General features: G+C 52.3%; 114 protein-coding genes (1 of these 114 only partly in view). 79 read left to right on the top strand and 35 right to left on the bottom strand.

Features of this window, described 5'->3' with window-relative positions; all coding sequences use genetic code 11:
• A protein-coding gene (locus tag Q8W32_RS14160) for an alpha-2-macroglobulin (protein WP_305415436.1) crosses the window boundary here: on the bottom strand, window positions 1-313 show its 5' end (the start). It extends 4,796 nt beyond the left edge of the window; the window shows 313 of its 5,109 coding nt (coding positions 1-313); the start codon lies at window positions 311-313; its stop codon lies off the left edge, out of view.
• A gap of 194 nt (window positions 314-507) precedes the next feature.
• On the opposite strand from Q8W32_RS14160, the gene Q8W32_RS14155 reads away from it, so the two are divergent.
• From Q8W32_RS14155 to Q8W32_RS14110, 10 genes are all read left to right on the top strand, one after another.
• Window positions 508-1,725 (top strand): argininosuccinate synthase, encoded by a 1,218-nt coding sequence (locus Q8W32_RS14155; RefSeq protein WP_303433492.1) that lies wholly within the window; start codon window positions 508-510, stop codon window positions 1,723-1,725.
• A gap of 232 nt (window positions 1,726-1,957) precedes the next feature.
• Window positions 1,958-2,389: a hypothetical protein gene (locus Q8W32_RS14150; protein WP_305415435.1), complete on the top strand. Its 432-nt coding sequence runs from the start codon at window positions 1,958-1,960 to the stop codon at window positions 2,387-2,389.
• A 160-nt stretch (window positions 2,390-2,549) separates the two neighbouring features.
• Complete coding sequence (locus Q8W32_RS14145; RefSeq protein ID WP_305415434.1) at window positions 2,550-3,206, top strand: peroxiredoxin-like family protein; 657 nt, start codon at window positions 2,550-2,552, stop codon at window positions 3,204-3,206.
• 41 nt (window positions 3,207-3,247) lie between these two features.
• Window positions 3,248-3,718 (top strand): DUF302 domain-containing protein, encoded by a 471-nt coding sequence (locus Q8W32_RS14140; RefSeq protein ID WP_305415432.1) that lies wholly within the window; start codon window positions 3,248-3,250, stop codon window positions 3,716-3,718.
• 160 nt (window positions 3,719-3,878) lie between these two features.
• Window positions 3,879-4,346, top strand: coding sequence for a hypothetical protein (locus Q8W32_RS14135; protein ID WP_305415431.1), 468 nt, complete (start codon window positions 3,879-3,881; stop codon window positions 4,344-4,346).
• Window positions 4,347-4,368: 22 nt separating this feature from the next.
• Window positions 4,369-4,791: a hypothetical protein gene (locus tag Q8W32_RS14130; protein WP_305415430.1), complete on the top strand. Its 423-nt coding sequence runs from the start codon at window positions 4,369-4,371 to the stop codon at window positions 4,789-4,791.
• Between the two features lie 113 nt (window positions 4,792-4,904).
• Complete coding sequence (locus Q8W32_RS14125) at window positions 4,905-5,246, top strand: type II toxin-antitoxin system RelE/ParE family toxin (RefSeq protein ID WP_305415429.1); 342 nt, start codon at window positions 4,905-4,907, stop codon at window positions 5,244-5,246.
• Complete coding sequence (nadS, locus tag Q8W32_RS14120) at window positions 5,239-5,526, top strand: NadS family protein (RefSeq protein ID WP_303433482.1); 288 nt, start codon at window positions 5,239-5,241, stop codon at window positions 5,524-5,526. Before Q8W32_RS14125 ends, nadS begins: the two co-directional genes overlap by 8 nt.
• Window positions 5,527-6,027: 501 nt before the next feature.
• Complete coding sequence (locus Q8W32_RS14115) at window positions 6,028-7,071, top strand: YHYH protein (protein ID WP_305415428.1); 1,044 nt, start codon at window positions 6,028-6,030, stop codon at window positions 7,069-7,071.
• A gap of 17 nt (window positions 7,072-7,088) precedes the next feature.
• Complete coding sequence (locus Q8W32_RS14110; RefSeq protein ID WP_305415427.1) at window positions 7,089-7,406, top strand: hypothetical protein; 318 nt, start codon at window positions 7,089-7,091, stop codon at window positions 7,404-7,406.
• 191 nt (window positions 7,407-7,597) lie between these two features.
• Here the strand turns inward: Q8W32_RS14110 and Q8W32_RS14105 are convergent, their stop codons facing one another.
• The gene (locus tag Q8W32_RS14105) at window positions 7,598-8,482 is read right to left on the bottom strand and encodes a LysR family transcriptional regulator (RefSeq protein ID WP_305415426.1); all 885 of its coding nucleotides are present in this window, start codon (window positions 8,480-8,482) and stop codon (window positions 7,598-7,600) included.
• 140 nt (window positions 8,483-8,622) lie between these two features.
• Here Q8W32_RS14105 and Q8W32_RS14100 point away from each other — a divergent pair, with 140 nt between their 5' ends.
• Complete coding sequence (locus Q8W32_RS14100; RefSeq protein ID WP_303433476.1) at window positions 8,623-9,396, top strand: ferredoxin--NADP reductase; 774 nt, start codon at window positions 8,623-8,625, stop codon at window positions 9,394-9,396.
• A 9-nt stretch (window positions 9,397-9,405) separates the two neighbouring features.
• Here the strand turns inward: Q8W32_RS14100 and Q8W32_RS14095 are convergent, their stop codons facing one another.
• The gene (locus Q8W32_RS14095) at window positions 9,406-9,981 is read right to left on the bottom strand and encodes a MarR family winged helix-turn-helix transcriptional regulator (RefSeq protein ID WP_305415425.1); all 576 of its coding nucleotides are present in this window, start codon (window positions 9,979-9,981) and stop codon (window positions 9,406-9,408) included.
• A 169-nt stretch (window positions 9,982-10,150) separates the two neighbouring features.
• Between Q8W32_RS14095 and Q8W32_RS14090 the strand changes: the two genes are divergently transcribed.
• The 8 genes from Q8W32_RS14090 to Q8W32_RS14055 all read left to right on the top strand — a co-directional run bounded on the left by Q8W32_RS14090 (window position 10,151) and on the right by Q8W32_RS14055 (window position 20,363).
• Window positions 10,151-11,008 carry a DMT family transporter gene (locus tag Q8W32_RS14090; RefSeq protein ID WP_305415424.1) on the top strand — a complete coding sequence of 286 codons (858 nt, stop codon included), beginning with the start codon at window positions 10,151-10,153 and terminating at the stop codon, window positions 11,006-11,008.
• A gap of 160 nt (window positions 11,009-11,168) precedes the next feature.
• Complete coding sequence (locus tag Q8W32_RS14085; RefSeq protein ID WP_305415423.1) at window positions 11,169-12,260, top strand: phospholipase A; 1,092 nt, start codon at window positions 11,169-11,171, stop codon at window positions 12,258-12,260.
• A 28-nt stretch (window positions 12,261-12,288) separates the two neighbouring features.
• A complete protein-coding gene (locus Q8W32_RS14080) occupies window positions 12,289-13,410 on the top strand; it encodes an ATP-NAD kinase family protein (protein ID WP_305415422.1) in 1,122 nt (373 codons plus the stop codon).
• A gap of 97 nt (window positions 13,411-13,507) precedes the next feature.
• Window positions 13,508-15,394, top strand: a complete 1,887-nt coding sequence (locus Q8W32_RS14075) for a DUF1800 family protein (protein ID WP_305415421.1) — start codon at window positions 13,508-13,510, stop codon at window positions 15,392-15,394.
• An 18-nt stretch (window positions 15,395-15,412) separates the two neighbouring features.
• Window positions 15,413-16,996: a DUF1501 domain-containing protein gene (locus tag Q8W32_RS14070; RefSeq protein ID WP_305415420.1), complete on the top strand. Its 1,584-nt coding sequence runs from the start codon at window positions 15,413-15,415 to the stop codon at window positions 16,994-16,996.
• Between the two features lie 188 nt (window positions 16,997-17,184).
• Complete coding sequence (locus Q8W32_RS14065) at window positions 17,185-17,850, top strand: DsbA family oxidoreductase (protein ID WP_305415419.1); 666 nt, start codon at window positions 17,185-17,187, stop codon at window positions 17,848-17,850.
• A 254-nt stretch (window positions 17,851-18,104) separates the two neighbouring features.
• Window positions 18,105-19,439 carry a ferric reductase-like transmembrane domain-containing protein gene (locus Q8W32_RS14060; RefSeq protein WP_305415418.1) on the top strand — a complete coding sequence of 445 codons (1,335 nt, stop codon included), beginning with the start codon at window positions 18,105-18,107 and terminating at the stop codon, window positions 19,437-19,439.
• Window positions 19,440-19,493: 54 nt separating this feature from the next.
• Window positions 19,494-20,363: a CPBP family intramembrane glutamic endopeptidase gene (locus tag Q8W32_RS14055; protein WP_305415417.1), complete on the top strand. Its 870-nt coding sequence runs from the start codon at window positions 19,494-19,496 to the stop codon at window positions 20,361-20,363.
• A gap of 48 nt (window positions 20,364-20,411) precedes the next feature.
• On the opposite strand, the gene Q8W32_RS14050 is transcribed toward Q8W32_RS14055, so the two are convergent.
• The 3 genes from Q8W32_RS14050 to Q8W32_RS14040 all read right to left on the bottom strand — a co-directional run bounded on the left by Q8W32_RS14050 (window position 20,412) and on the right by Q8W32_RS14040 (window position 23,743).
• Window positions 20,412-21,185: a type IV pili methyl-accepting chemotaxis transducer N-terminal domain-containing protein gene (locus Q8W32_RS14050; RefSeq protein WP_303433460.1), complete on the bottom strand. Its 774-nt coding sequence runs from the start codon at window positions 21,183-21,185 to the stop codon at window positions 20,412-20,414.
• A gap of 383 nt (window positions 21,186-21,568) precedes the next feature.
• Entirely contained in the window at window positions 21,569-21,994 is a 426-nt protein-coding gene (locus tag Q8W32_RS14045; RefSeq protein WP_303433458.1) for a hypothetical protein, read from the bottom strand.
• A 123-nt stretch (window positions 21,995-22,117) separates the two neighbouring features.
• Entirely contained in the window at window positions 22,118-23,743 is a 1,626-nt protein-coding gene (locus Q8W32_RS14040; protein ID WP_305415415.1) for an NAD(P)/FAD-dependent oxidoreductase, read from the bottom strand.
• A gap of 238 nt (window positions 23,744-23,981) precedes the next feature.
• Here Q8W32_RS14040 and Q8W32_RS14035 point away from each other — a divergent pair, with 238 nt between their 5' ends.
• Entirely contained in the window at window positions 23,982-24,269 is a 288-nt protein-coding gene (locus Q8W32_RS14035; RefSeq protein ID WP_303433455.1) for a DUF3817 domain-containing protein, read from the top strand.
• 101 nt (window positions 24,270-24,370) lie between these two features.
• Here Q8W32_RS14035 and Q8W32_RS14030 read toward each other — a convergent pair whose 3' ends face one another.
• The 4 genes from Q8W32_RS14030 to Q8W32_RS14015 all read right to left on the bottom strand — a co-directional run bounded on the left by Q8W32_RS14030 (window position 24,371) and on the right by Q8W32_RS14015 (window position 26,573).
• On the bottom strand, window positions 24,371-24,733 hold the full coding sequence (locus tag Q8W32_RS14030) for a hypothetical protein (RefSeq protein WP_303433453.1): 363 nt from the start codon (window positions 24,731-24,733) through the stop codon (window positions 24,371-24,373).
• A gap of 61 nt (window positions 24,734-24,794) precedes the next feature.
• Entirely contained in the window at window positions 24,795-25,175 is a 381-nt protein-coding gene (locus tag Q8W32_RS14025; protein WP_303433452.1) for a roadblock/LC7 domain-containing protein, read from the bottom strand.
• Entirely contained in the window at window positions 25,162-25,740 is a 579-nt protein-coding gene (locus Q8W32_RS14020; protein WP_305415414.1) for an ATP/GTP-binding protein, read from the bottom strand. Before Q8W32_RS14020 ends, Q8W32_RS14025 begins: the two co-directional genes overlap by 14 nt.
• A gap of 2 nt (window positions 25,741-25,742) precedes the next feature.
• The gene (locus Q8W32_RS14015; RefSeq protein ID WP_305415413.1) at window positions 25,743-26,573 is read right to left on the bottom strand and encodes a BLUF domain-containing protein; all 831 of its coding nucleotides are present in this window, start codon (window positions 26,571-26,573) and stop codon (window positions 25,743-25,745) included.
• 605 nt (window positions 26,574-27,178) lie between these two features.
• Here Q8W32_RS14015 and Q8W32_RS14010 point away from each other — a divergent pair.
• From Q8W32_RS14010 to Q8W32_RS14000, 3 genes are all read left to right on the top strand, one after another.
• Complete coding sequence (locus tag Q8W32_RS14010) at window positions 27,179-27,730, top strand: Spy/CpxP family protein refolding chaperone (RefSeq protein ID WP_305415412.1); 552 nt, start codon at window positions 27,179-27,181, stop codon at window positions 27,728-27,730.
• Window positions 27,731-27,961: 231 nt separating this feature from the next.
• Window positions 27,962-28,153, top strand: coding sequence for a hypothetical protein (locus Q8W32_RS14005; protein ID WP_303433445.1), 192 nt, complete (start codon window positions 27,962-27,964; stop codon window positions 28,151-28,153).
• Between the two features lie 53 nt (window positions 28,154-28,206).
• Window positions 28,207-28,338 (top strand): hypothetical protein, encoded by a 132-nt coding sequence (locus tag Q8W32_RS14000; protein WP_303433444.1) that lies wholly within the window; start codon window positions 28,207-28,209, stop codon window positions 28,336-28,338.
• A 129-nt stretch (window positions 28,339-28,467) separates the two neighbouring features.
• On the opposite strand, the gene Q8W32_RS13995 is transcribed toward Q8W32_RS14000, so the two are convergent.
• Together Q8W32_RS13995 and Q8W32_RS13990 are read right to left on the bottom strand one after the other, a co-directional pair.
• Window positions 28,468-29,034, bottom strand: a complete 567-nt coding sequence (locus Q8W32_RS13995; protein ID WP_305415411.1) for a hypothetical protein — start codon at window positions 29,032-29,034, stop codon at window positions 28,468-28,470.
• A 275-nt stretch (window positions 29,035-29,309) separates the two neighbouring features.
• Window positions 29,310-30,650: an RsmB/NOP family class I SAM-dependent RNA methyltransferase gene (locus Q8W32_RS13990; RefSeq protein WP_303433441.1), complete on the bottom strand. Its 1,341-nt coding sequence runs from the start codon at window positions 30,648-30,650 to the stop codon at window positions 29,310-29,312.
• Between the two features lie 134 nt (window positions 30,651-30,784).
• On the opposite strand from Q8W32_RS13990, the gene Q8W32_RS13985 reads away from it, so the two are divergent.
• The gene (locus tag Q8W32_RS13985) at window positions 30,785-31,348 is read left to right on the top strand and encodes an alkylphosphonate utilization protein (protein ID WP_303433439.1); all 564 of its coding nucleotides are present in this window, start codon (window positions 30,785-30,787) and stop codon (window positions 31,346-31,348) included.
• Window positions 31,349-31,511: 163 nt separating this feature from the next.
• Here the strand turns inward: Q8W32_RS13985 and tsaA are convergent, their stop codons facing one another.
• Window positions 31,512-32,324 carry a tRNA (N6-threonylcarbamoyladenosine(37)-N6)-methyltransferase TrmO gene (gene tsaA / locus Q8W32_RS13980; RefSeq protein WP_305415410.1) on the bottom strand — a complete coding sequence of 271 codons (813 nt, stop codon included), beginning with the start codon at window positions 32,322-32,324 and terminating at the stop codon, window positions 31,512-31,514.
• Between the two features lie 124 nt (window positions 32,325-32,448).
• On the opposite strand from tsaA, the gene Q8W32_RS13975 reads away from it, so the two are divergent.
• The 9 genes from Q8W32_RS13975 to Q8W32_RS13935 all read left to right on the top strand — a co-directional run bounded on the left by Q8W32_RS13975 (window position 32,449) and on the right by Q8W32_RS13935 (window position 43,793).
• Window positions 32,449-33,501 (top strand): DUF2333 family protein, encoded by a 1,053-nt coding sequence (locus tag Q8W32_RS13975; protein WP_368501383.1) that lies wholly within the window; start codon window positions 32,449-32,451, stop codon window positions 33,499-33,501.
• Between the two features lie 315 nt (window positions 33,502-33,816).
• Entirely contained in the window at window positions 33,817-36,864 is a 3,048-nt protein-coding gene (locus Q8W32_RS13970) for a TonB-dependent receptor (protein WP_303433435.1), read from the top strand.
• Window positions 36,865-36,962: 98 nt separating this feature from the next.
• On the top strand, window positions 36,963-38,540 hold the full coding sequence (locus Q8W32_RS13965; protein WP_303433434.1) for a hypothetical protein: 1,578 nt from the start codon (window positions 36,963-36,965) through the stop codon (window positions 38,538-38,540).
• A 228-nt stretch (window positions 38,541-38,768) separates the two neighbouring features.
• The gene (locus Q8W32_RS13960; RefSeq protein ID WP_303433432.1) at window positions 38,769-39,533 is read left to right on the top strand and encodes a DUF3450 domain-containing protein; all 765 of its coding nucleotides are present in this window, start codon (window positions 38,769-38,771) and stop codon (window positions 39,531-39,533) included.
• Entirely contained in the window at window positions 39,533-40,903 is a 1,371-nt protein-coding gene (locus Q8W32_RS13955; RefSeq protein ID WP_303433430.1) for a MotA/TolQ/ExbB proton channel family protein, read from the top strand. The genes Q8W32_RS13960 and Q8W32_RS13955 overlap by 1 nt, the downstream gene beginning before the upstream one ends.
• A 4-nt stretch (window positions 40,904-40,907) precedes the next feature.
• Window positions 40,908-41,429 (top strand): MotA/TolQ/ExbB proton channel family protein, encoded by a 522-nt coding sequence (locus Q8W32_RS13950; protein WP_303433428.1) that lies wholly within the window; start codon window positions 40,908-40,910, stop codon window positions 41,427-41,429.
• Window positions 41,430-41,446: 17 nt separating this feature from the next.
• Window positions 41,447-41,857 (top strand): biopolymer transporter ExbD, encoded by a 411-nt coding sequence (locus Q8W32_RS13945; protein ID WP_303433427.1) that lies wholly within the window; start codon window positions 41,447-41,449, stop codon window positions 41,855-41,857.
• A gap of 2 nt (window positions 41,858-41,859) precedes the next feature.
• Window positions 41,860-42,486: an energy transducer TonB gene (locus Q8W32_RS13940; RefSeq protein ID WP_303433425.1), complete on the top strand. Its 627-nt coding sequence runs from the start codon at window positions 41,860-41,862 to the stop codon at window positions 42,484-42,486.
• Window positions 42,487-42,497: 11 nt separating this feature from the next.
• Window positions 42,498-43,793 (top strand): tetratricopeptide repeat protein, encoded by a 1,296-nt coding sequence (locus Q8W32_RS13935; protein ID WP_303433424.1) that lies wholly within the window; start codon window positions 42,498-42,500, stop codon window positions 43,791-43,793.
• A 149-nt stretch (window positions 43,794-43,942) separates the two neighbouring features.
• On the opposite strand, the gene Q8W32_RS13930 is transcribed toward Q8W32_RS13935, so the two are convergent.
• Entirely contained in the window at window positions 43,943-44,599 is a 657-nt protein-coding gene (locus tag Q8W32_RS13930; protein ID WP_303433422.1) for a hypothetical protein, read from the bottom strand.
• Window positions 44,600-44,699: 100 nt separating this feature from the next.
• Between Q8W32_RS13930 and Q8W32_RS13925 the strand changes: the two genes are divergently transcribed.
• Window positions 44,700-45,821: an enoyl-CoA hydratase/isomerase family protein gene (locus Q8W32_RS13925; protein WP_305415409.1), complete on the top strand. Its 1,122-nt coding sequence runs from the start codon at window positions 44,700-44,702 to the stop codon at window positions 45,819-45,821.
• A gap of 35 nt (window positions 45,822-45,856) precedes the next feature.
• Here the strand turns inward: Q8W32_RS13925 and Q8W32_RS13920 are convergent, their stop codons facing one another.
• Window positions 45,857-46,726 carry a folate-binding protein YgfZ gene (locus Q8W32_RS13920; protein ID WP_305415408.1) on the bottom strand — a complete coding sequence of 290 codons (870 nt, stop codon included), beginning with the start codon at window positions 46,724-46,726 and terminating at the stop codon, window positions 45,857-45,859.
• A gap of 177 nt (window positions 46,727-46,903) precedes the next feature.
• Between Q8W32_RS13920 and Q8W32_RS13915 the strand changes: the two genes are divergently transcribed.
• On the top strand, window positions 46,904-47,158 hold the full coding sequence (locus tag Q8W32_RS13915; RefSeq protein WP_303433417.1) for a succinate dehydrogenase assembly factor 2: 255 nt from the start codon (window positions 46,904-46,906) through the stop codon (window positions 47,156-47,158).
• Window positions 47,142-47,570: a hypothetical protein gene (locus Q8W32_RS13910; protein WP_305415406.1), complete on the top strand. Its 429-nt coding sequence runs from the start codon at window positions 47,142-47,144 to the stop codon at window positions 47,568-47,570. Before Q8W32_RS13915 ends, Q8W32_RS13910 begins: the two co-directional genes overlap by 17 nt.
• Before the next feature lie 27 nt (window positions 47,571-47,597).
• Here the strand turns inward: Q8W32_RS13910 and nadB are convergent, their stop codons facing one another.
• A complete protein-coding gene (nadB, locus tag Q8W32_RS13905; protein ID WP_303433413.1) occupies window positions 47,598-49,223 on the bottom strand; it encodes an L-aspartate oxidase in 1,626 nt (541 codons plus the stop codon).
• Window positions 49,224-49,414: 191 nt separating this feature from the next.
• Between nadB and rpoE the strand changes: the two genes are divergently transcribed.
• The 12 genes from rpoE to acpS all read left to right on the top strand — a co-directional run bounded on the left by rpoE (window position 49,415) and on the right by acpS (window position 59,517).
• Window positions 49,415-50,002 carry an RNA polymerase sigma factor RpoE gene (gene rpoE, locus Q8W32_RS13900; RefSeq protein ID WP_303433412.1) on the top strand — a complete coding sequence of 196 codons (588 nt, stop codon included), beginning with the start codon at window positions 49,415-49,417 and terminating at the stop codon, window positions 50,000-50,002.
• A gap of 20 nt (window positions 50,003-50,022) precedes the next feature.
• A complete protein-coding gene (locus Q8W32_RS13895; RefSeq protein ID WP_305415405.1) occupies window positions 50,023-50,751 on the top strand; it encodes a sigma-E factor negative regulatory protein in 729 nt (242 codons plus the stop codon).
• Window positions 50,748-51,767, top strand: a complete 1,020-nt coding sequence (locus tag Q8W32_RS13890) for a MucB/RseB C-terminal domain-containing protein (RefSeq protein ID WP_305415404.1) — start codon at window positions 50,748-50,750, stop codon at window positions 51,765-51,767. Before Q8W32_RS13895 ends, Q8W32_RS13890 begins: the two co-directional genes overlap by 4 nt.
• 6 nt (window positions 51,768-51,773) lie before the next feature.
• Window positions 51,774-52,196 (top strand): SoxR reducing system RseC family protein, encoded by a 423-nt coding sequence (locus Q8W32_RS13885; RefSeq protein WP_303433408.1) that lies wholly within the window; start codon window positions 51,774-51,776, stop codon window positions 52,194-52,196.
• A gap of 96 nt (window positions 52,197-52,292) precedes the next feature.
• On the top strand, window positions 52,293-53,687 hold the full coding sequence (locus tag Q8W32_RS13880; protein ID WP_305415403.1) for a DegQ family serine endoprotease: 1,395 nt from the start codon (window positions 52,293-52,295) through the stop codon (window positions 53,685-53,687).
• 162 nt (window positions 53,688-53,849) lie between these two features.
• Window positions 53,850-55,649, top strand: a complete 1,800-nt coding sequence (gene lepA, locus Q8W32_RS13875) for a translation elongation factor 4 (protein WP_303433405.1) — start codon at window positions 53,850-53,852, stop codon at window positions 55,647-55,649.
• The gene (locus tag Q8W32_RS13870) at window positions 55,649-56,008 is read left to right on the top strand and encodes a DUF4845 domain-containing protein (RefSeq protein ID WP_303433404.1); all 360 of its coding nucleotides are present in this window, start codon (window positions 55,649-55,651) and stop codon (window positions 56,006-56,008) included. The genes lepA and Q8W32_RS13870 overlap by 1 nt, the downstream gene beginning before the upstream one ends.
• Window positions 56,009-56,695: a ribonuclease III gene (gene rnc, locus Q8W32_RS13865; protein WP_303433403.1), complete on the top strand. Its 687-nt coding sequence runs from the start codon at window positions 56,009-56,011 to the stop codon at window positions 56,693-56,695.
• On the top strand, window positions 56,692-57,588 hold the full coding sequence (gene era / locus Q8W32_RS13860; protein ID WP_303433400.1) for a GTPase Era: 897 nt from the start codon (window positions 56,692-56,694) through the stop codon (window positions 57,586-57,588). The genes rnc and era overlap by 4 nt, the downstream gene beginning before the upstream one ends.
• On the top strand, window positions 57,588-58,316 hold the full coding sequence (locus tag Q8W32_RS13855) for a DNA repair protein RecO (protein WP_305415402.1): 729 nt from the start codon (window positions 57,588-57,590) through the stop codon (window positions 58,314-58,316). Before era ends, Q8W32_RS13855 begins: the two co-directional genes overlap by 1 nt.
• A 56-nt stretch (window positions 58,317-58,372) precedes the next feature.
• Window positions 58,373-59,110 carry a pyridoxine 5'-phosphate synthase gene (pdxJ, locus tag Q8W32_RS13850; protein WP_305415401.1) on the top strand — a complete coding sequence of 246 codons (738 nt, stop codon included), beginning with the start codon at window positions 58,373-58,375 and terminating at the stop codon, window positions 59,108-59,110.
• Window positions 59,110-59,517 carry a holo-ACP synthase gene (acpS, locus tag Q8W32_RS13845; RefSeq protein ID WP_305415400.1) on the top strand — a complete coding sequence of 136 codons (408 nt, stop codon included), beginning with the start codon at window positions 59,110-59,112 and terminating at the stop codon, window positions 59,515-59,517. Before pdxJ ends, acpS begins: the two co-directional genes overlap by 1 nt.
• Before the next feature lie 29 nt (window positions 59,518-59,546).
• Here acpS and Q8W32_RS13840 read toward each other — a convergent pair whose 3' ends face one another.
• Window positions 59,547-62,375, bottom strand: a complete 2,829-nt coding sequence (locus Q8W32_RS13840) for a response regulator (RefSeq protein ID WP_303433393.1) — start codon at window positions 62,373-62,375, stop codon at window positions 59,547-59,549.
• 250 nt (window positions 62,376-62,625) lie between these two features.
• Between Q8W32_RS13840 and cysM the strand changes: the two genes are divergently transcribed.
• The 4 genes from cysM (at window position 62,626) to mazG (ending at window position 68,042) form a co-directional block, all read left to right on the top strand.
• On the top strand, window positions 62,626-63,537 hold the full coding sequence (gene cysM, locus Q8W32_RS13835; protein WP_305415442.1) for a cysteine synthase CysM: 912 nt from the start codon (window positions 62,626-62,628) through the stop codon (window positions 63,535-63,537).
• A gap of 128 nt (window positions 63,538-63,665) precedes the next feature.
• A complete protein-coding gene (rlmD, locus tag Q8W32_RS13830; RefSeq protein WP_303433392.1) occupies window positions 63,666-64,982 on the top strand; it encodes a 23S rRNA (uracil(1939)-C(5))-methyltransferase RlmD in 1,317 nt (438 codons plus the stop codon).
• Window positions 64,975-67,221, top strand: a complete 2,247-nt coding sequence (gene relA, locus Q8W32_RS13825; protein ID WP_303433390.1) for a GTP diphosphokinase — start codon at window positions 64,975-64,977, stop codon at window positions 67,219-67,221. The genes rlmD and relA overlap by 8 nt, the downstream gene beginning before the upstream one ends.
• A complete protein-coding gene (gene mazG / locus Q8W32_RS13820; RefSeq protein ID WP_303433389.1) occupies window positions 67,221-68,042 on the top strand; it encodes a nucleoside triphosphate pyrophosphohydrolase in 822 nt (273 codons plus the stop codon). Before relA ends, mazG begins: the two co-directional genes overlap by 1 nt.
• A gap of 53 nt (window positions 68,043-68,095) precedes the next feature.
• On the opposite strand, the gene Q8W32_RS13815 is transcribed toward mazG, so the two are convergent.
• Complete coding sequence (locus Q8W32_RS13815) at window positions 68,096-68,428, bottom strand: hypothetical protein (protein ID WP_305415399.1); 333 nt, start codon at window positions 68,426-68,428, stop codon at window positions 68,096-68,098.
• A 159-nt stretch (window positions 68,429-68,587) separates the two neighbouring features.
• Between Q8W32_RS13815 and ppc the strand changes: the two genes are divergently transcribed.
• The 5 genes from ppc (at window position 68,588) to Q8W32_RS13790 (ending at window position 74,688) form a co-directional block, all read left to right on the top strand.
• The gene (gene ppc, locus Q8W32_RS13810; protein WP_305415398.1) at window positions 68,588-71,227 is read left to right on the top strand and encodes a phosphoenolpyruvate carboxylase; all 2,640 of its coding nucleotides are present in this window, start codon (window positions 68,588-68,590) and stop codon (window positions 71,225-71,227) included.
• Between the two features lie 330 nt (window positions 71,228-71,557).
• Entirely contained in the window at window positions 71,558-72,211 is a 654-nt protein-coding gene (gene adk, locus Q8W32_RS13805; protein ID WP_303433384.1) for an adenylate kinase, read from the top strand.
• A gap of 143 nt (window positions 72,212-72,354) precedes the next feature.
• Window positions 72,355-73,083, top strand: a complete 729-nt coding sequence (gene tsaB, locus Q8W32_RS13800) for a tRNA (adenosine(37)-N6)-threonylcarbamoyltransferase complex dimerization subunit type 1 TsaB (protein ID WP_305415397.1) — start codon at window positions 72,355-72,357, stop codon at window positions 73,081-73,083.
• 10 nt (window positions 73,084-73,093) lie between these two features.
• Window positions 73,094-73,891, top strand: coding sequence for an undecaprenyl-diphosphate phosphatase (locus Q8W32_RS13795; protein ID WP_303433380.1), 798 nt, complete (start codon window positions 73,094-73,096; stop codon window positions 73,889-73,891).
• Window positions 73,892-73,902: 11 nt separating this feature from the next.
• Window positions 73,903-74,688 carry a class I SAM-dependent methyltransferase gene (locus tag Q8W32_RS13790; RefSeq protein ID WP_305415396.1) on the top strand — a complete coding sequence of 262 codons (786 nt, stop codon included), beginning with the start codon at window positions 73,903-73,905 and terminating at the stop codon, window positions 74,686-74,688.
• 32 nt (window positions 74,689-74,720) lie between these two features.
• Here the strand turns inward: Q8W32_RS13790 and plsB are convergent, their stop codons facing one another.
• Together plsB and Q8W32_RS13780 are read right to left on the bottom strand one after the other, a co-directional pair.
• Window positions 74,721-77,174 (bottom strand): glycerol-3-phosphate 1-O-acyltransferase PlsB, encoded by a 2,454-nt coding sequence (gene plsB, locus Q8W32_RS13785; protein WP_305415395.1) that lies wholly within the window; start codon window positions 77,172-77,174, stop codon window positions 74,721-74,723.
• A 50-nt stretch (window positions 77,175-77,224) separates the two neighbouring features.
• On the bottom strand, window positions 77,225-77,485 hold the full coding sequence (locus tag Q8W32_RS13780; protein ID WP_303433376.1) for a SlyX family protein: 261 nt from the start codon (window positions 77,483-77,485) through the stop codon (window positions 77,225-77,227).
• 138 nt (window positions 77,486-77,623) lie between these two features.
• On the opposite strand from Q8W32_RS13780, the gene Q8W32_RS13775 reads away from it, so the two are divergent.
• Window positions 77,624-78,067: a cold-shock protein gene (locus Q8W32_RS13775; RefSeq protein WP_303433375.1), complete on the top strand. Its 444-nt coding sequence runs from the start codon at window positions 77,624-77,626 to the stop codon at window positions 78,065-78,067.
• Window positions 78,068-78,169: 102 nt separating this feature from the next.
• Here Q8W32_RS13775 and Q8W32_RS13770 read toward each other — a convergent pair whose 3' ends face one another.
• Complete coding sequence (locus Q8W32_RS13770; protein ID WP_303433374.1) at window positions 78,170-78,934, bottom strand: inositol monophosphatase family protein; 765 nt, start codon at window positions 78,932-78,934, stop codon at window positions 78,170-78,172.
• 191 nt (window positions 78,935-79,125) lie between these two features.
• Here Q8W32_RS13770 and Q8W32_RS13765 point away from each other — a divergent pair, with 191 nt between their 5' ends.
• From Q8W32_RS13765 to Q8W32_RS13705, 13 genes are all read left to right on the top strand, one after another.
• Window positions 79,126-80,037: an RNA methyltransferase gene (locus tag Q8W32_RS13765; protein ID WP_368501382.1), complete on the top strand. Its 912-nt coding sequence runs from the start codon at window positions 79,126-79,128 to the stop codon at window positions 80,035-80,037.
• Entirely contained in the window at window positions 80,030-80,932 is a 903-nt protein-coding gene (gene cysE, locus Q8W32_RS13760) for a serine O-acetyltransferase (protein WP_305415394.1), read from the top strand. The genes Q8W32_RS13765 and cysE overlap by 8 nt, the downstream gene beginning before the upstream one ends.
• A 163-nt stretch (window positions 80,933-81,095) precedes the next feature.
• Entirely contained in the window at window positions 81,096-81,578 is a 483-nt protein-coding gene (gene iscR, locus Q8W32_RS13755) for a Fe-S cluster assembly transcriptional regulator IscR (protein ID WP_303433372.1), read from the top strand.
• 426 nt (window positions 81,579-82,004) lie between these two features.
• Window positions 82,005-83,177: an aminotransferase class V-fold PLP-dependent enzyme gene (locus tag Q8W32_RS13750; RefSeq protein WP_303433371.1), complete on the top strand. Its 1,173-nt coding sequence runs from the start codon at window positions 82,005-82,007 to the stop codon at window positions 83,175-83,177.
• Window positions 83,178-83,285: 108 nt separating this feature from the next.
• The gene (gene ndk, locus Q8W32_RS13745; protein ID WP_305415393.1) at window positions 83,286-83,711 is read left to right on the top strand and encodes a nucleoside-diphosphate kinase; all 426 of its coding nucleotides are present in this window, start codon (window positions 83,286-83,288) and stop codon (window positions 83,709-83,711) included.
• Window positions 83,712-83,790: 79 nt separating this feature from the next.
• Window positions 83,791-84,909, top strand: a complete 1,119-nt coding sequence (gene rlmN, locus Q8W32_RS13740; RefSeq protein ID WP_303433369.1) for a 23S rRNA (adenine(2503)-C(2))-methyltransferase RlmN — start codon at window positions 83,791-83,793, stop codon at window positions 84,907-84,909.
• Window positions 84,910-84,920: 11 nt separating this feature from the next.
• Entirely contained in the window at window positions 84,921-85,721 is an 801-nt protein-coding gene (locus Q8W32_RS13735; RefSeq protein WP_303433368.1) for a tetratricopeptide repeat protein, read from the top strand.
• Window positions 85,722-85,746: 25 nt separating this feature from the next.
• A complete protein-coding gene (ispG, locus tag Q8W32_RS13730; protein ID WP_303433367.1) occupies window positions 85,747-86,856 on the top strand; it encodes a flavodoxin-dependent (E)-4-hydroxy-3-methylbut-2-enyl-diphosphate synthase in 1,110 nt (369 codons plus the stop codon).
• 54 nt (window positions 86,857-86,910) lie between these two features.
• Window positions 86,911-88,191 carry a histidine--tRNA ligase gene (gene hisS, locus Q8W32_RS13725; RefSeq protein WP_303433366.1) on the top strand — a complete coding sequence of 427 codons (1,281 nt, stop codon included), beginning with the start codon at window positions 86,911-86,913 and terminating at the stop codon, window positions 88,189-88,191.
• An 82-nt stretch (window positions 88,192-88,273) separates the two neighbouring features.
• Complete coding sequence (locus tag Q8W32_RS13720) at window positions 88,274-88,933, top strand: tetratricopeptide repeat protein (protein ID WP_305415392.1); 660 nt, start codon at window positions 88,274-88,276, stop codon at window positions 88,931-88,933.
• On the top strand, window positions 88,933-90,174 hold the full coding sequence (gene bamB / locus Q8W32_RS13715; RefSeq protein ID WP_305415391.1) for an outer membrane protein assembly factor BamB: 1,242 nt from the start codon (window positions 88,933-88,935) through the stop codon (window positions 90,172-90,174). Before Q8W32_RS13720 ends, bamB begins: the two co-directional genes overlap by 1 nt.
• Window positions 90,175-90,249: 75 nt before the next feature.
• The gene (gene der, locus Q8W32_RS13710) at window positions 90,250-91,758 is read left to right on the top strand and encodes a ribosome biogenesis GTPase Der (RefSeq protein ID WP_305415390.1); all 1,509 of its coding nucleotides are present in this window, start codon (window positions 90,250-90,252) and stop codon (window positions 91,756-91,758) included.
• Window positions 91,759-91,812: 54 nt separating this feature from the next.
• Window positions 91,813-92,505: a bifunctional 2-polyprenyl-6-hydroxyphenol methylase/3-demethylubiquinol 3-O-methyltransferase UbiG gene (locus Q8W32_RS13705; RefSeq protein WP_305415389.1), complete on the top strand. Its 693-nt coding sequence runs from the start codon at window positions 91,813-91,815 to the stop codon at window positions 92,503-92,505.
• Between the two features lie 22 nt (window positions 92,506-92,527).
• Here the strand turns inward: Q8W32_RS13705 and Q8W32_RS13700 are convergent, their stop codons facing one another.
• On the bottom strand, window positions 92,528-93,040 hold the full coding sequence (locus Q8W32_RS13700; RefSeq protein WP_303433361.1) for a glycine cleavage system protein R: 513 nt from the start codon (window positions 93,038-93,040) through the stop codon (window positions 92,528-92,530).
• A 309-nt stretch (window positions 93,041-93,349) separates the two neighbouring features.
• Between Q8W32_RS13700 and Q8W32_RS13695 the strand changes: the two genes are divergently transcribed.
• From Q8W32_RS13695 to Q8W32_RS13680, 4 genes are all read left to right on the top strand, one after another.
• Window positions 93,350-94,009, top strand: a complete 660-nt coding sequence (locus Q8W32_RS13695; RefSeq protein WP_305415388.1) for a YbhB/YbcL family Raf kinase inhibitor-like protein — start codon at window positions 93,350-93,352, stop codon at window positions 94,007-94,009.
• A 62-nt stretch (window positions 94,010-94,071) separates the two neighbouring features.
• A complete protein-coding gene (locus tag Q8W32_RS13690) occupies window positions 94,072-94,311 on the top strand; it encodes a hypothetical protein (protein ID WP_303433359.1) in 240 nt (79 codons plus the stop codon).
• Window positions 94,312-94,477: 166 nt separating this feature from the next.
• Window positions 94,478-95,689: an alanine transaminase gene (alaC, locus tag Q8W32_RS13685; protein WP_303433358.1), complete on the top strand. Its 1,212-nt coding sequence runs from the start codon at window positions 94,478-94,480 to the stop codon at window positions 95,687-95,689.
• 146 nt (window positions 95,690-95,835) lie between these two features.
• The gene (locus Q8W32_RS13680) at window positions 95,836-97,134 is read left to right on the top strand and encodes a homoserine dehydrogenase (RefSeq protein ID WP_305415387.1); all 1,299 of its coding nucleotides are present in this window, start codon (window positions 95,836-95,838) and stop codon (window positions 97,132-97,134) included.
• A 108-nt stretch (window positions 97,135-97,242) separates the two neighbouring features.
• Here Q8W32_RS13680 and bcp read toward each other — a convergent pair whose 3' ends face one another.
• From bcp to Q8W32_RS13655, 5 genes are all read right to left on the bottom strand, one after another.
• Complete coding sequence (gene bcp / locus Q8W32_RS13675; RefSeq protein WP_303433356.1) at window positions 97,243-97,722, bottom strand: thioredoxin-dependent thiol peroxidase; 480 nt, start codon at window positions 97,720-97,722, stop codon at window positions 97,243-97,245.
• 46 nt (window positions 97,723-97,768) lie between these two features.
• Window positions 97,769-98,254, bottom strand: coding sequence for a class I ribonucleotide reductase maintenance protein YfaE (yfaE, locus tag Q8W32_RS13670; protein ID WP_305415386.1), 486 nt, complete (start codon window positions 98,252-98,254; stop codon window positions 97,769-97,771).
• A 17-nt stretch (window positions 98,255-98,271) separates the two neighbouring features.
• Window positions 98,272-99,402: a class Ia ribonucleoside-diphosphate reductase subunit beta gene (nrdB, locus tag Q8W32_RS13665; protein ID WP_303433354.1), complete on the bottom strand. Its 1,131-nt coding sequence runs from the start codon at window positions 99,400-99,402 to the stop codon at window positions 98,272-98,274.
• A gap of 176 nt (window positions 99,403-99,578) precedes the next feature.
• A complete protein-coding gene (gene nrdA, locus Q8W32_RS13660; protein ID WP_305415385.1) occupies window positions 99,579-101,858 on the bottom strand; it encodes a class 1a ribonucleoside-diphosphate reductase subunit alpha in 2,280 nt (759 codons plus the stop codon).
• 164 nt (window positions 101,859-102,022) lie between these two features.
• Window positions 102,023-102,199 carry a hypothetical protein gene (locus Q8W32_RS13655; protein WP_305415384.1) on the bottom strand — a complete coding sequence of 59 codons (177 nt, stop codon included), beginning with the start codon at window positions 102,197-102,199 and terminating at the stop codon, window positions 102,023-102,025.
• 361 nt (window positions 102,200-102,560) lie between these two features.
• On the opposite strand from Q8W32_RS13655, the gene Q8W32_RS13650 reads away from it, so the two are divergent.
• Window positions 102,561-103,301, top strand: coding sequence for a response regulator (locus tag Q8W32_RS13650; protein WP_303433352.1), 741 nt, complete (start codon window positions 102,561-102,563; stop codon window positions 103,299-103,301).
• A gap of 91 nt (window positions 103,302-103,392) precedes the next feature.
• Complete coding sequence (locus Q8W32_RS13645; RefSeq protein ID WP_305415383.1) at window positions 103,393-104,961, top strand: ATP-binding protein; 1,569 nt, start codon at window positions 103,393-103,395, stop codon at window positions 104,959-104,961.
• A 21-nt stretch (window positions 104,962-104,982) separates the two neighbouring features.
• Here the strand turns inward: Q8W32_RS13645 and Q8W32_RS13640 are convergent, their stop codons facing one another.
• From Q8W32_RS13640 to maoP, 6 genes are all read right to left on the bottom strand, one after another.
• Window positions 104,983-105,906 carry a LysR family transcriptional regulator gene (locus Q8W32_RS13640; RefSeq protein WP_303433350.1) on the bottom strand — a complete coding sequence of 308 codons (924 nt, stop codon included), beginning with the start codon at window positions 105,904-105,906 and terminating at the stop codon, window positions 104,983-104,985.
• A gap of 193 nt (window positions 105,907-106,099) precedes the next feature.
• The gene (argF, locus tag Q8W32_RS13635) at window positions 106,100-107,017 is read right to left on the bottom strand and encodes an ornithine carbamoyltransferase (protein WP_305415441.1); all 918 of its coding nucleotides are present in this window, start codon (window positions 107,015-107,017) and stop codon (window positions 106,100-106,102) included.
• Window positions 107,018-107,033: 16 nt separating this feature from the next.
• Window positions 107,034-108,200 carry an aspartate aminotransferase family protein gene (locus Q8W32_RS13630; protein ID WP_303433349.1) on the bottom strand — a complete coding sequence of 389 codons (1,167 nt, stop codon included), beginning with the start codon at window positions 108,198-108,200 and terminating at the stop codon, window positions 107,034-107,036.
• A 323-nt stretch (window positions 108,201-108,523) separates the two neighbouring features.
• Window positions 108,524-109,429 (bottom strand): 30S ribosomal protein S6--L-glutamate ligase, encoded by a 906-nt coding sequence (gene rimK / locus Q8W32_RS13625; RefSeq protein WP_305415382.1) that lies wholly within the window; start codon window positions 109,427-109,429, stop codon window positions 108,524-108,526.
• 5 nt (window positions 109,430-109,434) lie between these two features.
• Window positions 109,435-109,854 carry a RimK/LysX family protein gene (locus Q8W32_RS13620; RefSeq protein WP_303433347.1) on the bottom strand — a complete coding sequence of 140 codons (420 nt, stop codon included), beginning with the start codon at window positions 109,852-109,854 and terminating at the stop codon, window positions 109,435-109,437.
• A complete protein-coding gene (gene maoP / locus Q8W32_RS13615; protein WP_305415381.1) occupies window positions 109,847-110,176 on the bottom strand; it encodes a DUF413 domain-containing protein in 330 nt (109 codons plus the stop codon). The genes Q8W32_RS13620 and maoP overlap by 8 nt, the downstream gene beginning before the upstream one ends.
• A gap of 131 nt (window positions 110,177-110,307) precedes the next feature.
• Here maoP and hdfR point away from each other — a divergent pair, with 131 nt between their 5' ends.
• A complete protein-coding gene (gene hdfR, locus Q8W32_RS13610; RefSeq protein WP_305415380.1) occupies window positions 110,308-111,207 on the top strand; it encodes an HTH-type transcriptional regulator HdfR in 900 nt (299 codons plus the stop codon).
• Window positions 111,207-112,196 (top strand): zinc-binding dehydrogenase, encoded by a 990-nt coding sequence (locus Q8W32_RS13605; protein WP_305415379.1) that lies wholly within the window; start codon window positions 111,207-111,209, stop codon window positions 112,194-112,196. Before hdfR ends, Q8W32_RS13605 begins: the two co-directional genes overlap by 1 nt.
• 97 nt (window positions 112,197-112,293) lie before the next feature.
• Here Q8W32_RS13605 and queE read toward each other — a convergent pair whose 3' ends face one another.
• On the bottom strand, window positions 112,294-112,995 hold the full coding sequence (gene queE, locus Q8W32_RS13600) for a 7-carboxy-7-deazaguanine synthase (RefSeq protein ID WP_305415378.1): 702 nt from the start codon (window positions 112,993-112,995) through the stop codon (window positions 112,294-112,296).
• Complete coding sequence (gene queC / locus Q8W32_RS13595) at window positions 112,992-113,663, bottom strand: 7-cyano-7-deazaguanine synthase QueC (protein WP_303433342.1); 672 nt, start codon at window positions 113,661-113,663, stop codon at window positions 112,992-112,994. The genes queE and queC overlap by 4 nt, the downstream gene beginning before the upstream one ends.
• Between the last annotated feature and the right edge of the window lie 322 nt (window positions 113,664-113,985).

The raw sequence follows: 113,985 nt of genomic DNA, 5'->3' as shown, positions 1-113,985 counted from the left end.
TATCATCGGTTGGTATGGCGTTGGCGGACTCAACGCCAGAAGTCGAGTCAGAAGTCGAGTCAGAAGTCGAGTCAGAAGTCGAGTCAGAAGTCGAGTCAGAAGTCGAGTCAGAAGTCGAGTCAGCGGTTGCCGTTGGGGCTGCCGGGAGCGTCTCTGCAGCGGCGGCTGCTTGTGCCGGCGCAGAGGTTTCACGCACAGCAGCATTATCTGTTTCTGGTTCCGATTGAGTACAACCGCCGGTGACTGTGATGACAGCCAATAGGCCAGTCAGCGCGAGATGAGCGCAAGCCTTGCGCAGTAACCTGTTGGACATTTCCCTTCCCCCAAAAATAATGGGGCGGAATTAAGCCATATTTGCATGTGGGTAGCCAGTGACACCATCACACCAGCTGGCTAAAAGGGCGCAGGGCCGATAGAATGTCGCCCTTTTCTTTTCCCGGTCGTTTCATCCTCATTCTGATTGAAATGCCGGAGCCTTCCCAAGGCTGAATTCATCTGGAGAATTTCATGTCAGACATCAAAAAAGTGGTGCTGGCCTATTCTGGTGGTCTGGATACATCCGTGATCGCCAAATGGCTGCAAACTGAATACAACTGCGAAGTCGTCACCTTTACCGCTGACCTGGGTCAGGGCGAAGAAGTAGAGCCTGCGCGCGCCAAAGCAGAAGCGCTTGGTATTAAAGAAATCTTTATCGATGATCTGCGTGAAGAGTTTGCCCGTGACTTCGTTTTCCCGATGTTCCGCGCCAACACCATCTACGAAGGTGAATACCTGCTGGGCACTTCGATTGCACGGCCATTAATCGCCAAACGTTTGATCGAAATCGCCAACGCAACCGGTGCCGATGCCATTGCCCACGGCGCAACCGGTAAAGGTAACGACCAGGTGCGTTTTGAGCTGGGAGCCTACGCTCTCAAGCCCGGCGTTAAAGTAATTGCGCCATGGCGCGAATGGGAACTGACTTCCCGCGAAACCCTGATGGCTTACTGTGATGAGCATGACATCAAGGTCGAGAACAAAGCCGGTAAAAAATCCCCATACTCCATGGATGCCAACCTGCTGCACATCTCCTACGAAGGAGATCTGCTGGAAAACCCGTGGAACGAGCCGGAAGAAGACATGTGGCTGTGGTCTGTTTCACCGGAAAACGCCCCGGACGAAGCAACTTACCTGACACTGACCTTCAAGAACGGTGACCCGGTTGCCATCGATGGCGTGGAGAAATCCCCGGCCACCATTATGGAAGAACTGAACAAACTGGGTGGCGATAACGGCATTGGTCGTGTCGACATCGTTGAAAACCGCTACGTCGGCATGAAAGCCCGTGGCTGTTACGAAACCCCGGCCGGTACCATCATGCTGAAAGCACACCGGGCGATCGAATCCATCACCCTGGATCGTGAAGCGGCGCACCTGAAAGACGAGTTGATGCCGAAATACGCCAACCTGATCTACAACGGTTACTGGTGGTCGCCAGAACGCAAAATGCTGCAAGCCGCCATCGACGACACTCAAGCCGTCGTTAACGGCGACGTACGGGTGAAACTGTACAAAGGCAACGTTATTGTGGTTGGCCGTCAATCAGAAGGCTCGTTGTTCGATGAAGCCATCGCTACCTTCGAAGACGATGCCGGTGCCTACGACCAGAAAGACGCCGCAGGCTTTATCAAGCTCAACGCCTTGCGTCTGCGCACGGCTGCCAAAAAAGGCCGTGGCATGCTGTAATAGAGTCTGTAGTGGATGACCGCAAGACCAGAAACGGGAGCCTCGGCTCCCGTTTTTTATTACCTTATGCCAGGCTCGCTCCAGATCAAACGGTGGGTGATGTAGCAAGCAATAAGCAGTAGCAACGGAAACAAGCCCTAAAGCCCGCTTGTGACTGAGAGAATGGGGTTGGGTATTTATAGAACAGCGGATAGAACGGCTAATAAAAGGGTAAAGGTGAAAGGTGAGTCAGATGAATAGATTGATTGGGTTATTGTTGGTTGTTTTATCATCGGTTTCTTACGCTAAAGACATCGATTCTGCCGCTGGTTTTCTGGCCGATTTTTTATCTGGTGATTACACCCTGGTCGGCAAGGCGGTTAATTCCGATGCCACTTACACCGGAAAAGTCACCCTCTATCAAGAACATGGTGCTCTGAAGGTGAAACGAGCGATCAATAACCGGGTTGTTCTGGCAGATGCAACGCTTGAAAAGTCATCCAACGGCGATGCCGATGTGCTGAAGATCCAGTTTACGGATAACGGCGTGAACTATAAGGAAAGCTGTTTGTTCAGTGGCGACCTGGATAATTATGCTCGCATCAGCTGTTATCTGTATATGGCGGATGGCGAGACCAATAGCCGTGGACTGGAAACATTTTTTATCGACCCTGTGCCGCGCTAAGCAGTGAACACCCGGCGGATTAACACACCTGCGGATACGGACAGCATTGGATTTACAGCGCCATGGCCCGTTGATATGGTCCGTTGGAATAATTGTTCAACTTTACTGACGCATTGTGGTCTGTACTCTGGCCCAATCCCTTTAGCTTGAAAGGAAAACCATGACCAGTCTCAGACAGCAAACCGACGCCCAGATCGAGAAAACCCGCCAGGCAAATCCTGTGTTTATGCAAGCCATCGAAGACGTGCTGGAATCCGCCCGGCGTTTTGAAGCTGGCAGTGAAGCCATTGCCGTCGGTCAGACAGCTCCCGATTTCAGCCTGCCCAATGCCAGTGGTGAACCTGTTTCACTGGCTGCCTTGTTGGCCAACGGGCCGGTGGTGATCGCCTTTTACCGGGGCAGCTGGTGCCCTTACTGCAACCTGGAATTACGGGCATTGCAGGCTCGGCTGGCAGACATTCATGGATTGGGTGCTGAGTTGATCGCAATCAGCCCACAAATGCCGGATGAGTCGTTAACACAGCCTGAACGAGGTGCCCTGGCCTTTCCGGTATTGTCGGATCAGGATGCCCTGGTGGCTGCTCAGTTTGGTGTGGCCTGGCAAGTACCGGATATCATTCTGGAGCATATGCGGGTCGATCGAAAACTGGATCTGGCCGATCTTAACAAGGGTAATGGCAGCATCTTGCCGATTCCGGCGACATTTGTACTGGATCGCCATGGGGTGGTGGCCTGGCAGTTTGTTGATGTCGACTACCGCAAACGTGCCGAGCCAGAGGATGTGGTTGTCGTACTGCAACAGCTGGCCGGTGAATAATCCCATGGCATGTTATCGATGGCTTAACAGGACCTATCAACATGATTAAATCAGTTTCAATCAGCCTGCTACTGATGGCTGCGACATTTTCGACGACCACACAGGCTGCCGACGCAGCAGCGACTGACAGCCTGGTTCGCTATGAAAGCCGTTATTCGGTCGCTGAAACCGCCGACCGGTTTGAGCATATCGTCAAACAAAAAGGCCTGACGTTATTTACCCGGATAGATCATCAGAAAAATGCCCGTGGCGTTGACCTGGAGCTGAGGCCTACCGAAGTGATTATTTTTGGTAATCCAAAAGTCGGGACCCTGCTGATGCAATGTGCCCAGGACATGGCGATTGATTTACCGCAGAAAGTGTTAATCACAGAGGATGCCGATAATAAGGTCTGGCTGTCTTATAACAACCCGGAATATTTGAAGAAACGTCATCATATAACGGGCTGTGATGCGGTCATCGGTAAAATATCCGGTGTACTGGGCGCACTGTCACAAGCGGCGGTTCAGTAAGTATCAGCGATATAAAAACATGCATGCGCGTTTAGTCAGGCAGGAACGGTTAGGAAGATAATAAAATCAAAGGCTTAATAAATATTTGCAACAAGATGAGCCACCGATAAAATGCGCATGCCCAGAAATAAAACTATTAAGCCTCAACGAGGGTACGTAAGTGTGGCAATGCTTTATAGATATAGTTGATTTGTTTTTGAAGGTTGCGCAAACAGGTATTGCCGGTTTTGGTGCTTGGTTGGCTTGGCGGGCGTTCCTAAAGGAAGATGCACAGGAATCCGACGATATTGATCTTAGTCAGCCTGCCATAGGTAATATTTCTTATCTTAAGATATTTGAAACTTCAAATCAGACTACTATCCTCAAAAATACAGCCAGTGGACTTGAGTGTCATTTAAATGACCGTCGTCCCGGAAAAAGGCAGGGTAACAGATGGACGCTTTCACCTGCGACGGTTGATGAAATATTAAAAAGTGGTGATATTTACGTAAACTCTGGAATGAATTTTCGTTCTGGTTTGTTATCTATCGGCTCGCATACGAATTGGCTTTATTTTAAAAATTTATTTCCAGAACCTTCTTTATTGCATCATAGGATTGTAGAGCTGTTGAGGTCAGTAAATGCTTAATAATACGTGTCAGTCGGACAAAATGGATTCTGATTATATGCTTCAAGTTGGGGAAGAGATCGGTATGGTAAAAGATAACCCACGTTTGCTTATTATTGTATCTCATTCTTTTGTTGAAATGATGGTGAAAACCTTATCTGATCACTATATGCCAAATGTGGTTTTAAGAAATCATCATCAAAGGTTACAAAAGTTAAAAAAAGAAGGGATAATTGATGAATTCCAATTCCTTATTTATGACTGGTTTCGCGTTTTAAGAAATGACGCCGTTCACGTTCCAATATTCAGGTTGTCAGACGAGGATTTTGTGCCACTTAATGGCGTAGTTAAAAGTAGAGATCTTAAAGCCGAACACTTTCATCGGTTTTTGCTCTCATTGATATCAGATTTATGGAACAAAAATTTAGAAATACTTGGCTCTATATTCTTGAGAAAATATTGCTAAAAAGTCGTTAAGGCAGGACAAAAACACTCCGGCTTTGGCGCAGCTGAAGCGGGTGTTAGCACTACAACCCCATTTATTGATGATCTATAATCCAATGGATTACAATAAAGTCTATGCAGACAATTGTAGAGCTCCATGAATTCCAGAAACGCGCTGAAGGCTTACTCAAGCCTGATGAAAAGTCGAGCATTATTAATTACTTAGCATCTCATCCTCAGTCCGGTGATCTTATGCAGGGTACTGGAGATATCAGGAAGCTTCGATTGTCTGCTCAAGGAAAGGGGAAAAGTGGTGGAGTCAGAGTGATTTACTACTATCTCAATGGCGAGATTCCACTCTTTCTTTTAACGTTTTTTGGCAAGGGCGAAAAAGCTAATATCAACAAAGCCGAACGCAATGAACTTGCTAAGTTAACTCAACTTTTACTCAAGCACTATGGTGGTTCAAATGGCTAGCGCTTTCTCAAGTATCAAACAGGGCTTATCCGAGGCAATTGAGTTTTCTGAGGGTAAAGTTAAAAAAGCCATCGTTCACGAGTTTGGCCCGGTGGATGTAAAAAATATTCGGGCAAAGGTTGGCATGTCTCAAAATGAATTCGCATCTGCCTTTGGTATTAGTGTAAGTACGCTTCGCCATTGGGAGCGTGGTGACCGCACTCCACAAGGCCCGGCATTGGTTTTGCTTAATGTAGTCGCCAAAGAGCCTGGTGCTGTTCTTCGAGCTTTGGCCTCTTAAAAAGTGCTAACAAGCATATCAAATTCGCGGATCTTCCCCGTTTTAACAGACGCTAGCGGGGAAACTGGAAATGCAGCCAGATTTCTAAACTGGATCGAAGATATATTGAAACAATAATTCGTGCGGACACTTCTTGCCAACTGAGCATTCTCAAGGGAAATTACTCGCTATGCTCCCGATTTTTCGGTGAGCAAGGCGTTATGTGAATCAGTATTCTTAGTGGTGTCAGCCGGGGCCGTTGTGACCAAGCCAGCCCAGAAAACAGATTGGGGTGGAGTAGGTACTTTGCTTATCCTGACAGTTATCTCTGGGAAGTAGCGTATAATCTGCTGTTTTGGGTCGGGCCATCAGATGAACAGCCTGTATAACAAACCGCAGAAATACGCGGGAAAGTCAGGCCTTCGGACGCCCTTGTCAGGGTGTCGCTGTGCTCTGCGTTATGCCGCCAACAGCGTTGCATATGCTAGCCTCAAACGGTAAAGAAATACCAGGAGTAACGGAATGAAATTTATAAACACCTCAAGGCTTAGCCAATATATAGCCTTGCCTTTTGCTTGTACTTTCTTATTGGTTGCATGTGACCGTTCCTCTATAGAGACTGAGAATTCAGATTTAAATAATGAAAAGACCATAATGACGCAAGGTCTGGATATTTCTTTATTTAAAGATGAAGCATTTATTAAAGATCCTGAAATAGTCGATTGCGAAACAAACGCTGGCACCAAAACCACTTGTTACAAGTTAGTCTCATCAGGTGGCCCCGCAGGGCGTGAGCCTGGTGATTTTTGCCCAAGAAATATCACTGATGGGGCTGATGTATCAGGTGGCTGGTTTAGTAAAGATGGAGCCGGGGATCTGGTTGATTTAAGCGGGGAATTTATTGCCAATCTGGCAAGCTATTATGATGACCCTAATTGGAAACTCTATGATCCAGAGACAGGTAAAGTACGTTATACCGCGACAAAAGAGGCGTGTTTTGGGGCTGCAAAGCCCGATGTAGAGGAACAATACAAACAAAACTGTATCGAGTGTGAATTGGCTTACCTTGATGATGATTTTTCACGCACATATCTGATTCCTACCCAGCCTATCCAGGCTGCCAAGCCTGAACGTGTTCGAACCGTAGGTATTGCACTTGATGGAGCTGAGCTTGCAGGGCCTGCTCCGGTTGATGCTATTTTAGGAAGCTACACTATTGCTGCCTTTGATGATTGCGGTGGCCACATCAATGCACATCAAGGGTATCATTATCATTCAACAACAGGTTGTACCGATACGCCGGTTAGTGATGACGGGTATGCGCCACTGATAGGTTATGCGCCTGATGGCTATGCTATTTACGCTATGCTTGATGCCCTGGGTAATGAGGCTGAATCGCTCGATGAATGTCGCGGCACGAGCGACTCTGTCCGTGGATACCACTATCGTGCCGCCAGCCCTAGTGAAAATATGATTATTGGTTGTATACGAGGTGAGTTTGTCCTGCCTGAAGGCGGCCCTCGCGATGGTCAACGTCCACCACCTCCACATGAAAAACAACACTAATAAACGAGGTTGATTTGATGAAAAACAATTTATTCGGCATCTCTATTTTGTTGTTATCCAATGCGATGTGTTCCTGGGCTTATGCACACTCACTTCCACTCAACAGTATGGCGATAGAAGCTTGCCAAGCGAAAGAAAAATCTCAAGACTGCCAATACTCAGGTCATCATAATGATTTGTATATTGGCACCTGCCAATTAGCAACGGAAACAAAGCTTATTTGCGTAAGAAATAAACCAATTCAAAAAATTGAAGATGATATGGTGAAGCTCGAAGTAAATAAGAAAATCGAAAATTCCAATGAGCATAACCAGCAAATGCAAACGACACAGTAAACTGTGCGGCTGATTTGGGCGTTATATCCCATGCCGGGAGCTATGGAAACCATAGCGATCATTCTCCTTCTATCGTTTATCGGATTGGCAGCACTGTATCTGTGTGTCGCACGTCAGAAAGTGCTCCCCCGCCGGATGCAGGTGGTTATTAACGAAGCCAGCCAATGGCTTGACTGAATAGGGCTTGAAGGTCAGTCAAGGGCTGCATCACACAGTGTCAGCCAGGCAGTCAGTCCGGCGGTTCTGAATTTCTTTTTGTGCAATACGATGTACAGGTTGCGGCCAAAGTCCCGTTGGGGAGTACTGACTTCGCAAAGGTCGCCACGGCGAAAATTATCTTGCAGTGCAATACGCGATAAACAACTGATGCCCAAGCCAGCCTGAACCGCCCGTTTAATGGCTTCAGTGTGTTCCAGCTCCATGGCAATGTTCAGATGGGGCAGCAAGCCGTACATTCCGCGGTCAAATGCTTGCCGGGTGCCAGAGCCTTCTTCTCGCAGAATCCAGCGTGCTTGTTGCAGCTGGTTATCTTCGGCCTGTTCTCCCTGGGCGAGAGGGTGGGATGGGTGGCAAAACACGACCAGTTCATCGGTTTGCCAGCGGCGGATATCCAGTTCGGGCTGGTTGATTTCCCCTTCGATCAGGCCGATATCCAGTTCAAAATTCAGTACCTTGTTGACGATATGTTCGGTGTTGTCGACGGTGAGGGTGACTTCGGCTTCCGGGTGTTGCTGCATGTAATCGGCGACCATGCGGACCGCGAGGTAGTTGCCGATGGTCAGGGTGGCGCCGACCCGTAATTTGCCGGTGCCCTGGTGTTGCAGCAATTTGTTTTGCAGCGCCATGGCCTGCTCTGCGAGTGCCATGGCTTCGGGCAGCAGCAACCGCCCTTGTTCATTCAGTTGCAAGCGTTTGCCAACCCGGTCGAACAGTTTGAGATCAAACTGGGACTCTAGGTCTTTCAGGGCACTGGATGCGGCGCTTTGGGACATCGCCAGGTGATCGGCAGCGCGGGTGAGATTACCGCTCTGGGCAATGGCTATAAATACTTCCAGCTGGCGCAGGGTGTATCTCATCTTCGGTATTTCCGATTATAGATATTTGAACTCCTTGTTTTACCGAAAAGTGGGCTGGCAGTACAGTGTGATCATCAATTAATGCACAACGGGTGGTTTGTACCCGTGCAGCCAACGCCATTTATCGCGAGAGAGTCATCATGAGTAAACTGATCAAGGAAACCGTCACCAGCGTGCACCACTGGAATGAAACATTGTTCAGTTTTACCACCACGCGTCATCAAGGGCTACGTTTCAAGAATGGTCACTTCACCATGATCGGTCTGGAAATTGAAGATAAGCCGCTCTTGCGGGCGTACAGTATTGCCAGTGCCAACTATGAAGATGAGATGGAATTTTTCTCCATCAAGGTGCAAGACGGCCCGCTGACTCAACACCTGCAAAAGCTGGCGGTGGGGGATGAGCTGCTGGTGGGGACCAAGCCGGTCGGCACTCTGATTGCGGATAACCTCTTGCCGGGCAAGAACCTGTATTTGCTGAGCACTGGCACCGGGTTGGCGCCGTTTATGAGTATTATCAAGGATTACGAGGTTTATCAGCAGTTCGATAAGGTGATTTTGACACATGGGGTGCGGCAGGTAAGTGAGCTGGCGTACAAAGACCGGATTGAAAACGAGTTGCCCCAAAATGAATATTTTGGTGAAGAAATTCGTAATCAGCTGATTTATTACCCCACGGTGACCCGTGAGGCTTTCCGCAACCAGGGGCGGCTGACGGATCTGATTACATCCGGGAAGTTATTTGAGGATATTGGTCTGCCAGCTCCTGACCCGGAAACCGACCGTTTTATGCTGTGTGGCAGTCCGGCAATGCTGAATGATTTGACCAGCATTCTGGAAGGATTGGGATTTGAAGAAGCCCGTGCTGGTAAAGCAGGGCACTTTGTTATCGAACGGGCATTTGTGGAAAAATAGCGAATTTTCTCAAGGCTCGACGACGTTTTCAGACTGCTCCCCCGCTTCTGGCAGTTGGCCCGGTTCGGCTTGTCGATCCGGGCTTTTTTGCGTCTGTTGATAACAGGCCAGCCATTGACGCAGTAATGCGTTGAGCTGTTGTTGTTCGTCTTCCTGCAGCAGGCCGGTCAGTCGCTTCATTGTGGCATCGTGACCCTTGAGTGCCTTTTCTGTGACTATCTTGCCTTGTTCGGTCAGCTGTACCAGCAGTGAGCGGCGGTCCTGCTCACTGGGCAGGCGCTGGATCAGTTTGGCTTTTTCCAGTCGATTCAGGCGATTGGTCATGGCACCAGAAGTCAGCATGGCACTCTGGAACAGCTTGGTGGGGGTTAGTGTCCAGGGTTCACCACTGCGCAGCAGGGTCGCCAATACATCAAATTCTCCCGCGTTTAAGCCGGATTGTTTATGGCTGTCATTGATTTCCTGACGAAGTAAATGACTGAGCCGGTAAAAGCGTCCCATCAGCTGCATCGGGCCGGTATCGAGGTCGGGCTTTTCTGTGGCCCATTGGCTGGCAATAAAATCGACGTGATCGGGGTGGCTCATGGTGATTCCTCGGCGTGCAGCCGGACAGTCGGTAAAGAAGGTAACAGACGGCTTATTTTGCTGCCTGTGGTGAAGATAGTCGACAGCGAGGGGTGGGTAAAGTATCTTTACCTGAAATATCTTTGTTTGAATATAAATTCAAAGCTGATTCATTCGGGAACCTGTGTTTATGTTGAAGTACGGCCTTATTGCCTTGATTGCTCCACTGCTGTGGGGCACGACGTACTCCGTTACACAACACTGGCTAAGCGAGGTGGACCCGATCTGGTTGTCGGCTTTGCGTACGTTATTACCCGGCGTGATGTTATTGCCATTTATTCGTATTGCCCCTTTGTTGCTGCGCTGGCGTCAGGTGGTGGTCTTGGGCACGTTTAATATCGCCCTGTTTACCGTCTTGCTGTTTAAAGCGATCCAGATGTTACCCGGTGGCGTGGCGGCGACATTGGTGTCGACGGTACCGCTACAAATATTGCTGATTCGTTGGCTGCAAGGGCGAGCACCGGCACTGAGGCAGTTGCTGGCGGCGGTCGGTGGTGTTGCGGGTGTGGCGCTGCTGGTGTGGCAGGCTCCGGAACCGCTGAACTGGCTAGGGGTGATGTATGCGTTGCTGGCGGGGTTGTCGATGTCGATTGGTATTTTGCTGATTCCCGTGCTGGGAGCTGGTATTGCGCCCTTGGCAATGGCGACTGGCCAATTCCTGTTTTCTGGCGTGAGTTTGACCGTGTTGGCGTTCATGACTGCTGCACCGTTGCCAGAGATCACCTTACCGGCGGTGTTGGCGATGGGCTGGATCGGGCCGCTTGGGATGGGCGTCGGTTATTTCTGCTGGTTTCGGGCCATGGGGCATATTCCGGTGGAGCGTTTGAGTTTTCTTGGTTTATTGAATCCACTGGTCGCCGTGCTGTGTGGTCTGATGTTGATGGGGGAAACGATGACTCCGACCCAGTTGCTGGGCATGGTGGTGGTGCTGGCGTGTGTTGTGGCGGCCCAATGGCCAGTGAAAAAAGCGGTAATGGCACCGGTGTGAGCGAATTGTGGCAGGTGCAGATGGCAGGTGGTGTCCGTCCGTCATGAAGAATCATGGAGAAGGGAGAGTGACTGAACTATCCTGTAGCAGTCTCTACTTTCTCGTGGTCGTGCCTGTGATAACAATCCTCCCTGTTGGTATATTTTGCTGTTGGCGAACGTTGGCCCGTGGGCTGTTGCTGGTGATGTTGCTGGGCAGTGCCCGTCTGGCTGCTGAAACCGTGGTGGGTCCATCGGCTGAGGTTGCCGGCACGGAGCTGGCAGACAAGCCTGAGGAGTCCATCAGCGCGTCCCGGTTATGGCGGGATGAGTTAAATGACCAGCAGGAGACTCCGTGGCTGGAAGATGAACCCCTGAAAACAGAAACCGTAGACGTCGAGATGATCTCGCCGGATGAATTCAAGCCAGCGATCCAGAAATATTATCCGCAGATGATACGTAAACGTCAGGTCGAAGCCTTGGCAGCGAACAGTCCTCATGTGTTGTTACCTCATCGGCCTAATTATGTGATGCCATTCACCTATCAGAGCAGCCCGAACAATCAGGAAGTCGAACGCCTGTTCGAGCATTATTCTGCCGATGATACATCGTATGACGGGGGCTTTGATCATGTGGAAGTGGTGATGCAGTTCAGCATCAAGTACGAATTGCTGGAAGGGATTCTGACCAAGCTTGATCGACTTGAAGTCGCCTATACCAACCGCTCTTACTGGCAGGCCTATAACTCCGATATTTCCAGACCCTTTCGGGAAACCAACCACGAACCAGAGATTATCTACTCCTGGCAGCCGGGTATTGACTGGCTGGATCGTGTGGGTATTGGTTTGAATCACCAGTCCAACGGTCAGACCAGTTCGTTATCCCGTAGCTGGAACCGGGTTATTCTTGAAGGGGCATCCGCTTTTTCGCATGGAATTTGGATGGGCAAGGTTTGGTGGCGTATCCCTGAAGGCAAGCAAGCCGATCCGTATGATCCATCCGATAACGATAATCCGGATATTGAAGATTATCTGGGATATGGCGAGCTGCGTTATATGCGGGTTTATGGTCAGCGCTCCGTGGGCATTATGTTGCGTAACAATCTGGATACCACAAACAATCGTGGCGCCGTCGAAATGGATTTTACGTTTCCTCTGACGCGCAAGCTCAAGGGTTTTGTGCAGTATTTTAATGGTTATGGCGACAGCCTGATTGACTACAACCATTGGCAGGAGCGGCTGGGAGTCGGTATCAAACTGACGGACTGGTTATAATCATGACTTTTACCGCAACGGGAACGATATGATTCGACTGGGCTTGATTGTCAATCCATTGGCTGGAATCGGTGGGTCGGTGGGTCTGAAAGGCAGTGATGGTGCGGAGACTATTGCCCAGGCGCTGGCGCTGGGAGCTGAAAAAAAGGCCGGATTACGGACGTTGCAGACTCTGCAGCGACTGGCTCCGCTGAAGGATCAGTGCCAGTTTGTCAGCTGCCCTGGGGATATGGGAGCGACCTGGCTGGCACAAGCCGGGCTGACTTGTTCGCTGCTGGATCTGCCGTCAACTGACGGCCGTCAGAGCACTCGTGACGATACTCTGAGCGCAGCGCGACTAATGCTGGATGAAGCTCTCGATGTCCTGTTGTTTGCTGGCGGAGATGGTACCGCCAGAGATATTTGTAGCGTGGTGGCTGATCAGTTGCCAGTGCTGGGTATTCCCGCCGGGGTCAAGATCCACTCCGGGGTATACGGCATTACACCGGTGGCCAGTGCAGAGGTGATTTGCCAGCTGGTGAACGGCGGGCTGGTGGATATCCGTGAAGCAGAAGTACGGGACCTGGATGAAGACGCCTTTCGACAGGGTGAGGTACGGGCACGACATTATGGTGATATGCGAGTGCCAATGGCCGGACATTTTATCCAGGCGGTCAAACAGGGAGGCGTGGAGCAGGAAACACTGGTTCTGGCGGATATCGCAGCCACGGTACAGCAGGAAATGGACGATGGCTGTTTGTATCTGATCGGCTCAGGCAAAACCACCCAGGGGATTCTGGCAGAGATGGGGCTGGACGGTACATTGCTGGGCGTAGATGCCGTGCTTGATGGTCAGCTGATCGGTCGTGACCTGAATGAGCAGGGTATTCTGGCACTGCTGGATGTTTACCCGCAACGTCAGGCAGTGTTGAGTGTGATGGGAGGACAGGGGCATATTATTGGCCGTGGCAATCAGCAGTTCAGCCGCACGGTGCTGACGCGTATCGGTCGTGACAATATCCTGCTGGTATCGACCAAAACCAAAATCACCGCGTTGTCAGGCCGACCGCTGGTGATCGACAGCGGAGACAGTCTGTTTGATGCACATTGGGCCGGTACCATGGAAATCCTGACCGGTTATCAGGACCGTATCTTGTATCCTGTGGGCTAGTAGGCAGTTATAGGTAAGAAACTGCTTGGCTGGAGGGAACCTATGGATTTTGTGGTCGTCTCTGTAATTCAACCGCTCAACATGAAGGAGCCGAAGGATGCCTGTGCCAATTCAGCTATATTGCTGCGCGGTTTTGAGTGTGTTTCAAGCCCAAGTAACTTATGTTGTTCAAAGCAGGCCGAGCAGACCGTCAGTATGGCTGTTGGCTACCATTTTGTCAGTGTTGGGTTCATGGGTACAGGCAGGCGAAGAAAGCGTTGATCGGTCTGCAGCGATTAAGCTATTACAGCAGGCCAGCTTTGGCCCTAGTCCTGATAGTATTGCTGCAGTGATGTCGAAGGGCATTGAAGACTGGGTTGATGAGCAGCTGGTACTGCCACAAAAATACAGTCAACTGCAGCGTACGATTCAACTGGCGTTAATGGAGGATCCTTCCCGGAATTGGTTTGAAACATCCAGTTTTAATTCTCAAGCAATACCTCGTGTACGAGACTTTCAGCAATCAGCTTGGTGGGAGCAAGCACTGACAGCTAAGGATCAACTACGCCAGCGAGTGGCTTTTGCATTAAGCCAATTGGTTGTAGTTTCTATTAATGAGCCGCCATTACAGGTGCGAGCAGAAGCCTTGGCGGCATATAACGATTTATTGCTTAAATATGCCTTTGGCAATTATCGGGATCTGCTGTCAGCGGTCACTTATTCTCCGGCAATGGGTATTTATTTGTCTTATCAGGGAAATCGTAAATCAAACCCAAAAACCGAGACATCTCCAGATGAAAACTATGCCCGCGAGCTGATGCAATTATTTACTATCGGGCTGTATAACCTGAATCTGGATGGTTCCATTAAGACAGATAAACAGGGTAATCCGATACCAGTTTATACACAGACAGATGTTATGGAATTGGCCAGAGTATTGACTGGCTGGGACCTACGAGGGAACAAGCACTATGGTGGCAGAAACCAGCGTCAGATTTTGGTTGTTGAGCCACTGGAATTCACCAAAAAGTTCCATGATTTTGGTAGCAAGATACTGTTGGGTGAGCCAATCGAGGCGAACCTGACAGGTAAGGCGGATATTGAAAGAGCCTTGGATATTTTATTTGCCCATCCGAATGTGGGTCCTTTTGTCAGTAAACATCTGATTCAGAGGCTAGTGTCATCGAACCCATCACCAGAGTATATCGGCAGAGTCAGTACTGTGTTTAATGATAATGGCAAAGGAATACGAGGTGATATGGCAGCAATGGTTCGGGCTATTTTACTTGACTCTGAAGCTAGAGACCAAACCTCTGAGGCGATGAAACTGAAAGAGCCAGTGCTGGCATTGTCGGCAGTGTTGAGAATGCTTGATGTTCAGCCTGCAGAGCCTTGGGAATCGATTCATGGTGGGCAGATGCATGATGTGATTTGGTTTCGTGATCTGGGCATTGGCCAAAATGCTTATCGCTCTCCTTCGGTATTCAATTTTTATTCTGCCGATTATCAGCCCTCTGAAGCAGGCTTTGTCGAACGGCAGTGGGTTGCTCCAGAAGCTGAAATTCTGGATGTTGAGGCCTTGGTTGCATTCAGTAATATCCTGCGGCACATATTATTGAGGAATGACAAGCAATCGCTGGCTATTCGAGGTGAAAAATATGCACGTAATATTAATAAACAACGCCGAAGACACCACGTCAATTTATTGGTAGATACTGGACCATGGTTGAAACGACTGGAATTGGCATTGGAAAATGACAGTAATGGAGACTTTTTACGGTTGAATAGCGATAACGTGGCACGCCGTCGAGCACTGGATGCGGTATTGGATCAACTGGAGTTGCCTATGTTAGGGAAAACGATGCCAGAGCCAGCCAGAACACGTCTGATTGAGTATCTTATGGTGCCTCAGCAACCTAAGAATCCTCGTTTGGAAGCACTCCAAATTATAGAAGATAGTATCCGGTTATTGGCTGCCATGCCGGAATATTGGACTCAGAACTAATTTCGAGGAGTATCTACTATGTCAGACCAACGTCCTTTCTGCGGGTCTCGTCGTCACTTTCTGAAACAATTAGCAGCAAGCGGATTATTATCAGCGACGGGAACTGGCATAACACATCGGGCTTGGGGAAATGACTCCGGTTCTTTGTTGTTACCTACAGATACAGGCTATAAGGCTTTGGTTTGTCTGTTTTTATCTGGTGGCAATGATTCCTGGAATTTGTTGATTCCATCCGCAAATGAAAGTAGTGAGGTGGATGTCGGTTATGGTTATCAAACATATGCTTCCCGCCGTGCTGGTATGGCTGTCAAGCAGCAGCAGCTGGATCTCCCTCCTGAGCAGGTTGGTAGTGCAGCAGCGAATCCGTATTATGATCAAAACAATGTCGTTGGTAGCTATTTCAAGGGGGTGTATCGGGTAGGTAAGCAATGGTCGGTTAACGGATGCGCACCAGAATTGGCTCGTTTGCAGCAGCAAAATCAGTTGGCTTGGATTGTTAATTCGGGGGTGTTGGTAAAGCCGATCAATCGTCAACAGTATGGATTGGGAGGCTTACCATCCTTTTTGTTTGCTCATAACCATCAGCAGCGCTATCTAGCGACAGCAGATGGCACAGCTACTGAATCGCTGGGCTGGGCTGGGCGTTTGGCAGACATGTGGCTATCGGGGGCTGCCAAGGGGATTAATAGTGGGCATCTGCTGGGTATGAATATGGCGATAGGGAGGAGAAAGCCGATGTTTGCATCAGCACTGGCTCCAGAGAGAGTTATCCCGATTGGTAAGCCTTTAAAAATGGATAGAATCAGCAAGGTTGGTTCGGAGAATGAACAACACCGAGCTGATGTGCTGAATGCTTTGAATGCTTTTCCTCGTCGAGGTTTATATGAACAACTGTTTGCTAACCGCCAGCAAACGATCATTGAGATGCAGACGTTGCTGGATGTGGAGTGGGGCAATACACAGGACTATTCGTTATTACAATTGGGCAGTTATGGTGAGTCATTGTTCAGCATACCAGACGCCGGTTTGATTGGTCTCAGTAGTGAAGTGCATGCTGGATTGATGCGGCAGCTTGAGACTGTTGCTCGTATGATAGAAATTGGCAAACGGCAAGGTTTACGGCGTCAGGTATTTGCAGTCTCGCTGGGGGGGTTTGATACTCATGCCCAGCAAGCCAATAAACATCCATTGTTATTGCGTAATCTGAGCTTGTCTATCTGGCACTTTCAGCAAGCAATGAAAGAATTAGGCATGGAAAATAATGTTACTCTCTATAGTCAGTCAGATTTTGCCAGAACTCTGCAAAACAATGGTGATGGTACGGACCATGCTTGGGGAGGGCAGCAATTTGTTGTTGGCGGAGCTGTTAACGCTGGTATTTATGGGCAGGTACCGGATTTACGTACAGAAAGTCTGCAGTCTGTGCCAGATAAGCGAGGTCGAATGATCCCGAGTTTGGCCAATGAACAAACGTTGGCTTCTTTGGCAAGCTGGTTCGGTGTTAGTGATTCTGATATGCCGTATTTGTTTCCACATCTGGCTAATTTCCAGAGTTCAGAATCAATATCTTCAGCTTGGCTGGATTTGATGAAGAATGGATAATCTGGATGTTGGACTACATGTATTACAAAAAATAGGGACTGGCTTACTATATAACAAGCCTTCTTGATATTCTGGATATCATTTTTTAGTAATGCCGGCAAGTAACTGCTTTAAATATTGGGCAGATGTATTATTTTATACGTACTATTATTGGGTGGCCTAACCACCATTCCAATAAAGGAGTTGTTATGTCTCAGTCTTTAGTGATCGATTTTGTGTCCGATGTGGTATGTCCCTGGTGTGCCATTGGTCTTGCCAGTCTGGAGCGGGCATTGGAAGCATTGGGTGATGACGTGGATGTTTCGATTCGTTTTCATCCTTTCGAATTGACGCCGGGCATGGGCAGTGAAGGTGAGTATGTCGGGCCATATTTATCAAAAAAATATGGTCTTTCTGCCGCACAGGTAGCCGACAATCAGGCGCAGATTACTGCTCGTGGGGCGGAGGTTGGTTTTGTATTTGATTTTCGGGACGACAGTAAAAAATACAATACTTTCAAGGCGCATCGGTTATTACACTGGGCTGGGTTGCAAGCTGGTGATGCTCAGCTGGCGCTAAAAAAAGCCTTGCTGCTGGCGTATTTCAGCCATAACCAGAATCCGGACGATATTGAATTGTTGTGTGATCTGGCCCAACAGGTGGGGTTGGATGCTGAAGCTGCGCGTAGCGTGCTGGAAAGTAATCAGTATGCTGAAGACGTGCTGGATGCGGAGCAATATTGGCAGCAACAGGGCATCAGTTCGGTGCCAGCGATGATTTTTAATAGTAGCTATCTGGTGTCTGGCGGTCAGCCAGAGGCCGCATTGACTCGGGTGATACAGGAAGTTTTACGACGCTCCGAGGCGGTTGACTAGCCTTTTTAGGCTGGTGGCTGGTGGCTGGTGGCTGGTGGCTGGTCAGGTTGATTGAGTCACCAGTGGTATGTTTTTAGTCAAAGTGGTTTCCAGTTGTACTCAAGAGGTTTAAGTTTGGGCCGTTAATTTCTGACTTTCAGAGTTTTGTTAACGCTTTATTAACCTTTGTTCGTACAGAATTCACCGATAGACATACGGCTGGTTATCAACCCGCTGTACATGTTGATCTGAATTGACTGAGTATGGAAACCTCTATGAAATCCGCTACACGCCTGTATATCGGCTTGCTATTGACCACGACCCTGTTGTGGTTGTTAGCCGATACTCTGCTGCCTGATCCTTTTACCTATTTTTCCTTTCGCCATGTATTTAACCAGTACAGCGGTGTTATCGCGATTACCGTTATGAGCCTGGCCATGATACTGGCCGCCCGTTCTGCCTGGCTGGAAGTCCACCTGAATGGCCTGGACAAGATGTATCGGCTACACAAGTGGCTGGGTATCACGGCATTGGTCGCCTCAGTCTTGCATTGGTGGTTTGCCAAGGGAACCAAATGGATGGTGGGCTGGGGCTGGCTGGAACGACCGGAGCGCGGGCCAAAACCGGAACAGGTGTACGGGCTGATTGAAGGAATATTCCGTAGTGTGCGCAGTCTGGCCAAGGATGTTGGCGAATGGGCGTTTTATGGTGCGGCGTTGTTGATGGTGCTGGCGTTGATCAAGCGCTTTCCCTATCACTGGTTCAAAAAAACGCACACCCTGATTGCGGTAGCGTATCTGGCTCTGGTTTTTCATGCGGTGGTATTGGTGGAGTTCGATTACTGGTCACAACCGATTGGCTGGTTACTGGCTGTGTTGATGTTGGCAGGAACAGCTGCTGCCTTGTGGATTCTGGCAGGCCGAGTCGGCAAAAGCCGCACGGTGGCTGGCCAGGTGGAGGAAGTGACTCGTTATCCGGAGATGCAGTCGATAGCTACCCGTATTCGTCCTGAGCGTGGCTGGCCGGGTCATCAAGCGGGGCAGTTTGCCTTTTTGAAAACCTGCGCTGATGAAGAACCTCATCCTTTTACCATTGCATCGGCCTGGAATCCGGCGGCTCCGGTGTTGGTGTTTATCAGTAAAGCGTTGGGAGATTACACGGCCCGTATGCTGGATGAGCTTGCTCCCGGTACGGCGGTCTCGGTGCAGGGGCCGTATGGTTGTTTCAATTTTGAGGATAGCGCTACGCATCAGATCTGGATTGGTGGGGGGATTGGTATCACGCCTTTTATTGCCCGCATGCAGCAATTACAGCAGCAGCCCGGTTCACAGCAGATTGACCTGTATTATGCGGTGGCCGAGATCAATAGTGACGTTCTCGAGCAGCTGCAAGCTGCTGCTGATCAGGCTGGTGTTACATTACATCTGGTCTTGTCTGGCCAGCACCAGCGTCTGACCGCCGCGCAGATCATGGCGGAGCTGCCGACGTGGCGGCAGGCGAGTGTCTGGTTCTGTGGCCCATCGGTATTTGGTCAGCAACTCAAGCGTGATCTGAGTGCTGCCGGTATGCCCAGGGACCAATTCCATCAGGAGATGTTCGAAATGCGTTAGCCCGGCGAATGCCAGCTGCCTGTTCTGTATGATCACTGCCTGAGGCATATTTATATGCCGTTTAATAAGGGGTACTCCGTGACGGTATGGCGCTGGTTAACACCGGGTTTTGTGTGGCAACAGCTGGACTGTATTGATGATGAGGTGAGGGCGGAAAAAGCAGCGTATACCTTGTCTGATCATCAGTACGAACGGCATCGGGTCTGGATGGTCGTGGGCATTGCCTGTCTGTGTCTGACCTTGGTGCATTACGGTAAATACAGTTCGAATCTGGAAGCCTTGATCCGTTGGCTGGATGCTGGCTGGTCGGCTGACGGGCGCTGGATCAACGATTTTATGCGCAGCCGATATCGGTCGCTGTATGGCTATTGCTGGTGGGGAGGCATCCACCTTGTTGGTTTTATCGTGATACCGATGCTGACCATCAAGTGGCTATTCAAACAGCGATTGGGACAGTATGGCTGGCAATGGGGTGAGGTACACAAGCACTGGCCTGGTTATCTGTTTCTGGCGTTACCGATTATGGGGTTTGCTGTGATCGCCAGTTTTGGGGATGACTTTTCCAGGCATTATCCTTTTTACCAGCAGGCGCATCGTAGCGGCCTGGATTTGCTGTCCTGGGAGCTGATTTATATTACGCAGTTTGTGGCGGTGGAGTTCTTTTTTCGTGGCTATTTGGTGAATGGGTTGCGGCGTCAGTTTGGTAGCCTGTCGGTAGCGGTGATGTGCTTGCCTTACTTGATGCTGCATTTTCCGAAGCTCTGGCCAGAGTCGTTGGGCGCTATTTTATTCGGTTTTTTTCTGGGCATCCTGGCCTTGATGTCACGCTCGATCTGGGGAGGAGTGGCGGTGCACGTGGCGATTGCCCTGACCATGGATCTGGCCGCGCTGATTCAAACGCGCGGTTTGCCAGATCACTGGTAGCTGCATAGACAGGCTGTTTTCTTGCTTCTGGTGTATCTGTTGGGTCTGCTAGTCCGCCAGCTGTTCATACATGATGGCGACTGCGGACATCTTGTTAAAGATGGACTCACTGGTGACGGAAATCACGGTCGGAACAAAATGGCCCTGTTCATCCAGCTTGAAGCCGGAATTGGAGAATTTCCATTGCGACTTCACCTTGGCTAACGCTGTAGAGATCTCAGATGTATTGGCATTTGAGTCGGTCAGGGAGTTAAGGGAATCATCAAATTCTTTGACCGACTGATCAAAATCCTGCTTCAGGTTTTTACCATCGACGTTCCAGTACAGGGCAAAATAATACTTGGCAATTTTTTGTGTCAGGGTGGTGCCGTGTTCTGATACTTCAATCAAGTGAGCAATCGGTGAGTTGGATTGACGGGCGATGGTCGCCACAGCCTTGTCACAAATAACCAGCAATTCTTCACTTTCCTGAATGATGGCGGTAGCGTTGGCCTGATTTGGCGGGGTAATGATGGCACTGCGGTAGTGCTCCCAGACATTACCAATCGCCTGAATGGATTTGCCAGCAGCGTTGTTCTCGGAATATTCCATCAGTGATTGATAGCGGGCTTCAAAGGTGGCAATGCTTTCATCCAGATCTTTCATCGCTTCATCGGGGCGGATACCCGCACCAATAGCCATATAATCCTTGGCCATACGTTGCGATAGCATACACAGGCTTCCGGTCAGGTATTCTGCTTCAGATAGGGTTAAATCGGCTGCGTGTGAACACAGCGGGAAAAGCAAGGAGAGTGTTAAAGCAGAAGAAGCCAGATATTTCATAGGGTCATATTCACAGTATATTAATAGATGCCTTGACCGGAGTGAACGTGCCAATGAGCGCTGGCGTGGCTTACTTTAGGTCAGTAATTGTTAAATTGTAGTACAACAAAAATGTTTGTATGTTTTATTTTGTGATCAGCTTTGTGTCTTTTTGTGAATGCCACAACAGGGGGGCGCAGACCATATCAATAGGCAGTACGAACGGCAGTACGAACAGATCCCACCGTTATCCTGACTGGGCAGTCGGCAGCAGGCTGCGATACATATAGATCGTGGTGTTTGGATTGTGGTGTTAGCGACGATGGCGAGTGGGGTTCGGTGAATCCGCCTGGTAATGCAGTCCCGGGAGTGGCTCCCGGGAGCGTAGATCTTCAAATTTCAAATCAGCTGCACAAACTCAGCGTCATTTTGCATTCTGCCAGTACTTGCTGGGCAAAATTAATATAGTCACGAGTGACCAGACCTTCAGGCATGGATTCACGCAACATCAGTACGATGGTCCAGATCCCTTCGGTTGGCATTTGCATTGGCAAGGAGGCAGAGCAATTGCGAAAACAATGTTGCCCGTCGAGACTTCCCAGTGGTTGGCTGGCAATCAGGTAACCGGAGAAATCACCGCCGCGATAATCCGATTCCAGGGCCCATATTTCCAGTACCAATCCACCGCTGACGCTGTCGGCACTGCGGCGGCTGGCCACCTCGGCAACATCCAGGTAGAGGGTTTCACCTTCAATGTGATAACTACAGACGCCGTTGAGCGCCAGTTCTTTTTCGGCAGATGCCAACGGAATTTGCATCAGAGTAGCCATGAACAATATCCTGCGGGGAGTATAGGAAGGAGGCATATCATAGCAGGGAAAATGACCAACAGCAGAGGGCCGGAACAGATAAAATATCCTGTTTCTGGCCTCTGATATGATTGCTAACGCATGTTAGTTTTTGGTGGGTACTACTTGCGCCTGATTGATGCTGAGGGCCATGGCTTCAGCAACTTTAATGCCGTCGATAGCGGCTGACATAATACCACCGGCATAGCCTGCTCCTTCTCCAGTTGGGAACAATCCCTGAGTATTGATGCTTTGTAATGTCTCGTTATCGCGCTTGATGCTGATGGGAGCGGACGTTCGGGTTTCTACTCCGGTAAGCAGGGCGCCATCGAATGAAAACCCTTTGATTTTCTTGTTGAATTCCGGAATGGCTTCGCGGATTGCATCGATGCAGAAGTCCGGTAACGCTTCGGATAAATCCGTCAGCTTGATGCCTGGTTTGAAAGAGGGTTGTACGGTACCGAGTCGGGCCGGTTTTTCGCCGCGCAAAAACGCGCCAACGGTTTGTGCGGGAGCATCGTAGTTACTGCCGCCCATGACATAGGCATGGCTTTCCAGTTGTCGCTGGAACTCGATTCCCGCCAGTGGGCCGCCAGGATAATCAGAAGGATCGATGCCGACGACGACGGCACTGTTGGCATTACGCTCGTTACGGGAATACTGGCTCATGCCATTGGTAACGACACGGTTTTCTTCCGATGTGGCGGCGACAACGGTGCCACCAGGGCACATACAAAAGCTGTAGACTGAGCGGCCGTTCTTGCAATGGTGTACCAGTTTGTAATCGGCAGCGCCAAGAATCGGGTTACCTGCGTTCGGACCAAAGCGGGCCTTGTCGATGACGGATTGTTCGTGCTCGATGCGAAATCCTACAGAGAAGGGTTTGGCTTCGATATACACCCCCCGATTCAGCAGCATTTCAAAGGTATCACGGGCGCTATGGCCAACGGCAAGGGCAATATGGTGGGCATTGATCCGCTCACCACTGGCCAATGTAACGCCCGTTACCTGGCCGTCGTCAATGTGCAGGTCATCCACCCGGGCGCTGAAACGTATTTCGCCGCCGAGCTCAAGGATGCTGGCGCGCATTTGCTCAACCATGGAGACCAGCCGGAAAGTGCCGATATGAGGCTTGCTGACGTAGAGGATTTCTTCTGGTGCTCCGGCGGCAACAAATTCTTGCAGTACCTTGCGGCTGTACTGTTTGGGGTCTTTGACCTGGCTATAAAGTTTGCCATCTGAAAATGTCCCGGCACCTCCTTCACCAAACTGGACGTTGGATTCGGTATTCAACTCCCGCTTGCGCCAAAAACCGAACGTATCCTTGGTACGTTCGCGGACTTCTTTGCCTCGTTCCAGAATCAGTGGCTTGTAACCCATTTGTGCCAACACCAGACCGGCGAGTAACCCGGCGGGGCCAAAGCCGATAATGACAGGCCGTTCATCCAGAGACGCCGGTGCCTGGGCAACCGGGTGATAGTCCAGATCAGGTGTCGCTTTGACCTGCTGGTGATCGGCGAAGGTTGCCAGTAGCCCGGTTTCGTTTTGTACGTCTACATCCAGTGTATAGATCAGGCGGATTCTGGTTTTTTTGCGGGCATCGTAGCCACGACGAAAGATCTGAAACCCAAGTAACTGCTCTGCCGGTATATTCAACAGCGATAATATGGCGTCTTCCAAAGCCGCATCATCGTGATCTAGGGGAAGCTGGATATTGGACAGTCGTATCATGGGGAATGGGTGTACTCAAAGAATAGGTTGGCATTAAAGGTCGAAATTCTACGTCAAAATGGTGTAAAAATCTGCGCTTGGGCGACCAGAAATGCCCTTGGCCTATTCGCTGAAAAGCGGAGCTATCCCATGGATTCACAAGGCTGCCAGAACGACGTTGGCGGATCGTATCCATTCAGAGGTTGAAATTTTCCGGCGAACCAAAGAGCATGGGCGCATTACATTATAAGGTGTTGTTATGTTGTCTTTTTTTCGTACGGTCAGCTTGCTGGAAGGATTGTCGTATCTGGTAATCTTGAGTGTCACTCTGGGGCTGATTTCACGTGATTATGTCTCTCTGTTAGGGATGACACACGGCGTGTTGTTTATGCTGTACATGGTCTGCTCGCTGCTGGTAGTCAATAAGCAACAGTGGTCAGTTGGTGTTTGGGTGCTGGTGTTGCTGGCTTCTTTGATCCCCTTTGCTTTTATTCCGGTTGAACTCTTTTTACGTAAACAAGCGGTGCGCCCGGTAGCTGCTTCCTAGCCTGCAGCAACAGGGGGTGATTCGGATATGATCTGGCGCAGCGGTCTCGTTCAAGGGCTGCGCCAGAGACGGATTACCGTATGACTACGGTACCGGTATGGTCAGATACGTTGCAGTTGCTTTTCCAGGTCATGCACCTTGCGGCGAGCAAGTGCCAGGTTGGAGGTACTTTTGTTCAGTACCAGGTAGAGGAACAGCCCTTCGTTGCTGATGCTGGGGCAAATAATATGTAACTGGCTCTCCAGCGTGATCAGAATATCTTCAATTCTTCCTTGGACCCCCAGGCTGGCCATCACTTTTAACTTGGCTTTGACTACTTCACTGTTGCCTGCGGCAGCCAATTCCAGGTCGACGCCACTGCCGGCACTGCCCAATAGCATGCCTGATGTGTAATCGACTACGGCAGCTCCCATTGCACCGTCAATATTTGCCATGCCGTTGACGGTATCACTGATCGTTAACATATGGATCTCCTTATCGTATTTTATGATGTGTGGTGCTCTAAAATATTCTATATGGCGATTGTTACTCTCTGATTTCAATTCGTTTTATAATTGCTCTCAATTGGCCAATGTTCATGCTGTCTGTTGCAGAAGCTGTCAATATATAATCATTTTCCTGGATCGTTAAGGATGTAAATATGATATTTCCATTGTCAGACTCAATGAATGCTGTCTGAAACGGCTTGGATAAAATTTGGCGTGCAACTGCATTACTGACGGAGTAAAGGGTGCTGGAGGCTGCAGCCATGGTATCGGCTTCAAATGATATGCCATTTTTGAGAATGTTGATAACAGGAAAGCCATCGAGTGTAGACAGACATAGGCATTCTATCTCACTGTGTCTTGCCAAGTGTTCTGAGAATATTGCTTTTATTTTTTGATGTAAATTGTCAGAAATCATCATTGGGGTTGGCCTCTGTTGTTATACATTCTTCATCTATTTGAAGCGACAAGAATATTTCCAATAATAACAATGAAGACTCCTTGTCTCGAGGGTCTACCGGGATGATAGGGGCAACCAATTGATGTTTGGATAAAACATGTTCAATATAATCGATTAATACTTCCATATCATCAGTTGGAGCCTGTTCACAGTGACTGATACCGATAATCAGTGGCGTTTTGGTCTGGCCTGGCTGGAAAAAGGTGAGAATCTGGTCGAGTTCCTCCAGGTTAAGGCCGTCACCGTATTTTACCAGGATAAATAATCCCCATAGGCCATTGCGAACCATATTCCACAGCATGCTGAAGCGCTTTTGTCCTGGTAGTCCATATAAACCAAGAGCGGTCTGTTCATCGAGTGACAGGCGGCCGTAGTCGATGCCAACGGTTGTAAACTCTTTACCAATATCGACGCTGGAGCGGGCTTCAGTAGCGAAGGGTGAAATTTCACTGATGGTTTGGATGATCTGGGTCTTTCCAGCGCCTACTTCGCCAACAATTGCCAGTTTTTTATAAATTCGATCCATCTTTACATCGCCTTGCGGGAACTGGTTAGAAAGCGCTTCATCAGTGAACCAAAACGATCCAGTGGGGCGGGCTGGCTAACAGATTTTTCAGCTACCTTGAGGTGTTGTTCTGCTGGTGCTTCATTGACGATCAGGACCCCCAGCTTGATGAGTGCCGACAGTAATGCTTTCAGCTCGGGTTCCGATGTCCAGATACCCTTGTTGTATAAGGTCTGATAGGAAATCTTATGATGACTTAATAAACTGCAGGTTTTCATGATGGGGGGCGTGAGTTGTAACTGGGTCGGTTTTGGCCAGGCTGAAAGACTCAATAATTTATGTTCAAAATCAATACTGGCGGGTGATTGTGGCGACTTAGTACAGGCAAGAGGAGCCGCTTCAGATATACTGGGATGCGAATGTTCTGGAGGTTCGGATGGTTTGGCTGAGGGGAAAAAAGTATCAAAAATAAGCTGATCTTCTGGTGAGCCAAGAGTGATAGAAGGAATGACTTTTTTCCTGAGATTGAAAAGATAGTCAGCATGGGCTTCAGATTGCTTGTCAAAAAACTTCAATCGCCAATGAGTAAATATTACCTTGTTGATATTCTGATTGAACAAAATGGAAATATATTTAATACGATGGTCACGCCGGATTCGATACAGGTTGGTGGCTAAACTGTCAGGGTTGCCTTCAAGAATCAGCAGGAAATTATCATCAAAAGCAATAAATATACCATTTGACTCATGTGACAATCTGTACGATCTTAGTTCGTTGAATATATCGAGAATATAGGCTGAGTGATTGTCAAAAGCCCCGGTCTGAAGGGTTCCTATGCATCCAATTCGCTTCATAATATTTGACCACCTTTCCTTTGTAGGCTATTTGAACGATCACTTATGGGCCATTGACTATGGCATGACTGCTATAAACACGTGGTGCTATGCGATATCTAAGGCTGATTGATCATGGTCACTGCTCCTGAATGAACTTACTCTCCCTTAAGTCATTACATTATAAATGGTTATTACTCCTTTAAAGATAGTTGGGTAGCTGGATGCAGACTTTAAAAATCGTTGCGCGGTGCTTCGGTCTGCTGTGATTTTTTGATGCTAGCAGCCATTGCATCAGGCATCAACCGGTTTTGGGGTTGGTTGGCAGGTACTCATTGAGATACTTATTAATAGTCAGGAAGGTTCCGATACTTCGGATAAATTTCCCTTATATCTACTTCTACGGAGTAGTAATGGCTGGACTGCTCTGCTTGGAGATAGTTCCCAATTAAAAAGCCAAAGTGTCAGGGAATTGCCATGTACTGTGTAACGGTGCAAAGCTGTGCAATACCTGTCCTGGTGTCATTTTTAACAGCTGATTATTTCCTATACTCGGTACAACGCTGATGATTTGAATCATTCAGCCATGAGCTCCAACAGGAGCAAGGAATCGACAGGAGATAATCATGACACATATTTTAACGAACTCTCGTAAAGCAGTTGCTGGTGGCATGCTGGCTATTTTGCTGGGCACCACATCGATCATGGCGATAGCGGCTGATGACCGACCAGATAAAGCCAAGGGCATGAAGGATGGCCAGGCTTGCGTTGACGAAAGAAGTGGTGGTTTTGGAATGCATCGTCGCGATCAAGACGGTATGGGTATGGGTATGGGCCAGGGCATGGAACGCATGGACGGACGGTACAAATTGGCGTTTCGTGGCCTCGACTTGACGGATAAGCAACGTGACGATATTCGGGATATCCGCGATAGCATGCAGAAAGATCGTTGGGCTGTGACTGGTAAAATGATGGATGCGCACAACAAGATTCGTGATTTGCGCGAGGCCGATAAGTTTGATGCAAAAGCCATCAACAAAGCCTACGAAGAGCTGGCTGAGCTGTACCAGGAAATGTTCATGATTGGTGTTCAGGCCAAAACCAGCATGGTGTCTTTGTTGACTACTGAACAGCGTCAGCAATTGAAGGAAGAGCGTCATCATGGTGCTCGCGGCTAATGGCTTAGTCTCTGGGCTTTTCTGATTTGGCTCCACGCCTGCGCGTGGAGCTTGTTTGCTTCGTACCACATCTGCAATACATCCTTCTGTATCACCCCTCTATCAATCCAGATCGGCAGTTTGGGCTTTTCAAGCCACTGTGATGGTTGTGTATGTCAGTACCAATAAAAGCATATCTAAAAGATATATTTTGTATATACTATTGCTATCTTTGGACGTGAGGGGATTTCCATGGCTGTAGATGAAACGGATAACAAGCCTGCCAGGCGTAAGGCAAGTAAGAAAGATGCCCAACTGCTTATTCGTATCAGCAGCGCAGAGCGGGATGAATTCATCAGTCTTTGCGAAGAGCTGGATACCAGTGCAGCCCGAGAGATCCGCCGGTTTATTCGTACGTTTGTACGAGAAAACACCCACGATTGAAGATAATTCACGCGTAACAATATCAGTCAGTAGTACTGACAGGAGCGATAAGTATGAGCAAGAAAACCAACGTATCCAAAAAAGTCGTTAGCCTGAAGAAAGCGATCAAGGCACGCAAAGCCAAAGTTGCCAAGCATGAAGGCAAACTGAAGCAACTGAAAAAGCAGCTGAAAAAAGCCGCTTGATATCCGTGATCGTCATGGCCGTTTAGCCTGCCATGAACGTGACCGCGACACTGCCAGTCTGGCGGTGACAGAACCCCGCCTTGTGCGGGGTTCTGCGTTTTGGGGGAAAGCAATCCATTAGCGCCCTCGCTAGCGAATCTCAAGATAAGGCAGCCAGCGTGATTTGGGGTCTGTTTCATCACGTTCTGCTGCGCTGATGGGCGGAATATCGAGGTTGTCCGGGGGAGAAGCCAGCAGGTTCAAATCCACGGCTTGTGCTGTTCCCTTGATGATTCCGTCTTCAATCCGCAAGTCGTAATAAATACCGTTCCAGAAGTTGGCACCAAACTCCGCTGGCTGTTTATACATAAACAGCAGGTCGTGGGAGAGCCAGACAAGGTTGTCCGGGGTCAGGGTATGGGGCTGGGTGTAGGGGTACGACAGATGGCACATCAGTTCTGGCCCTTCGAGGCATTTCATCTCTTTCATGGAGAGGAAAAAGTCCTTGAACTTGTCATGGTGCCGCTGCAGCTGATAGCTGATCTGTGTGCCGCTGGTATCAAACGTCACCCGACCAATATCGATGGCATTGCCTTTTTTATCGATCAGGAAAATGGTTTTTTCACCATCCAGAGCGTTTGCGTAAGCTCCGGGGATATAAACCGTCGTGATGATGAGGAAACTCATCAAAATAAATGCTCTGGCTTGTTGCAACATACAACCTCCTGCAGGGGCGTCGCTTGCGTTGTTATTATTGTGCGATATATGAACAGTCTGGGCAGTGTATCGGGCAGTCAGGGGATTACCATGCTGCTTGGGTACTGGATTGGATGTCGATCAGGTATTAATGGTGGTGAGGCGCTGTTGCCAGGCATGGCAGCTGCAGAGTATGTGATACCGTGCTGGCAAGCGGTGGAGCAGGAGGGTTTGAGTTGCTGCGAGGACGTGTTGATTGACAGTGACGGGCCAGTGGCCCGTCACTGTCAGGGATATCAGGCTTTGCTGAAAACCGCGCAAAACATGGTATCGCTATCGATGTCAGGAGCACCCAGCAGTGTCTGTTTGACCAACACAAAGTCCGGATTGGCTTCGAGAAAACGATGACAGACGCTTTCGTTTTCTTCCACTTGCCAGCTGCAAGTGGCGTAGATCAAGCGGCCGCTGGCACGCAGTGCTTTGGCGGCACGGTCGAGCAGGTTGAACTGTAATAGATGCAGTTCTTTGGTGTTGTCTGGCGTCAGACGCCAGCGCGCGTCCGGATTGCGGCGCCAGGTACCGGCATTGGTACAGGGAGCGTCAACCAGAATACGGTCAAAGCCTTGTTGGCGGGCAATCTCGATGGGCAGGCGCAGCGGTGCTTCGCCATCCCAGACAAAGTTGCGGATATTGGCGATGGCGGCGCGTTTGGCGCGTTTTTTTAATTCATCGAGCTTGTACTGGTGCAAATCCGTGGCAATCACCGCGCCTTTTTTACCCAGCGCAGAAGCCAGTGTCAGGGTTTTGCCACCGGCTCCGGCACAGGCATCCCAGATTTTCTGTCCTGGCTGGACATCAACCAGCTCACAGATCAACTGGCTGGCAGCATCCTGGATTTCAACTCTGCCAGCTTTGAAGGCATCACTGCGGGTGACGTCATTGCCGCCTTCGGCAGCGTGAACGGTATGGGTCTGGCCATCCAGGCTGACAGGGTACTGACGGACGATGACGCCATCACGTTTCAGTGCCCGTTCGAGTGATTCATCATCGGCACTGGTTTTACTGGCGACCTGACGCAACCACAGTGGTGGTCGGCGGGTTTGTTGTTCAATCCAGTGCTGCAGGGTGTCGTCGCTCCAGCCGGATTTTTCGGCCCGACGTTTGAGCGCCGGCTCCCAGCCTGGACGCAGACCATGCCATAACAGAAACAGGGCGTTGTCTGCAGACTGCGCCACCCGTTGGCTGAATTCGGCAAAATGCTCGCGGCGGGCCTTTTGCTGGGCGATTTCCGGCAGACGCCAGTCGGCTTCATTGCGTAACTGCAGCCAGTACCAGAAATGTTGCGGGTCGGCCTCGGTGGTGTCATTCGGCGACCAGGATTGATCCCATCCGACCCAGTCGTCGAACCCCGGGTCCTGGAAGCTATGTTCCAGCGCGTCGGCCAGTTGGCGATAACGCATGGCGTCCATCATGGCGTTGTCGATCGCCATGCGGTAACCACCGTGATAACGCTTCTGGTATTTGGCGCGTTGCTTCAGCCAGCGGTCAAGCGGCGGGTGAGGGATGGTATCCAGCCAGTCCTGCCAAACGGTCAGCAGGTCGGAGTAGGTAATCAGAAAAGTATCCTGGTGGGTCATTCGGCGTTCACAGCTGTAAAAAATCAGTGCCCAGTTTACCCGAATATACGGTGATCGTTGTGCTGTTTTGTGTGTTCGCTGGTAATCCCGTTTTCATAAGGCATAATGCCCGCTTTTTCTGAAGGGGTAATCCGATGAGCATTGAGCATACTTTGCTGGAACGTAGCAACCACAGCTGTGAATTATGCGGTGCGACAGATGATCTGTCGCCGTGGGCAGTGCCGCCGCAAGAGCTGGCGTCGTCGGATAACCATATTCTGTTGTGTCCTCACTGTCTGGCGCAAATTGAAGGGGCCGAACTGGATCAGAATCACTGGCGTTGCCTGAACGACAGCATGTGGAGTCAGGTGCCGGTGGTTCAGGTGATGGCTTACCGCATGCTGAAGCGCTTGAGCACTGAGACCTGGGCCCAGGATCTGATGGACATGCTGTATCTGGAAGACGATACCCGCAAGTGGGCCGAAGCCGGAGCAGCCGCTGAGGATGAGGAGCCAACCCTGGATGTGAATGGTGTGGCCCTGGCGGCCGGCGACAACGTGACACTGATCAAGGATCTGGATGTCAAAGGTACCAGTATGACGGCGAAACGCGGCACCGCGGTACGAGGGATTTCGTTAAGCGATAATCCCAAGCACATTGAAGGTCGTGTAAATGGCCAGCGGATTGTGATTATTGCGGCTTACTGCAAAAAATCCTGATACCCCACCCCAATGTTTGCGCCCTGTGGGCCAAAAGCAAATCACCGACGGGGCTGGGCCTCGTCGGTGTGTTATGTTCGTTCCTTTATCCTTTAATAGTCTCTTATAGTCTCTGCGTATTATCTCTTCTGTTTGCTGCTGGGCAGCCCCGTCACTGATTGAATCATTTTCCTGCCGGCGTATTCAGCTTAATCACAGGCTGAATTCGGTTAATACAAATACAGCCACTTGTCGGGTAATACCAGCCCACTTCTATATCCCATAGCCGAGTGCCGTATTGACGCTCAGGCGCTGGTTGCTGATACGCCGGTTTGGGGTCTTGGCTGAGGCATTGTTCAATCAGATCGACCAGGGGGTTGCCGCTGTGTTGCTGCAGTTGTTGGGCCGTTGCCAGGGCATCGGTGTCCCAGTGCACCTGAATGGGTTCAGGGGCATCGGCGGCAATATGATTCCAGGCCTGATCGATATGATCGGCATAGGGGACATAGGGTTTGATGTCGATAATGGGAGTCTGATCCAGCAAGTCGACTCCGCTGACGGTCAGGGTTGTGGCGTTGATCTGCTCGATTTTGACCAGGGATTGACCAATGGCATTGGGGCGATGGCTGCTGCGGGTCGCAAATACGCCGAGTTTGCTGTTGCCGCCCAGACGCGGTGGACGAACCCGCATTCGAGGTGTACTGCCCGGTGCTGCCATGGCCTGGTGGAACAGGAAGATCAGCCAGACATGACTGACCTGCTCAAGGCCATCGAATGCCAGCGGATCATCAAATGGTGGCAGCAGGGTGATTTCTCCCCGGGCAGCTGGTGCCAGCATGGGCTGCCTCGGGATGGCAAATTTTTCACGGAATGGCGTATGGGCAATGGCAACGGGTGATAAAGAATACATGGTGCTGTGATGTCTCGGCTGCAGCGGCCCCTTGCGGAGCAAAATATCAGTATATCGGGTGGCTTGTTGCGTTGCAGTGATTGTCATGGTTGTTATCCTTGCAGGCCCATGACAATGAGCATGTGAAGTCGCGGGGGAACATGGTTAAATTGGCCATAGCGCTCTCCGCTTTCAGAGAGCTGATGTTGGACTGAATACAGGATACGGTTGAATGAGTGAGCAAGCAGAACCAGGCGTTTCGTCTCTGACAGCACGTCTGCAAAATTGGTGGTCGGATGGTGGTGCCTGGCGTACCGGTATATTGGTATTGTTGGCGGTCTGTTTGTTGTTGTCCGTGGTGCTGGGGTTTATCTGGAGTAATGAACCCGATGCCTTTGCCGTCAGGGAATCCGCCAATACCCGTGCCGAAGCCATGGGCGTGACACCGGTGATCGGCTTCACCACTACCAGTACCCTGATCACCATTACCGACACCCTGTTGCACAAGTCGGGTGGGTATTTGAGTAACGACATTTTTCCTCCGGGTCTCTGGCTCGATAATATTCCCAACTGGGAATTTGGTGTGTTGGTGCAGGTACGGGATTTTTCCCGGGCGCTCCGCAAGGATTTCAGCCGCTCCCAGAGCCAGTCGACCGAAGACAAGGATCTGGCCATCGCGGAACCACAACTGAATTTCGACAGTGACAGCTGGGCAGTACCGTCTACCGAGTCAGAATACGGCCGTGGTCTGAAAGCGCTGGAAGCTTACTTGCAGCGTTTGTCTGACCCGAACGAACAAACGGCCCAGTTTTATGCCCGCTCTGACAATCTCCGGCAATGGCTGATGGACGTTGAGACCCGTCTCGGCAGTTTGTCGCAGCGCCTCAGTGCATCGGTTGGCAAACGTCGCCTGAATACTGATTTGGCCGGTGATACGGCGGCCCGCCAGGCAACCCCGAACGACTACGATCAGGAAGTAAAAACCCCGTGGCATAAGATTGACGACGTCTTTTATGAAACCCGTGGAACGGCTTGGGCCTTGTCTCATTTATTACGGGCGATCGAAGTGGATTTTAACGACGTACTGGAAAAGAAAAATGCGCTGGTGAGCCTGCGTCAAATCATTCGTGAGCTGGAAGGTACGCAAGAACCCATCTGGTCTCCAGTGATTCTGAATGGCAGCGGTTTTGGTTTGTTTGCCAACCACTCACTGGTGATGGCATCTTATATCTCTCGGGCCAATGCGGCGATTGCCGACTTGCGGGAGCTGCTGTCCCAGGGCTGATGGTTCTGTGAGCTGACAAGCAGTCAGACCTGTCCGGGTCTGGCTGTTTTGCTTTATGTTTGCTTATCGTTTTATCCTCTCCGTTTACCCCCCGGCTTCCGCCTGCCAATGTGCCTGTCACACAAGTGTCATATTCAAGCAACCTTTTTGAAATATTACAGAAACATACTGCAGCCTGAAAATAGGGTGCGGGTGCTTGTTTGCTTGCCGTTTATCACCGAAACAATGTTGCAACCTTAATCGGTTGTTGGCGTTCGTTGTCGGCAGATCAGACCTCCCCCGAACTTAATATCTTAAAATCCTTCAGGGGGCTCAATGAAACCGACTCGAGTGTTGCTTACCGCAGCGTCAACGCTATTCATTTCTCAAGTGATGGCTGGTGAAGCCGTGTTTTATATCACCGAAGACGGTGCATCCATCCGTGATGTAGCAGTCAGTGTTGATGGACAAAAGCAATTGATCGGTAAAACCGGTTTTGTCAGTTTTGATATCAACAGCGGTACTCACAGTGTCGAACTGTCCAAGTATGGCGAATGGCTCGGTGAGTTTGAGTTCAGTACCGAGAGTGTTGATCAAAATGCCGAAATCCAGATAGATGTTCTGGGTGGTGAAGCGCTGGAAGACGTCTTTGTTTACACGCCAGGACAAGAAGAAGTACCGGCGTTAGGGCAGATTTCAGGTTATCTGGAATCAGAAGAAACCGGTGGTGCTGTGGCGGGTGCCAGCATCTCGTTGTCCGGAACAGATATGGCGGTAGTGACTGATGAAGATGGTTACTTCAGCTTTGAATTACCACGGGGCAGCTACGATGTATCGATTGCTCACCCGAACTATGGCCAGCGTGACGTCAGTGACGTACGAGTGATGGCCAATGTGAACACCGGCGTTAACCTGACGCTGGGTATGTCGGGCAACGGCGTGATCGAAGAAGTCGTGGCTGTTGGTTCCTACATTCCTTCAACCGCGACTGCGCAACAGCGTGATTCATCAGCGGTGCTGGATGCTATTGGTTCGGAGCAATTCTCCCGTTTTGGTGATTCCGATGCGGCATCGGCTTTGAAGCGTGTAACCGGGGTTTCTGTCGCGGATGGCAAGTATGCGGTTGTTCGTGGTCTGAATGAACGTTACACCTCTGTACTGTTTAACGGTGCCATGGTGCCCAGCCCGGACCCTACGCGTCGTGTTGTGCCTTTGGATTTGTTTCCATCCGGTGTTATTTCTTCCGTCAATGTTGAAAAAACATTGATTGCCAATCGCCCGAGTGATGCGGCCGGAGCAACTATTGATGTCCTGACAGGAGATACGCCGGAGGAGTTTGAAGGCAAGTTGTCTGTCTCTATGGGCTACCATGATGGTACGACTGGCGAGTCAGTGAATGCACAGAAAACCTCTGGTATGGAAGTATTGGGCTTTGGCAGTTCAGATCGTGACCTGTCTGGCTCCGCCAAAAGCTCCAGCGGTGATATCACTGGTTCCGATGGCGCCCAGTTGCTGGACGTTTCCCAGTGGGAAACCGAAGACACAACCATGTCCCCTGATGTCAGCATTGAGGGAAGTGTGGGGGATCTGATTGGTGATTACGATCTGGGTAGTCTGTCCTATAAGGTAACCGGTCGTTATTCCAATGAATGGGATTACACCGAAGAAGATCGCGCCAACTATTCTGCCATTGATGCCAACTCCTACAGAGAAGCGGATGAGTACATTCGTTACCGTGCGGTGAATCTGATTGACCTGAGTTTTGGCGGGACCTTGGCTCTTGAGTCGGACAACTACACGCTGAATTCCAATACCTTGCTGCTGCGTCAGACCCAAGCCGACAATGTGGAAGAAAAAGGTGCTCGTGGCGAATACCGTCAATTTACCATTCAACGTGAATATACCTGGCAGGAACGTGAGTTCTTTACCCAGCAGTTCACGGGTCAGCATTATTTTGATGACTTTTACAGTGCGCAGCTGGATTGGGGGCTGACATACGCCAAGGCTTCCCTGTATGTGCCGGACAGCCGCTCATACACCTTGATTGATGAAAACTCTTCCATTGCTATTGATTCGACTTTTAATCCTCTGGCCGAAGACTACAGCGACAGCGCGGAAATCGATTTCTCCTCCAAGCCAACACGGGAGTGGACGGATCTCAACGATGACTCCGTCAACTTTACTCTGGATGGTCAGATCGCAGCTCTGGATGACGATGAATATCAGCTCAAGATTCTGGCCGGTGTCAGCATCATGAGCCGTGAGCGTGACGTTGAGTCCTATTCATTCCAATACGATGCCGACAACCTGACTGCTGAACTCAGCAGTGCGACTGATATCGTTGACGTGATCAATCAGCAGAACTTTGAAGACGGTTATCTGAGTGTTCGTAATAATTCGGATGACAATGCCTCTTATACCGGCAGCTGGGATTATTCGGCCTTTTATCTGATGCCGCGTCTGGAGTACTACGACAACTTTACTATCGAAGCGGGTGCTCGTCTTGAGAACAGCAAGATGGAAGTGGAGACATCTGGCAGCAGCCCGACAACGGCAGAAATTGAAACCAACGATGTTTATCCGAGCCTGAACGCTACCTATTTTGTGACCGAAGATTCACAAGTACGTTTTGCTTACAGTACATCGGTCAACCGTCCTGACTTCCGTGAGGTTGCTCCGGCGCAGTTTACGGATTCGGTATCCGGTGATCGCTATGTGGGTAACGAGAGTCTGACAGAATCCAGTATTACCAGCTTGGATTTGCGTTATGAATATTATTTCTCTGATGCTGAAAGTGTAAACGTTGCGATATTCCGTAAGGATTTCGAAGATGCTATTGAACGGACTTCCAGCATTATCTCTGGTAGTACCAACGAAGTATTGTACTCCTTTGATAATAACGGAGATGCCTATGCTCAAGGTGTCGAGCTGTCTGCTTCAAAAGATATCGAAATGCAGGATCTGAACCTCCGGCTGTCTGGTAACGTGGCCTATTTTGATACGGAAATTGAAACCTTTACCGACTCAGGAAACCTGGACGAAAGGCGCCGTATGCAAGGCCAGCCGGACCTTTTGGGTAACCTCCAGATCGCTTTGGATGAATATGAGTCCGGCCGTGAATATACCTTGGTCATGAACTATACCGGTAAAACTCTGAGTGCCGTTAATCCGGATGATTTGCTGGATAACGAATATCGTGAAGCTCGTATGGTTCTGGATATGAACTTCAAACAACCGATTATCATGGATGAACTGGATCTGAAAGTGGCACTTAAAAACCTGACAGATTCCGAGGTAAAGGAAACCCAGGGTGAAGGTGGAAGCCTGACCAAACGTTATAAACCTGGACGTGAGATAAAAGTCTCTCTCTCTTATCAGTTTTAAATAAAATTTAAGAAATCGTAACAAAACAGTCATCTGCTGCCCCTAGAGTGGGCAGCATCCGAACCCTGTTGGAATATTTGGAATAAAAGGAACAAATGATGAGCAAAGATCTCCTGAAAATGTTGTCCATCGCTGTTGCCGCAGCTTCTTTGGCCGCTTGTGGTAGCAGTGACAGCGACAATGACAACGATAACGACAATGATGATACTGGTTCTGATGAAATCAGCTACAACACCAGCGCCAACCCATCATTTTCTTTTGACCAGACTACCTACGTCGGTGCGGTAGATCCTTCTGCATCTGAAGAGTGGTACGGTTTCGCCATGGCTGGTTCTTACCCGGCTGCTGCTACAAACATCGATACTTCTTCAAGCGCTGCAGGCACTTTCTCTGCTGATGTTACCTTTGCTCCAAGCATGGATGGCATCACCGCCGCTTCTTCATGTCCTGCTCTGGACGGTAACTCAGCGCTGACGATCGAACAGGATGGAACTGTTGTCGTTGATGGTCAGACTTTCCCTGTTTGTACCATAGAAGGTACTTTCACTGCCGATGCTGAACTGACCAACACAGTCGTCTGGTCGATGGTTGATCGTGTGAACGTAGGTAACGGTAATGGTCTGCAAACTGTTGATACTACATTTGCAGATACTGACCTGACTATCCAGGCCGGTACTGTGTTCATGAACCAAGCCGGTTCTTCCATGGTTGTTACTCGTGGTTCAACGATCAACGCTGTGGGTACCGCTGCTCAGCCAATCGTTATGTCTGGTATTGAAACAACGACTGATTTCGGTGGCGACACTGAATGGGGTGGTCTGGTTCTGCAGGGTTACGCTTACAACAACAAATGTGGCAACCCAGAAACTGAAAGCGTGTGTAACGTTTCCGGTGAAGGTGCCGCTGGGTACTTCGGTGGTTTCGACAACTCTGACAGCTCTGGTGCTCTGGAATATGTGATCGTTACTGAAGCAGGTCTGGAAATCGCTAACGGTGATGAACTGAACGGTATCGGTTTCATGGCTGTCGGTTACAACACAACTGTGAGCCATGTACAGGTTCATGGTAATAAGGATGACGGTGTTGAATTCTTCGGTGGTGCTGTAGATGCCACTTACCTGGTGCTGACAGGCAACCAGGATGATGATATCGACTGGGATGAAGGTTACGTTGGTAATATCCAGCACGCTCTGGTCGTCAAATACCAGAACCAGGACAGCAATGGTAACCATGTTTTCGAACTGGATACTGCTGGTGATGCTGATGAGTCTCTGTATCAGGAATCGAACCCTACTGTGGCTAACGTTACTGCGATTGTAGACCTGAGCACTGCCACTTACGGTGCTGGTAATATCGGTAGCGGTATCCATCTGAAAGCCGGTTCTGAAGGTCGTTTCTTCAACAGCTTGCTGGTAGGTGATGTTGCTAACTGTGTATACCTGAACGATAGCACGGTTGAAACTACTGTAGCCGGTGAAAACAGTGGTGTGATTGATTCTGCATTCCAGAACATCCACTGTGGTACGGTCAACACGCTGGAAAACAATGGCACCTTCACTCTGGATAGCCTGGTTACCCTGTCTTCAGTAACACTGAACGACATGCTGGCTGAAACAGCTATCGGCGCTGTATCGGCTACGATCGCTTCTGCTGAAGTAGATGGCACTGCAGACTGATTTGACTGTCTGAAACAGACAAATCCAAACGGCGCCTTCGGGCGCCGTTTTTGTTGGTGTTGCTCACGTTATTGTCATCTATCACCGTCATAATTAGCATCAACACAAGATAGAGCGCGGCGCGCAAGCAATGTAACAGAAGTGTCATGTTGCTTGAGTAGTCTGCGCACTCAAATTGGGGAGTCTGTTTTTATAACAGGCATCACGGAGTCTATACGGGTAATACATATGCCAATGCAACTGCGAACTCGAAATATTCTGGCCGCAGCCATACTCAGCGCCGGTGTTGTGTTTGGCGCTACGGCCGCTGATGTCAACACGGCGATCGACAAGGGTGTCAACCGCGTCAGTAACGCGCAGGCGTCTCAGCAAAAAATCGATTCCATCGATAGCAGCATTCGTGCGGCAGAGCGTGAATATCGTGGTGTCGTCAAGGAATCCGATGGTCTGAAAGTATACATCGAGCAACTCGACAAGCAGCTTGCCGCTCAGGAAGAAGAGCTGGCTGGTATTGAAGAAAGCATTGAACAGGTCACACTGGTTGAGCGTCAGGTAACACCTTTGATGCTACGTATGATTGATTCGATTGATCAGTTTGTACAAGCCGATGTACCGTTTCTGCTTGAAGAACGCACTGGGCGTGTCAACGCGCTGAAAGCCTTGATGGGACGTTCCGACGTCACCGTGGCAGAAAAATACCGCAAGGTGATGGAAGCCTACCAGGCTGAAATCGATTATGGCCGTACCATCGAATCGTTCCGGGGCACCCTGGAAGGCCGTGAAGTGGACTTCTTGCGGGTTGGTCGTATTTCCCTGATGTATCAGTCTCTGGATGGCAACGTTCTGGGCGTCTGGAACAGCGCCGCAAAAGCCTGGGAAACACTGGACCCATCGATGAAAAGCAAGCTGATGGCAGGTATCCGTATTGCACGTGAGCAAGCGGCTCCCAGCCTGATCAAAGTACCTGTTGCAGCAGCTCAGGAGGCCAAATAATGAAATTCAAGGCACTATTACTGTCAGCTACGCTGGCTTTGGGTATCAACACCGCAGTGGCTGCTGAAGCCGTTTCTGTTGATTCCCTGTTGAATCTGGTGAAGCAGGGACAGGCCCGGGACAATCAGGAATTTCAACAACGCCTCAAGCGTTTTAATTCCGACAAGGCTACCCAGGAAAAAATGCTGGCCGATGCCCGTAAAGAACGTAACAACCTGCTGAAAGACAGCGAAACCAAGGAAAACAAATTTCAGACCAACGAAACCACGGTGGCAGAAGCACAAGAGCGTCTGACCAACCGCATGGGTTCGTTGAAAGAATTGTTTGGTGTACTGCAGCAAGTGGCGGGTGATACCAAGTCGATTTTTGAAGGATCGGTTATCAGCTCTGAGCTGCCAGGCCGTGATGCTTTCCTGAAAGACCTGATCATTACTGCCGGTTCATCTTCCAAGCTGCCATCCATCGAACAGCTGGAACAGCTGTGGTTCGAGATGCAGCGTGAAATGACTTATAGCGGTCGTGTTGCCAAATACAACGCAGATGTTGTTATCCCCAGTGGTGAAACGGTACAGAAAGACGTTATCCGTGTGGGTGGGTTCAACGTTGTGTCCGGTGGCAAATACCTGAACTGGGATCTGGAAGCCGGTCGTCTGGTCGAATTGGACAAGCAACCTGGTGGACGTTACACCGACCCGGCTACCGAACTGGCTGCTGCTTCAGGTACCGACCTGACCAGCTTCTGGATTGACCCGTCACGTGGCCAATTGCTGAAAATCATGGGCCAATCACCAGAACTGGGCGATCGTGTCGACCAGGGTGGTGTTGTGGGTTACATCATTATTGCACTGGGTGGCATTGGTATCCTGCTGGCGATTTGGCGGATGCTGGTGTTGATGCTTGAAAGCGGTCGTATCCGCAAGCAAATGGCTACTGAAACCCCGAGTGATAATAACGCTCTGGGTCGCGTGATGGCGGTTTTCCAGGCCAATAAAGATGCCGATATCGAAACACTGGAATTGCACCTGGGTGAGGCCATTTCGGCTGAAATACCGAAGCTGACCCGTGCTATTGGCTGGATCAAGATTATCTCTGTAGTAGCACCGCTGCTGGGTCTGCTGGGTACGGTGACCGGTATGATCGATGTGTTTGAAACCATGTCGCTGTTTGGTACCGGTGATCCGAAACTGATGGCTGGTGGTATTTCCCAGGCACTGGTTACGACGGTTCTGGGTCTGGTGGCTGCAATTCCTTGTGTGTTCTTGCACACACTCACCAACAACCGCAGTCGCGAGTTGATGATGATTCTGGAAGAGCGGGCGACAGGGATCCTGGCGCGCCAGTCCGAACAACAACACGCTAAAGCGGCGTAATCTCATGTTGGGTGAACTGTACGAACCCGTTTACCTGTTCATGGAGCGTGGAGGCGATGTCCTCTACGCCATCTGTGGGCTGGTTTTTATTCTGTGGTTGTTGGTTCTTGAGCGTGTTGGCTACTTCCTGTTTGTTTATCGGACGTCGCTGACGTCGGCGATAAGCGAATGGGAAGGGCGCAACGAACGTCGCTCCTGGGCAGCGCACCAGATCCGCCAGGATCTGATCAGTCAGCTGTCTTTTGAACTTTCTGCCAATATGAGCACTATCAAAATGTTGATCGGCCTTGCACCGCTGTTCGGGTTGCTGGGTACTGTCAGTGGCATGATCGAGGTATTTGACGTGATGGCGTATCTGGGCAATGGCAGTCCCAAGGCCATGGCATCCGGTATCTCCAAAGCGACGATTCCGACCATGGCAGGTATGGTAGGTGCTATTACCGGTGTGTTTGCTCAGTCCTTGCTGGATCGCTATATCAAGCGTGAAAAGATCCGCATTGAAGACAAGCTGACCTTCGATCACTAATTCAAGAGAAGATTGCTATGAGACGCGGTTTTTCAAATTTGACCCCACAGGCTGAAGAGGGCGAGATCGACATTACTCCCATGCTGGACGTAGTGTTTATCATGCTGATCTTTTTCATCGTGACGGCTTCTTTCGTGAAAGAATCCGGTATCGAAGTCAATCGTCCGGATGCCAGTACATCCAACGCCAAACCACGGGCGAATATCCTGATTGCCATCAATGACCTTGGCGAAATCTGGATTAACAAGCGCCGGGTTGATGAAAGCCAGGTACGGGCCAACATCGAACGGATGCACGCTGAAAACCCACAGGGTACGGTGGTGATTCAGGCAGACGAAGAAGCCAAGACCAAGCAGTTGGTCGCAGTGATGGATGCTGCTCGGGCCGCCGGGGTATATGACGTATCTCTGGCAACAGAGGAGCGCTAGGTATGTTCCTGACCCTGCTACGCTTTGGTGCAGCCCTGGCCGTTGCAGCGGTTGCGACCTTTGCCGTTTTCTGGATGATGCAGAGCCTGATCAGTACTGGCGGCTCTGTACTTAACGAGAATGATTTTGGCCGCATCGAAAGCTTTGTCATGAGCAAGCCGGATGATGAGGTGCAAACCAAGGAACGCAAACCGCGCAAGCCACCGGCTGCAGCAAAAGAGCCGCCCAAGCCGGATATGCCCAAGCCCCAGATTGCCAAGGCATCAACCGATGGGTTTGATGTTGGCGGATTTGATATGGGTGCCGAGCTGAGCGTTGATGCCGGGTTGTCTGGTGGTTCCGGCGATGGTGATTTCTTGCCAATCGTCAAAGTGGCCCCTAACTATCCACGTCGTGCGGCACAGAAAGGTATCGAGGGCTATGTGGTGGTTGAATTTACGGTAACCAGTCTGGGTACCGTGATTGACCCTGTCGTGATTGAAGCCGCGCCACCGAATATCTTTGATCGTGAGGCGATGGCGGCAGTGAAGAAATTCAAATACAAGCCCAAGGTGGAAGATGGAAAAGCGGTTGCCGTCACCGGTGTTCGTAACATTATTCGCTTTGAACTTGAGAAAAACGGCAGATAACCGGAGGTAGCATGAAAAAGCCAATTGCCTTGTTGAGTGCCGGCCTGATGGTATGCTCGCTGTCTTTTATCAGTGTGGGTGCCGTCAGTGTTCAGGCGGCAGAGCAGTCCAGCGCTGAATCCAGCAAAAAACGTGTGCGTCGCTCCGCGACCATGCGTCCGGTTATTTACAAGAAACTGGACGGCGCACGTGAGCTGGCTGATGCCAAGAAATATCAGGATGCGTTGAAAGAACTGCAGTCGCTGGAGAAACGCAGACGTAACTCCTATGAGACCGCCATGACGCATAACATGTATGCGTATGTGTATTTCAATCAGGAAAAATACAAGTCAGCGGCTGCCGCTTATGAACAGGTTTTATCCGTTGGCAACATTCCGGAAAGTCTGGAACAAACCACGCTGTACAGCCTGTCGAAGTTGTACTTGATTCAGGAGGACTACAAAAAAGCACTGGTTCCTCTGAACAAGTGGTTCGGGATCGTCGAGTCTGCGAATGCAGAGTCCTTTGTCCTGCGGGCGCAGATTTATTTCCAGATCGAGCAATACAGCAAGGCGTTGCCGGATGTGAAGAAGGCCATCGCCATGACCAAGGAAACGGGCAAGATGCCCCGTGAAAACTGGTTGATGCTGGAGCGGGCTGTGTATTACCAGAACAAGGACTTCAAAAACCTGGCCCGGTGTCTGCAAGACCTCGCGACCTTGTATCCGAAATCTCAATACTGGGTGCAACTTGCGGCCGTTTACAGTGAGCTGAACCAACCGAAGAAAGAGCTGGCAACACTGGAAACCGCTTTTGAGCAGGGCATGTTGACCAAGGAAAGTGAGCTGGTGAATTATGCACAAGCGCTGCTGGGTCAGGATATTCCTTACAAGGCCGCCAGTATTCTGACTTCAGGGATGGAAAAAGGCGTGATCAAGGAAAGCGCTCGCAGCTTGTCGTTACTGGGTGATGCCTGGATGCTGGCGAAAGAATACGATCAGGCCATTGGTGTGATGACCAAGGCAGCGGATCTGTCGCACAAGGGCAGTGATTATTTCAAGCTGGCGCAGATTCATACTGAGCGTCAGGAATGGAATCTTGCCCTCAGCAACGTCAAGTTGGCTATCGCACAAGGCGACTTGACGCAGCCACATTCGGCGCTGATTCTGCAGGGATTGATCCTGTTTAATCTCGATGAGTTAACGGCGGCCAAAGGCACGTTTGTTAAAGCCCGGGGTTATGACGCGGCAACCAAGACTGCCGATCAGTGGATCAAATATATCGAAGACGAAGAACAGCGTCGGGCATATATGGCCGCTTCATCCTGATAGCAACAGCAATAGACACAAAAAAACCGCTCTTGTAGCGGTTTTTTTGTGTCTGTTTATCGGCATCGTCTTATCGGCATCGTCTTATCGGCATCGTCTTATCGGCATCGTCTTATCGGCATCGTCTTATCGGCATCGTCCGCATCCAGTCATGACTCCAGAATAGAGACCAGCTCTCTGGCTTTGTTTAACGCCGGGCTGATGCTTTCTGCCTCCAGGATACTGTCGGGGCGATAGATCAACAAAAACCCGTCGCTCAGTTCAATATTGATCGAGTCATGCTGCTCCAGCCACTGACAGAGATCGCCGTTCAGTTTGATACGGATGGCATGAGGCTTGATCGCTGAGATTTTCCACTGCTGTAATGTAGGCGGCAATTCGGCGCTGGCCAGCGGGATGCAGCGGTCTGGCATTGGGTCAACAAACTGGTCGCGGGAGTAGGCGCCGGGGTTGTAAGGGCTGGCCCGGAATCTCCCCACATGCTGGTGTTTGCATTCGATCAGCAGCAGCGTTTGCTGGGAGATACCATGAGCCGTAATCATCGGATAATCGAAAATCTTGTAGGCTCGTTGCTGCCAGTCTCCGCGCAGCTGGTGGCGGCCATGGCGAATCTGGCTCTGGTGGAACAGCTCAAAGCCTGCTGCCCTGAGTTCCCGATCCAGCGCCGCATATCCCTGATACTCTGCTTCCAGATGTGGTGCCAGTTGACGGCGTGATTTCCCTGCGGCGTTTTGTGTCAGATACAAGAGCGCCCCCAAAGTGCCTGCCAGCAAGAACACAATCAGCACAGATAAGACAATGGTCATAACAGATTCGTTTTGGCTCGTATTTCCGTGGAGTGTACCATCTCACCGGTCTACCCGAGCTGGAATGATCCGGCCGGTCTCCAGTCCAAAGGAATCGAGTGTGAGTACATCCTCCGACGTTACATTCAAAACACTGTCTGCCCGGGGTGGCTTCAAGATAGGCTTGGTGAGTCTGACTCGCGCCAAGTCGATGAATGCCTTGACCCGGGAGATGATTCAGGCCATTGGTCGTCGCCTGGCCCGCTGGCAACAGAGCAAGCGTATTGTTGCCGTGGTGATTCAGGGAGAAGGGCGCTGTTTCTGCAGTGGTGGCGATATTCGTCAGTTGTACGACGGTATTGCCGATGGCGATGAAACAGGGCTCAAACAAGCGGATCAGTTTTTTGAGCTGGAATACAAAACCAATATCCAGCTGCACCGTTTTACCAAACCACTGATCGCCTGGGGCCATGGTTATGTGATGGGCGGCGGGCTGGGATTATTCCTGACGGCCAATCATCGTATTGGCACTACCTCAATGCAGCTGGCCTGGCCGGAAGTGCGTATCGGCTTGTTTCCGGATGTACTGGGAAGCTGGTATTTATCCCGTATTGAACCGGCGTTGGGGTATTGGATGGGGCTGACCGGGATGCCGATCAATTCGACCGATGCGCTGTCGCAACGCCTGATTGACTACCAGATGGCCGATGGTGACCTGGAACCCTTGATCGGGCAACTACGTCGCCTGGACTGGACGGAACGCACACCGGATAACCAGCTGTTGGTGCGGCATTTGTTGGGTAACTGGTCAACGCCGGCGGCAGCAGACAAGCCTGAGAGTGACTGGTTACGTACCGGAGCGACGATCACCGAGATGATGGCCCCGGTTATCCAGCAAGGACTTGTGGCACTGCCTGCCGCTGATGCGGATCAGGATGCCTGGGTTCAGCGTGGGTTGAACCAGCATCATGCAGGTTGTCCAGCCACGGCCCGATTGCTGGTTGCCCAGTTGGCGCTCGGCAGGCACATGAGTCTGGTTGAAGCAGCCCGGCTGGAGCTGGTTATGGCCTGGCAGGCATGTCGTCACCCGGATCTGGTGGCAGGTATCCGGGCGTTACTGATTGACCGGGGAGCGCTGCCGCAGTGGCAGCATGCGACTCCTGCCAGTGTGCCGGATCAGTGGGTCAAAGCCTTGATGACATCGCCCTGGAAGCGTGATGAGCACCCGTTCGCTAATTTGTAGCGTGCAACGGGTGCCTTGACTTCGAGAGTGACGTGTTACTCCGCGGTTGCTGGACTGATAGCAAAAGGCAGTGGGGTAACCGTGATTGGCGTTCCATCGTCAAGAGTTAGAGGTTCTTCTGGTTCACCGTTCAAAACCAGTAAACCACCGGTACCGTGCCAGCTGGCCACTTCGCCAACCGCTTTGATACTGGTCTTGACCGGGCTGAGCAAATCCGGAGTGGCTTCGTCCGCGCAGGTCGCTTTGACCAGTTGCTTCTTGGCTTTACCCAGATACTGCACTCGGGCGACTACTTCCTGCCCGGTGTAACAGCCTTTTTTGAAATTGACGCCATCCAGCTTGTCCCAAGCGATATGCTGCGGAATCCAGTGTTCAACACTTTTTTGAGTGACCCATACCAGCCCGGCCTGAATATCCTGCTGCTGCCATTCCGCCTGCGCTAATGGTGTGCTGTCCGGTGTTGTAGGGGCGGTATCCGCCCAGCATTCAATCCTGCCATCCGGCCAGTTCAGCAGTAGAGCATCGTGCTGTTTTTGCAGTGTGCGTTCGCTAACCGCAGCAGGTACGGATGTTTGATAGCCGAAGATGGCCGTTGACAAGGGAGTCAGTGACACCTTGTAAAAGACGGCATACTTGCTGAGGTGGCGCTGGAATAACTCCGTTACATCCGTCGCGAGCCGAAATATAAAGCGGTCATCCGTATGTGCCAGCATAAAGTTGGTCACCATACGGCCTTTGGCGTTACAGCAAGCGCCAAGGGTCCACTGGCCATCGGCCAGCCCGGTTACGTCACAGGTCAGTTGGCCTTGCAGTAGTCGGGCCGCATCCGGGCCGGTCACTTCCAGTAATGAAAAGTCTGACAAGCGGTTGTCTGTTGCTATTGGTGTAGTCGAGATCGTGTTCATAAATTCCTCCTTTCAGCCAGTGTACTCCGGTTTGTATTCGGGGTGCATGATTCGCATTCAATCTCTGTATGGCTGTCGCCTGAGTAAGTGACGGGGATGGTGTTGTTTTTGGTGTGCGTTGCAGGTTCAAGGATGGGGTGGCGCTGGTATACTGGCGCCATTGAACAGGAGAGTAATGTGATCGACGAAACTGAAGTTAAACGTCTGTGGTGGCACAGCCGTCGCGGGATGCTGGAACTGGACGTATTGCTGGTGCCCTTTGTTGAAAAAGCCTATCGCACCCTGGAGCGTGAAGACCAGTTGCGTTATCAGGCGCTGATTGATCATGAAGACACGGATTTGTTTGCCTGGTTTCTGGAGCGGGTGATTCCGGATGATCCGGAAATGCACAAAATAGTGGTGCGGGTACTGGAGCATGCACGCAACCCCTGAGCTGTTGTGGCGGTTGCATTCCAGCTTCTGGCAAACCGTCCTGGATGTGCTGGCCTTGCTGACACTCTGCTCGCTGCTGCTGGTGTATCAGTATGGCGTGTGGCTGGCGTTGTCCGCGGGTCTGTTGGTATTGGCCATATACGCTGTCTGGTATGGCAAACAGGATCCGGTGGTTGGCTTGCAGAGGCTCGGCGTTACGGATGAGTCCGCCAGTATTCCTCATTGGCGACTGATCCATCGCAGTGGCCATACCCGAATGGTACGTTGGCGGGCAGGGAGTGTCCGGCGCAGCCATCTGCTGATCTTGCGTTATTCTGTCTGGCCCTGGCAGGGGCTGGTACTGCGCCGTTGTAATTTTGACTCGGAGCAGCACTTCAAGGCGCTGCAACGGGTGCTGTACAGCGAACTGTAAATCGCCACGGTTGGTTCTTGTGTAACGCTACAGCTCACCCAGTTCTCGTAAATGTTTGGCAGTGACGACGGTATCAAAGGCTCTTGGCAGTGGCTCTGGATAATCCCGGCTGTAATGTAGCCCCCGGCTTTCACGGCGCAACAGGGCTGAGCGGATGATGATATCGGCGACATCGACCAGGTTACGTAATTCCAGCAAGTCGGCGGTAACCAAGTGGTTGCTGTAAAACTCCTGGATTTCCTGTCGCAACAGTTGCACGCGGTGTTTGGCGCGTAACAGGCGTTTGGTGGTACGAACAATCCCGACGTAATCCCACATGAAACGCCGCAATTCATCCCAGTTGTGGGCAATCACGACGTCTTCATCGGAATCAGTCACCAGGCTGGCATCCCAGGCCGGTACATCCGGAATATCCGGTACCGAGTTCAGGCTTTCAATAATATGGGTAGCCGCTGAACGGGCGTAGACCAGACATTCGAGCAAAGAGTTGCTGGCCAGACGGTTGGCACCGTGCAATCCGGTACAGGCCGTTTCGCCAATGGCATACAGACCGTCGATATCAGTGCGGCCAAAATGGTCGGTGACGACGCCTCCACAGGTATAGTGCGAGGCCGGTACAATCGGAATGGGTTCATTCAGGATGTCGATGCCGAGTTCGAGGCAACGTTCCAGAATGGTGGGGAAGTGCTGGCGAATAAAGTCGTCCGGCTTGTGGCTGATATCCAGATACAGACAGTTAGCTCCGAGGCGTTTCATTTCGTGGTCGATGGCACGGGCAACGATATCCCGGGGTGCCAGTTCGCCCCGGGCGTCAAAACGATCCATAAAGCGGCTGCCATCGGGCAGTAACAGCTTGCCGCCTTCACCCCGTACCGCTTCACTGATCAGGAAGGATGTGGCGACCGGATGGTACAGACAGGTGGGATGAAACTGGTTGAATTCCATGTTGGCGATACGGCAACCAGCGCGCCATGCCATGGCAATGCCATCCCCCGAGGCAATATCCGGGTTGGTGGTGTACAAATACACTTTGCTGGCACCACCAGTGGCCAGCACGGTGGCCCTGGCGGTAATGGCGGCAACCTTGCGAGTGTCCTTGTCGAGGAAATAAGCCCCGATACAGGCTTGGCCATCAAGTCCGAGCTTGTCTCGAGTAATCAGGTCAACGGCGATATACTGGTGTAACAGATGCAGGTTGGGTTGCTCTCTGGCACGCTCGATCAGTGTGTCGGAGATGGCCAGCCCGGTGGCATCGGCGGCGTGGATAATACGGCGGGCGCTGTGACCGCCTTCCCGGGTCAGGTGGAAACGCTGATCGCCTCCCTGTTCGGCAATACCGTCCAGGGTGAAGGGCACACCGCTATCGATCAGCCACTGGATGGCAGAGGCTGAGTTTTCTACCGTAAAGCGCACGGCAGATTCGTTACAGAGTCCGGCACCGGCAATCAGGGTATCAGAGACGTGGGCGTCGACACTGTCGGTGGCGTCGAGTACGCCAGCCACGCCCCCTTGTGCCCAGCGTGTTGAGCCGCTGTCCAGTTGGTCTTTGCTGATCACTGCCACTTGCAGGTGAGAAGGTAATGATAACGCCAGTGTCAGGCCAGCCGCTCCGCTGCCAATGATGAGGACGTCGAAGGTCAGTTGTTCGCTCATGGTCATCTGATTTCTGTTAACGATAGGGGTTTATAATGCCAGCCAAAGCGCTGACAGAATACGTGTCAGGGAAATATTCCTGAACTTTTCGCTCGGCGCCCAGTCTTCCATTTACAGCCACAGTGGAGGCCCGTACAGTGACCAGCGCAGCAATTTTGACAAAACAGCCCAAGAAGGCGTCGGAACAAGGCATGACAGATCATCAAAATACGGACCGGCAACTGGTCGCAAGGGTTCAGAAAGGTGATCGTCGCGCCTTTGACTTGCTGGTGCTCAAATATCAGCATCGTATCCTGTCTTTGGTTGGACGTTTTGTGTCCGATTTTGCTGAAGCACAGGATGTTACCCAGGAAGCGTTTGTGAAAGCCTACAAGGCTTTGCCCAATTTTCGCGGTGACAGTGCGTTCTATACCTGGATGTATCGGATCGCTGTAAACACTGCCAAAAATCATCTGGTCAGCCGTGGTCGGAAGACACCGACCCATGACATCGATCCGGATGATGCCGAATTTTTCGGCGATTATAGCCCTATGCGTGATATCGAAACACCGGATGGGTTGTTGCAACGGGACCAGTTGCGCGACGTGGTGTTTGGCGCCATTGAGGCATTACCCGATGATCTGCGTATGGCCATCACATTGAGGGAAATGGACGGACTCAGCTATGAAGAAATTGCTGAAGCAATGGATTGTCCAATTGGTACGGTTCGCTCCCGGATTTTCCGGGCTCGTGAAGCGATAGACAAGAAAATGCAGCCATTGCTTATGGCCACTGCGTGACGGTCTGGAAGGTAACAATAATGAACGATCGTATGAATGAATCTATCTCGGCCCTGGTTGACGGAGAAGCCGATGAACTTGAAGTTCGTCGGGCTTTGAACCAGCTTGAACAGGATGAAGAACTGCGTGAGCGCTGGAGCCGCTATCAGCTGATGGGCGCGCTGATGCGCGAAGAACCGGCCACTACGGTCGACTTGTCTCGCGGTATCATGCAAGCCATTTCAGGTGAGCCGATGGATGAAGTACCGGCCCGACAAACCGCTGCTCATGAGCCGGTTCCGGCTGTCGACGTTGCGGAAACCGAACACAGCCATTCATGGCGTAAACGCAGTGGCTGGATTGCTTCTGGTGCCGTGGCTGCCTCGGTAACTCTGGCGGTATTGATGAGTGTCCGGGTGATGGATGGCGCAAGCTCGGTGCAACCGGTTTCTGTTGCGGCGGTGGATACACCCAGCCTGAATGTACAGAGTGCTGAAAGCAAGATGGTGGCGGGATCGGATATTGCCACAGACTCAGCCCCGACGCTTGAAAGTGGTTTTGGTCTGAACGGCAGCAATATCAGCCTGGTTTCCATGGATGCCGGCGAGCTTTCCGACACACTGACAGAAGAGCAGTTAAGCTCTGCCCAAAGCCGATTGCATGAATATGTGATGCAGCACAGTGAGCACGCGGCACTGAATACTGGCAGAGGACTGATGCCATTTGCCCGGGTTACCAGCTTTGAACAAGGCGGAGATGCCCAGCAGTGAGAGCCGCCTGGTGTGTTCTGACCCTGGGGCTGGCGCTGGTTAATCCCGTTAATGCCAGTCCGGCAGGTTCGGATAACCAGATTACCGATAACGCTATAGCCTCAGTACATGCCTCCGGTCCGAGACAGTGGCTGGCCCGCATGTCTCACGCCATCAAGGAAGTCAACTACCAGGGGGTACTGGTATTCGGCAATGACCGGCTCTGGCACACCATGGCCATCAGTCATGCGATGGTCGATGGTGTTGAATATGAAAAAATCTCTCATCTGACCGGCCACCCCCGGGAAATCATCCGGGTCGGACAGGACGTCAGTTGTACCCACCCGGATGATCAGGCATTACGGATGTATGATCAGACCGCCAATCTGTTGTCTGGCATTGACCCGGATCTTCCGGCCCTGGGGTCCTACTACCAGATTCGACAAGCCCGATCCGAAAGAATTGCTGGCCGGGATGCCTTGCAAATCCAGGTAGTGCCGAATGATACTTTCCGTTTTGGCCAGAACCTCTGGCTGGATAAAGAAACCGGTTTGTTGTTACGATCGGATCTGGTTGACCAGTCGCGCCAGGTGATCGAGCGTTATCAGTTCGCCGAGATCCGTATTGGCCAGAGCATTCCATCCACCGAGTTTGATGCACCGCCAGACAGTCATCAGTATGTCTCTCATTTTGGGGCTTCAGCGGCGACGGCGTTAATCCAGCATCAGCAAGATTGGTATCCGGACTGGGTACCCCCTGGTTTTACCCGGTCAACGGAGTCCGATGCGACAGCGGGTGCAGCGTTATTGTACAGTGACGGTTTGTCAGCCTTTACCTTGTTTGTTGACCAGGTTGAGCAGGACTCCATGCCGGATATGAGCCGGCGCTGGGGCGCAACGGCGGCGGTGGTACGGCATCAGCGTGCTGGCGAACGCAGAATGAGGATTACAGTTGTTGGCGAGTTGCCGATGGCAACGGCCAAGCGTATTGCTTTGTCGGTACGTTATGCGGGTAATCATCCGATTTCAGAGAGGTAACCATCCATGCCACGTGAAATGGTTGAAGTAAAAGAAGTCGCAAACGGCGGCGTCTGGGTTGAAGGTCTGCAACAGAGCGCTTGTGGCAGTTGTAATTCACGGGCGGGCTGTGGTCAGGCGACACTTAGCAGTATGGGCAAGCCAATACGACTGTGGGTTGCCACAGAATACGTGTTGGAACCCGGTCAGCAAGTGGTGCTGGATCTGCCGTCTGGCAGTCTGGCTGCCAGTGCAGCGACGCTGTATGGCGTGCCACTGGTGGGATTGATTCTGGGAGCTGCGGCTGGCCAGACTTCTGGCGGTGATGTCGCTGCCTTGGTGGTCGGCGTTCTGGGGCTGGCAGGAGGCTTGTTACTGGCGCGTTATATTGCCAATCTGAAACGCCAGCAATGGCTGCCGGCAATTGTTTCTGTGTGTTCGGAATTCTAGCCACAAAATCGACTCTATAATCTCTGCTTGTTACGTTGGTTCACCATTCCCTTGGTGTTAATCATGATCTCGTATTGCCGTTAAAAAGGGTTATCTATGACCAGGATATTCAAATTACTGTTTCCCGTTGTGTTATTGCTGGCATCTGCAGTGCACGCCAGTCTGCCGGATTTTCGTGATCTGGTGAAAGAAGCGTCACCGGCAGTGGTGAATATCAGTACGATACAGCATGTCAGTAGCGGATCCAGCAGTTCGTATCAGCAACGTTATGGCCTGCCGGAAGATGTTCCGGAAATATTCCGGCACTTTTTTGGCGTGCCGTCGCCTTCCCCTCGTGGAGAGCAGGAAAAAACATCTTTGGGCTCCGGTTTTATCGTGTCGCACGATGGGTATATTCTGACGAATAACCATGTGATTCAGGATGCCGACGAAATTATCGTGCGGCTCAACGACCGGCGCGAACTGGAAGCCAAACTGATCGGGGCCGACAAGAGTTCCGATCTGGCTTTGCTCAAGGTTGAAGCCGATGATCTGCCTATCGTCAGGATGGGAGACTCCGACGCTCTGGATGTGGGGGAATGGGTGGTGGCTATTGGCTCGCCGTTCGGTTTTGACTATTCCGTAACCGCGGGGATTGTCAGCGCCAAAGGACGCAGTTTGCCAAACGAAAACTACGTGCCGTTTATCCAGACCGACGTGGCGATCAATCCGGGTAACTCCGGTGGGCCATTGTTTAACCTGGATGGCAAGGTAGTGGGTATTAACTCTCAGATTTACACGCGTTCCGGTGGGTTTATGGGGGTGTCGTTCGCCATTCCGATTAACGTCGCCATGGATGTGGCGGATCAGCTAAAAGAAAGTGGCGCCGTAAGTCGTGGCTGGCTGGGTGTCGTGATACAGGAAGTCAGCAAGGATCTGGCAGAATCGTTTGGCCTGGAGAAAGCCGCGGGTGCACTGGTTGCCCAGGTGGTACCAGACAGTCCTGCAGAGCAAGCCGGATTGAAAAATGGCGATATTATTACCCGTTTTAATGGCGAAACCATTTACCTGTCATCAGATTTGCCGCATCAGGTCGGGCGGGTTCGTCCCGGTACTGAGGTCCGTATTGATCTGGTTCGTAATGGCAAACGCAAGCGCCTGAATGTGGAAGTAGGGACGCTGTCGAATGATAAAACACAGACACTGGCATCCAACACGACGCCGGGAGAGTTCAGTAGCGATGCAATCGGGGCGCTGGTTGCCGACTTGAACGACAGCCAGCGTCAGAAACTGGGCTTTGATGGCGTGCTGGTCAAGGCGATCAAGGATGGCCCAGCTGCGGTTTCTGGTTTGATGCCGGGAGATGTAATTACCATGATTTATGGCGAAAGCATTAATAATCTGGATGATTTCAAACGGGTTGTGAGTGAATTGCCAGGGGATCGTAGTGTGCCTATGCGTATTGTACGCCGCGGTTCGGCACTGTTTATTCCACTGCGAGTTCCGAAATAACCTCGCAACCGGGTGCAGATAGCGATACAACAACGGCAACGTCAGGTTGCCGTTGTTGTATCTGCAACCTGGTTGGCGATCCGGGTTGACTCTTTATTAGCCATGTATGACGCTTTCAAGTAAAATCCCGCCCCATTTCTTTTGCTGCCTGGATGTAATTCTGTGAGCCACCTGGACCACATTCGTAACTTTTCCATTATCGCCCACATCGACCATGGCAAATCCACGCTGTCGGATCGGATTATTCAGATCTGTGGCGGGTTGACCAACCGTGAAATGCAGCAGCAAGTGCTCGATTCCATGGATATTGAGCGTGAGCGTGGTATTACCATCAAGGCGCAAAGCGTGACGCTGGATTATGTTGCCAAAAATGGCGAGACCTATCAGCTGAACTTTATTGATACGCCGGGACATGTTGATTTCAGCTACGAAGTGTCACGTTCATTGTTTGCCTGCGAAGGGGCCTTGCTGGTGGTGGATGCTGCCCAGGGGGTTGAAGCCCAGTCGGTTGCCAACTGTTACACCGCCATTGAGCAAGGCCTGGAAGTGCGGCCGGTTCTGAACAAGATGGATTTGCCGCAGGCCGACCCGGACAAGGTTGCCCAGGAAATAGAAGATATTATTGGGCTGGATGCTACTGAAGCGGTACGTTGCAGTGCCAAAAGCGGCCTGAACGTCGAAGATGTACTGGAAGATCTGGTGGCCCATATTCCGCCTCCGGAAGGCAATATTGATGGCCCGCTGCAAGCTCTGATCATTGACTCCTGGTTTGATTCCTACCTTGGCGTTGTGTCTCTGGTACGGGTAAAGAACGGGGTTATGCGTAAAGGCGACAAGATTCGCCTCAAGAGTACCGGCAAGGATCATCTGGTTGATGGGGTGGGCATCTTCACACCCAAGCGCCACGAAAAGAAAGAGCTGCGTACCGGTGAAGTGGGTTATATGGTTGCCGGTATCAAGGACATTCATGGGGCGCCGGTGGGGGATACCATCGTTGGAGCCAAGTTCCCGGATACGGCAGCGTTACCAGGATTCCAGAAGGTCAAACCACAGGTGTATGCCGGTTTATTCCCGGTGAGCTCGGATGACTTTGAAAGCTTCCGCGATGCGTTGGAAAAACTCTCCCTGAACGATGCTTCGCTGTTTCACGAGCCAGAAAATTCTGATGCGCTTGGGTTTGGTTTCCGCTGTGGATTCCTGGGCATGCTGCATATGGAGATTATCCAGGAGCGGCTCGAACGCGAATACGACATGGATCTGATTACCACTGCGCCAACGGTGATTTATCAGGTGGTTACCCAGAAGGGCGATATTCTGGAAGTGGATAACCCGTCCAAGCTGCCAGATATTGGCTCTATCACGGAAATGCGTGAGCCGATTGCTGAAGCCAATATTCTGGTACCACAAGAATATCTGGGTAATGTGATCTCGCTGTGTATCGACAAGCGTGGCGTGCAGCTGGATATGCAATACACCGGCAGCCAGGTAGCATTGAAGTACGAATTGCCAATGGGTGAAGTGGTGATGGACTTCTTTGACCGCCTGAAGTCGGCCAGTCGTGGCTTTGCTTCGCTGGATTATAACTTCAGTCGTTTTGAAGCGGCGCCATTGGTGCGACTGGATGTGCTGGTTAATGGAGAGCGGGTGGATGCGCTGGCAGTGATTATGCACCGTGATAATGTCCGCCGTCGGGGCGCGGCCTTGACCGAAAAAATGAAAGAACTGATTCCCCGGCAGATGTTTGATGTCGCGATTCAGGCGGCGATGGGGAATCAGGTAGTTGCCCGCACCACCATCAAGGCGCTGCGTAAAAACGTGACAGCCAAGTGTTATGGCGGTGACGTCAGTCGCAAGAAAAAGCTGTTGCAGAAGCAAAAAGACGGCAAAAAGCGTATGAAACAAATAGGCAGTGTTGAAATTCCCCAGTCAGCATTTCTGGCTGTTCTCAAGGTGGATGACTAATGAAAAAGCAAGCAGGCATGTCGTTTTACTCTGTCATTATGGTCTTGGTGATGGTTGGTGTGCTGGCCAAAGCGGCCATCGCCGTTATGCCCATGTATTGGGATGACCGCATGTTGCAGCAGGTGCTGGATACCTTGCATAGTTCAAAAACCATCACGGCGACCACGTCGGTCAAAGAAGTACACAAGGTCATGGCAGCGCGTATCAGCTCCAACAACCTGAATATTACTATCGATGACATGGTAGTGATGCGCACCAAAGGCGCAGTGACCATCGACTGGACTTACGAAGTCAAAGAACATTTCATGGGCAACCTGTATGTTATTGGCCAATTTACTCATCATGAAGAATTTCAATAAGTGAATGACCCTCTGTTAAAACTTTCCCAGCGCCTGGGCTACACCTTTAAAAATGAACAACTGGTGACTTTGGCGCTTACCCACCGCAGTAAAGGTGGTACCAACAACGAGCGCCTTGAATTTCTGGGTGACTCCATTCTTAATTTTGTTGTTGCTGAAGATCTTTACCAGCGTTTTGATCAGGCTCGTGAAGGCAAACTCAGTCGCTTGCGTGCCCGCATGGTCAAGGGTAAAACCCTGGCCGACCTGGCTCGTGAATTCGACCTGGGAGATTTCCTGATTCTGGGGTCTGGTGAACTGAAAAGTGGTGGACATCGGCGCGAGTCCATTTTGGCGGATACGGTAGAGGCTCTGATTGGTGCCATCTATCTGGACGCTGGCCTGGATGCTGCGCGTCGCTGTATTCTGAGCTGGTATCAGACCCGGCTGGATGAACTGTCTCTGGAAGACCCGATCAAGGACCCCAAAACCCGCTTGCAGGAGTATCAGCAGAGCAAACACTTGCCTCTGCCCAAATACAATGTATTGGCGTTGACGGGGCCAACCAACGAGCAGATATTCAAGGTCGAAGTCCAGATTCAGGATGCCGAACCCCAGGTCGCCGAAGGTGCCAGTCGTCGGGCTGCAGAACAGGCTGCGGCGATGCAAGTACTGACCGAGCTCGGTATCCGAGAGGAAGAAAAATGACACAACGCACCGGGTTTGTTGCCATCGTCGGTCGCCCCAATGTGGGCAAGTCGACACTGCTCAATCGTATTCTTGGGCAGAAACTGTCCATTACCTCCCGCAAGCCACAAACCACTCGCCACCAGATTCTGGGTATCAAGACAGAAGAGGATGTGCAGGTGGTATATGTCGATACACCAGGCATACACCTGCATCAGGAAAAAGCCATCAACCGCTATATGAACAAGGCGGCCACAACGGCAGTAAAAGATGTTGATCTGGTTGTTATGGTCGTCGACCGGACGCGCTGGACGGAAGAAGACGACCTGGTATTACAAGCCGTCAGCCAACAGCGGGCGCCGGTGGTGCTGGTGGTCAACAAGGTCGACTTTATCAAGGATAAAGACGAAGAATTGCTGCCGTATCTGCAAACCCTGTCCGAGCGGTATGCCTTCGCCCAGATCGTTCCGCTGAGCGCCAAAACCGGCCGTAACGTCGATCGGCTGGAATCCTTGATCAACAGTTATTTGCCAGAAGCCGGGTATTTTTATCCGGAAGACCAGATTACTGATCGCAGCTCCCGCTTTCTGGCGGCAGAACTGGTGCGCGAAAAAATCATGCGTCAGCTGGGAGATGAGCTTCCTTACGCCATGACGGTTGAAATCGAAGAGTTTACCCACGACGGTCGGCTGGCAGAAATCAGCGCCCTGATTCTGGTCGAACGCTCATCGCAAAAGCGTATTGTGATCGGTGATGCTGGCTCTCGTATCAAACAAATTGGCCAGGATGCCCGTAAGGATATGGAGATTCTGTTCGACTGCAAGGTGATGCTGAACCTGTGGGTCAAGGTCAAAGCCAACTGGTCTGATGATGAGCGTGCCTTGCGTAGTTTGGGTTACGACGACCGCGTCTGATGCAAGCACTGGTGGTGTTACACCGGCAACCGGCCGGAGAATCCGGCTGGCTGCTGTCTGCCCTGTGTGAGCAAGCCGGTTTTCAGCTGTTGCTGGCTCCCCGGCGCAAAACATTACACCTGCACCAGGTTTATCAGGGGGTCTGGCAAGCCGAACAGGATTGGCCCCGATTGGTGCTGGCTGACCCTCAGCAGACGTTTTTCCTGACAGGAGAGGCGCTGTTTTGTACCGCTTACCTGAACGAGCTGTTGTTACGTCTGTTACCTCAGGGTGAATCGTTTCCTGGCTTGTATCAGCGTTATACCCATATCTTGAGGGCGCTGGCCGACGGGCAGGCAGCGGAACCCTGGTTGCGTATGTTTGAGTATCAGCTGCTGTCGGATTTGGGGCTGGGTTTTCATTGGCATCGGGATCAGACTGGCGCTGCAATCCAGGCATCGGCTTATTATGCTTTTGAAGCGCAGGCCGGGTTTGCAGTAACCCGAGATCCTGCTGGTTTCCCCGGCTCGATATTACTGGCGATTCATCAGGGCCAGTTAGGCATAACCGAACTGCGGCTGGCCAAGTGGGTATTGCGGCAGGCGTTATCGGAATGCTTGTCACGGCCGCTAAACAGTCGTCGCTTGTTTGACCTGCCTGGTCATACTGCACAGGTACAGGCACCGGATGCAGGACGCCTCGCTGCTGTTAAATTCCCCGCCGGTGATTTACCCTCTGATTGTCATTGAGCTGTTCAAAGACTGCTTGTTCAGTGACTTATCCCCTATTGATTGAGGAAATTGTTGTGATTAAAAACGGCCGTGTTCTTCTTGGCGTTAATATCGATCATATAGCCACTTTGCGGCAGGCTCGTGGTACCCGTTACCCTGACCCGGTACAGGCTGCTTTTGTGGCTGAGCAGGCCGGTGCCGATGGTATTACCATTCATCCCCGTGAAGACCGTCGTCATATCCAGACCCGCGATGTGTACGTCTTGAAAGAAACTCTGACTACGCGCATGAATCTGGAAATGGCCGTTACCGAAGCCATGTTGCAACTGGCAGAAGAAGTAGAGCCAGAATGTGTTTGTCTTGTGCCAGAAAAGAGAGAAGAACTGACCACGGAAGGTGGCCTGGATGTGGTGGGGCAAGAAGCCCAAATCCGGAAAGCCGTGGCCCGTTTGCAACAGGTCGGCAGTGTGGTGTCCTTGTTTATCGACCCGGATACCGCCCAGATTGACGCTGCGGTTCGCACAGGAGCCCCTGTGATTGAGTTGCACACCGGTCGTTATGCCGATGCCTCTGCCGCTGTGGTTGATGAAGAGCTGCAGCGGATTCAGGAAGCGGCGCGTTATGCTCATGGCTGTGGATTGGTGGTTAATGCCGGACATGGCCTGAACTACCACAATGTGGAGCCAATCGCGGCTATTGCTGAAATCAATGAATTGAATATCGGCCATGGGATTGTTGCCCAGGCGCTGTTTGTTGGTATGGAACGAGCGGTTGCCGAGATGCGTCGCTTGTTGGCTGCTGCTTCAGCGTGATGCCAGACAGCCTGCCCGTTGGCCAGTCAGCGGTGGTTGGTGTCGGCACGGATATCCTTCAGGTGGAGCGTATCGGGCTGGTCTTTCGCCGTAATGGTGAGCGATTGGTGACGCGTATCCTGACGCCGGCGGAGCAGGCCTTGTGGCGACAACGTGGTGGCACGGTGAACTTCCTTGCCAAGCAGTTTGCCGCCAAGGAAGCCCTCGCCAAGGCGCTGGGTACCGGGATTGCCAAAGGAGTGGGGTTCCAGCAGCTGGAGGTGTTGCGGAGTGCTGCAGGGGCACCGCGCGTGTCACTCTACGGCGCGGCCGCCGACCGCTTGCAACAGCTGGGAGGCAAACAGGCCTGGGTCAGCTTGTCGGATGAGGAAGCGCTGGTATTGGCATTTGCGGTGCTGTCCCGTTAATCCAGACAGTGGGTTGGGGTTTCGGTGATTTAATCCCGGTTACTGTTACTGAGGTCGCTGCGCCAGTCGTGCTGATCTGCCCATTGTTGCAGTTTTTCAGCGCTTTCAATCATCGCTCGCAACCGTCCTGGCAAGTGACTGTGTTGTTTGCATTTGAGTGCTGTCTCAAGCGCATCAAGATCATGTCGCAGGGCCGGTATGCCGCAATAACGTGAGGCGCCATGCAGACGGTGCACTGCCGCCTGCAAATCTTCCAGTGCTTCTTCTTCCCACAGTGTGCGGATGTTCATGATCTCTTTGGGTAATGATGTCAGTAGCATTTCCATCATGTCACACGCCAGGCCAGGTTTGCCGCTGGCACAGCGCAAGGCCAGCTCCAGCGAAAACAGACAGGGCTGATCGGTTTGCTCACCTTGCTGTCGGTTATCGGCGCTTGTTTCTGCCGCTGTTTGCATCGGCTCCGTCGGTGGCATATACCCTGTCCAGCGATGAATGCACTGCACCAGCTGATCCATGGAGATCGGTTTGGTTTGATAGTCGTTCATACCATTATTGAGCAGTTGCTGGCGTTCATCGGCCATGGCGTGAGCGGTGAGGGCAATGACAGGAATACTTTGTTTGTTTGGTAACAAACGAATTTTGCGGGTGGCTTCCAGGCCATTCATCCCCGGCATCTGAATATCCATAAACACAAGATCAATAGATTGCTGCTGGATAATCTGGATGGCCTCCTGGCCAGAGGAGGCACCATAAGTGGGTAAGCCAAGCTCTCTCAGTAGTGTGACCACCAAACGTAAATTGGCTTCATTATCGTCGACTGCCAGCACGTGTGGAGGTAGGCCACTGGCCTGGTTGAGTTGATGCAGGGCCGTGGAGGGTTCGTCCTCTACGGACTCACCCTTCAGGATGCTGGCCAGTAGCGCGTGCAGTTTGCGGCTGCTGAATGGCCGGGTCATACAGGCGAATGCACCAATGCGGCGGAACTGATCTTGCTGGTCGTGATCGAGGCTGTCTATCAGGGTAATAATCGGAACATCATAGGGCAGCAGTTGCCGGGTAATTTGCTGGTATAAATTGTTGTTCAGGTGATCATGATCGACGGTGATAATAATGACATCCGGTCGATTGCCTTGAGCCTGTAGCCGTTGCTCCAGTTCCGGGATGGAGGAGCAGGGAGTACCAACCAGTTGCCATTCCTTGAGCAAAATACACAGGTTGCGGTTACTACCCGGATGTTCATCCAGTACCGCGATCTGGCCCGGTTTCAGGCTGCACAGCGGTGGCGGCGGGTTCTGGTCGATATCCGCACTGACGTAAAAACTGAACTCGGACCCCTCGCCTGGTTTGCTACTGACACTGATATCACCATGCATGGACTGCACCAACGCGCGTGAGATAATCAGCCCCAGCCCGGTGCCGCCAAACTGGCGGGCGGTGCTGGCATCGGCCTGGCTAAAAGCACTGAACAAGCGTTTCTGCTGCTCCGCTGACATGCCGATACCGGTATCCTTGATGGTAATACTGATGTTGGCCTGACTGTCGCGCACATTAATCAGACTGATATCAACGGCGACTGAGCCGGACGGGGTGAACTTGATGGCGTTCCCCACCAGGTTGGTCAGCACCTGCTTCAGGCGTAATTCATCGCTGAGCAGTTGGCAGGGGACGTCGTCCGCGATCGAGAGAGACAGTGCCAGCCGTTTGTTGATGGCGTCAGGCGTCAGGGCAATCAGTACATCCTCGGTGAGCTCCCTGAGGTTGACCGGATTGTGCTCGATGATCAACTTGCCTGCTTCGAGTTTGGAAAGGTCGAGAATATCGTTAATGATGCGCATCAGGTCATCGGATGATTTGCGCATCGTGTCGATATAATCACTTTGTCGTTCACTGAGGGTGGTGCGCTCCATCAGTTGTACGTAGCCTTTAATCCCTGTCAGCGGGGTACGTAGTTCATGGCTGACATTGGCAAGGAATTCGGATTTCAGGCGACTGGCTGCTTGAGCCTCTTGCTGGTCGAGCTGTAACTGGCGGTTACGGATTTCAAGGTCATCCATGGTTTCCAGTATGTCGCGCGTTGCTTCTTCGATCTGGCGCTGCTGCTCGACCGCGTTCTGATGCAGACCGGCGGCAAGACTGTTGATCGCACTGGCCATCTCACCCATCTCGCCACCTTCTTCAACCCGCACCCTGACTTCATGTTTGCCTTCTTCCAGTGAGCGGATTGCTTGCAGGATGCTGGTAATGGGGCGGGAAATCAGGCGGCTGATATAAGCTGCCGAGATAAAACCGCAGATCAGCGCAAACAGAATAATCAGTATTGAGGAGGCGGCGTAATGGTAGCGCTGCAGGCGAGTGTTGTTGGATGATAATTCCAGCTCTGCCCATCCCAGTAACTTGGGTTCGGCCACCTGCTCGGCAAAAAACTGGGTGGATACCTGATCCGAAATAACCAGATTCTGTGCCAGTACCGGAGTACGTACCCGTACCGACTCGCTGGTATGCATCAGATGTAATTGACCGCGCTTCAGTGTGGAATCGGACAGCTGGTGGCTGATCATTCGCGGCCCAGCGTGGGCCATCAATTCCATATCCTGGTTATAGATACTGACGGAACGAACGTCGGGCTCTTCCAGCATGTTATTGGCAATATTTTGCAGAATGGCCACATTGCCAATGGTGACGCCATATTCGCAGACCGGCGCCAGCTGTTTGGCCATGGCCAGTGCGCGTTGATCGAGCAAATCATTGAGGTCGCGGAAACGCTGGCTGATAAAATAACCGCCAAGAGTGACAGAGGCGATCAGGACAGGCACCAGCCCCATTAATAACGCGCGCTTTTGAATCTTCCAGGTTTTCATGGTGTTCGCCAGACAACCTGAACCAGCAGGTCGATAAATGAACCTGAAGAGTACTGAGTAATAGCGCTATACGCAATCTTCGAACATCTGCCTGGCGCAGGTTGACGGTAATCACAATGGCTACTTGCATTGGTGCGAAGACAAGTGAGGGCTATATGGAAATCAGTAATTGTTATTAACGAATTATTCAGCCAACACGTACTATATCGCGTATTTGGTTATATGAATAACAGGCAAGGTGACGACGGTGATAAACCAATCCGATTGTAACTACCCAACCATTGCAGATTGCATTGGTCATACGCCGTTGGTACGGCTGCAGCGTATGGGGATCAACAGCAAGGGTAATCAGATACTACTGAAGCTGGAAGGTAATAACCCGGCCGGTTCGGTTAAAGACCGGCCAGCACTGTCGATGATCCGGCTGGCTGAGCAGCAGGGTGATATCCAGCCTGGAGATACACTGATTGAAGCGACCAGCGGTAATACTGGCATTGCGCTGGCGATGGCCGCGGCAATGATGGGGTATCGCATCATTCTTATCATGCCAGACACCAGTACCATGGAGCGGCGCTGGGCCATGCAAGCCTATGGGGCGGAACTGATCCTGGTCAGTAATGGGATGGAAGGCGCTCGTGATCTGGCCCTGGCGATGGAGGCCGAAGGTCAGGGCAAGGTGCTGAACCAGTTTGGCAACCTGGCCAACCCGGAGGCGCATTATGTCGGTACGGGGCCGGAAATCTGGCAGCAGACTGGTGGGCGAGTCACTCATTTTGTCAGCTCGATGGGAACAACCGGTACCATCATGGGCATCTCGCGCTACCTCAAGGAGCAAAACCCGAATGTATGTGTTGTCGGTTTGCAGCCGGCAGATAACGCCTCCATCCCGGGAATCCGGCGTTGGCCGGAAGAGTATTTGCCTACCATTTTTGAGCGGCAGCGGGTCGATCAAATCCTTGATATCGGCCAGCAAGAGGCTGAAAACACCATGCGACAATTGGCCCGGGAAGAAGGCATTTTTTGTGGCGTGTCGTCCGGTGGTGCGGTATACGCTGCGTTGCAGTTGGCGTTACAGCTAGAGGACGCCACGATTGTAGCGATCGTCTGTGACCGGGGTGATCGTTATTTGTCGTCCGGGATTTTTGCGCCCGAGCAGGAATAAACCCGGAAATAGCCACCAATCCGGTCGTGACAGGGCTTCAGGGTTGCAATCCCGCTGAGAGTACCAATACTGTGCGCCGTTACCGCCAGCGGAGCTATATCCAGCTGGCATTTGCTCAGGAGATACGGGTGGCTACGGCAAAAACCTTGCAGCTGAATATAGATAACATGACATCGGATGGACAAGGGGTCGCACGCCTTGGTCGCGATGTCTATTTTGTACCGGGCGCCTTGCCTGGAGAACAGGTGACTGCCCGCCTGGATGGTCGCCGCAAAAAAGTCTGGATGACCAAGCTGACCACGATCGACACCATGTCCCCCGACCGGGTGACACCAGCCTGCCCACACTACCAGCGTTGTGGTGGCTGCGACTTGCAGCATCTGTCATACCCCGCCCAGGTTACTTTCAAGCAGCAACGTGTTGAGCGCGAGTTCAGTCGACAGGGTCTGATCGTGCCTGAATGGACCACACCGATTACCGCGGAACCGTGGGGCTATCGACGCAAGGCCCGCCTGGGCGTGCGTTTCAGTAAAAACAAGCAGCGTAACTTTCTTGGCTTTCGTGAAGCCGCTTCCGAACATCTGACCAATATTGATCGTTGCCCAGTGTTACCAGCCTTACCGGCATTGGATTGGAGTCGTTGGCGTGAGTGTATTTCGACCTTGCAAGGCCGGGATCATATTACCCAGATTGAAGTGGTGGCGGCAGATAGCGCGCTGGCACTGGTGTTCCGCATCCTCAAGCCGCTGTCATTGGCTGACCAGAAAATCTTGTGTGCCCAGGCCGAAGCCTTGACGGGGGATTCGTTATTACAGCTATGGCTGAATCCGGGGCGTGATGAGCCATCGGTGTGCATTTTTCCCGACCAGCCGGTCGATCTGGTTCATTTTGTCGATGAGCAGCCATTAAAAATGCAACTGAGCGACTTTTTTCAGGTCAATGGCCCGGTTAATCGGGCAATGGTGCAACAGGCTTTGGACTGGCTGCAGCCCCAATCTGAGGACGTCATCTGGGATTTGTTTGCCGGACACGGCAATTTCAGTATGCCGCTGGCGCGGCGTAGCCAACAGGTCTGTGCTGTCGAGGTGCAAGAGAGCATGATTGGCAGTTTGCAGCGTCAGGCAGAGTCTCTGGCGCTGTCTTTGCATGCGATTGAAGCCGATTTATCAAATACTGGCGTGCTGGCTCACCTGCCGGCCCCCGACAAAGTGCTGCTGGATCCGCCACGAGCAGGTGCGGCAGCCCTTATGCAAGAATTGAACACCCGTCAGGTATCGCAGGTACTTTACGTGTCTTGTGACGCTGCGACCCTTGCGCGGGACTTGAGTACGCTGGTGGCTGGTGGCTACCAGATAGAAAAGGCAGGAATTATGGATATGTTTCCCCAGACGCATCATGTCGAAACCATGGTGCTGCTCCGCTATAAGGACAAGCGTCGTGGTTAAGGTAAGAGAAGATCTTCCTCTTTGGCACGATGGTTCCCTGGACGCTGAACGCTGGTTGGAGCGGGCCGCCCAGAGATATGAAATCCGCGATCCTGATGTGTTGTTAAAAGCACTGCAGCTGGCCAAGCAGTTGTCCGATGAAGCCATTGCCAACCAGACCTACTGGTCGGTCGACAGTGTGCAGATGGGCATTGAAATGGCTCAACTGTTGATGGATCTGCGACTGGACACCGAATCGCTGGTGGCAGCTATTCTGTACCGTGCGGTACGGGAAGGGCGCTTGTCGCTGCCACGCGTCGAACGTGACTTTGGTGGCACGGTGGCCAAGTTGATTGAAGGCGTGCTGCGCATGGCCGCCATCAGTGCCATTCAGAACTCAACCGATGATGTGGTGCTGGGCCAGCGTGAAGCCCAGGTTGATAACCTGCGCAAAATGCTGGTGGCCATGATTGATGATGTCCGGGTGGCACTGATCAAACTGGCAGAACGCACCTCGGCCATCCGTGCCGTCAAGGATGCACCACCGGACCGGCGTCAGAAAGTGGCCGAAGAAGTGTTTAATATTTATGCGCCACTGGCTCACCGGTTAGGGATTGGTCATCTTAAATGGGAGCTGGAAGACCTGGCGTTTCGCTATCTGCAGCCGGACTCCTATAAACAGATTGCCAGTTTGCTGGATGAAAAACGGATTGCCCGGCAAGACTATATTGAAGATGTCGTGCAGCGCCTGCGGGAAGAATTACTGGATTACGGTATCCGTTGTGATGTGTATGGCCGGGTCAAGCACATCTACAGTATCTGGCGCAAAATGAGCCGCAAGAATCTCGACTTCTCGCAGATCTATGACATTCGGGCTGTCCGGATTCTGGTACCGGAACGACGCGACTGTTACGCCGCTCTCGGCACAGTGCATACGCTCTGGCGTCATATTCCCAATGAATTTGATGACTACATCGCCAACCCGAAAGAAAACGGCTATCGCTCTTTGCATACGGCGGTGATTGGTCCGGAAGGCAAGATTCTGGAAGTGCAGATTCGTACTCATGAAATGCACGAAGACGCCGAGTTGGGAGTCTGCGCCCACTGGCTATACAAGGGCACGGACACCAACGGCAAGGATAACGGCTACGAACAGAAAATTACCTGGCTGCGTCAGGTACTGGAATGGCACGAAGAACTGGATGATCTGCCCGAGCTGGCGCAGGCCTTGCGCAGTGATATCAACCCGGACCGTATCTACGTGTTTACGCCGAGTGGCCATGTGGTGGATTTACCGCCCAATGCGACCCCGGTGGATTTTGCCTATCGGGTACATACCGAAGTGGGTAACAAGTGTCGTGGTGCCAAGGTCAACGGCCGGATTGTGCCCCTGACCTACACCCTTAAAACCGGTGAGCAGATCGAGATTCTGACCCATCCCGACGCCAACCCCAGCCGTGACTGGCTGTATGTCGAATCCGGCTATATCCACACCAACAGAGCCAGAGCCAAGGTGGCGCACTGGTTCAAGTTGCAGGCCAGGGATCAGAACATCGAAGAAGGCCGTGCGCTGGTGTTACGGGAACTGGATCGCATGGATCTGGCGCAAGAGCCACTGCATGACATCGCCCAGAAAATGAACATGAAATCGATAGATGACATGTTTGCCGCCGTGGGTGCCGGTGATATGCGTGTTGGCCAAATAGTGAACGCTGTCTTGCGGCAGACCGATGCAGGCCAGTCACAGCAAGAATTACCCCTTATCCGCAAAGCATTGGAAGCAACCGTCAAACCGGGTAAGGATGATATTTACATCGAAGGCGTTGGCAATCTGCTGACCCAGATGGCGCAGTGTTGCCAGCCGCTGCCCGGTGATGATATCCGGGGCTACGTTACCATGGGGCGAGGAGTGACCGTGCATCGCAGCGATTGTGAAAACCTGCTGCATCTGGAAGCAATCGAACCCAGCCGAGTGCTGCAAGTTACCTGGGGCGTCAAACCGACCCGCACCTATCCGGTCGAGTTATCGATCCTGGCGTATGACCGTACGGGTCTGCTACGGGACGTCAGTGCGGTGCTGGCCAATGAACGGGTCAACGTCGTCGGTGTTACCACCCAGTCAAACCAGGGGGACAATACCGCCAGCATGCAGCTGATGGTCGAGGTTGAAAGTCTGGAAAATCTGGGTCGCCTGATGAACAAGGTTGAACAACTGCCCAATATTATGTCAGCGCGGCGTATTCGCGGAGAGAAATCCTGATGTATCAACTGGAAGACCTGGTCACCCTGATGGCCCGTTTGCGTCACCCGCAAACCGGTTGTCCCTGGGATCTGCAACAGGATTTCGCCAGTATTGTGCCGCACACACTGGAAGAAGCCTACGAAGTAGCCGATGCCATTGAACGTCAGGACTGGCCACACCTTGAAGAAGAGCTGGGTGATTTGTTGTTTCAGGTGATTTTTTACGGGCAGTTAGGGGTTGAAAAACAGTATTTTTCCCTTGCTAGCATTATCGACCGCCTGGTGGCCAAACTGATCCGTCGCCATCCTCATGTGTTTCCTGAAGGGACCCTGGAGAGTGAACGGGAGGCTGGGCTTGCTCCACAGGAAGTGGATATCAGCCGTCAATGGGAAGCCATTAAAACAGCCGAGAAAGCAGCCAAATCACAACAGCCAGATCGATTGCTGGATTCGGTTCCGGCGAATCTGCCGGGGCTTACCCGGGCAGTCAAACTGCAGAAAAAAACCGCGACGGTCGGTTTTGACTGGCAAGACCCACAAGCGGTCATGGATAAAATCCGTGAAGAACTGGAAGAAGTAAGCGTGGAAGTGGAGGCCAATGATCGTCAGCGTCTGGAGTCTGAAATTGGCGACTTGCTGTTTGCGGTAACCAATCTGGCGCGTCATTACCAAATTGACCCGGAAGTGGCCATTCGTGGTACCAACCAGCGTTTCAGTCAGCGTTTTGCCGTGGTTGAAGAACGGGCACTGGCGGCTGGTGGCTGGCAGCAGGCCACACTCAGCGATATGGAAGCATCCTGGCAAATCGCCAAACAGCAGGAAAAACAACAGGCCGATTGACACAGTCGCTTATCCGCCCTGTTGTTGATCTGCTATTGTCCCGGGGTTTGTTTTTAATGCTGGCCGGGATCCATCCTGGCCAGATGTTTACGGCTTAACGCCAGAAAGGTCGGTGTTGGGCCGATATCCTCATAGAGCGGAAATCCTTCTTCGTCCCGTGCAACAATCGTGTTGCCAGCGACATAAGGAAAACCGCTGGTCAGATCGTTTAATGCCGCCTGTACCAGGTCTGCCAGTAATCGCTCTCGCGACAGACCGGGAAACATATCCAGTAACGCCTCCACCCGGGCGGCATCCTTGATGTTGAGTGAAACGGGATAGTGGTGCTCAGCCACCGGGTCGCCATATTCCTGCTGCCAGTGAGCCATCAAAGCTGACGCTTTCATATTAATCTCCTTTCACAAGGTCCCTTTATTTTGGTATGAATTACAGGGATGGTTCAGAAAATTTATGGATATCACGGGGCAACCTGAGCAGCACAAGACCACTGCCAGCTCTGTCGCGTCACTATTGGACGTCAAACCGATCAGTCAGGAGGGAGCGTGATGAGCGAACTGGATCCACTATTACGAGACAAGGTAAAAATGCTTGGCACCATGCTGGGCAAGACCATTCAGGCCAGTCAGGGCAGTGATGTACTGGACTCGATTGAATCGATACGCCAGCAGGCCAAGCGAGCTCGCCAGGGGAACCCGGCAGAACGGGAGCAGTTGCTGCAAACCCTGAAAAACCTGCCTGAAAAAAACCTGCTGCCGGTTGTACGGGGATTTAACCAGTTTCTTAACCTCGCCAATATTGCCGACCAGCAACATGGCAGCAGCTGGCGTCGGGCCGGAGAGTTATCGCCTGGTCTGGATACCATGTTTCCGGATCTGCTCGAACGGCTTGAGGCCGCCGGGGTCAAGGCCGACGGCCTGAGTGAGCGTATCGCCGACCTCAATATTGAACTGGTATTAACGGCCCATCCTACCGAAATCACGCGTCGTACCCTGATTCAGAAATACGACACCATCACCAGTTTGCTACAGCAGCGTGATGATTTGCATGACCAGCATCCACTGCTGCAGGAACTGGATCAACGTCTGGCGAGATTGATCGAAGAAGTCTGGCATACCAATGAAATCCGCAAGACCCGGCCAACTGCCATTGATGAAGCCCGCTGGGGGTTTGCTGTGGTGGAAAACTCGCTTTGGGCAGCGGTGCCGAAAATGATGCGTGACCTCGACCAGCAGCTATTGGCACATGGTGGCAAGGTACTGCCGCTGGATTCTGCGCCGGTACGATTTGCTTCCTGGATGGGCGGTGATCGTGATGGCAACCCTAATGTAACGGCACCAGTAACACGGGAAGTACTCTACCTGGCGCGTTGGATGGCGGCCGACCTGTATTTACGCGACATCGATAAACTGGGGAACCAACTGTCGATGATGGCAGCGTCAGAGGAGCTTTTGCAGGCCTTTCCACAAGACCCTGACGAACCTTACCGGGCCTGTTTGCACGTCTTGCGCTCGCGACTGGAAGATACCAAACAGTGGGCAACAGACTGCATTCAGCAGCAGGAAACCAGTGGTAATCCCCTGACCCGGGATGAAGAACTGCTGGAACCGTTAACCCTGTGTTACCGCAGCTTGCTCGAGAACGGCATGGAGACCATTGCCGATGGCCAGCTGCTCGATACCATTCGCCGTGTGGCTTGTTTCGGGGTCTCACTGGTGCGACTCGATGTACGGCAGGAGTCATCCCGTCATGCCGGAGTGATGCAGGCCATTTGCCAGTATTACGGCTGGGGTGATTACCTCAGTTGGAACGAAGACGAAAAACAGGCGTTTTTACTGCGTGAGCTGGCTTCCCGGCGACCGCTGGTGCCCAAGCACTGGCAACCGTCCGCAGATGTGCAGGAGGTGCTGGATACCGTGGCAGTACTGGCGACCGAAGCCGGTGAAGGGGTGTCGTGCTACATTATCTCGATGGCCAGCGAGCCTTCGGATATCCTTGCCGTGATCCTGCTGCTACAGGACGCCGGCGTGCGGGCGCATTTTCCGGTGGTACCGCTGTTCGAAACCCTGGGCGACCTGCAACAGGCATCGTTACGCATGAGCAAGCTGTGGGCGGTGGACTGGTATCGCGACTATTGTCAGCACCGTCAGCAAGTGATGATTGGCTATTCGGATTCATCCAAGGATGCCGGTCAGCTGGCGGCGGTTTGGGCGCAGTATCAGGCTCAGGAAGCCTTGACCCGGACTGCCAGTGACGCCGGGATCTCTCTGACCCTGTTTCATGGCCGTGGTGGTACCGTTGGCCGCGGAGGTGGTCCGGCGCATCGGGCGATTCTGGCCCAGCCGCCGGGGTCTGTTGCCGGTGGCTTGCGGGTGACGGAACAGGGTGAAATGATTCGTTTCAAGTTTGGCCAGCCAGACGTTGCACGGCGTAACCTGAAGATCTATGTGTCGGCGGTATTGGAAGCCAATTTGCTGCCACCTGAGCCTGCGCGGGATGAATGGCGGGCACAAATGACCCGATTGGCCGAGCGAGGCGTGGCATCGTATCGGGCGATGGTGCGCGATACGCCGGAATTCGTACGCTACTTTCGTAGCGCCACACCGGAACCGGAGCTGGGAAAACTGGCTCTGGGCAGTCGTCCGGCCCGCCGTAAAGCCGGTGGCGGTATCGAAACCTTGCGGGCTATTCCCTGGATTTTTGCCTGGACCCAGATGCGGCTGATGCTACCGGCCTGGTTAGGGTCGGATGACGCATTGGATGACTGCCAACAACGGGGAGAGTTACCGGTTTTGCAGGGCATGTACCGGGATTGGCCTTTCTTTCGTACCTATATCGATATGCTGGAGATGGTCGTTTCCAAAGCCGACAGTGCAATCGCCGAGTATTATGAATCACGTCTGGTTGAGCCAGGCTTGCAGCCACTGGGAGAGCAACTGCGTCAGCGGCTGGATAACGTCAAGGCGCGGGTACTGGCCATCAATGGCCAGCAGGCATTGCTCGACAGTCAGCCGGTATTGCGTGATTCCATGACGGTACGTGATCCATATACCGACCCGTTACACTATTTGCAGGTGGAATTGTTATATCGTGAGCGGCGACATCCGGAAATGATCAATCCGGAAGTTGAGCAGGCTTTGATGGTCACAATGGCCGGTATTGCTGCCGGTATGAGGAATACCGGTTAAGAATAAAGTATGGCCGGTTCGATGGATCACCAGATTGCCTGCCCCTGTTTTCTGAGCAAGAAACGGGGTTTTTTGACCAAGACAAGCGGGTCAGATTGATTGATTATATACGACCTGGGGATAGCACCTCAGGTCGTAATACGCCGCGTTAAAATGATAACAATCAATGCGGTATACCAAAGTCGGGCGTTACTCCCACAGGATTTTGGTCACAATAAGTTGAGATCAGACCTGTGCCAGAGTAAGGTTACAGCTATTTTTTGGCTGGTTAAAAAATAACCATAAATTAACCAGATGGATCCAAACCAATCTAACAACGAGGGGAAGCGCATGCGCGTAATTCTTTTGGGCGCACCAGGTGCCGGCAAAGGCACTCAGGCCAAGTTCATTTGTGAAAAGTATGATATTCCACAAATTTCAACCGGTGACATGCTGCGTGCCGCAGTCAAGGCAGGTTCTGAGCTGGGCCTCAAGGTCAAGGAAATCATGGAGACCGGTGGTCTGGTTTCGGATGAAATCATTATCGGTCTGGTCAAGGAACGTATTACTCAGGAAGACTGTGTTAACGGTTTTCTGTTTGATGGATTTCCTCGCACTATTCCTCAAGCGGAAGCCATGCTGGAAGCTGGCGTGGTGATCGATCATGTCGTTGAAATCGATGTTGATGATGAAGAAATCGTCAAACGTCTGAGTGGCCGTCGTGTGCACCCAGGCTCTGGCCGTGTCTACCACGTAATCTACAATGCGCCAAAAGTGGCCGGTAAAGACGATGAAACCGGTGAAGATCTGGTACAACGTGACGACGACCAGGAAGTGACCATTCGCAAACGTTTGTCTATTTACCACGAACAAACCGAGCCGCTGGTTGCTTTCTACAAGCAACTGGAAGCCAAGCAGGATGCCAGCTCACCCAAGTACAGCCATATTCCGGGTGTAGGCTCCATGCAAGACATTACCAATACCGTGATGTCTGCGCTGGGTTAACCACCTGCCAGCCATAAAAAAGCTCCTTCGGGGGCTTTTTTTATGGCTGCTGTTTGTGCGCCGTATTTATGTCCGGTGTTTTGCCAGCGCGTCGGATTGGCTCTGCTATACTGCGCGCTTTTTACGAGAGGGCAGGGTTTGGAATGGCCAATTTGCTGATTGTTGATGCCTCGTCGGCATTATGTTCCGTCAGCCTGATTTCCGCCGCGGGTGTCCAGGATCTGACCGAAAGACAGCCCCGCCGCCATGCCCAGCGCTTGTTGCCGATGATCGATGAGGTGCTGGTAGCTGCCGCAGTGGACAAGTCAGCGCTGGATGGTTTGGCGTTTAGCCGTGGTCCGGGTTCGTTTACCGGTATTCGTATTGCCGTCAGTGTGATTCAAGGGATTGCCCTGGGTTTGAATGTGCCGGTATACGGTTTTTCTACCCTGCAACTGTTGGCGCAACAGGCGCTGACGCAGACAACAGCAGGCCGGGTGGTAACTGTGCTGGATGCTCATATGGGTGAAGTATTCTGGGCTGTGTACGAGCGTAATGGGCCGCTTTGTCGGCTGCTGGGTACTGAGCAAGTCAGTCAGCCCCGACACTGTGCCGAACAGTTGCAGGCATTGCTACAGACCCGGCAGCTTGATCCGAATGACTGTGTGATGGCTGGCAATGGTGTATCGCTGCTGGCTGCGCTGGATGATAACCCGGTCGCGCTAGCGCTGATCGAAGGGATTGAGCCTTTGAGCCACTACGCCGCAGATCAGGTCATGGCTGCCTGGCAGCAAGGGGAATTTGCTGGCATCGAGGATTTCCCCCCCGTATATTTGCGCGATTCCGTCGCATGGAAAAAACTGGACGAGCAACCAAGCCTGCTCAAACGCTGAGGAACCAATCGTGGGAATTTTTGAAACTGTTGTCTTGGCAATTCTGCAAGGGATTACCGAGTTTTTACCGATCTCCAGCTCGGCTCACCTGATTTTACCCTCACAGGTGTTCGGTTGGCCGGATCAGGGACTGGCGTTTGATGTCGCGGTGCATTTTGGCACCTTGCTGGCGGTTGTCTGGTATTTCCGCAATGAGCTGCAACGCATGATTGTCGGTTGGGTCACGACCGGGTTTAGCCGCACCCCCAATGAAGACGGTCGCTTGTCCTGGATGGTGGCGATTGCCACGGTACCGGCGGTGATTGTTGGCTTGCTGGGTGAGAGTTTTATTGAAGCCAACCTGCGCTCGACCATGGTGATTGCAACCACGACAATCCTCTTTGGTGTGGTACTGGGGCTGTCGGACCGCTGTCAGTCACGCCGTCATAGCCTGGTCGAGATGACCGTTGCCCTGGCTCTGATTATCGGGGTGGCTCAGGCGCTGGCACTGATTCCAGGGACTTCGCGTTCTGGTATCACCATGACAGCGGCGCTGTTTTTGGGTTTTCATCGCCTGGATGCGGCCCGTTTTTCCTTCCTGTTGTCGGTCCCGCTGATTTTGGCAGCATCCGGCCTCAAAGTGGTGGAGCTGATTCAGGCTGCCGATGGAGTGGACTGGTTTAGCCTGTTGCTGGGGATGGCGGTGTCGGGCATCAGCGCCTGGGCGGGGATTCACTACTTCCTGCAGCTGGTCGACAAGCTGGGTATGCTGCCGTTTGTGATTTACCGCTTGTTGCTGGGTGCGATGCTGTTTCTGTTTTTTGTCTGAGTGGCAGCACCATGGCTGAGTTGATTTGTTTGGCGCCAGAGTATGCGGCTGAAGCAGCGGTATGGTCTGAACGTTATGGCCTGACGGCGGCCACTGTGGAGCGGCTGCAGCAGCCCGGTTTTCATTTGTGCCTGGGTGGCGATGGCTTGTCGCTGCGAGAAGGTGCAGGTGGCAAGGCGGTGGTGCGAGTTGATTTTGCGGCCGGTGCTACGGCGCATCGTCGCCGTTTTGGTGGCGGGCTGGGTCAGGATATCGCCAAAGCGGTTGGCGTTTCCGGGGCTTATCAGCCAAGTGTTATCGATGCAACCGCCGGCTTGGGACGCGACAGCTTTGTGCTGGCAACACTGGGCTGCCAGGTGGTTGCCCATGAACGGCAACCGGTCGTGGCGGCCTTGCTGGACGATGGGTTGATACGTGGTCGACAAGATGTTGAAGCCGGGGAAATTGTGCGCCGTATCCGTTTTTCGTTTGGCTCCAGCCATACGTTACTGATCCCGGAAGCGGAGATGGCACGTCGGCCGGATGTGGTCTATCTCGACCCTATGTTTGGCGAGGATGCCAAGGGGTCGGCCCAGGTTAAAAAAGACATGCAGGCATTCCGGTTGCTGGTGGGTGGTGATGCGGATGCCGATGAGTTACTCGATGCTGCGTTACAAGCGGCGCGTTGCCGGGTGGTGGTAAAGCGGGGCCGCAAGGCGGCACCGCTGGCCAATCGTGCTCCTTCCTATGCCCTGACGGGCAAGTCCAATCGCTTCGATGTGTATGTGTTGGCGAAAGTGGCGCCATTGGCTGAGTAAGCTTCTGGCGCTTGTATATGATCGGTTTCTGTCTATATACAGCGCAGGATGCTGTGACGCATGGGGCCGTCTAGCGCCTGTTCGAGCTGCTCGGTCAATGTGACCAGGGCTTCACCAAATACCAGTACCCCATGGTTGTCTTGTCGGGTCAGAATCTGCTGTTCCAGTAGCTCTGCAACCAGAGTCCGGAACAAGCTGGTATCAAAGAACTCGGGGGCATTCAGGCCATGTAGCAAGCTGATTCGCTGAGCAATCAGTGAGCATTGCCGCTCCAGCTGCTCTGCCGTCAGGGTAGCGGACCGCCGCTGACGCAGCAGGGCCAGTGTCAGGTAATAACGTTCCAGGGTTGGCATCATCAGGGTTGCCAGTGCCGTGAGTTCGGTATAACTGGCTTCACGGTCATCCACGGCGCAATAGTGATGGTTGCTGCATTCGAGATAGTCGGCCTGGCACAAGGTGTCGAGCCAGTCGTTAATCACTGTTTCCAGTTGTGCCTTTGACCAGGGTAAAAACAGCTCGGCCTGCAAATAGGGGTAAAGGGTCAGCACCAGAGCGTGTAATTGTTTGGCCTGGTGTGGCTGGCGGTGCACCAGCAGGCAACTCAGTACCGACGGGATGGCCAAGAGGTGTAAGACGTTATTGCGATAGTAGGTCAGGGCGATCGCGCGGCGATCGTCGGCGTATATCAGGTCGCCCATGCTGTGGCTCTGGCGCTGGATGCTGCCAAGTGTCTCGGCTTGCTGAATCCAGTCGCTGGCACTGCCTTCTGTTACCTGGGTACGATTGCTGAGTGGTTGTTGCCGAATCAGGGCTGCCCAGTTTTCCAGTCGCTGGATCAGGACGCTTTCTTCCATGGCTTCACGAGGGCTGGTCAGTAGTGCCATGGCGACCAGGTTGATGGGGTTGACGGAGGTAGCCTGATTGATACCTGTGACGATACGCCGGGCCAGTTGATCGACCACTGGCCGTGCCCAGTCCGGGCGGTAATGATGATCGGCAGCAGTCTGTTGACGCCAGTCGGGGTACTGCTGGTTCAGGAATTCGGTCAGGTAGATCGGTTCGCCGAAAGTAACCTGCACCTTGCCAAAATGGCGTCGAAAGGACTTCAGTGTGGCGAAAACACCAAGCAGGCTTTCTTGCCGTTTTTTCTTGCCATTCAGTTCTTTCTGGTAGCTGCCTGCTTCAAAGACTTTTTCGTAGCCCAGATACACGGGCATAAAGAGAATGGGTTTGCGGCAGTCACGCAGATAGCTGCGCACCGTCATGGCCAGCATGCCGGCTTTGGGCTGCAGGGTTCGACCAGTCCGGCTGCGGCCTCCTTCAACAAAATACTCGGCTGCATAACCCCGGGTAAAAATACTGTGTAAATACTCGTCGAACACCGCGGCATACAAGGGGTTGTCACGAAATGAACGACGCATGAAAAATGCCCCGCTTCGACGTAATATGGATCCCGCCACTGGCAGATTCAGATTGATACCAGCAGCGATTTGTGGCAGTTGCAAGCCATTGTGATACAGCACGTAAGACAACAACAGGTAGTCAATATGGCTGCGGTGACAAGGGACGTAGATGATCTCGTTATCGCGGGCGGCTGTTTTGAGCGGGTCGATATGGTTGACCTGAACGCCGTCATAAAGGGTATTCCAGACCCAGCTGAGCAGGACATCCATAAACCGCACCGTGGTATAGGAAATATTGGAGGCGATTTCGTCGGCATACTGGCGTGTTTTCTGACGCGCCTGGGGCAGGGTCAGGTTCTGTTCCTTTATCGCCTGTTCAATGGCTGTCTGCACCAGTGGGCGATTCGGAATCTGGCTGATCAGGGTACGACGGTGAGAGAGATCAGGGCCAATGACAGTGGCGGAGACCTGACGGAAATGGATACGCAGCAAGAGCGCGGTTTTACGGGCCAGGCGGTGGGGAGTGCGAGCCTTTTGCGCCAGCTGTTGCAGTGATAACGGTTGGCTGAAATGGACAAAGGTATTGCGGCCATTAAATAAAATCGCCAGCAGGGTCAGAAGACGGCCACCAAACGAGCCGCTGTTTTGCAGCCAGATACGCAGGAAAGAGCCTTCTTTTTGGGGGCCTCGGCCCCAGAAAACCCGTACAGGAACCACTTCAAGAGGACGATCCGGGTGGGCCAATTGCCATTCGGCCAGCATTTTCAGTGAATCGCAGATGACCGGTTTGCCAGCACGGTGGAAAAGGCTTCTTGAACGGCCGTAAACATGGAAAAACGATGGCAGTCCCGTCTGGTTGAGCGAGTTGGCGGCATCCAGGGGGCTGGCCCAGTTCAGCTCCTGTACTTCGCGGTCAATGACCAGGGTTTCTGAGAGCGAAGGATAAAGCAGGGCATAAACCCGCAAGGTATTGTGGGTGGCGGGTTGCTGGGCCGGGCCAATCAGGCGGGTTTTGATCAGGCTGTAAAGTAGTGCCTGCAGCCATCCAAGTGGCCGCAGTTGCCAGCGAGAGAACCGGTTCATCGATACTGTCCTTTTGTGTGATCCCTTTGGGGTGATCGGGCGGGCACAGATTAATAGTGTGGAGGTGGGGCATCATCCTGGCTGGATTTGAGGTCGCCGGTATTGGCTGCCAGTTGTTCCAGACGGCGATTCATCAGTTGCATGGCCTGACGAGCAAGGGTGAAGTCTGCCGACAGGTGGGTGATTTGCTCATTCAGGGTGTCGACGGTTTCATCCATATAGCTCAGCCGGGTTTCCAGCTCAGTAATACGGTCGAGCAGCTGCAGTGTGTCAGAACGGTGCTGATCGGGGGTCTTTGTACTACTATTCATACGGGTTTGCTCACTGTGTTGAGGGGCAATGGCTATCATATTGATTTTTTAAGGGATTTAGGATTTCATGCGGAGAGGCCCGATGGCCTCATGATCCAGAATTAAAAACAGTTTTAAACGTTAATTATAGGTATCGCAATGGTTCGTAAATTAAGTTTGGCATTACTGACAGCTGTTATTGTGTCAGTCGCTTTGTGGTTGTCGTTTCAAGGGCTGATGGATGGTGTTTCATTGCCCGCTGGTTTGGTCTTGATTGTCTTTGCCGCTGCCTTTGGCGCTGGCTTGCTGGTGGTTTCACTGGGTAATGCCAGTGTTGAACAGCCAGTCAGCAGTCGCAGCAGCACCGGCACTGTGGTGGAGGAAGATGTTGAAGATGGACGTGAACGAGGCGTAGTGAAATGGTTTAACGTCAAAAAAGGATTTGGCTTTATCACCTGGGATAACGGTGAAGATGTGTTTGTGCATTTCCGTTCGATTCGTGGTCAAGGGCATCGTTCCTTGGCAGAAGGGCAGCGAGTCAAGTTTACTGTGGTGCGAGGCGATAAAGGCCCTCAAGCCGAAGATGTCTCTGCGGTGCAGTAAGCCTGCTGATACTGCACAAAAAAAGCGGCCTTGGCCGCTTTTTTTGTGGGACCTGCCAGACCATTGGATAGAAAATACCCAAGGATGGCAGTCGAATGCCTGTTAGTCTTTGAACATCAGGCTTTTGAGCAAGCGTGGGTTGCTGACCAGCAAGTTACCGCCCTGGCGCACACGTGGTTCACCATGGATATCTGAGATCAGACAGCCTGCTTCAGAGGCGATCAGACCGCCAGCGAGCAGGCTGAATTCGTCAACGTTGCTTAATGCGGCGGCCTGGAAACGGTCGGCGGCGACATAGGCGATAGACAAGGCATTGGAACCGATATTACGCAACTCATAGGTCTTGCCCATCAGTTTCATAATACGTTCGCGCTGGACGTAGGCATCTTCACCAACACCAACGGGCTGGGTATAGCCAACGATGGCATCGGACAGATTGTTGATCTGGCCGCAGCGGATACGACGGCCACTCAGTTGGGCGCCACGTCCACGGGAAGCCGTAAACTCATCGCCATTGATTGGGTTGGTTACCACCGCATGCTCGGTTTTGCCATTGATCTGGCAGCCAACGATAATGGCAAACGCAGGGATACCGACACGGAAGTTGGCGATATCATCAATGACACAGATCTGCCAGATTGGCTGTTTCTCAACACCTGAGTTCACACCGGTTTCACGGCCGTTATAGCTGTGCTCCGGATAGGACTTTTTCAGTTCAAAGATGATGCTTTTTTCCAGACCAATGGTGCAGTCTGCAATAAACTTCGCTTTTTCCTGATCCGTACTCTGGTACGAATCGAAGCGGTCCAGTCGGCGGACCAAATCCTGACCCGCATTGCGCGCAGCGCGCAACGCCAAGTTCACCATGGGCTGCATTGCGATAACTATCTCTTAAAGAACGGGGAACCGGTGATTATATCAGTACTGCTCTGGTTGGCGAAGCATGTTTTCGCTACACTTCGCGGTTTTTAGCAGTTCCTGCCACATAAATCAGACGATTGGCGGGTGCTGCGTCCAGCAAGCCATCCTTGATGGTTGCACAGTGAAAGGTGGGTGAAGTGATTTCAGACGCAGGTGACCATTATCCTCTGCTCGATGCCATTGACATCGTGATGGTAAATACCACGCATTCCGGCAATATTGGCGCTGCTGCCCGGGCCATGAAAAACATGGGACTGGGGCAATTGATTCTGGTTGATCCGATCGCGACCGTTAACGATGAGGCCCTGGCACGTTCATCCCGGGCGGAGGATATTCTGCAGCGGGTGCGTATTGTACCAACCCTGGAAGAGGCCATTGCCGACGCCAGTCTGGTTGTCGGCACCAGTGCTCGCAGTCGGCATATTCCCTGGCCTTTGATGACCCCAAGGCAAGCGGCCGAGAGTGTGTGTCAGGTAACAGGAACCGGCGCTCGTGCGGCGTTGGTGTTTGGGCGAGAGTCCCGCGGCCTGACCAATGAAGAACTACACCTCTGTCATGCCCATGTTCATATTCCGACGGTGGAATCCTTTTCCTCCTTGAATGTTGCACAGGCCGTTCAGGTGTTGTGTTACGAAATGCGACTGGCAGCCATTGCGGCGGCGGATAACCATGCCGACAACACGGCGGCGGTGATGGGGCAACGCTGGGGAGTGGAATGGGATCACCCGCCAGCCACACACAAGGAGCTGAACGGCATGATGTTGCACCTTGAGCAAACACTGGTGGATATCGGCTTTCTGGACCCAAACACCCCCAAGCAACTGATGACCCGATTACGTCGCCTGTATCAACGGGCGGAGCCAGACAAGATGGAAATCAATATGGTGCGCGGTATGTTGGCAGCGATACAGCAACATGCTGGACGTCGCCAGGATCAACCAGTCACCGATGTATCATTCTCACCTCAGACACCACCGCGATCGGATGCCCAGCTACCGATGGATGATGCCATTGATGGTGCTACCCAAGGGAGCCATTCTGATGTTTAAACAACTCCGTGAAGATGTCGCCTGCGTCTTCGAGCGCGACCCCGCAGCCCGTAATACGTTTGAAGTCCTGACCACTTATCCGGGGGTTCATGCCATTTTGCATTATCGGCTGGCCAATGGTTTATGGCGTCGTGGCTTCAAATGGTTGGCACGGCTGTTATCGACTGGCAGTCGCTGGCTGACGGGTATCGAAATCCACCCGGGTGCGACGATTGGTCACCGCTTTTTTATCGATCACGGCATGGGCGTGGTGATTGGGGAAACCGCAGAGATCGGTGATGACTGCACCCTGTATCACGGCGTCACCCTGGGTGGCACCAGCTGGAACAAGGGCAAGCGTCACCCGACCTTGCACAACGGTGTTGTCGTGGGTGCCGGTGCCAAGGTATTGGGGCCAATCGAAGTGGGCGAAAATGCCCGTATCGGCTCCAATGCGGTCGTGACCAAGCCCGTGCCGGACGGCGCTACCGTGGTGGGGATTCCTGGTCGTATTGTACGGATGGCAGGCAAGAAAAATCCCTTGCCAGAAGGGACTGTCCGTATGGCTGAAAAACTGGGATTTGACGCCTATGGTATTGCCGATGGTACCCCGGACCCGATTGCCCGCTCGATCCACAATATGATGGATCATATGGATGCGGTGGACAGCAAGATTGATCGCATGTGCAAGGCCCTGCATCAGGTGGGTATTCATAACTGCGACGACGCACTGCCAGAGCTGGAGCGGGAGCATTTTGTCTGCCTGGGGGATGATCAGGATGAGGCAACGCCAGATTCGCTTGGCGCATCCAAACAAGGCGCGGTGGATAAGGATGAATTACCAGCCACCGAAGCACCAAACACTGCAGCAACAGAAGCTGAACCTGAACGGACTGCTGAACGGACTGCTGATTAAAGACCCTCAGAGGGCTGATCAAAAGGCCTGTGTGGGCGGATCAGAGCGGTGAGGACTGAAACCGGGGCAACGGACAGGCTTTACCGCTTACTTTACGTTTTACTTAGTTGACTGTATTAGTCGGATATAAACATAATACCGACCCGATCGGAGGAATTGTTATATGCGACTGACAACCAAGGGCCGCTACGCGGTGACAGCCATGCTGGATCTGGCCATACACGCAGAAGATGGCCCTGTCAGCCTGAACGATATATCTGGACGGCAGGGCATCTCCCTGTCGTATCTTGAGCAGTTGTTTGCTCGTTTGCGACGTCGTGAACTGGTTTCCAGTGTCCGTGGGCCGGGAGGTGGTTATCGTCTTGGCCGGGCAATGGATACCATCAATGTGGCAGAAATTGTTGATGCCGTGAATGAATCCATGGATGCCACGCGCTGCAGTAAACGCGGAGATTGCCAGAAGGGTGATGAATGCCTGACCCATCATCTGTGGCTGGATCTGAGTGAGCAGATACACGATTTTCTGTCAGCCATCAGCTTGCAAGAACTGATCGCCCGCCAGGAAATCCAACACACGGCACACCGTCAGGATATGCAGACCGGCAATCGTATCAATGCATTTTTATCGGATGCCATGAACGGCTAGCCCTTGCAGCCTTGCAGAACTGTTCTTTTCTGGCGCTGACAGCAACGCAACAAGCGTATGGCAAAAACGGTCAAACACGGCCTTGTTTGATCATCTTCACCGTTGGCACCCGGTAACAGCCAAGGGCAGTAACAGACAAGCGGGTGTTTGAGCGGTGTCTTTGGGTTAACGGATCGACCTGCTTGGTTTGATTGGATGGTTTGATTGAACGGTTTGATTGGATGGTTAGGTTAGCCGGATCAGAGAGGTCCGCGACGCCATAAGCGACCAATCGTATCGAGAGAGTAAACTGCGGTTGTTGTCGATCAGCGGCAATTTTGCGTTATTATTCCCCGTTGCCGCCATGTGTTTACTGTATTCTGACGCTCTTGGTGGCAGCGCTACACTATCTGTTATCTGTTTCGCCCGATGTGATTTGGATCTGCAATGAAAACCCTTTATCTTGATTATGCTGCCACGACGCCAGTTGACCCGGCGGTGGCTGAGGCCATGACGGCTTGCCTTACCATGGATGGCAATTTTGCCAACCCGGCTTCACGCTCCCATCGCTTTGGCTGGCAAGCGGAACAGGCGGTTGAAAAAGCCCGGCGACAGGTGGCCGACGTATTGGGTGCCGAACCGCGTGAAATTGTCTGGACCTCCGGTGCAACAGAAAGCAATAACCTGGCCCTTAAAGGGGTGGTTGAATATTACCGCCGCCATCATCCGGGCAAATCCTGCCATATCATCAGTTCCGCCATTGAGCACAAGGCGATACTCGATACCCTGGCCTGGCTGAAGCAGCAGGATGTCGCCATTACCCTGCTGACGCCGGATGCCGATGGTCTGATCCAGCCGCAACAGGTCGCCGATGCCTTGCGGGACGATACCGTACTGGTTTCCCTGATGGCGGTGAACAACGAAATCGGTACCCTGACGGATATCGCCGCAGTGGCAGAGCAGTTGAGTGATCACCCGGCGCTGCTGCATGTGGATGCTGCCCAGGCGGTTGGCAAGCTGCCGGTGAATGTTAACCACTGGCGGGTAGATCTGTTATCGGTATCGGCCCACAAGTTTTATGGCCCCAAAGGCATCGGCGTGTTGTATGTACGCCGTCAGCCACAGGTGCATATTGATGCCCAGATTCACGGTGGTGGCCATGAGCGCGGCATGCGCTCAGGCACCTTGCCAACCCACCAGATCGTCGGTATCGGTACGGCTGCGCAAATGGCCGCGACCCTGCTGGCGGAAGAGTTACCGCGTATCACGGCCTTGCGCGAGCGGTTACAGCAGGCCTTGCTGGAGTTGGGGGATGTCTATCTGAATGGCCATGCCCAGCAGCGGGTTGCTGGTCTGCTTAATCTGTCATTTGACGGGGTTGACGGTGAAATCCTGCTCGCTTCATTGGCGCAAGTGGCGGTATCGTCCGGGTCGGCCTGTACCTCTGCCAGTATCGAGCCTTCTTACGTGTTAAAAGCCATTGGACGCAGCAATGCGCTGGCTCATGCCGGGCTGCGTTTCAGTGTCGGCCGTTACACCACTGAGGACGATATTGACTTTGCCATTGAGCAGGTGAGCCGGATTGTAACGCGGTTACGTCAGCAGACCAGCCGGGGTTAAGACGGGGTTGGGTCTGACAGCGGTTACATGCGTACACCTTTTACCAAAACGTGCGTATAATCCGCCGGATTTTTAACCCCCTGAATACATTTACTATTGGAGTTACACATGGCTGTTGAACGTACACTGTCTATTATCAAACCAGATGCCGTTGCCAAAAATGCAATCGGTGACATCATTGCCCGTTTCGAAAAAGCTGGCCTGGGTGTTGTTGCTGCCAAAATGGTGCGCCTGGACGATGATAAAGCAGGCGGTTTTTACGCTGAGCACAAAGAACGTCCTTTCTACAAGGATCTGGTTGGTTTCATGACTTCTGGTCCTGTCGTTGTACAGGTTCTGGAAGGTGAAAACGCTATCCTGCTGAACCGCGAACTGATGGGTGCAACCAACCCTAAAGAAGCTGAAGCCGGTACTATCCGCGCTGATTTCGCTGAAAGCATTGATGCCAACGCAGTACACGGTTCTGATTCTGCAGAATCTGCTGCTCGTGAAATTGCTTATTTCTTCTCTGCTGACGAAATCTGCGCACGTTGATTTTGTCTGAACGGGAGCGGTTTGCTCCCGTTCGTTCTGTTTTTTCCTGCTCGGAAGCGCTACGCCAGGTAACTGCTTGATGACCGATACCACTCAAAAGATCAATTTGCTGGGCTTGTCTCCAGTAAAAATGGAAGCTTTTTTCACCGATATTGGTGAAAAGAAATTCCGTGCCCAGCAGATGCTGAAGTGGATTCATCAGTATGGCGAAGCCGACTTCGAAAAAATGACCAATATGGGCAAGCCTTTGCGTGCCAAGCTGGCCGATCTCGCCGAGATCCGTCTGCCTGAAGTGGTCTATGAAAATATTTCTGCCGACGGTACCCGCAAGTGGGTAATGCGTATGCCTGGCGGCAGCTCGATTGAAACCGTGTACATTCCGGAAAAAGAACGCGGCACCCTGTGTGTCAGCTCACAGATAGGTTGCTCGCTGGATTGCAGCTTTTGCTCCACCGGCAAGCAGGGCTTTAACCGTGATTTGACAGTGGCGGAAATTATTGGCCAGGTCTACGTTGCCTCGATGAGTTTTCATGAGCCTGGTGAACGCCGTGAACGTCGTATTACCAATGTGGTGATGATGGGCATGGGCGAACCGCTGTTGAATTTTGATAACGTCGTCGATGCCATGCATCTGATGATGGAAGACAATGCCTACGGTTTGTCGAAACGTCGGGTAACGCTGAGTACTTCCGGTGTGGTGCCGATGCTGGATAAGCTAGGAGAAGTCACTGACGTCTCGCTGGCGGTATCACTGCATGCACCGAATGACGAGTTGCGTAACCAGCTGGTACCGATCAACCGCAAATACCCGATTGCCGAGTTGATTGCTGCTACCAATCGTTATCTGGCAAGGTTGCCGGATCGACGCAAGGCGACCATCGAATACACCATGATGGATGGTATCAACGACAGCCTGGAACAGGCGATTGAGCTGGCAGAGTTGCTGAAACAGGTACCTTGCAAGATCAATCTGATTCCATTTAACCCGTTTCCTAATTCTGGCTACAAACGTCCAAGCAATAATCGCGTGTACCGTTTCCGTGATTATCTGGTCAGTCAGAATCATATTGTGACAATACGTTCGACACGCGGCGATGATATCGACGCCGCTTGCGGCCAGCTGGTCGGCAAGGTCGAGGATCGTACTCGCCGCAGTGAGCGTTATATCAATGCGGTGCAACTGGATTCCAACCAATAAGGCCCTCAGGTATGAGACAGCTCCGTAATATCTTGCAGCAATTGGTCATGATTACCCTGGCACTGGTTTTGACGGCCTGTGTAACCACCACCGAAAGCCGCTTGCAAAAAAACAAGAACCCGGACAAGGCGCTGGAAAACTACACCCAGCTTGGCTTTGGTTACCTGCAACAGAATCGCCCGGACCTGGCCCGCCAGAGGTTGCAAAAAGCACTGGCCATGGACCCGAATCATGCCCCTGCCAACGACGCCATGGGGCTGGTGTGGCAAATGGAAGCCGAGTACGACCTGGCGGAAGATTTTATGCGTAAGGCCATTGCCAACGACAGCTCGTATACCGCCGCCAAACATCATCTGGGACGGCTGTATATCCAGATGAAAGAGTATGACAAGGCGAAAAAATGGCTCGAAACGGCAGCCGGAGATCGTTATTACGACAGCCGTGCCAGTGCGTATAACGACCTGGCGATGAACTATTACCGCCAGAACCAGCCGTCCAATGCCATTGACAGCTATATGGAAGCATTACGTTTGTCGCCATACAGTGTTGATGCGCTGGTGAATGTCTCCACCCTGTTGTTTGAAGCCCAGCGCTACGATGAGTCACGCAAGTATTTTGACCGTCTGGATCGCCTGGTCAGCAAAGGTAACACCCGTCATACATCGCACAGCCTGTGGCTGGGTATCAAGCTGGCGACGATTCGTCAGGATACCGACAAGGTCATTACGCTGGCGACGCAACTGAAAAAACAATTTCCGAATTCCAACGAATACCGTCTGTACCAGGAATCCCTGGACAGCAGCAACGATTGATAACCGGTACGAGCGAGACTGACTGATGCATTTTGAAAATCCGATCAAACGTCGAAAAAGTCGCAAGATCATGGTCGGTGACGTCGCGGTTGGCGGTGATGCACCGATCTCGATCCAGACCATGACCAACACCGAAACCACGGATGTCGCGGCTACGGTAGCGCAGATTCAGCAGGCTCAGGATGCTGGTGCCGATATCGTGCGGGTTTCTGTCCCTTCTATGGATGCTGCCGAAGCCTTTGGCCGGATCCGCAAGCAGGTCAATATTCCGCTGGTGGCCGATATTCATTTTGACTACCGCATTGCCTTGCGTGTGGCTGAACTGGGAGTGGATTGTTTACGTATCAACCCCGGTAATATTGGCCGTGAAGACCGTGTGCGTGCGGTAGTGGATGCTGCTCGTGACCATAATATTCCGATTCGGATCGGTGTGAACGCCGGTTCGCTGGAAAAAGATCTGCAAAAAAAATACGGCGAGCCAACCCCGGAAGCGCTGGTGGAATCGGCCATGCGCCATATCGATATTCTCGATCGCCTCGACTTCCAGGAATACAAGCTGAGTCTGAAGGCCTCCGATATTTTTATGACGGTGGCCGCTTACCGCCAAATCGCCAGCCAGATCGAACAGCCGTTACATTTGGGTATCACGGAAGCTGGTGGCTTGCGTGGTGGTACGGTCAAATCCTCCATCGGTCTGGGCCTGCTGCTGTGGGACGGTATCGGTGACACCATTCGTGTGTCGCTGGCAGCAGACCCGGTACAGGAAGTCAAAGTCGGCTGGGATATGCTGAAGTCACTGAAAGTGCGCTCCCGAGGCATCAACTTTATTGCCTGTCCCAGCTGCTCACGACAAAACTTCGATGTTATTAAGACCATGAACGACCTGGAAACCCGGGTCGAAGATATCCGCACCAATATGGATGTAGCGGTGATCGGTTGCGTGGTGAACGGTCCTGGTGAAGCCAAGGAAGTTGACCTGGGTCTGGCCGGTGGTCAGCCCAACCTGGTGTATATCGATGGCAAACCGGCCGGAAAGCTGAACAACGAGACGCTGGTGGATGATCTCGAACGTCTGATTCGTGAACGTGCCGACCAGCTCGACAAAGAACGTGACAATCTGATTGTCTCCGGCTGAGACCGCAGAAAGCAGAATTTGAGACTGCAGAACTACAGGAATAACCCAGAGATTATGTCCAAGAAAATAAAAGCCATTCGCGGCATGAACGATATCCTGCCAGCGCAAAGCCCGGTGTGGCAGTACCTGGAAGGTACCGTCAAGGATCTGCTGGCTGGACATGGCTATGATGAAATCCGGATGCCGGTTGTTGAGAGCACCAACCTGTTCAAGCGCTCGATTGGTGAAGTGACGGATATCGTCGAAAAAGAAATGTACACCTTCGATGACCGTAATGGCGACAGCCTGACGCTGCGCCCGGAAGGTACCGCCAGCTGCGTACGTGCCTGTGAAGAACATGGCTTGCTGTACAACCAGACCCAGCGGTTATGGTACACCGGCCCGATGTTTCGTCATGAGCGGCCACAAAGAGGCCGCTATCGCCAATTCTTTCAAGTGGGTGTGGAAACCTTCGGTATTGCCACCGCAGATATCGATGCCGAACTGATTTTGATGACAGCCCGCTTATGGCAGCAACTTGGCCTCAAGGATGTGGTCACACTGCAGCTGAACACTTTGGGCAGCAACGCCGCCCGTGCTGAATATCGGGCCGCTCTGGTGGCGTATCTCAGTCAGTTCAAGGACCAGCTTGACGAAGACAGTCAACGTCGTCTGGAAAGCAACCCGCTGCGGGTATTGGATTCGAAAGATCCCAACACCCAGGCGCTGCTGGCTGATGCCCCGCAGTTGCACGACCATCTCGATGACGACAGCCGGGAACATTTTGCCAAACTGCGTGCCATTCTGGATGCCGCCGGGGTTGCTTATGAAATCAACCAGCGTCTGGTACGTGGGCTCGATTACTACAACAAGACCGTGTTTGAATGGGTCACGGACCAGCTTGGCTCCCAGGGCACTGTGTGTGCTGGTGGCCGTTACGATGGTCTGGTGGAACAGCTGGGTGGCAAACCGACCCCGGCGGTGGGTTTCGCCATGGGGATTGAGCGGCTGATCCTGCTGCTGGAAACCCTGGATGTGATTCCTTCGGCGGTCACCCAAACCGTCGATCTGTACCTCTGCGCCATGGGTGAAGGGTCAGACATGGCCGCACTGTTGCTGGCCGATCGCTTGCGCGAAGAACACAGCTGGCTGCGGATACAGTGTCACTGCGGCGGTGGCAGCTTCAAGAGCCAGATGAAAAAAGCCGATAAAAGTGGTGCTCGTTTTGCCTTGTTACTGGGTGAGAATGAATTGGCAGCAGAGCAGATCACCATCAAGGATTTACGGAATGATGCTGAGCAGCAAACCATTGCCCAGTCCGGCTTGTCTGATTGGCTGGCTGAAGCAATGCTGTAACAGCCTGACGGCTGAACAGTGCTTACACTGGCATTAATAGATATCGAATGAACATAACGAATACGAATAAGGTAGCCAGGTCATGACAGAACTGCGTACGGATGAAGAACAGGCAGAAATGCTCAAACGCTGGTGGGATGAAAATGGCAAGAGCACGCTGATAGCCATTGTGTTGGTTGCGGCTGGCTGGTTGGGCTGGAATTATTATCAGACCCAGCAACAGACCACCGGAGAAGCGGCATCAGCGCTGTATTCCTCACTGACTGAAAAAGCCTCTGCGGCTATCATGTCTGGTAATGAGGCTGCCCAGCAAGAAGCAATTGTCCTGGCTGAGCAGCTGAAAAGTGATTTTGGCAAAAGCACTTACAGTCAGTTTGCCAGCCTGTTTCTGGCGCGCTTTGCTGCGGATAACGGTGATATGAACAGTGCGGCTGCCGAGCTGAGAGCCTTGGTTGATAGCGCTGAAGCGCCAATCAAATACCTGGCCACCGCGCGTCTGGCTGATGTACTGGTTGAACTGGATGATACCGATGCTGCGCTGGCTCTGGTGAGCGATGTTCCGGACCCGGCTTATGCCCCCCAGTATCTGGAAGCCCGTGGTGATGCCTTGTTCCGCAAAGGCGACCGCGCAGCAGCCCGGGTGGCCTATCAGGAAGCGCTGGATGCTGCTGCCGTACTGGGTGTGGATACCCAGCTGCTGCAACGCAAAAGCGATTTTCTGATCGCCGCTGAGGACGCCTGATGCTGAGCGGTCTGAAATTTGGCCGCCAACGGCTGGTCGCTGGCAGAGTCACCCGCACCGGGTTACTGTTGGCCGCCGTTCTGGTCAGCGCTTGTTCTTCGCAACCTCAAACCGATGCCGAGAGCCTGCCTTCATTGGGCAGTAATGGCCTGGATATTGTCTGGCGCACTCATATCGGGGATGGCCCGGGTAGCAATTACAGCCGTTTGCAAGCCGTGGCTGCGGACGATGTACTGTATGCCGCCGATACCTCCGGCTCTGTCTGGTCGCTGGCGTTGGACTCCGGTCGCACGCTGTGGCAACAGACGCTGGAAAAACCGGTATCGGCCGGTGTTACGCTGGCCGGTGAGCATCTGTTTCTGGTAACGGTTGATGGCGTGCTGCATAGCCTGACAGCTGATCAGGGCCAACCTGTCTGGCAAGCCCAATTGTCCAGTGAAGCGGTGGCCGCTGCGGAAGTGGATGACGAGCGCGTCTATGTTCACACCATTGATGGTCGGGTCTCGGCCTTTGATCGTTATAGCGGGGAACAACGCTGGTCGTATGAAACCGCGATGCCGATTCTGTCGGTACGCGGCACCGCCGCCCCTGTGGTATCCGGTGAACTGGTAATACTGGGTTTGGCCAATGGCAAGGTGATTGCGCTGGACCGGCGTTTGGGTATTCCGCGCTGGGATGTCCGTCTGGCAACACCAGAAGGTCGTTCCGAGCTGGAACGCCTGGTGGATGCAGACGGCACCGTAGTGGTTGAAAACCAACTGATTTATGCCGCCAGTTATCACGGCAAGGTAGCCGCCATCAGTGCCACGGGTGAAACGCGCTGGGAAGAAGATGGCTCAAGCTATACCAGCCCGGTGTTATCTCTGGGTAACGTTTATCTGACTCTGGATGACAGTAGTATTCGCGCATTTGATGTGTATGGTGGTGATCCGGTCTGGACCCAGGGCAGTCTGAAAGGTCGCCAGCTGGGAGGCGTCGAAGCTTACCAGAACAATCTGTTCGTCACCGACAGCGAAGGCTTCCTGTATCTGCTCAGTCAGGTGGATGGTGCCTTGCTGGCGCGTTTGTCTCTTATTCCCAATGCTTTACACGTCAGCTATCCTAATCAGTCGGAAGCCACTCGCTGGCGGCAGCTGCATGGCCGTGACTTTGGTGTGCGTAGCCCCTTGCTGGTCACCGACAGGGGCGTAGTGGTCTATACCAATGCCGGTGACGTTATGCTGGTCACTGCAGAAGAATAGTCTTGCTGCTTTCATAGTGATCAGCGTTGTTTTTCCGGGGAGCTTATTGGCTCCCCTTTTTATCTGAGGTATTTCATGGTTCCAGTCATCGCTTTGGTGGGTCGTCCCAATGTTGGCAAGTCCACTCTGTTTAATCGTCTTACCAAGTCTCGCGATGCACTGGTAGCGGAAATCGCCGGGCTGACCCGCGATCGTAAATATGGTGAAGGCAAGGTCGGCGAGCGGCCGTTTATTGTTATTGATACCGGCGGTATCAGTGGTGAAGAAGTCGGTATCGATGAAGCCATGGCTTCCCAGAGCTTTCAGGCGATACAGGAAGCCGATATCGTCTTTTTTATGGTTGATGCCAGCGCCGGTATTCTGGAAGGCGACCGGATGATCGCCAACTACCTGCGTAAAAGCGGCAAGTCGGCTTATCTGATTGCCAACAAGATCGACGGCAAAAACCCCGATGTTGTATTGGTTGAAATGTACGAACTGGGCATGGGCGAACCGCTGGGCATTGCCGCAGCACACAACCGTGGTGTTTCCTCACTGATAGATCATGTAATGGATGAGCTTCATGGGGTCTCCGACGAACCGGTTGCTCACCCTGAAAACGACTGGCACTACGTTTGGGATGAAGGCGAAGAAAGCCCGGCGGAAGAAGTCGTACACGAAGAGCTCGACGTCAAAGGCATCAAGATCGCCGTGGTCGGGCGTCCGAATGTGGGCAAGTCGACGCTGGTGAACCGCTTTTTGGGGGAAGACCGGGTTGTGGTCTATGACGAAGCCGGTACCACGCGTGACAGTATTTACATTCCCTATGAGCGTCATGGCCAGGATTACACCCTGATCGATACCGCCGGGGTGCGACGTCGCAAGAATATCAGTGAAGCCGCCGAAAAATTCTCTATTATCAAAACCCTGCAAGCCATTCAGGATTGTCATGTCTGTATTCTGGTGCTGGATGCCCGTACCGGTATTGTTGAACAAGACCTGCATATGCTCAGCTTTGTGCTGAACGCAGGCCGGGCTCTGGTGATTGCCATCAATAAATGGGATGGCATGGAAGCGGATGAAAAGCAGCGCGTCAAAGATGAAATTGACCGCCGATTTGATTTTCTGACGTTCGCCGATATGCACTTTATTTCGGCCTTGCACGGTACGGGTGTCGGCCATCTGTATGAATCGGTTGACCAGGCCTACGAATCGGCCATGGGCAAATGGCAAACCAATATGCTGACCCGGATTCTGGAAGACGCTGTGGCAACCCATCAACCGCCGATGGTACGTAATCGGCGGCCGAAATTGCGTTACGCGCACCAGGGTGGCTCCAACCCGCCAGTGCTGGTGATTCACGGCAATCTGGTGAATGACTTACCGGATGATTACAAACGTTATCTGGCCAATACCTTCCGCCGGGTACTGGCCATCAAGGGCACGCCCATTCGGGTTGAGTTCCGTCAGGGCGAAAACCCGTTTGCAGACAAGCAGAAAGAGGTTCGCCACCGCCGCAAGAGTCGGGCAGAGGCGGTGGTCAAAACGGCGAATATTCGTCAGATCAAACTCGATAAATATCGTAAAGCACGTAACAAACCCTGAGTTGTTGCCGGGCTTAATGTTTGAAATCTTGCCCCTTACCGGTGTTGTGATAGGGTGAGCGCAAACCGCCGTTACGATTGTCGTAGCGGCGGCGCTTTTTTTGAGGTTGTCATGCCATCTCCCACTGCCAGTGTTGATTTTTACCATCGCCATGCCAAACGGCTGGCGGACTGCTACGACGGCCTGACCGTTGAGCAGGTGCACGGTAGCTGGCTGCCTCTGGTGCCTGTGCAGCCAGGAGCACGAGCGCTGGATGTCGGAGCCGGTTGCGGCCGGGATGCCTGCTGGTTAGCGCAACAAGGCTGGCATGTCACTGCGGTGGAACCGGCAGCTGGCATGCGTGAAATAGGTCAACAGCGGTCAACGGCACTGGAATTGGGATCAGACCAGCTGCAATGGATTGATGACTCCTTGCCAGCCCTGAAAAAAGTACCGGATGAGCGTTATCAGCTGATTCTGCTGTCAGCGGTCTGGATGCATTTGTCCATTGCGCATCGGCCAGTCGCTTTGCGGCGACTGGTACAAATGCTGGCTGATACCGGTGTGATTGTGATGACCTTGCGCAGTGGTTCCGGAGATCCTGAACGGCCGATGTACCCGGTCAGTGCCGTTGAAGTCAGAGCCATTGCCAAGCCGCTGAAAATCTCGGTAGAAGAGTTGACCCCAAGAGCTGATCGGGGCGATCTGCTTGAACGCCCTGAGGTCAGCTGGCAAACGGTGATTTTACGGCGCGACCAGGATAGCTGACGATGGCCGCTGGCCGGTCGGTTCAGACGGGGGTTACTTCGACCATCAACTCATCACTCAGCTGTTCCAATGCGGCGGTCAGTGTTTCGTGATCCAGAGTGTCGGGAACCTGTAATTCTGCCCGGGCTTTGAACAGGGATAACGCAGACATTTCTGCCTGGGCGCATTCGCTGCTTAATTCCAGTACATTCACCTCCAGGGTGGCCAATACCCTGGATACGGCCTGGACAATTCCAGGGCGGTCATTACCCACCAGACTCAGGTTCAAATGGTGGCTGCTGCGGTGATCTGGCAAGCCAGCTTCGGCCCGAATCTCGATGCCCTGGCTTGCAAGTGCTGCCAGTTCGGTTTGTAACTCATTGGCAGCGGCAGACTCTTTGAGAGTCACCAGAATAATACCGGCAAACTTGCCCGCCAGATTGGCAAGATGGCTTTCGGTCCAGTTGCCATGGTGGCGACTGATCACGGCGGCAATTGTTTCAACAATGCCGGGCTTGTCATCGGCAATGACAGTCAGAACCAGAGATAACGTCATAAATAAAAAGTACCTGAAAAATGAAAAGGGCATTTTGTGATCAGGGAGGTGTCGTCAAACGCCCTGAGATCAAAAGACTAGCAAGGAGATAGGCCCTTGTCTTGGTTGAATACAAGCCGCTTGTTCTTTACCTGAACGAGCCTGGCAGCAGGGTGTCAGTACTGACTGACGCTATGGTCGCTGCCCGCTGTCTGGTGGCTCCGGGGCATTGGCCCTACAATGCTCAGCCCCGGATAGCCTGGCTGATCTTCGACTTGACAGTCCTGTCGGAGATGACGGGATGATACAAAGAGATGGTGGATTATGAATATGAATGCAAGCATAGCGGCGCTCGCGATCGCAGGCCTGGTATTGCTGATGCCAATGACAGTCCGGGCCAATGACGGTCTTGAACTGACCAGCCGCGCATTTTCCGATGGTGGTGCATTACCGCTTCAATTTACCTGTGACGGTGGTGGCATGTCTCCACCGCTAAGCTGGAGTGGGGTACCGGATGGAACCCGGTCGCTGGTGATCATTATGGATCATCAGCCCAGGCCAGGGCCAGAACCACAGCTTCCGCGAGCACCCGAGTCCAGTTCCAGGCCCAATCCTGACGCTGGCAGCCGGGCAGACGGTGGCACACAGCCACCGCCATCAAAAGGACCGGAGGGCATACGCTGGTACTGGAGCATGTACAATATTCCACCAACGGTGGCGGGTACGGAAGCCGGGCAGTCGGTTGGTACACTGGGTAATAATATTGTGAACCAGAAAAACGAATACGCTCCACCTTGCTCGAAAGGTCCGGGTATCAAAGTCTATACCTTTCATCTTTATGCCCTGTCAAAATCCTTGGATTTGACGCCCGCAGACAAGGTTTCTGCCACCATGTTGCGAAAACACATGCATGATTGGGTGCTGGCATCGGATTCGTTAAGCGTCAGCTTTGAACGGACAGCCATTCCGGCTCATGACAAAAAACCGTAAACATATCGGCTGTGAAACAGAGTCGCTTCGATAAACAATCGCTTTTTCAGGAAAATGGACACATGTTAGGACGCATTATTGTAGGACTCGTGATCGGCATGTTCGCTGGGTTTGTCTTATCCAGTGATTCGACACTACTCAGGGATAAAAGAAACCTGATGCTGGCGTTTCTCGCCTTGATCATTATTGCCTTTATCGGCTCTTCGTTTATGTTCGGCGCACTGTACGGTGTGATGGCCATCGGGGAAGTGGCGTTGGGTCATTGGCTGATACGTAAAATAAAGACGATGCCAAAATCATAATATTGCAGGCTTTCACGGCATCGACACGGAAGCCCCGTCGGTGCTTCCTACATGGCTCCATGCCCGTCGTTGCCTTGCGCTACAGCACCAGGCGTGGGCGTAACGGCACGCCTTCCATTGATCAAAGCGCCGCCATCCAGTAGCCTGTTGGGCTTTTCTGCCATTGATGAAAGAGTCCACCATGAACAAGCATTTTCCGCGTATTGAGCGTTTGCCCCCTTATGTTTTCAACGTTATCGGTGAGTTGAAAATGGCGGCGCGAGCCCGTGGTGAAGACATCGTGGATTTATCGATGGGGAATCCGGATCAGGATACGCCACAGCATATTGTCGACAAGCTGGTTGAAACGGTGCAAAAAGAAGGCACGCATCGTTACAGCCAGTCGAAGGGCATTCCACGGCTGCGCAAAGCCATGGCTAACTGGTATAAGAACCGCTACGACGTTGAGCTCGACCCGGATACTGAAGTGATTACTACAATAGGCTCCAAGGAAGGTCTGGCGCATTTGGCGCTGGCGACGCTTGGCCCCGGGGATGCAGTACTGGTGCCCAATCCGGCTTACCCGATTCATCCTTATGGTTTTGTATTGGCCGGTGCGGATATTCGCCATGTGCCAATGACTCCGGACGTGGATTTTTTTGCCGAGCTGGAAAAAGCCATCAAAAACAGCTGGCCCAAACCCAAAATGCTGGTGCTTAACTTTCCCGGTAATCCGACCGGGCAATGTGTTGAGCTGGATTTTTTTGAACGGGTGGTCGAGATGGCCCGCGAACACCAGATCTGGGTAGTGCAGGATTTGGCCTATGCTGATATCGCCTTTGATGGTTATCAACCGCCGTCGATTCTGCAAGTTGAAGGTGCCCGGGATGTGGCGGTCGAATTTTTCTCGTTGTCCAAAAGCTACAATATGCCGGGATGGCGGGTCGGTTTCTGTTGCGGTAATAAAGACCTGATTCACGCCCTTGGCAGGATCAAGTCTTACCTTGATTATGGTACATTCACTCCCATTCAGGTGGCGGCTATTGCGGCTCTGGAAGGCGACCAGTCGGTGGTGCACGAGATCTGCGAGATGTACAAACATCGGCGTGATGTGTTGTGCAAAGGCTTGAATGATATGGGCTGGCAGGTCGATATTCCCAAGGCCACCATGTTTATCTGGGCACGTATTCCTGAGCCATATCGGGCGATGGGATCACTTGAGTTCAGCAAAAAACTCTTGCTGGATGCCAAGGTCGCTGTGTCACCGGGTATCGGTTTTGGTGAATACGGCGACGACCATGTACGTCTGGCCCTGATTGAAAACGACCAGCGTACCCGTCAGGCACTGCGTGGTATCAAGCATATGCTGCGCAAGGATGGCCATTATCAGGGTGACTGAACTGGGCTGACAATTCGCACCAGGCAGCGCGATATGCGGCAAGGCAAGGCATTACAGCCGCTAAAATACAGTGAACAATATATAAAGAACGGTGATCAGCCACTGCGCTATAGCGTTCGATTTTATCCAGCAAAGAGGAGAAGACCTTGAAACCGGTAAAAGTAGGTATCTGCGGTTTAGGTACAGTCGGTGGCGGTACATTTGATGTACTGACGACCAATGCGCAAAACATTGCACGCCGGGCAGGTCGCGAGATTATTGTGGCGCAGATCGGAGCTCGTCGTCCGAATCCCGCTTACGACACCAGCACTATTCCCATGACTAACGATATTTTTGAGGTGGCCAAAAACCCTGAAATCGATGTAGTGGTGGAGTTGATTGGTGGTTATGAGGTCGCTCGTGAGCTGGTATTAACGGCGATTGAGCACGGCAAGCACGTGGTGACTGCCAACAAGGCATTGATTGCCGAGCATGGCGCAGAGATTTTTGCCCAGGCAGAAGCCAAGGGCGTGTCGGTGATGTATGAAGCCGGTGTTGCCGGTGGTATTCCGATCATTAAGGCGCTGCGGGAAGGGCTGGCCGCCAACCGTATCAACTGGCTGGCAGGTATCATCAATGGAACCGGCAACTTTATCCTGACCGAGATGCGCGATAAAGGCCGGGATTTTAACGATGTGTTGGCAGAGGCCCAACAGCTGGGTTATGCCGAAGCAAACCCTACCTTTGATGTTGAAGGCATTGATGCGGCCCACAAACTGACAATTCTGGCATCGATTGCGTACGGTATTCCGTTACAGTTTGATCGTTGTTACACCGAAGGCATCAGTAATATTACCCGGGATGACGTTGAATTTGCAGAAGAGCTGGGCTATCGCATCAAGCACCTGGGAGTCAGTCGTCAAACAGAAAAAGGCATTGATTTACGTGTGCATCCGACCCTGATTCCGGAAGCCCGGCCGATTGCCAAGGTAGATGGCGTATTAAACGCTGTGATGGTGAACGGTAATGCCGTTGGCGATACGCTGTACGTTGGTGCGGGAGCCGGTGCTGGCCCAACAGCCTCTGCTGTTGTTGCGGATATCATTGATCTGGCGCGGACGCTGGAAGCCGATGCCTCGGTGCGGGTGAACCATCTGGCGTACAACGAAATCGAAGATGAGCAGGTCCTGCCGATGGAAGAAGTGGTCACCTCGTATTATCTGCGCCTTCAGGTGCAGGATAAAACCGGGGTGCTGGCATCGGTAGCCACGATTCTGAGTGAGCGCGGCATTAATATCGAAGCCATCATTCAAAAAGAACCCAAGGAAGGGGAAGAGCTGGCGCAGATTATTTTGCTGACTCACCGTATTGTGGAAAAAGCCATGAATGCGGCGATTGCAGCGATTGAAGCGCTGGAAAGCACCGTGGGTGCAGTAACCCGGATCCGGGTTGAGCAGCTCGACTGACAGATACTGGTAGCAGACAGATGATAGACACAGGCGGCCGTTCTGGCCGCCTTGTTGGTTTTTTCTCCGACGCTTTTTCTCCGCACGCAGTCAGGCGGCCGAAAGGACTCAGGCGCTGGTCAGCAACGCAATCACATCATCGTGATGGCTTTTGGTTTTTACCTTCGGCATCACATGCTGAATGATACCGTCTGCACCAATAATAAAGGTGATGCGGTTGATCCCCATATATTCCTTGCCCATGAATTTTTTCAGGCCCCATACCCCATAGGCTTCGGCAATCTGATGGTCTTCATCCGAAAGCAGGTCGAAGTTGAGTTGATCGCGGTCGATAAATTTTTGTAACCGGGCGGGTGCATCCGGACTGATACCAACGGCAACGGCGTTGTGGGCTGCCAGCTCTGCCTGACTGTCCCGCAGTCCACAGGCCTGGGTGGTACAGCCTGGCGTCATGGCTTTGGGGTAGAAATAAAGAATCAGGGTTTTACCCTGGTAATCACTGAGTGACACGGTATCACCGCGCTGATTCAGTGTGGTAAAGGCTGGTGCCGGAGTTCCGGCTTCTGGTAAGACAAGTGCGCTGCACATAAGGCTCTCCTTATATTCGTTGGATTCATTAGCGCTGCTACAACCGCTACAGCTTGATCTTGACGTCGCTGCGAGGGATACAGCAGCACAACAAGATCTCGCCTTCATTCAGCCAGGCCAATGGGTCGTTGGCGTAATGCACTTCACCACTGAGCAGCTGGGCACGGCAACTGCCACAATAGCCTTCCCGGCATTGAAAGTGGACATCGATCTGCTGGGCTTCTAGAGACTCCAGCAAGTTAGCTGCGTATTGGAAGCGGGCCTGATGCCCATCATTGAAAGTAATGGCAAAAACAGGCGGAGCCATACCCTCCAGCTCGAGCTGGGGTGTCTGCTCCGGCTGTTCGGGGTCACGCTCCGGCAGATATAACTCAACCTGTTGGGCAGAGCTGTCGGAGGTAGCCGGAGGGGGCTCCAACTCGAACGGCGGCAGTCCGGTGCCGCTGTCCGGTTCGATGTTGCCATCCAGCTCAAAGCTGTCGTTCGCTGACGAAGACAGATCCTGGTGGTTGCTCTCCGGGGGTTGACTCATGGGATATGGACGACTCATCAAAGATCAAAGTCGCCGAGATCGTTGGTGTCAACTTCACTGTCGAGAGCACCGACCAGGTAGGAGCTGATTTCAGATTCCTGTGGAGCGACCTGGACGTTGTCGCTGTTTAACCAGGAGTTGATCCAGGGCAGCGGGTTGGAGCGAGCTTCAAAAATACGATCAAAGCCCAGGGCGGCGATACGCTGGTTGGTGATGTATTCAACGTACTGACAGAGAATATCCTTGTTCAGGCCAATCATGGAGCCGTCCTTGAACAGATAATCGGCCCATTCTTTTTCTTGCTGGGCGGCTTCGGCAAAGATACGGACAACATCGGCCTTGCACTCTTCGGCAATCACGGCAAAGTCGGCATCATCTTTACCGCGAGCAATAATTTGCAGCATGTGCTGGGTGCCGGTGAGATGCAGCGCTTCGTCACGGGCAATCAACTTGATGATTTTGGCATTACCTTCCATTTTGGCCCGTTCGGCAAAAGCGAAAGAGCAGGCAAAGCTGACGTAAAAACGGATGGCTTCCAATACGTTGACGGACACCAGGGTCAGATACAGACGACGCTTGAGCTCGTGCATATTGACTTCAACGGTCTGGCCGTTGACGGTATGCGTACCTTCGCCCAGTTGCTGGTAATAATTACTCAGTTCAATAAAGCTGTCGTAGTAATGTGTCACTGAGACCGCCCGGCGAGTGATGTGCTCGTTACGGGTGATGTCGTCAAAAATCGTTGCCGGATTGGGCACGATATTACGGACAATATGGGTATAAGAGCGGCTGTGAATGGTTTCACTGAATGACCAGGTTTCAATCCAGGTCTCAAGTTCCGGCAGCGAGACCACGGGCAAAAATGCCACGTTGGGAGAACGTCCCTGAACCGAGTCGAGCAGGGTTTGGTATTTCAGGTTGCTGACGAAGATGTGTTTTTCATGATCGGGCAGATCAAGAAAATCCTTACGGTCGTTAGTCAAATCCACTTCTTCAGGGCGCCAGAAAAACGACAGTTGTTTTTCGATCAGATTTTCAAAAATCTTGTGTTTCTGTTGATCATAACGGGCAACATTGACGTGCTCGCCAAAAAACATGGGCTGTTTGAAGGTATCAAATTCGTTGCGGTTGAAGGTGGTGTAGGCCATAGCCAGTATCGTCTCGCTGGCCTGTTCGGCCGTTGTCATTCTTCGGATTGAAAAGACCCGTGTGCGCTTCCTTACACAGCGGGTTGTTGCCGGTACTATCAACATAGCGTGTTGATTGTACCGGCCTTGTGCAGTGTTAAAAGAGAATCAGTAGAAAGTACGTTGAATTTTTCGTACTAGATTTTACAGGCTCCGCCTGCGCAGTCATCGTCTTCTTCGATCACGTCTTTCTGAGGGTCTTCCATGCCATCACGGGTGTTGTGATAGTACAGGGTTTTGACGCCGTATTTATAGGCCATTAACAGGTCGCGCATCAGTTGCTGCATGGGCACCTTGTTGCCACTGAACCGGGCGGGGTCATAGTTGGTATTGGCAGAAATCGACTGATCAACAAATTTCTGCATGATACCGACCAGTTGCAGGTAGCCCTGGTTGCTGGGAATTTGCCATAACAGTTCGTAGGCATCCTTGAGGTTTTTGTATTCGGGTATTACCTGCTTGAGAATACCATCTTTACTTTGTTTGACGCTGATATAGCCCCGTGGCGGCTCAATACCGTTGGTTGCATTACTGATCTGGGAAGAGGTTTCCGATGGCATCAGCGCTGTTAGCGTGGAGTTGCGCAGGCCATGTTCCTTGATTTCCTTGCGCAGGGTCTCCCAGTCGTAGTGTAGCGGCTCATCACAGAAAGTATCGATATCTTTCTTGTAGCTATCGATTGGCAAAATACCCTGAGCGTAGGTGGTTTCTTCAAACAGCGGGCAGGCCCCCTGTTCTTTTGCCAGGCCGACGGAAGCTCGCAGCAGCCAGTACTGAATGGCTTCAAACGCTTTGTGGGTCAGGCCATTGGCTGAGCCATCAGAGTAACGGACGCCGTTTTTGGCCAGATAATAGGCGTAGTTGATAACGCCAACACCCAGGGTGCGACGACCGAGGCTGCCTCGTTCGGCGGCCGGGACCGGGTAATCCTGATAGCTGAGCAGGCTGTCGAGTGCCCGTACTATCAGGTCGGACAGCTCTTCGAGTTCATCCAGGTTGTCCAGGCTTCCAAGGTTGAAGGCTGCCAGCGTACACAGGGCAATTTCGCCACTCTCGTCGTTAATATCCATCAATGGCTTGGTTGGCAAGGCAATCTCAAGACACAGGTTGGACTGGCGTACAGGGGCTTTTTTCGGATTAAACGGGCTATGGGTATTGCAGTGGTCAACGTTCTGGATGTAGATACGACCGGTACTGGCCCGCTCTTGTAACATGCTGGAGAACAGATCGACGGCCTTGATGGTTTTTTTGCGCAGGCTGTCGTCTTGCTCGTATTTGGTATACAGCTGCTCAAAACGTTCCTGATCTTCAAAAAACGCGTCGTAGAGGCCCGGGGCATCGGATGGCGAGAACAGGGTGATATTGCCGTTTTTGATCAGGCGTTCGTACATCAGCTTGTTGATCTGTACGCCGTAGTCGATATGACGCACGCGGTTTTCTTCAACGCCCCGGTTGTTTTTCAATACCAGCAGGGATTCGACTTCGTAATGCCAGATTGGGTAGAACAGCGTGGCAGCACCACCGCGAACACCGCCCTGAGAGCAGGATTTCACCGCAGTCTGGAAGTGTTTGTAAAACGGAATACAACCGGTGTGGAAGGCTTCACCACCACGAATCGGGCTACCCAGAGCACGAATACGGCCGCCATTAATACCAATGCCAGCCCGTTGGGAAACGTATTTGATAATGGCGCTGGCGGTGGCATTGATGGAGTCGAGGCTGTCTCCGGCTTCAATCAGCACGCATGAGCTGAACTGGCGTGTCGGTGTCCGTACGCCTGCCATAATAGGAGTGGGTAGCGATAGCTTGAAGGTCGAAATCGCATCGTAAAAACGTTTGATGAAATCGAGGCGTCGATCCTTTTCATAGCTGCTGAACAGACAGGCTGCAATCAGCAGGTACAGGAACTGGGCACTTTCGAACACTTCACCGGTAACGCGATTCTGTACCAGGTACTTGCCTTCCAATTGTTTTACCGCGGCATAACTGAAGTTCAAGTCGCGGCTGTGATCGAGGAAGGTTTCCATCTCGGCGTAATCGGCTTCGCTGTAATCGTCCAGCAGATGGCTGTCGTAGCGTTTGTTGTCGACCAGTTTGCGCACATGATCCAGCAACGCCGGTGGCTCGTATTGGCCGAAGGCTTTTTTGCGCAAATGAAAGATATTCAGGCGCGCAGCCAGATATTGATAATCCGGTGCCTGGTCGGAAATCAGGTCGGCGGCGGCCTTGATCAGGGTCTCGTGGATTTCTGAGGTCTGGATGCCGTCAAAAAATTGCAGATGGGCACGAAGTTCAACTTCGGAGACGGAGACGTTATCCAGTCCTTCTGCGGCCCAGGTAACCACTTTGTGGATCTTGTCCAGATCCAGCAGTTCCTGACGACCATCGCGTTTACTGACTTTGAGAGCGCTATTCATGTTAAGTGTGCCTGTACTCGAAGGTATTCTGATCACGTCCATGCCTGATAGTGACTTGTCTCCGGCCATTGTTCTTGCTGCTACCCTGATCTGGTATCAGCGGATGGCGGCAAGTTGGGCGCAAAAGGGAAAGTCCTGATGTGTGTCTGTTTCAATCCTGGCCATCAATCAGCAGCGATCGCCTGGCTTTGGATTGTGGCCAGCTCATGGCGTGTTCGTGCTGAATGTAAATTGCTGTGCCTGATTTTAGCATCAAGCAAGCCTGAAGAACGGAACGATTTGATGACATAGCGTGTTCCACAAGCCGAAGAAAGCGGCACAAGATAATGGGCCTTGGCCATGGTTTCAACCCCACATCTAGTGTGGCCTACTTGTCAGGGAGGATCCCGCTTGTGAATAACATGTGTATTAGATGTGCATGAGATGTGGGTGATTTTTAGTATCATATTGGCCTGTTACCACGGAACAAGCTGCAAGCCGCATTGCTTCTGGTGTGTTAACGGTTGCTGGTTTGTTATCAGGGTCGATCGTTTTTGGTACCAGGGACGGAGGCGCTTGCTGATGGCTTGAATGACTTTTGTGACGGAATGCACAGGAGTTAACAGACGGTTTGACTGCTCCGAGCTATAAGCACGATCGGCTGTTAATCTGACAGGTCGCAGTAAATGTTGCGGCAGAACCCCGTAACGGAGAAATCTCTGGATGGCAGACGAAAAAATGGCATATGACTCGGATGATCACTGGCGCATCCTGATTGTTGAGGATGATGAGCGACTGGCAGCACTGACCAAAGACTATCTGGAAAGTAATGGCCTGGTTGTTGCCATCGAAGGTGATGGCAGCCGTGCAATTGAACGTATCAAGACGGAACAGCCCGACCTGGTGGTATTGGATCTGATGCTGCCTGGGGAAGACGGTCTGGCGGTGTGCCGTTTGGTGCGCCCTCACTATCGCGGTCCGATTCTGATGCTGACCGCCCGGACTGAAGATCTCGATCAGGTGCTGGGTCTGGAGATGGGGGCAGATGATTACGTGGCCAAGCCAGTACGTCCACGGGTACTGTTGGCCAGAATTCGAGCCTTGTTGCGCCGGGTTCGTCATCTTGAGGAGACAGTGACCGACACGCCTAATCAGGAAAATCGTTTGACGTTCGGTAATCTGGTGGTTGATAGCGCCATGCGGGAGGCTTGGCTGGAAGGGCGCAGCATCGATTTGACCAGTGCCGAGTTCGATTTGCTCTGGTTGTTGTGCAACAGCGCCGGGCGAGTATTAACACGTGAAGAAATTTTCCATCAGCTGCGGGGGATTGAATACGATGGGCAGGATCGCTCGATTGATGTCAGGGTGTCTCGTATTCGTCCCAAGGTCGGCGATGATCCGGTCAATCCTCGCCGTATCAAGACGGTGCGCAGCAAGGGATACCTGTTTGTGAAAGAGCTGTAATGACCTTTCTTCCTGATACGCGGGCCATGCTGTTTCGGCCGGTTGGCTGGTGTTGTGGTGTTCGTATTGGCCTGGGTCTGAGGGTGGACGGATGAGTATCATGTTCTTGCGCGTCTATGGCACCCTGATAATGACCATCAGCGGTATTGTTGTATTTTGCCTTTTGTCGCTGAGTCTGATTCGGTATATCAGTTTGCATGAATACTGGGAGCAGGATCTGGGGCGTCCTTTGCAGGTGCTGAATAGTGGGGACATGGGAGAACGCTTTCGCCAGTCACTGCAACATGGCTGGGTTGAACAGGCTGGTCTGGGGACTCTGAACAGCTATGAACGCTACCGTTTATTACGAGGCCGAGTGATTACGGTACTGGACGATAGCGATATGCAGTTTCGTTTTTTGAGTGGGGGTACCAGCTCGCCTGATGCATCGTTGTTGTCTGCCTATCCCTCGTCCGTCCCCAATATTGACGATTTGAGTCGTGTCGTATCCGGCGCTGTGGTGACCTTTTATTTTGATGGCAATATCGAGCTGGCCTGGGCGCAATTTGCGGATTTGATCCGGCATCACTACCAGGTGTCCGAGATGGATGCGGTCAGTTATGAACAGTGGTTGGCAGAGCAGCTGACGGTGCCTGTCCGTCTGGCCGTGATGAAATCGGCTCCAACTTATCCTGTGTCTTCCCGGCTGGTCGATGTACGGCTGGGGGATAATTATCATTTGATGATTGGGCCGTTGAATACTCCGCGGCAAACTCCCGCTTACACCTGGCTGATTCTTGGTTTAATGGCAGTACTGGTGCTGGCTCTGGTGGTTTTCTGGCTGGTTACAACGCTGGAGTCGGGGCTGCGGAATCTGGACCAGGTAACGGGACGTCTGGCGCAAGGGCATTTGTCGGCCCGTATTGCGGTGACGGGAGTTGATCCGGTCAATCGCCTGGGCAGTTCCTTTAACAAGATGGCTGAGCATATTCAGCGGCTGATTGATATCCAGCGAGAGATGCTGCGGGCCGTTTCCCATGAGTTAAGGACGCCGGTGGCCCGCTTGCGTTTTGGATTGCAAATTATTGAAGATGAAGTTGAGTCTCCGTACCTGAAGCAGCAGATACAGGGGATGGATACGGATATTCAGGAACTGGACCAACTGATTGATGAAATTCTGACGTATGCCCGCCTGGAGGAAGGTGGGCCGTTATTGGAGTTTCATGAAGTGGTCTTGACGGATATTGCTCGTCAGGTTGCTGCGGAAGCGCGACCACCGGCCCATATCGAGGTGCTGTTTCTGGAAACCGAACGGTTACAGAATACGCTGGTGGAAGTAGAGCCTCGCTATATTCATCGGGCGGTACAAAATCTGGTGAGTAACGCTTGTCGTTACGCCCATTCCCGCGTCCAGGTGCGTTGCAGTGTTGCGGTGGATACATGCCGTATTGATGTCGAAGATGATGGCCCGGGTATTCCGGAAGCCGAATGGCCAAAGGTTTTTGTGGCTTTTGCCCGACTGGATGACAGCCGTACCCGCAGCTCAGGTGGTTATGGTTTGGGTCTGTCGATTGTACGGCGTATCGCTTATTGGCACGGTGGGCGAGCCATCGTTGGTCGCAGTGAACAATTGGGCGGTGCCAGATTCAGCCTGATCTGGCCGCGCTACCATATGGACTAGATCATTATGCCATCGATCAGATCATTTGGTCTGGCGTATAGGCTCAATCCCTTGCAGGCGATCGAAACAGGTATCAATTGACAGGTCGAGAAAATCCTTGATGTAACTGTCGTCTTGCTGATCAGTACGAATCGCTGCATACAGGGTTGGCCATATGCCCTTGCCCAATGGCAAGGCACTGATCAATTTGGCATCCAGGTAGGGCTGTAAGGCCCAGTTGGGCAAACAGGCGACACCGCGGCCACTGGCAACCAGCTGAATCATCATCAGGGTCAGCTCGGTCTGGCGATTGGCAACTGGCTCTACACCTGCCGGCAGTAGAAAATGCTGATAAATATCCAGCCGTTTGCGTTCAATCGGATAGTGAATCAGGGTTTCGGGGGCGAGGTCTGTTGCCGTTACCTGAGCCTGGTGTGCCAGTGGGTGCTGGTTGGAAACGGCCAGTAACGATTGATAGCGAAATAACGGCCGATAGTGGATACGGCTGTCGGGTTCCGGGTCGGAGGTGATTACCAGGTCGATATCCCCTCGGGTGAGCGCCGGTAACGGGTCAAAATGGAAGCTGGTGGTGAGGTCTATTTCGACATCGGGCCAGTGATCCCGGAAACGGTTGATCGCGGGCATCAGCCATTCAAAGCAGCTGTGGCATTCAATCACCATATGCAAGCGGCCGGTTTCACCACCGGCCAGCTTTTTTAATGCCAGCTCACATTGCCGTAACTGCGGCAGGATCTGATCAGCCATTTGCAGCATTTCCAGACCGGCACGGGTGAAACGTATCGGTTTGGATTTACGTACAAACAAGCGCACGCCCAGCTTGTCTTCGAGATCCTTGAGCTGATGAGAAAGCGCCGACTGGGTCAGATACAGCCGCTTGGCGGCTTCGACCAGCGTACCGCCATCACGCAGTGCTACCAGAGTTCTGAGATGTTTGATTTCTAGCATGGCTTTGAATTTAATTCATCTTGTTGGTTAACAGTATGATATTAGTTCAAGCATGCCCGAAAGCACAGAAGGATTTCAGAATGGCAGCTGTTGAGGATAAAAAAGAGTCGCGACTTGCTGTCGATATGATTCTGATACCCGCTGGCAGAGGCCCAATCAAGGGCCATCACCAGTGAGCGAGCGGGGTTAACGGCTATTTGTTTTGGGCCTTGTTGAGCAAGAATTCCATCAGCGCTTTTTGCGCATGCAAGCGGTTTTCAGCTTCATCCCATACAACAGCCCGGGGGTCATCCATCAAGGTCATACTGATTTCCTCACCGCGGTGGGCAGGCAAGCAGTGCATAAACAGGACGTCATCGGCAGCCTTGTCGAGCAATGCTTCAGTTACCTGGTAATGCTTGAATTGACGCAGTCGCTCGGCTTGTTCTTCTTCCTGGCCCATGGATGCCCAGACATCGGTCACAATCAGGTGCGACTGGGTGGCCGCTTCTTCCGGAGATGTCATCAGGGAAACATGATCACCACACTTGGCCAGCAAATCGGCATCAGGCTCAAACCCTGGCGGGACAGCAATATTGAGGTGGAAGTCGAACTGCACCGCGGCGTTCATGTACGATTGGCACATATTGTTGCCATCGCCAATCCAGGTAACGGTCTTGCCCTTGATCGAACCGCGGTGCTCGATAAAGGTCTGCATATCGGCCAGCAATTGACAGGGGTGATAATCATCCGTCAGCGCATTGATGACCGGGACGGTCGAATGCTTGGCAAACAATTCGATATCGGCATGATCGAAGGTACGGATCATAATGATATCGACCATGCGAGACAGCACACGAGCGCTGTCTTCGATGGGTTCACCGCGACCCAGCTGGGTATCCCGAGGCGACAGAAAAATAGCTGCGCCGCCAAATTGTGTCATGCCAGCTTCAAAAGATACCCGGGTACGAGTGGACGATTTTTCAAAAATCATCCCCAGCACCTGGTTTTTGAAGGGCTCATAGACTTCATGGCGATGTTGCATGGCCTTGAGTTCTATTGCTCGTTGTAATACCTGGTTCAGCTCTTCTGAAGTCAGATCCATCAGAGTTAAAAAGTGTCTCACAGCAATTCCTTCGTTATATCGATCAATCTAGCGAATCAATCAGGTTGCACACGATATCGATGATCTTGTCAGCATCATCCTTGTTGAGGTTCAGCGCTGGCAACAAGCGGATCACATTACCTGCGGTGACGTTGAGCAGAATGCCGTATTCCAGACCCCGGGCCATCAGCTCAGGGCAATCCTGATCCATCACCAGTCCCATCATCAGGCCACGGCCACGAATGTCGACCAGGTGTGGGTTGTTGCTCAGCCGCTCCCGGAAGCCAGTGGCCAGGTAGTCACCCATCTCTTGGGCATTGGTGCAGAGATTGTCCGTTTCGATGGTTTCGACAACAGACAGGGCGACAGCACAACACAGCGGGTTGCCACCATAAGTACTGCCATGATTGCCAGGCTGTAATACATCGGCGGCTTCGCCACGGGCCAGACAGGCACCAATAGGGACGCCATTACCGAGGCCCTTGGCCGTTGTAACAACATCAGGGACAAAACCCAGTTGTTGATAGGAGAAGTAGCTGCCGGTACGACCATTGCCGGTCTGGACTTCATCAACCATCATCAGCCAGTGATGCTGGTCACACAAAGCCCGAATGCCTTGCAGATAGTCGGCGCTGGCAGTGGCCAGGCCACCTTCGCCCTGAACGGTTTCGAGCATTACGGCGACGACGTTCGGGTTGGCGCTGGCGACCCTGGTCAGGGTATCGAGGTCGTTGTAGGGGACCCGGAGAAAACCATTCAACAGGGGTCCGAAGCCTTCTTGCGCCTTGGTGTTGCCAGTGGCCGTCAAGGTGGCCATGGTACGGCCATGGAAGGCCTTGCTCATGACAATGATGACAGGTTCATGGATACCACGTTGATGGCCGTATTTGCGGGCAATCTTGATGGCTGCCTCGTTGGCTTCTGCTCCCGAATTGGAGAAGAAGACATTGTTCATGCCAGAGATGCGTATCAGCGCATCTGCCAGTGCTTGCTGTCGTTCAATGCCGTACAGATTGGAGGTGTGTATCAGGCGGCCAGCTTGCTCAGACAGTGTTGCGCTGATAGTCGGGTGGGCATGACCCAATCCACATACGGCAATACCGCATAAGGCATCCAGGTAGGTCTTTCCATCAGTATCTGTCAGCCAACTCCCTTTACCAGAGGTAAAGGTAACGGGCAGGCGGCCATAGGTGTTCATGATCGCAGTCATTCGGGACAGTTCCTTAAAACGCAAAAAGGCAGCCTTGGCTGCCCGGTAGGACATTGACTATACGAAAGCCTCTGGCTGAAGTAAACGGTTTTAGCGGCCAGAATGGTCGCCTGTTATTGATATGCGACAGGGAAGGCCGTGCCAGGAGGGTATGCAATCACTTGTCAGGAATAACGCCATATAGCGAGATATATGGCGGGTATGGGCGGTAACTATTGCTGCCTGCTGCTGCCTGGCTTGTGGATGGCTGATATCACCGCAATACCCGTGGGCTGGTTGTGCTTGCCATATCACCAGCAGCGGCGTTGGTGCAGAGTCGTTATCTAGCCTTGCCCGCGGGTACGGGTGTGATTCGCGCGGGCGTTTTTTTCGATAAACATGATGATTTTGTTGGCGACATCAATGCCGGTGGCTTCCTCAATCCCCTGAATGCCAGGAGAAGAGTTAACTTCCATCACAACCGGGCCATGATTCGATCGTAAAATATCGACACCGGCGACGTTCAGTCCCATGGTGCGTGCTGCCCGCACGGCCGTTGCCCGCTCATCCGGGGTGATCTTGATCAGACTGGCAGAGCCTCCCCGGTGCAGGTTGGAGCGGAATTCGCCATCGGCGGCCTGGCGCTTCATGGCGGCCACCACGCGGTCGCCAACAACAAAACAGCGAATATCAGCGCCACCGGCTTCCTGAATGAATTCTTGCACCATGATATTGGCTTTCAGCCCCATAAAGGCCTCGATAACACTTTCTGCGGCCTTGCGGGTTTCCGCCAGTACCACCCCGATGCCTTGTGTACCTTCCAACAGTTTGATGACCAGCGGTGCACCACCCACCATGGCAATCAGGTCGGGAATATCATCCGGGCTGTGTGCAAATCCGGTGACGGGCAGGCCTATGCCTTTTCGTGACATTAATTGCATAGATCGCAGCTTGTCGCGTGAACGACTGATGGCGACCGATTCATTTAATGGATATACCCCCATCATTTCGAACTGGCGCAGCACGGCAGTACCGTAAAAAGTGATGGAAGCACCGATACGCGGTATCACGGCATCATAGTCTTTGAGCTCGTTACCCTGATAATGCATGGATGGCTCGACACTATTGATATTCATATAACAATGCAGCGTATCGAAGACGGTCACTTCGTGACCGCGCTGTGTGCCGGCCTCAACCAGTCGCCGGGTCGAATAGAGCCTGGGGTTGCGCGAAAGGATCGCGATTTTCATGGTATTTATTTGCTCAAATAGGTGTGTTCAACATCAACGATGAAACGACCGCTAATGGCTTCTCTCCCCAATAGCATAGGATATTTCATGCTACCGCGAGGTGTCAGGCTGAGTTCGATGGGCCATTGCTGGTTGCCGATAGTAACCGGTGTCTTGATGACATAGCGATAACTGCGGGAGCCATTGGAACTGGCGATGCGTTTGCGGGTGAACAGCGGTGCCTCACAGCGTTGATCAATACGCATTTTTTCTCGACTGAACAGCACATGAAAGCTCACCCAGTCCTGGCCATCACGCTGGAAGACCTTGATGTCTTCCGCATGTAAACTGCTGGAGCAGGCACCGGTATCAACTTTGGCGTGACATTGAATACCGACGTCAGGCAGCGCCAGTACTTCCAGGTACCCCAGTGTCGGCTTAGTCATCGGTGTCGATGGCTTCACTGACACCGTCGGTGACGGCCGCTGAGGAGGCGGTAAAGTAAACCTGTTTGCGGCGTAGTGCCGACAGGTACAGAGTCCAGGCTTTTTCTATATCGGTAACAGCTTGCTCTTTACCCTGGCAGACCATGACAAAGTGCGCTTCAACTTCATCTTCAGGTTCCTGGGTGCCTTCGTGCAGTGCTTTTAAAACAGTGCCAAGTGACTCAAGAATCTCGGCCTGGGCGCGAGTAAAGTCACCTGAACGATGAAACCCACGCGGAAAGTTGCGATCATCAAAGTATTTTTTCGGGCTGGCAAAACTCATGATTCAATTCCCCTGTAAATAACATCTAGTGAGTGGCTGGACAGCCAATGTGGTTTCGGCGGAGTATGGTCAGGGCACTTTGCGCGGTAAAACAAAAAATACTTATCGTAACGAACATATAAATTGGTCAAATGGATACAGAACTGCTTAAAACCTTTATGGAAGTCTCTCGCACCCGACACTTTGGTCGCGCGGCAGAAAACCTTTATCTGACCCAATCTGCGGTCAGCTTTCGTGTGCGACAGCTGGAAGGGTTATTGGGCGTTGAGTTGTTCTCACGCCAACGTAATAACATCCAGTTGACGGCTGCTGGTGAAAAGCTGATGCCGCTGGCAGAAAGCACTGTACGGCTGGAACAAAAAATTCGTCAGGAAGTGGCTGCAGAAGCAGGGCAAAGCCAACAAATGGCCATCGGTGCCACTCCCAATTTATGGGACGGTTTTTTACAGCAGCAAATGGCGGGCTTGCTGGATCGGGTTGATGGCTTGTCGTTGACAGCCGTTGCACACAGCAGTGGCAACCTGATTCGTCAGATACTGGAGCGTACTCTGGACCTGGCTTTTCTGTTTGATGCGCCGAAAGTCGATGAACTGACGACCCTGGAAGTAGCACATTTGCCCCTGTACCTGTGTTCGTCAGCGGAAGGCGTGACGATTAACGAAGCGTTGGGGCAAGGGTATGTGCTGGTGGACTGGGGAACTGCTTTTCAGGCACAGCATAACCGACAGCTGAAATTACCGGGCACGCCAGCGTTGCAAACCAATACTGGCCGAATAGCCCTTGATTGTATCCAGTCGAGAGGCGGGGCGGCTTACCTTCCCTGGGGCCTGGTCGCCACCGCGTTCGATCAACAAACCCTGTTTCTGGTAAAAGATGCCCCTGTGATCTCCCGAACGGTTTATGCCAGCTTCCACTCCAATGGCGGCAGCGAGCACCTGGTCGATATGGTTATTCGCCAGATCGCCGCAGCAGAAGCCAACACCCACCCACTGGTTCACCATCTTGACGATGGGATAGGAACAGAATCCTGATGATTAATACCAAAGCCATGGTGTTTACTGAATATGGCTCCCCGGATGTATTGACGCTCCAAACGATTGACGTCGCCGACCCAGGTCAAGGGGAATTATTACTGAAAGTACTGGCCGCCGGGTTTAACCCGTTGGATACCAAGGTGCGCTCCGGGCTGGCACCGGTTGCCACGGAATCCGGCACCACTGGTTGTGATGTCTGTGGTGAAGTAATCGCACTTGGTGAAGGCGTTGATGGTTTTGCCATCGGCGACCGTGTTTATGGCATGACGGGTGGCGTGCGCGGAACCATGGGGACAGTGTGTGAGTATGTGCTTGCCGATGCGCGCCTGCTCGCTCGTGCCCCAGCCAATCTGACCAATGAGGCCGCCGCCTGTTTGCCTGTGGTGGCGCTGACGGCGATGGAAATATTCCAGCGTTTGCGACCCTCGTCAGACAGTCAATTGCTGGTGCTGGGAGGGCTTGGTGGTGTTGGCCGCATGGTCTTGCAGCTGGCGTTGCATCAAGGGTTAACCGTGACTGCCACGGCAGGTAGTTCCGAACGACTGGATATCTTGCGTACCATGGGCGTTGAAGCCTTGGCGCATCATGCCGTTGCGGACCTGGTCGCCTCAGGTAAAAGCTTCGACTGTGTTGTTGATACACATGGTGGTGACAGCCTGACATCCGCATTGAATGCCGTTGCCGCATGGGGTGATGTGGCGACCATCAATGCCCGTGGCACTCATGACTTGTCTCCGGCGCACGCCAAGTCTCTGACGCTCCATGCGATTTTCAAGGCATTGCCATTGTTGACCGGCAAGGGCCGGGAGCAACTCGGCCGGGATCTGGTGCAGTTTGCAGCCTGGGTTGAGGAGGGTGTTATTGATGTACCCGAGCCTGAATCTGTTGCAGCCATCGAATTGGCATCGGTTCATAAGTGGTACGAGCAGGGACAGTTGCAGGGTAAAGTGGCGCTGGTATGGCCAGACCAGACGGTTGCTGATTGATGATCGGCGTCAGCCTGGCCCAATAATCCTCACCCAGAGGTGAGGAGTCGTAACTGTCGATCCGTTCTCGCGTTTTCAGGTGAGGTTGAGCGGGTGGTTAGTCTATCCCGATCCATTTATGGGTCTGGGTACTTAGTTTCCACTGCGGGTTGGCCAGACAATAACTGACGGCCGCTTGTACCGGATTGGCAGGCTGTACCGAGAACAGGGGGATATGATCGCGTTTGGGCGCTTGCTGCAGCGCGGTCATGTCCATGGGCTGCAAGTAGCGATGTGTTGCTTTTATATGCTCGAACTGTTCGGGCATCGCTCCCGGTTGGGGGTATACCAGCTTGAGCTCATCGCATTGCTGCAGCACAACCTGAGAGTTTTCCTTCGGGCTCAGGCAGATCCAGTCAATATTGGCAGGTAGCGGTAACGTACCATTGGTCTCGATGGCGATTTCAAATCCTTGTTGGTGCATGGCCTCGATCAGATCCTCATCCAGCTGCAACGCAGGTTCGCCACCAGTACATACTATATAAGGTGGAATATCCGACGCCGGCCAAAGCGCCCGAAGCAGGGAACACAACTCGTCTTGTGAGTAACGGCCGCCATTTTGCCCGTCGGTGCCAACAAAGTCGGTATCACAAAACTGACAGCTGGCGCTTGCCCGGCCATCTTCTTTGCCATTCCACAGATTGCATTTACTGAAACGACAGAAGACAGACGGGCGTCCGGCGTGTGTGCCTTCACCCTGGAGTGTGTAAAACGCTTCTTTTATACGGTACACCTTTGATGGGGTACTCTTGCTGCTCATGTTGCTGTGCCTGTTTCATAAGCCAGTGGATCGGTAACACCATTTATCGCAAAAGCTTCCAGACGTTCGACGCAAGAGCCGCATTTGCCGCATGCTTTTTCCCGGCCGTTGTAGCATGTCCAGCTCTGGCCGTAATCCAAACCCATGGCCAGGCCATCTTTTAATATGCCAATTTTGTCGCTGTTGAGATAAGGAGTCACAATCTCTACCGCTTCATAGTTGGCGATTTTGGCGACGTCGTTCATGGCGTGGACAAATTCAGGCCGGCAATCAGGGTAAATGGCGTGGTCGCCGCTGTGTGCACCGTAAAAGACCTTGCTGGCGCCGATATCAACGGCATAACCAATGGCCAGCGATAACAGGATCATATTGCGGTTGGGGACCACGGTAGACTTCATGTTGTCGGCTTCGTAATGACCTTCCGGAATATCCTGATCAGAGGTCAATGATGAACTCTGCAACAACTGATTGATGGCGGTGATGTCGATGACTCGATGAGGCAGCCCCAGCTCGTCACAAACATCGGCAGCGAAACGAATTTCCTTGCTGTGTTTCTGGCCATAATCGAAGGTGAGCGGGAACAACTCATAACCTTCTTTATAAGCGCGTTGAAGAATGGTGAAGGAATCCATGCCACCGGAGTAGATGACAACTGCTTTTTCAGACATAAAAACTCCAAGGTTAGCCAAACGGAAAACAGTCCGAGTGGCTCGTAAGAAACAACCTGCCGCTATTGGTAGAAGAGGTCACCTGTTGATGATGCGTGATTATACGCACATCTTAAAAAGTTTATAAAAAGGATTGACTCAAAATAATCCATCCCTATAATGCGCGCCTCCCTACTGCTGATGCAGCAGGGGATGGGGCAAGACTCATCGTTATTGGATGAGTCAGCTTCAGTTCTGGTTTGGCAACGCATCCTTTGGATTCGAACCGCCAATCAGAAAAAACGGATTTAAGGGTTGAATTACTGATTTATCAGTGTATTAT

Source organism: Oceanobacter sp. 3_MG-2023, from assembly GCF_030688925.1.
Classification (GTDB): Bacteria; Pseudomonadota; Gammaproteobacteria; order Pseudomonadales; family Oceanobacteraceae; genus Oceanobacter.
The sequence above is the reverse complement of the archived record's forward strand: the minus strand, read 5'-3'. Positions and strand labels throughout refer to the sequence as shown.

Excerpts from the sequence above, each read along its gene's own strand:
- Q8W32_RS14095 (WP_305415425.1), bottom strand. The coding sequence starts at position 9,981 with ATGAGCCACCCCGATCACGTCGATTTTATTGCCAGCCAATGGGCCACA.
- nrdA (WP_305415385.1), bottom strand. The coding sequence starts at position 101,858 with ATGAATAGCGCTCTCAAAGTCAGTAAACGCGATGGTCGTCAGGAACTG.
- cysE (WP_305415394.1), top strand. The coding sequence starts at position 80,030 with ATGTTTAAACAACTCCGTGAAGATGTCGCCTGCGTCTTCGAGCGCGAC.
- Q8W32_RS14150 (WP_305415435.1), top strand. The coding sequence starts at position 1,958 with ATGAATAGATTGATTGGGTTATTGTTGGTTGTTTTATCATCGGTTTCT.
- Q8W32_RS13855 (WP_305415402.1), top strand. The coding sequence starts at position 57,588 with ATGCAAGCACTGGTGGTGTTACACCGGCAACCGGCCGGAGAATCCGGC.
- Q8W32_RS14030 (WP_303433453.1), bottom strand. The coding sequence starts at position 24,733 with ATGTTAACGATCAGTGATACCGTCAACGGCATGGCAAATATTGACGGT.
- acpS (WP_305415400.1), top strand. The coding sequence starts at position 59,110 with ATGCCAGACAGCCTGCCCGTTGGCCAGTCAGCGGTGGTTGGTGTCGGC.
- der (WP_305415390.1), top strand. The coding sequence starts at position 90,250 with ATGGTTCCAGTCATCGCTTTGGTGGGTCGTCCCAATGTTGGCAAGTCC.
- rpoE (WP_303433412.1), top strand. The coding sequence starts at position 49,415 with ATGACAGATCATCAAAATACGGACCGGCAACTGGTCGCAAGGGTTCAG.
- Q8W32_RS13970 (WP_303433435.1), top strand. The coding sequence starts at position 33,817 with ATGAAACCGACTCGAGTGTTGCTTACCGCAGCGTCAACGCTATTCATT.
- mazG (WP_303433389.1), top strand. The coding sequence starts at position 67,221 with ATGTATCAACTGGAAGACCTGGTCACCCTGATGGCCCGTTTGCGTCAC.
- Q8W32_RS13735 (WP_303433368.1), top strand. The coding sequence starts at position 84,921 with ATGAGACAGCTCCGTAATATCTTGCAGCAATTGGTCATGATTACCCTG.
- tsaB (WP_305415397.1), top strand. The coding sequence starts at position 72,355 with ATGGCCAATTTGCTGATTGTTGATGCCTCGTCGGCATTATGTTCCGTC.
- Q8W32_RS14100 (WP_303433476.1), top strand. The coding sequence starts at position 8,623 with ATGAGTAAACTGATCAAGGAAACCGTCACCAGCGTGCACCACTGGAAT.
- Q8W32_RS14015 (WP_305415413.1), bottom strand. The coding sequence starts at position 26,573 with ATGAAGCGAATTGGATGCATAGGAACCCTTCAGACCGGGGCTTTTGAC.
- Q8W32_RS14000 (WP_303433444.1), top strand. The coding sequence starts at position 28,207 with ATGAGCAAGAAAACCAACGTATCCAAAAAAGTCGTTAGCCTGAAGAAA.
- Q8W32_RS13770 (WP_303433374.1), bottom strand. The coding sequence starts at position 78,934 with ATGGTGAACTTGGCGTTGCGCGCTGCGCGCAATGCGGGTCAGGATTTG.
- Q8W32_RS13690 (WP_303433359.1), top strand. The coding sequence starts at position 94,072 with ATGTTAGGACGCATTATTGTAGGACTCGTGATCGGCATGTTCGCTGGG.
- adk (WP_303433384.1), top strand. The coding sequence starts at position 71,558 with ATGCGCGTAATTCTTTTGGGCGCACCAGGTGCCGGCAAAGGCACTCAG.
- Q8W32_RS14140 (WP_305415432.1), top strand. The coding sequence starts at position 3,248 with ATGATTAAATCAGTTTCAATCAGCCTGCTACTGATGGCTGCGACATTT.
- bcp (WP_303433356.1), bottom strand. The coding sequence starts at position 97,722 with ATGTGCAGCGCACTTGTCTTACCAGAAGCCGGAACTCCGGCACCAGCC.
- Q8W32_RS13945 (WP_303433427.1), top strand. The coding sequence starts at position 41,447 with ATGAGACGCGGTTTTTCAAATTTGACCCCACAGGCTGAAGAGGGCGAG.
- ppc (WP_305415398.1), top strand. The coding sequence starts at position 68,588 with ATGAGCGAACTGGATCCACTATTACGAGACAAGGTAAAAATGCTTGGC.
- Q8W32_RS13620 (WP_303433347.1), bottom strand. The coding sequence starts at position 109,854 with ATGACTAAGCCGACACTGGGGTACCTGGAAGTACTGGCGCTGCCTGAC.
- ndk (WP_305415393.1), top strand. The coding sequence starts at position 83,286 with ATGGCTGTTGAACGTACACTGTCTATTATCAAACCAGATGCCGTTGCC.
- Q8W32_RS13640 (WP_303433350.1), bottom strand. The coding sequence starts at position 105,906 with ATGCTAGAAATCAAACATCTCAGAACTCTGGTAGCACTGCGTGATGGC.
- rimK (WP_305415382.1), bottom strand. The coding sequence starts at position 109,429 with ATGAAAATCGCGATCCTTTCGCGCAACCCCAGGCTCTATTCGACCCGG.
- Q8W32_RS14020 (WP_305415414.1), bottom strand. The coding sequence starts at position 25,740 with ATGGATCGAATTTATAAAAAACTGGCAATTGTTGGCGAAGTAGGCGCT.
- rlmN (WP_303433369.1), top strand. The coding sequence starts at position 83,791 with ATGACCGATACCACTCAAAAGATCAATTTGCTGGGCTTGTCTCCAGTA.
- Q8W32_RS13815 (WP_305415399.1), bottom strand. The coding sequence starts at position 68,428 with ATGAAAGCGTCAGCTTTGATGGCTCACTGGCAGCAGGAATATGGCGAC.
- yfaE (WP_305415386.1), bottom strand. The coding sequence starts at position 98,254 with ATGAGTCAACCCCCGGAGAGCAACCACCAGGATCTGTCTTCGTCAGCG.
- bamB (WP_305415391.1), top strand. The coding sequence starts at position 88,933 with ATGCTGAGCGGTCTGAAATTTGGCCGCCAACGGCTGGTCGCTGGCAGA.
- Q8W32_RS13990 (WP_303433441.1), bottom strand. The coding sequence starts at position 30,650 with ATGACCCACCAGGATACTTTTCTGATTACCTACTCCGACCTGCTGACC.
- Q8W32_RS13750 (WP_303433371.1), top strand. The coding sequence starts at position 82,005 with ATGAAAACCCTTTATCTTGATTATGCTGCCACGACGCCAGTTGACCCG.
- Q8W32_RS13700 (WP_303433361.1), bottom strand. The coding sequence starts at position 93,040 with ATGACGTTATCTCTGGTTCTGACTGTCATTGCCGATGACAAGCCCGGC.
- Q8W32_RS14055 (WP_305415417.1), top strand. The coding sequence starts at position 19,494 with ATGCCGTTTAATAAGGGGTACTCCGTGACGGTATGGCGCTGGTTAACA.
- Q8W32_RS14145 (WP_305415434.1), top strand. The coding sequence starts at position 2,550 with ATGACCAGTCTCAGACAGCAAACCGACGCCCAGATCGAGAAAACCCGC.
- Q8W32_RS14025 (WP_303433452.1), bottom strand. The coding sequence starts at position 25,175 with ATGATGATTTCTGACAATTTACATCAAAAAATAAAAGCAATATTCTCA.
- Q8W32_RS13930 (WP_303433422.1), bottom strand. The coding sequence starts at position 44,599 with ATGACCATTGTCTTATCTGTGCTGATTGTGTTCTTGCTGGCAGGCACT.
- Q8W32_RS13885 (WP_303433408.1), top strand. The coding sequence starts at position 51,774 with ATGCCACGTGAAATGGTTGAAGTAAAAGAAGTCGCAAACGGCGGCGTC.
- plsB (WP_305415395.1), bottom strand. The coding sequence starts at position 77,174 with ATGAACCGGTTCTCTCGCTGGCAACTGCGGCCACTTGGATGGCTGCAG.
- Q8W32_RS13720 (WP_305415392.1), top strand. The coding sequence starts at position 88,274 with ATGACAGAACTGCGTACGGATGAAGAACAGGCAGAAATGCTCAAACGC.
- Q8W32_RS13960 (WP_303433432.1), top strand. The coding sequence starts at position 38,769 with ATGCCAATGCAACTGCGAACTCGAAATATTCTGGCCGCAGCCATACTC.
- alaC (WP_303433358.1), top strand. The coding sequence starts at position 94,478 with ATGAAAGAGTCCACCATGAACAAGCATTTTCCGCGTATTGAGCGTTTG.
- Q8W32_RS13870 (WP_303433404.1), top strand. The coding sequence starts at position 55,649 with ATGAAAAAGCAAGCAGGCATGTCGTTTTACTCTGTCATTATGGTCTTG.
- Q8W32_RS13780 (WP_303433376.1), bottom strand. The coding sequence starts at position 77,485 with ATGAATAGTAGTACAAAGACCCCCGATCAGCACCGTTCTGACACACTG.
- Q8W32_RS14005 (WP_303433445.1), top strand. The coding sequence starts at position 27,962 with ATGGCTGTAGATGAAACGGATAACAAGCCTGCCAGGCGTAAGGCAAGT.
- Q8W32_RS14110 (WP_305415427.1), top strand. The coding sequence starts at position 7,089 with ATGAAAAACAATTTATTCGGCATCTCTATTTTGTTGTTATCCAATGCG.
- Q8W32_RS13840 (WP_303433393.1), bottom strand. The coding sequence starts at position 62,375 with ATGAAAACCTGGAAGATTCAAAAGCGCGCGTTATTAATGGGGCTGGTG.
- Q8W32_RS14045 (WP_303433458.1), bottom strand. The coding sequence starts at position 21,994 with ATGGCTACTCTGATGCAAATTCCGTTGGCATCTGCCGAAAAAGAACTG.
- Q8W32_RS13920 (WP_305415408.1), bottom strand. The coding sequence starts at position 46,726 with ATGAACACGATCTCGACTACACCAATAGCAACAGACAACCGCTTGTCA.
- Q8W32_RS13985 (WP_303433439.1), top strand. The coding sequence starts at position 30,785 with ATGAGCATTGAGCATACTTTGCTGGAACGTAGCAACCACAGCTGTGAA.
- Q8W32_RS13645 (WP_305415383.1), top strand. The coding sequence starts at position 103,393 with ATGAGTATCATGTTCTTGCGCGTCTATGGCACCCTGATAATGACCATC.
- Q8W32_RS14065 (WP_305415419.1), top strand. The coding sequence starts at position 17,185 with ATGTCTCAGTCTTTAGTGATCGATTTTGTGTCCGATGTGGTATGTCCC.
- Q8W32_RS14040 (WP_305415415.1), bottom strand. The coding sequence starts at position 23,743 with ATGATACGACTGTCCAATATCCAGCTTCCCCTAGATCACGATGATGCG.
- Q8W32_RS14075 (WP_305415421.1), top strand. The coding sequence starts at position 13,508 with ATGCCTGTGCCAATTCAGCTATATTGCTGCGCGGTTTTGAGTGTGTTT.
- hdfR (WP_305415380.1), top strand. The coding sequence starts at position 110,308 with ATGGATACAGAACTGCTTAAAACCTTTATGGAAGTCTCTCGCACCCGA.
- Q8W32_RS13965 (WP_303433434.1), top strand. The coding sequence starts at position 36,963 with ATGAGCAAAGATCTCCTGAAAATGTTGTCCATCGCTGTTGCCGCAGCT.
- maoP (WP_305415381.1), bottom strand. The coding sequence starts at position 110,176 with ATGAGTTTTGCCAGCCCGAAAAAATACTTTGATGATCGCAACTTTCCG.
- Q8W32_RS13630 (WP_303433349.1), bottom strand. The coding sequence starts at position 108,200 with ATGACTGCGATCATGAACACCTATGGCCGCCTGCCCGTTACCTTTACC.
- queC (WP_303433342.1), bottom strand. The coding sequence starts at position 113,663 with ATGTCTGAAAAAGCAGTTGTCATCTACTCCGGTGGCATGGATTCCTTC.
- Q8W32_RS13695 (WP_305415388.1), top strand. The coding sequence starts at position 93,350 with ATGAATGCAAGCATAGCGGCGCTCGCGATCGCAGGCCTGGTATTGCTG.
- Q8W32_RS13790 (WP_305415396.1), top strand. The coding sequence starts at position 73,903 with ATGGCTGAGTTGATTTGTTTGGCGCCAGAGTATGCGGCTGAAGCAGCG.
- Q8W32_RS14125 (WP_305415429.1), top strand. The coding sequence starts at position 4,905 with ATGCAGACAATTGTAGAGCTCCATGAATTCCAGAAACGCGCTGAAGGC.
- iscR (WP_303433372.1), top strand. The coding sequence starts at position 81,096 with ATGCGACTGACAACCAAGGGCCGCTACGCGGTGACAGCCATGCTGGAT.
- nrdB (WP_303433354.1), bottom strand. The coding sequence starts at position 99,402 with ATGGCCTACACCACCTTCAACCGCAACGAATTTGATACCTTCAAACAG.
- Q8W32_RS14130 (WP_305415430.1), top strand. The coding sequence starts at position 4,369 with ATGGATTCTGATTATATGCTTCAAGTTGGGGAAGAGATCGGTATGGTA.
- Q8W32_RS14080 (WP_305415422.1), top strand. The coding sequence starts at position 12,289 with ATGATTCGACTGGGCTTGATTGTCAATCCATTGGCTGGAATCGGTGGG.
- Q8W32_RS13650 (WP_303433352.1), top strand. The coding sequence starts at position 102,561 with ATGGCAGACGAAAAAATGGCATATGACTCGGATGATCACTGGCGCATC.
- Q8W32_RS13950 (WP_303433428.1), top strand. The coding sequence starts at position 40,908 with ATGTTGGGTGAACTGTACGAACCCGTTTACCTGTTCATGGAGCGTGGA.
- Q8W32_RS14070 (WP_305415420.1), top strand. The coding sequence starts at position 15,413 with ATGTCAGACCAACGTCCTTTCTGCGGGTCTCGTCGTCACTTTCTGAAA.
- Q8W32_RS14060 (WP_305415418.1), top strand. The coding sequence starts at position 18,105 with ATGAAATCCGCTACACGCCTGTATATCGGCTTGCTATTGACCACGACC.
- Q8W32_RS13895 (WP_305415405.1), top strand. The coding sequence starts at position 50,023 with ATGAACGATCGTATGAATGAATCTATCTCGGCCCTGGTTGACGGAGAA.
- nadB (WP_303433413.1), bottom strand. The coding sequence starts at position 49,223 with ATGAGCGAACAACTGACCTTCGACGTCCTCATCATTGGCAGCGGAGCG.
- ispG (WP_303433367.1), top strand. The coding sequence starts at position 85,747 with ATGCATTTTGAAAATCCGATCAAACGTCGAAAAAGTCGCAAGATCATG.
- Q8W32_RS14155 (WP_303433492.1), top strand. The coding sequence starts at position 508 with ATGTCAGACATCAAAAAAGTGGTGCTGGCCTATTCTGGTGGTCTGGAT.
- hisS (WP_303433366.1), top strand. The coding sequence starts at position 86,911 with ATGTCCAAGAAAATAAAAGCCATTCGCGGCATGAACGATATCCTGCCA.
- Q8W32_RS14090 (WP_305415424.1), top strand. The coding sequence starts at position 10,151 with ATGTTGAAGTACGGCCTTATTGCCTTGATTGCTCCACTGCTGTGGGGC.
- tsaA (WP_305415410.1), bottom strand. The coding sequence starts at position 32,324 with ATGACAATCACTGCAACGCAACAAGCCACCCGATATACTGATATTTTG.
- Q8W32_RS13955 (WP_303433430.1), top strand. The coding sequence starts at position 39,533 with ATGAAATTCAAGGCACTATTACTGTCAGCTACGCTGGCTTTGGGTATC.
- era (WP_303433400.1), top strand. The coding sequence starts at position 56,692 with ATGACACAACGCACCGGGTTTGTTGCCATCGTCGGTCGCCCCAATGTG.
- Q8W32_RS13605 (WP_305415379.1), top strand. The coding sequence starts at position 111,207 with ATGATTAATACCAAAGCCATGGTGTTTACTGAATATGGCTCCCCGGAT.
- Q8W32_RS13975 (WP_368501383.1), top strand. The coding sequence starts at position 32,449 with ATGAGTGAGCAAGCAGAACCAGGCGTTTCGTCTCTGACAGCACGTCTG.
- nadS (WP_303433482.1), top strand. The coding sequence starts at position 5,239 with ATGGCTAGCGCTTTCTCAAGTATCAAACAGGGCTTATCCGAGGCAATT.
- queE (WP_305415378.1), bottom strand. The coding sequence starts at position 112,995 with ATGAGCAGCAAGAGTACCCCATCAAAGGTGTACCGTATAAAAGAAGCG.
- Q8W32_RS13910 (WP_305415406.1), top strand. The coding sequence starts at position 47,142 with ATGCACGCAACCCCTGAGCTGTTGTGGCGGTTGCATTCCAGCTTCTGG.
- Q8W32_RS13880 (WP_305415403.1), top strand. The coding sequence starts at position 52,293 with ATGACCAGGATATTCAAATTACTGTTTCCCGTTGTGTTATTGCTGGCA.
- Q8W32_RS14035 (WP_303433455.1), top strand. The coding sequence starts at position 23,982 with ATGTTGTCTTTTTTTCGTACGGTCAGCTTGCTGGAAGGATTGTCGTAT.
- Q8W32_RS13940 (WP_303433425.1), top strand. The coding sequence starts at position 41,860 with ATGTTCCTGACCCTGCTACGCTTTGGTGCAGCCCTGGCCGTTGCAGCG.
- Q8W32_RS13995 (WP_305415411.1), bottom strand. The coding sequence starts at position 29,034 with ATGTTGCAACAAGCCAGAGCATTTATTTTGATGAGTTTCCTCATCATC.
- Q8W32_RS14010 (WP_305415412.1), top strand. The coding sequence starts at position 27,179 with ATGACACATATTTTAACGAACTCTCGTAAAGCAGTTGCTGGTGGCATG.
- Q8W32_RS13775 (WP_303433375.1), top strand. The coding sequence starts at position 77,624 with ATGGTTCGTAAATTAAGTTTGGCATTACTGACAGCTGTTATTGTGTCA.
- Q8W32_RS14105 (WP_305415426.1), bottom strand. The coding sequence starts at position 8,482 with ATGAGATACACCCTGCGCCAGCTGGAAGTATTTATAGCCATTGCCCAG.
- Q8W32_RS13655 (WP_305415384.1), bottom strand. The coding sequence starts at position 102,199 with ATGGCCAAGGCCCATTATCTTGTGCCGCTTTCTTCGGCTTGTGGAACA.
- Q8W32_RS14050 (WP_303433460.1), bottom strand. The coding sequence starts at position 21,185 with ATGAAATATCTGGCTTCTTCTGCTTTAACACTCTCCTTGCTTTTCCCG.
- Q8W32_RS14115 (WP_305415428.1), top strand. The coding sequence starts at position 6,028 with ATGAAATTTATAAACACCTCAAGGCTTAGCCAATATATAGCCTTGCCT.
- Q8W32_RS13935 (WP_303433424.1), top strand. The coding sequence starts at position 42,498 with ATGAAAAAGCCAATTGCCTTGTTGAGTGCCGGCCTGATGGTATGCTCG.